The sequence below is a fragment of the Micromonospora rhizosphaerae genome (genome assembly GCF_900091465.1).
GTDB lineage: Bacteria > Actinomycetota > Actinomycetes > Mycobacteriales > Micromonosporaceae > Micromonospora > Micromonospora rhizosphaerae.
Genome location: NZ_FMHV01000002.1, coordinates 5,134,404 through 5,249,746, shown reverse-complemented (window position 1 = coordinate 5,249,746; position 115,343 = coordinate 5,134,404). Strand labels below are relative to the sequence as shown.

General features: G+C 70.0%; 93 protein-coding genes and 2 pseudogenes (2 of these 95 cut by a window edge). 52 read left to right on the top strand and 43 right to left on the bottom strand.

Annotated elements, in window-relative coordinates; all coding sequences use genetic code 11:
* Positions 1-1,163, bottom strand: partial view of a hypothetical protein gene (locus GA0070624_RS24675; RefSeq protein ID WP_091349721.1) — the 5' portion only. The gene continues 91 nt to the left of window position 1, outside the view; only the first 1,163 of its 1,254 coding nucleotides appear in the window; the start codon lies at positions 1,161-1,163; the stop codon falls past the left edge of the window.
* A gap of 117 nt (positions 1,164-1,280) precedes the next feature.
* Between GA0070624_RS24675 and GA0070624_RS24670 the strand changes: the two genes are divergently transcribed.
* The 3 genes from GA0070624_RS24670 to GA0070624_RS24660 all read left to right on the top strand — a co-directional run bounded on the left by GA0070624_RS24670 (position 1,281) and on the right by GA0070624_RS24660 (position 3,151).
* Complete coding sequence (locus tag GA0070624_RS24670; RefSeq protein ID WP_245718964.1) at positions 1,281-1,820, top strand: RNA polymerase sigma factor; 540 nt, start codon at positions 1,281-1,283, stop codon at positions 1,818-1,820.
* Complete coding sequence (locus tag GA0070624_RS24665; RefSeq protein ID WP_091345115.1) at positions 1,813-2,532, top strand: hypothetical protein; 720 nt, start codon at positions 1,813-1,815, stop codon at positions 2,530-2,532. The genes GA0070624_RS24670 and GA0070624_RS24665 overlap by 8 nt, the downstream gene beginning before the upstream one ends.
* Positions 2,533-2,638: 106 nt before the next feature.
* Positions 2,639-3,151, top strand: coding sequence for a hypothetical protein (locus GA0070624_RS24660; protein ID WP_091345114.1), 513 nt, complete (start codon positions 2,639-2,641; stop codon positions 3,149-3,151).
* On the opposite strand, the pseudogene GA0070624_RS35990 reads toward GA0070624_RS24660, so the two are convergent.
* The 3 genes and pseudogenes from GA0070624_RS35990 to GA0070624_RS24650 form a co-directional block, all read right to left on the bottom strand.
* Positions 3,148-3,314, bottom strand: a pseudogene (locus GA0070624_RS35990) (IS481 family transposase); the annotation flags it as partial. The gene GA0070624_RS24660 and the pseudogene GA0070624_RS35990 sit on opposite strands and share 4 nt — an antisense overlap.
* 86 nt (positions 3,315-3,400) lie before the next feature.
* Positions 3,401-3,838 (bottom strand): VOC family protein, encoded by a 438-nt coding sequence (locus GA0070624_RS24655; RefSeq protein ID WP_091345112.1) that lies wholly within the window; start codon positions 3,836-3,838, stop codon positions 3,401-3,403.
* A gap of 1 nt (position 3,839) precedes the next feature.
* The gene (locus GA0070624_RS24650) at positions 3,840-4,424 is read right to left on the bottom strand and encodes a DinB family protein (RefSeq protein WP_091345110.1); all 585 of its coding nucleotides are present in this window, start codon (positions 4,422-4,424) and stop codon (positions 3,840-3,842) included.
* Between the two features lie 61 nt (positions 4,425-4,485).
* Between GA0070624_RS24650 and GA0070624_RS24645 the strand changes: the two genes are divergently transcribed.
* Complete coding sequence (locus tag GA0070624_RS24645) at positions 4,486-5,445, top strand: helix-turn-helix transcriptional regulator (protein ID WP_091345108.1); 960 nt, start codon at positions 4,486-4,488, stop codon at positions 5,443-5,445.
* 55 nt (positions 5,446-5,500) lie between these two features.
* On the opposite strand, the gene alc is transcribed toward GA0070624_RS24645, so the two are convergent.
* The 10 genes from alc to uraD are packed head-to-tail and all read right to left on the bottom strand — an operon-like array spanning position 5,501 to position 15,846.
* Positions 5,501-6,532 carry an allantoicase gene (gene alc / locus GA0070624_RS24640; protein ID WP_091345106.1) on the bottom strand — a complete coding sequence of 344 codons (1,032 nt, stop codon included), beginning with the start codon at positions 6,530-6,532 and terminating at the stop codon, positions 5,501-5,503.
* Positions 6,529-7,857 carry an allantoinase AllB gene (gene allB, locus GA0070624_RS24635; protein ID WP_091345104.1) on the bottom strand — a complete coding sequence of 443 codons (1,329 nt, stop codon included), beginning with the start codon at positions 7,855-7,857 and terminating at the stop codon, positions 6,529-6,531. Before allB ends, alc begins: the two co-directional genes overlap by 4 nt.
* Positions 7,858-7,913: 56 nt before the next feature.
* Entirely contained in the window at positions 7,914-9,095 is a 1,182-nt protein-coding gene (locus tag GA0070624_RS24630) for a DUF6986 family protein (RefSeq protein ID WP_218105285.1), read from the bottom strand.
* Positions 9,095-11,344, bottom strand: a complete 2,250-nt coding sequence (gene pucD, locus GA0070624_RS24625) for a xanthine dehydrogenase subunit D (protein WP_091345100.1) — start codon at positions 11,342-11,344, stop codon at positions 9,095-9,097. The genes GA0070624_RS24630 and pucD overlap by 1 nt, the downstream gene beginning before the upstream one ends.
* Positions 11,341-12,720: an 8-oxoguanine deaminase gene (locus GA0070624_RS24620; RefSeq protein WP_091345098.1), complete on the bottom strand. Its 1,380-nt coding sequence runs from the start codon at positions 12,718-12,720 to the stop codon at positions 11,341-11,343. The genes pucD and GA0070624_RS24620 overlap by 4 nt, the downstream gene beginning before the upstream one ends.
* Entirely contained in the window at positions 12,707-13,255 is a 549-nt protein-coding gene (locus tag GA0070624_RS24615) for a (2Fe-2S)-binding protein (RefSeq protein ID WP_091345096.1), read from the bottom strand. Before GA0070624_RS24615 ends, GA0070624_RS24620 begins: the two co-directional genes overlap by 14 nt.
* A complete protein-coding gene (locus tag GA0070624_RS24610) occupies positions 13,252-14,127 on the bottom strand; it encodes an FAD binding domain-containing protein (RefSeq protein WP_091345094.1) in 876 nt (291 codons plus the stop codon). The genes GA0070624_RS24615 and GA0070624_RS24610 overlap by 4 nt, the downstream gene beginning before the upstream one ends.
* Positions 14,127-14,993, bottom strand: coding sequence for a factor-independent urate hydroxylase (pucL, locus tag GA0070624_RS24605; RefSeq protein WP_091345092.1), 867 nt, complete (start codon positions 14,991-14,993; stop codon positions 14,127-14,129). Before pucL ends, GA0070624_RS24610 begins: the two co-directional genes overlap by 1 nt.
* A 2-nt stretch (positions 14,994-14,995) precedes the next feature.
* Complete coding sequence (gene uraH, locus GA0070624_RS24600; protein ID WP_091345090.1) at positions 14,996-15,331, bottom strand: hydroxyisourate hydrolase; 336 nt, start codon at positions 15,329-15,331, stop codon at positions 14,996-14,998.
* On the bottom strand, positions 15,328-15,846 hold the full coding sequence (gene uraD / locus GA0070624_RS24595; protein ID WP_245718963.1) for a 2-oxo-4-hydroxy-4-carboxy-5-ureidoimidazoline decarboxylase: 519 nt from the start codon (positions 15,844-15,846) through the stop codon (positions 15,328-15,330). The genes uraH and uraD overlap by 4 nt, the downstream gene beginning before the upstream one ends.
* 167 nt (positions 15,847-16,013) lie before the next feature.
* On the opposite strand from uraD, the gene GA0070624_RS24590 reads away from it, so the two are divergent.
* The 4 genes from GA0070624_RS24590 (at position 16,014) to GA0070624_RS24575 (ending at position 20,185) form a co-directional block, all read left to right on the top strand.
* Positions 16,014-17,543 (top strand): PucR family transcriptional regulator, encoded by a 1,530-nt coding sequence (locus GA0070624_RS24590; protein ID WP_218105284.1) that lies wholly within the window; start codon positions 16,014-16,016, stop codon positions 17,541-17,543.
* Positions 17,544-17,599: 56 nt separating this feature from the next.
* Positions 17,600-18,184 (top strand): nucleotidyltransferase family protein, encoded by a 585-nt coding sequence (locus tag GA0070624_RS24585; RefSeq protein WP_091345086.1) that lies wholly within the window; start codon positions 17,600-17,602, stop codon positions 18,182-18,184.
* Between the two features lie 151 nt (positions 18,185-18,335).
* A complete protein-coding gene (locus GA0070624_RS24580) occupies positions 18,336-19,325 on the top strand; it encodes a hypothetical protein (protein WP_091345084.1) in 990 nt (329 codons plus the stop codon).
* 224 nt (positions 19,326-19,549) lie between these two features.
* A complete protein-coding gene (locus GA0070624_RS24575; protein WP_091345082.1) occupies positions 19,550-20,185 on the top strand; it encodes a hypothetical protein in 636 nt (211 codons plus the stop codon).
* A gap of 48 nt (positions 20,186-20,233) precedes the next feature.
* Here GA0070624_RS24575 and GA0070624_RS24570 read toward each other — a convergent pair whose 3' ends face one another.
* From GA0070624_RS24570 to GA0070624_RS24545, 6 genes are all read right to left on the bottom strand, one after another.
* Positions 20,234-21,103, bottom strand: coding sequence for an NAD(P)-dependent oxidoreductase (locus GA0070624_RS24570; RefSeq protein ID WP_091345080.1), 870 nt, complete (start codon positions 21,101-21,103; stop codon positions 20,234-20,236).
* 118 nt (positions 21,104-21,221) lie between these two features.
* Positions 21,222-22,199 carry an NAD(P)H-quinone oxidoreductase gene (locus GA0070624_RS24565; protein WP_091345079.1) on the bottom strand — a complete coding sequence of 326 codons (978 nt, stop codon included), beginning with the start codon at positions 22,197-22,199 and terminating at the stop codon, positions 21,222-21,224.
* Between the two features lie 19 nt (positions 22,200-22,218).
* On the bottom strand, positions 22,219-23,205 hold the full coding sequence (locus GA0070624_RS24560; RefSeq protein ID WP_218105283.1) for a transketolase family protein: 987 nt from the start codon (positions 23,203-23,205) through the stop codon (positions 22,219-22,221).
* Positions 23,202-24,053, bottom strand: coding sequence for a transketolase (locus tag GA0070624_RS24555; RefSeq protein WP_218105282.1), 852 nt, complete (start codon positions 24,051-24,053; stop codon positions 23,202-23,204). The genes GA0070624_RS24560 and GA0070624_RS24555 overlap by 4 nt, the downstream gene beginning before the upstream one ends.
* Positions 24,050-24,436 (bottom strand): cupin domain-containing protein, encoded by a 387-nt coding sequence (locus GA0070624_RS24550; protein ID WP_141715154.1) that lies wholly within the window; start codon positions 24,434-24,436, stop codon positions 24,050-24,052. The genes GA0070624_RS24555 and GA0070624_RS24550 overlap by 4 nt, the downstream gene beginning before the upstream one ends.
* A 10-nt stretch (positions 24,437-24,446) precedes the next feature.
* Positions 24,447-25,202: an IclR family transcriptional regulator gene (locus GA0070624_RS24545; RefSeq protein ID WP_091345075.1), complete on the bottom strand. Its 756-nt coding sequence runs from the start codon at positions 25,200-25,202 to the stop codon at positions 24,447-24,449.
* Positions 25,203-25,477: 275 nt separating this feature from the next.
* On the opposite strand from GA0070624_RS24545, the gene GA0070624_RS24540 reads away from it, so the two are divergent.
* From GA0070624_RS24540 to GA0070624_RS24465, 16 genes are all read left to right on the top strand, one after another.
* Complete coding sequence (locus GA0070624_RS24540) at positions 25,478-26,659, top strand: ABC transporter substrate-binding protein (RefSeq protein WP_091345073.1); 1,182 nt, start codon at positions 25,478-25,480, stop codon at positions 26,657-26,659.
* The gene (locus GA0070624_RS24535; RefSeq protein WP_091345071.1) at positions 26,659-27,585 is read left to right on the top strand and encodes an ABC transporter permease; all 927 of its coding nucleotides are present in this window, start codon (positions 26,659-26,661) and stop codon (positions 27,583-27,585) included. The genes GA0070624_RS24540 and GA0070624_RS24535 overlap by 1 nt, the downstream gene beginning before the upstream one ends.
* A 5-nt stretch (positions 27,586-27,590) precedes the next feature.
* The gene (locus tag GA0070624_RS24530) at positions 27,591-28,400 is read left to right on the top strand and encodes an ABC transporter permease (protein ID WP_176731854.1); all 810 of its coding nucleotides are present in this window, start codon (positions 27,591-27,593) and stop codon (positions 28,398-28,400) included.
* Positions 28,397-29,455, top strand: a complete 1,059-nt coding sequence (locus GA0070624_RS24525) for an ABC transporter ATP-binding protein (protein WP_091345065.1) — start codon at positions 28,397-28,399, stop codon at positions 29,453-29,455. The genes GA0070624_RS24530 and GA0070624_RS24525 overlap by 4 nt, the downstream gene beginning before the upstream one ends.
* Positions 29,456-29,482: 27 nt before the next feature.
* Complete coding sequence (locus GA0070624_RS24520; protein ID WP_091345063.1) at positions 29,483-30,097, top strand: hypothetical protein; 615 nt, start codon at positions 29,483-29,485, stop codon at positions 30,095-30,097.
* A 24-nt stretch (positions 30,098-30,121) separates the two neighbouring features.
* Positions 30,122-30,949, top strand: coding sequence for an SDR family NAD(P)-dependent oxidoreductase (locus GA0070624_RS24515; RefSeq protein WP_091345061.1), 828 nt, complete (start codon positions 30,122-30,124; stop codon positions 30,947-30,949).
* Between the two features lie 84 nt (positions 30,950-31,033).
* Entirely contained in the window at positions 31,034-32,542 is a 1,509-nt protein-coding gene (locus tag GA0070624_RS24510; RefSeq protein ID WP_245718962.1) for an NAD-dependent succinate-semialdehyde dehydrogenase, read from the top strand.
* A 241-nt stretch (positions 32,543-32,783) separates the two neighbouring features.
* Positions 32,784-33,842, top strand: a complete 1,059-nt coding sequence (locus tag GA0070624_RS24505; protein ID WP_091349703.1) for a class I mannose-6-phosphate isomerase — start codon at positions 32,784-32,786, stop codon at positions 33,840-33,842.
* Complete coding sequence (locus GA0070624_RS24500; protein WP_176731853.1) at positions 33,839-35,182, top strand: FGGY-family carbohydrate kinase; 1,344 nt, start codon at positions 33,839-33,841, stop codon at positions 35,180-35,182. Before GA0070624_RS24505 ends, GA0070624_RS24500 begins: the two co-directional genes overlap by 4 nt.
* Complete coding sequence (locus GA0070624_RS24495; RefSeq protein WP_091345057.1) at positions 35,166-36,071, top strand: hypothetical protein; 906 nt, start codon at positions 35,166-35,168, stop codon at positions 36,069-36,071. Before GA0070624_RS24500 ends, GA0070624_RS24495 begins: the two co-directional genes overlap by 17 nt.
* Positions 36,068-36,850, top strand: coding sequence for an ATP-binding cassette domain-containing protein (locus GA0070624_RS24490; RefSeq protein WP_091345055.1), 783 nt, complete (start codon positions 36,068-36,070; stop codon positions 36,848-36,850). Before GA0070624_RS24495 ends, GA0070624_RS24490 begins: the two co-directional genes overlap by 4 nt.
* On the top strand, positions 36,847-37,905 hold the full coding sequence (locus GA0070624_RS24485) for an ABC transporter permease (protein ID WP_091345052.1): 1,059 nt from the start codon (positions 36,847-36,849) through the stop codon (positions 37,903-37,905). The genes GA0070624_RS24490 and GA0070624_RS24485 overlap by 4 nt, the downstream gene beginning before the upstream one ends.
* A gap of 47 nt (positions 37,906-37,952) precedes the next feature.
* Positions 37,953-38,957 carry an ABC transporter substrate-binding protein gene (locus tag GA0070624_RS24480; RefSeq protein ID WP_091345050.1) on the top strand — a complete coding sequence of 335 codons (1,005 nt, stop codon included), beginning with the start codon at positions 37,953-37,955 and terminating at the stop codon, positions 38,955-38,957.
* A gap of 70 nt (positions 38,958-39,027) precedes the next feature.
* Positions 39,028-40,029 carry a tagatose 1,6-diphosphate aldolase gene (locus GA0070624_RS24475; RefSeq protein WP_091345048.1) on the top strand — a complete coding sequence of 334 codons (1,002 nt, stop codon included), beginning with the start codon at positions 39,028-39,030 and terminating at the stop codon, positions 40,027-40,029.
* A 26-nt stretch (positions 40,030-40,055) separates the two neighbouring features.
* Positions 40,056-41,075 carry a 1-phosphofructokinase family hexose kinase gene (locus GA0070624_RS24470; RefSeq protein ID WP_176731852.1) on the top strand — a complete coding sequence of 340 codons (1,020 nt, stop codon included), beginning with the start codon at positions 40,056-40,058 and terminating at the stop codon, positions 41,073-41,075.
* Positions 41,075-42,079, top strand: coding sequence for a LacI family DNA-binding transcriptional regulator (locus GA0070624_RS24465; protein WP_091345044.1), 1,005 nt, complete (start codon positions 41,075-41,077; stop codon positions 42,077-42,079). Before GA0070624_RS24470 ends, GA0070624_RS24465 begins: the two co-directional genes overlap by 1 nt.
* 37 nt (positions 42,080-42,116) lie before the next feature.
* On the opposite strand, the gene GA0070624_RS24460 is transcribed toward GA0070624_RS24465, so the two are convergent.
* Complete coding sequence (locus tag GA0070624_RS24460) at positions 42,117-42,893, bottom strand: DUF1223 domain-containing protein (RefSeq protein WP_091345041.1); 777 nt, start codon at positions 42,891-42,893, stop codon at positions 42,117-42,119.
* Positions 42,894-43,277: 384 nt separating this feature from the next.
* Between GA0070624_RS24460 and GA0070624_RS24455 the strand changes: the two genes are divergently transcribed.
* From GA0070624_RS24455 to aceE, 3 genes are all read left to right on the top strand, one after another.
* Positions 43,278-44,468, top strand: a complete 1,191-nt coding sequence (locus GA0070624_RS24455; protein ID WP_091345039.1) for an MFS transporter — start codon at positions 43,278-43,280, stop codon at positions 44,466-44,468.
* A gap of 154 nt (positions 44,469-44,622) precedes the next feature.
* Positions 44,623-45,246 (top strand): GntR family transcriptional regulator, encoded by a 624-nt coding sequence (locus GA0070624_RS24450; protein ID WP_091345038.1) that lies wholly within the window; start codon positions 44,623-44,625, stop codon positions 45,244-45,246.
* 197 nt (positions 45,247-45,443) lie between these two features.
* Positions 45,444-48,128 carry a pyruvate dehydrogenase (acetyl-transferring), homodimeric type gene (gene aceE, locus GA0070624_RS24445; protein WP_091345036.1) on the top strand — a complete coding sequence of 895 codons (2,685 nt, stop codon included), beginning with the start codon at positions 45,444-45,446 and terminating at the stop codon, positions 48,126-48,128.
* A 41-nt stretch (positions 48,129-48,169) separates the two neighbouring features.
* On the opposite strand, the gene GA0070624_RS24440 is transcribed toward aceE, so the two are convergent.
* The 4 genes from GA0070624_RS24440 to sthA all read right to left on the bottom strand — a co-directional run bounded on the left by GA0070624_RS24440 (position 48,170) and on the right by sthA (position 54,463).
* The gene (locus GA0070624_RS24440) at positions 48,170-50,392 is read right to left on the bottom strand and encodes a hypothetical protein (protein ID WP_245718961.1); all 2,223 of its coding nucleotides are present in this window, start codon (positions 50,390-50,392) and stop codon (positions 48,170-48,172) included.
* Positions 50,393-51,067: 675 nt separating this feature from the next.
* A complete protein-coding gene (locus tag GA0070624_RS34970; protein ID WP_091345030.1) occupies positions 51,068-52,441 on the bottom strand; it encodes a permease prefix domain 1-containing protein in 1,374 nt (457 codons plus the stop codon).
* Complete coding sequence (locus GA0070624_RS24425) at positions 52,438-52,812, bottom strand: PadR family transcriptional regulator (protein ID WP_091345028.1); 375 nt, start codon at positions 52,810-52,812, stop codon at positions 52,438-52,440. The genes GA0070624_RS34970 and GA0070624_RS24425 overlap by 4 nt, the downstream gene beginning before the upstream one ends.
* Before the next feature lie 241 nt (positions 52,813-53,053).
* On the bottom strand, positions 53,054-54,463 hold the full coding sequence (gene sthA, locus GA0070624_RS24420; protein ID WP_245718960.1) for a Si-specific NAD(P)(+) transhydrogenase: 1,410 nt from the start codon (positions 54,461-54,463) through the stop codon (positions 53,054-53,056).
* Positions 54,464-54,675: 212 nt separating this feature from the next.
* Here sthA and GA0070624_RS24415 point away from each other — a divergent pair, with 212 nt between their 5' ends.
* From GA0070624_RS24415 to GA0070624_RS24390, 4 genes are all read left to right on the top strand, one after another.
* Positions 54,676-56,325 (top strand): glycoside hydrolase family 10-like protein, encoded by a 1,650-nt coding sequence (locus GA0070624_RS24415; protein WP_091345025.1) that lies wholly within the window; start codon positions 54,676-54,678, stop codon positions 56,323-56,325.
* A 350-nt stretch (positions 56,326-56,675) separates the two neighbouring features.
* Positions 56,676-58,913, top strand: a complete 2,238-nt coding sequence (katG, locus tag GA0070624_RS24405) for a catalase/peroxidase HPI (RefSeq protein ID WP_091345022.1) — start codon at positions 56,676-56,678, stop codon at positions 58,911-58,913.
* A 341-nt stretch (positions 58,914-59,254) separates the two neighbouring features.
* Positions 59,255-61,045 carry a gamma-glutamyltransferase gene (ggt, locus tag GA0070624_RS24400; protein WP_091345020.1) on the top strand — a complete coding sequence of 597 codons (1,791 nt, stop codon included), beginning with the start codon at positions 59,255-59,257 and terminating at the stop codon, positions 61,043-61,045.
* A 267-nt stretch (positions 61,046-61,312) separates the two neighbouring features.
* The gene (locus GA0070624_RS24390) at positions 61,313-62,251 is read left to right on the top strand and encodes an NAD-dependent epimerase/dehydratase family protein (RefSeq protein WP_091345016.1); all 939 of its coding nucleotides are present in this window, start codon (positions 61,313-61,315) and stop codon (positions 62,249-62,251) included.
* Positions 62,252-62,304: 53 nt separating this feature from the next.
* Here the strand turns inward: GA0070624_RS24390 and rfbD are convergent, their stop codons facing one another.
* Positions 62,305-63,204: a dTDP-4-dehydrorhamnose reductase gene (gene rfbD, locus GA0070624_RS24385; RefSeq protein ID WP_091345014.1), complete on the bottom strand. Its 900-nt coding sequence runs from the start codon at positions 63,202-63,204 to the stop codon at positions 62,305-62,307.
* Complete coding sequence (rfbB, locus tag GA0070624_RS24380) at positions 63,201-64,214, bottom strand: dTDP-glucose 4,6-dehydratase (protein WP_091345011.1); 1,014 nt, start codon at positions 64,212-64,214, stop codon at positions 63,201-63,203. Before rfbB ends, rfbD begins: the two co-directional genes overlap by 4 nt.
* 85 nt (positions 64,215-64,299) lie before the next feature.
* Between rfbB and rfbA the strand changes: the two genes are divergently transcribed.
* The 6 genes from rfbA to GA0070624_RS24350 all read left to right on the top strand — a co-directional run bounded on the left by rfbA (position 64,300) and on the right by GA0070624_RS24350 (position 71,546).
* On the top strand, positions 64,300-65,187 hold the full coding sequence (gene rfbA / locus GA0070624_RS24375) for a glucose-1-phosphate thymidylyltransferase RfbA (RefSeq protein WP_091345008.1): 888 nt from the start codon (positions 64,300-64,302) through the stop codon (positions 65,185-65,187).
* The gene (locus GA0070624_RS24370; RefSeq protein WP_091345006.1) at positions 65,184-65,795 is read left to right on the top strand and encodes a dTDP-4-dehydrorhamnose 3,5-epimerase family protein; all 612 of its coding nucleotides are present in this window, start codon (positions 65,184-65,186) and stop codon (positions 65,793-65,795) included. The genes rfbA and GA0070624_RS24370 overlap by 4 nt, the downstream gene beginning before the upstream one ends.
* Before the next feature lie 41 nt (positions 65,796-65,836).
* A complete protein-coding gene (locus GA0070624_RS24365; protein WP_245718959.1) occupies positions 65,837-67,615 on the top strand; it encodes a sugar transferase in 1,779 nt (592 codons plus the stop codon).
* A 291-nt stretch (positions 67,616-67,906) separates the two neighbouring features.
* Positions 67,907-68,944 (top strand): NAD-dependent epimerase/dehydratase family protein, encoded by a 1,038-nt coding sequence (locus GA0070624_RS24360; RefSeq protein WP_091345004.1) that lies wholly within the window; start codon positions 67,907-67,909, stop codon positions 68,942-68,944.
* The gene (locus GA0070624_RS24355; protein WP_091345002.1) at positions 68,944-70,047 is read left to right on the top strand and encodes a hypothetical protein; all 1,104 of its coding nucleotides are present in this window, start codon (positions 68,944-68,946) and stop codon (positions 70,045-70,047) included. Before GA0070624_RS24360 ends, GA0070624_RS24355 begins: the two co-directional genes overlap by 1 nt.
* Positions 70,044-71,546, top strand: coding sequence for an oligosaccharide flippase family protein (locus tag GA0070624_RS24350; RefSeq protein WP_091344999.1), 1,503 nt, complete (start codon positions 70,044-70,046; stop codon positions 71,544-71,546). Before GA0070624_RS24355 ends, GA0070624_RS24350 begins: the two co-directional genes overlap by 4 nt.
* Positions 71,547-71,587: 41 nt before the next feature.
* Here GA0070624_RS24350 and GA0070624_RS24345 read toward each other — a convergent pair whose 3' ends face one another.
* Positions 71,588-72,964, bottom strand: a complete 1,377-nt coding sequence (locus GA0070624_RS24345) for an O-antigen ligase family protein (RefSeq protein WP_091344996.1) — start codon at positions 72,962-72,964, stop codon at positions 71,588-71,590.
* Between the two features lie 21 nt (positions 72,965-72,985).
* A complete protein-coding gene (locus tag GA0070624_RS24340; RefSeq protein WP_091344995.1) occupies positions 72,986-73,891 on the bottom strand; it encodes a hypothetical protein in 906 nt (301 codons plus the stop codon).
* A gap of 419 nt (positions 73,892-74,310) precedes the next feature.
* Here GA0070624_RS24340 and GA0070624_RS24335 point away from each other — a divergent pair, with 419 nt between their 5' ends.
* The 5 genes from GA0070624_RS24335 to GA0070624_RS24315 all read left to right on the top strand — a co-directional run bounded on the left by GA0070624_RS24335 (position 74,311) and on the right by GA0070624_RS24315 (position 79,865).
* A complete protein-coding gene (locus tag GA0070624_RS24335) occupies positions 74,311-74,967 on the top strand; it encodes a polysaccharide deacetylase family protein (protein WP_245719187.1) in 657 nt (218 codons plus the stop codon).
* The gene (locus tag GA0070624_RS24330) at positions 74,964-75,911 is read left to right on the top strand and encodes a glycosyltransferase family 2 protein (RefSeq protein ID WP_218105280.1); all 948 of its coding nucleotides are present in this window, start codon (positions 74,964-74,966) and stop codon (positions 75,909-75,911) included. Before GA0070624_RS24335 ends, GA0070624_RS24330 begins: the two co-directional genes overlap by 4 nt.
* Positions 75,912-76,010: 99 nt before the next feature.
* Positions 76,011-77,060, top strand: coding sequence for a GNAT family N-acetyltransferase (locus GA0070624_RS24325; RefSeq protein ID WP_091344990.1), 1,050 nt, complete (start codon positions 76,011-76,013; stop codon positions 77,058-77,060).
* A gap of 32 nt (positions 77,061-77,092) precedes the next feature.
* A complete protein-coding gene (locus tag GA0070624_RS24320; protein ID WP_091344988.1) occupies positions 77,093-78,409 on the top strand; it encodes a nucleotide sugar dehydrogenase in 1,317 nt (438 codons plus the stop codon).
* A complete protein-coding gene (locus GA0070624_RS24315; protein ID WP_245718958.1) occupies positions 78,399-79,865 on the top strand; it encodes a glycosyltransferase family 4 protein in 1,467 nt (488 codons plus the stop codon). Before GA0070624_RS24320 ends, GA0070624_RS24315 begins: the two co-directional genes overlap by 11 nt.
* 249 nt (positions 79,866-80,114) lie before the next feature.
* Here the strand turns inward: GA0070624_RS24315 and GA0070624_RS36945 are convergent.
* Positions 80,115-80,438 (bottom strand): annotated as a pseudogene (locus GA0070624_RS36945) (glycosyltransferase family 2 protein); the annotation flags it as partial.
* A 70-nt stretch (positions 80,439-80,508) separates the two neighbouring features.
* Here GA0070624_RS36945 and GA0070624_RS24305 point away from each other — a divergent pair.
* Together GA0070624_RS24305 and GA0070624_RS24300 are read left to right on the top strand one after the other, a co-directional pair.
* A complete protein-coding gene (locus tag GA0070624_RS24305; protein WP_091344980.1) occupies positions 80,509-81,387 on the top strand; it encodes a DUF6492 family protein in 879 nt (292 codons plus the stop codon).
* Between the two features lie 14 nt (positions 81,388-81,401).
* Positions 81,402-82,658, top strand: coding sequence for an acyltransferase family protein (locus tag GA0070624_RS24300; protein WP_091344978.1), 1,257 nt, complete (start codon positions 81,402-81,404; stop codon positions 82,656-82,658).
* 62 nt (positions 82,659-82,720) lie between these two features.
* Here the strand turns inward: GA0070624_RS24300 and GA0070624_RS24295 are convergent, their stop codons facing one another.
* On the bottom strand, positions 82,721-83,641 hold the full coding sequence (locus GA0070624_RS24295) for a phosphatase PAP2 family protein (protein WP_176731851.1): 921 nt from the start codon (positions 83,639-83,641) through the stop codon (positions 82,721-82,723).
* A gap of 222 nt (positions 83,642-83,863) precedes the next feature.
* Here GA0070624_RS24295 and GA0070624_RS24290 point away from each other — a divergent pair, with 222 nt between their 5' ends.
* From GA0070624_RS24290 to GA0070624_RS24280, 3 genes are read left to right on the top strand one after another with little or no spacing between them, the layout of a single operon-like run.
* Positions 83,864-85,342, top strand: coding sequence for an oligosaccharide flippase family protein (locus GA0070624_RS24290; RefSeq protein ID WP_245718957.1), 1,479 nt, complete (start codon positions 83,864-83,866; stop codon positions 85,340-85,342).
* Positions 85,326-86,300 carry a TIGR03621 family F420-dependent LLM class oxidoreductase gene (locus GA0070624_RS24285; protein ID WP_091344972.1) on the top strand — a complete coding sequence of 325 codons (975 nt, stop codon included), beginning with the start codon at positions 85,326-85,328 and terminating at the stop codon, positions 86,298-86,300. Before GA0070624_RS24290 ends, GA0070624_RS24285 begins: the two co-directional genes overlap by 17 nt.
* A gap of 40 nt (positions 86,301-86,340) precedes the next feature.
* The gene (locus GA0070624_RS24280; RefSeq protein WP_176731850.1) at positions 86,341-87,552 is read left to right on the top strand and encodes a class I SAM-dependent methyltransferase; all 1,212 of its coding nucleotides are present in this window, start codon (positions 86,341-86,343) and stop codon (positions 87,550-87,552) included.
* 39 nt (positions 87,553-87,591) lie between these two features.
* Here the strand turns inward: GA0070624_RS24280 and GA0070624_RS24275 are convergent, their stop codons facing one another.
* The 4 genes from GA0070624_RS24275 to GA0070624_RS34255 all read right to left on the bottom strand — a co-directional run bounded on the left by GA0070624_RS24275 (position 87,592) and on the right by GA0070624_RS34255 (position 91,682).
* Positions 87,592-88,233, bottom strand: a complete 642-nt coding sequence (locus tag GA0070624_RS24275; RefSeq protein ID WP_091344969.1) for a PIG-L deacetylase family protein — start codon at positions 88,231-88,233, stop codon at positions 87,592-87,594.
* A 5-nt stretch (positions 88,234-88,238) separates the two neighbouring features.
* Positions 88,239-89,072 carry a glycosyltransferase family protein gene (locus tag GA0070624_RS24270; protein WP_091344967.1) on the bottom strand — a complete coding sequence of 278 codons (834 nt, stop codon included), beginning with the start codon at positions 89,070-89,072 and terminating at the stop codon, positions 88,239-88,241.
* Between the two features lies 1 nt (position 89,073).
* Positions 89,074-90,303, bottom strand: a complete 1,230-nt coding sequence (locus GA0070624_RS24265) for a class I SAM-dependent methyltransferase (protein WP_091344964.1) — start codon at positions 90,301-90,303, stop codon at positions 89,074-89,076.
* Positions 90,304-90,497: 194 nt separating this feature from the next.
* Positions 90,498-91,682, bottom strand: a complete 1,185-nt coding sequence (locus GA0070624_RS34255; protein WP_141715153.1) for a hypothetical protein — start codon at positions 91,680-91,682, stop codon at positions 90,498-90,500.
* 797 nt (positions 91,683-92,479) lie between these two features.
* Between GA0070624_RS34255 and GA0070624_RS24255 the strand changes: the two genes are divergently transcribed.
* Positions 92,480-93,397, top strand: coding sequence for a glycosyltransferase family 2 protein (locus tag GA0070624_RS24255; RefSeq protein WP_091344961.1), 918 nt, complete (start codon positions 92,480-92,482; stop codon positions 93,395-93,397).
* A 28-nt stretch (positions 93,398-93,425) separates the two neighbouring features.
* Here the strand turns inward: GA0070624_RS24255 and GA0070624_RS24250 are convergent, their stop codons facing one another.
* Positions 93,426-95,138, bottom strand: a complete 1,713-nt coding sequence (locus GA0070624_RS24250; RefSeq protein ID WP_176731849.1) for an asparagine synthase-related protein — start codon at positions 95,136-95,138, stop codon at positions 93,426-93,428.
* 435 nt (positions 95,139-95,573) lie between these two features.
* Here GA0070624_RS24250 and GA0070624_RS24245 point away from each other — a divergent pair, with 435 nt between their 5' ends.
* A complete protein-coding gene (locus GA0070624_RS24245; protein WP_091344957.1) occupies positions 95,574-99,482 on the top strand; it encodes a PA14 domain-containing protein in 3,909 nt (1,302 codons plus the stop codon).
* A 249-nt stretch (positions 99,483-99,731) separates the two neighbouring features.
* On the opposite strand, the gene GA0070624_RS24240 is transcribed toward GA0070624_RS24245, so the two are convergent.
* The 4 genes from GA0070624_RS24240 to GA0070624_RS24225 form a co-directional block, all read right to left on the bottom strand.
* Positions 99,732-103,424 carry a PQQ-dependent sugar dehydrogenase gene (locus GA0070624_RS24240; protein ID WP_176731848.1) on the bottom strand — a complete coding sequence of 1,231 codons (3,693 nt, stop codon included), beginning with the start codon at positions 103,422-103,424 and terminating at the stop codon, positions 99,732-99,734.
* Positions 103,425-103,684: 260 nt separating this feature from the next.
* Positions 103,685-104,242 carry a hypothetical protein gene (locus GA0070624_RS24235; RefSeq protein ID WP_091344941.1) on the bottom strand — a complete coding sequence of 186 codons (558 nt, stop codon included), beginning with the start codon at positions 104,240-104,242 and terminating at the stop codon, positions 103,685-103,687.
* Complete coding sequence (locus GA0070624_RS24230) at positions 104,239-105,081, bottom strand: ABC transporter permease (protein ID WP_091344939.1); 843 nt, start codon at positions 105,079-105,081, stop codon at positions 104,239-104,241. Before GA0070624_RS24230 ends, GA0070624_RS24235 begins: the two co-directional genes overlap by 4 nt.
* Entirely contained in the window at positions 105,078-106,055 is a 978-nt protein-coding gene (locus GA0070624_RS24225; protein WP_218105279.1) for an ABC transporter ATP-binding protein, read from the bottom strand. The genes GA0070624_RS24230 and GA0070624_RS24225 overlap by 4 nt, the downstream gene beginning before the upstream one ends.
* Before the next feature lie 159 nt (positions 106,056-106,214).
* Between GA0070624_RS24225 and GA0070624_RS24220 the strand changes: the two genes are divergently transcribed.
* From GA0070624_RS24220 to GA0070624_RS24210, 3 genes are all read left to right on the top strand, one after another.
* Positions 106,215-106,892: a response regulator transcription factor gene (locus tag GA0070624_RS24220; protein WP_091344937.1), complete on the top strand. Its 678-nt coding sequence runs from the start codon at positions 106,215-106,217 to the stop codon at positions 106,890-106,892.
* Complete coding sequence (locus GA0070624_RS24215; protein WP_091344935.1) at positions 106,882-108,255, top strand: sensor histidine kinase; 1,374 nt, start codon at positions 106,882-106,884, stop codon at positions 108,253-108,255. The genes GA0070624_RS24220 and GA0070624_RS24215 overlap by 11 nt, the downstream gene beginning before the upstream one ends.
* Positions 108,256-108,688: 433 nt before the next feature.
* The gene (locus GA0070624_RS24210; RefSeq protein WP_091344932.1) at positions 108,689-109,444 is read left to right on the top strand and encodes an AfsR/SARP family transcriptional regulator; all 756 of its coding nucleotides are present in this window, start codon (positions 108,689-108,691) and stop codon (positions 109,442-109,444) included.
* A gap of 67 nt (positions 109,445-109,511) precedes the next feature.
* Here GA0070624_RS24210 and GA0070624_RS24205 read toward each other — a convergent pair whose 3' ends face one another.
* From GA0070624_RS24205 to GA0070624_RS24195, 3 genes are all read right to left on the bottom strand, one after another.
* Entirely contained in the window at positions 109,512-112,709 is a 3,198-nt protein-coding gene (locus tag GA0070624_RS24205; RefSeq protein ID WP_091344930.1) for an efflux RND transporter permease subunit, read from the bottom strand.
* 36 nt (positions 112,710-112,745) lie between these two features.
* On the bottom strand, positions 112,746-113,201 hold the full coding sequence (locus GA0070624_RS24200; RefSeq protein WP_218105278.1) for a hypothetical protein: 456 nt from the start codon (positions 113,199-113,201) through the stop codon (positions 112,746-112,748).
* Between the two features lie 64 nt (positions 113,202-113,265).
* A protein-coding gene (locus tag GA0070624_RS24195; RefSeq protein ID WP_091344926.1) for an efflux RND transporter permease subunit crosses the window boundary here: on the bottom strand, positions 113,266-115,343 show its 3' portion. It continues 1,144 nt past the right edge of the window; the window shows 2,078 of its 3,222 coding nt (coding positions 1,145-3,222); the start codon falls outside the window, past its right edge — the gene reads right to left on this strand; its stop codon occupies positions 113,266-113,268.

The window sequence follows — 115,343 nt, the reverse complement described above, 5'->3', positions numbered from 1 at the left end:
ACGGCATCGGTTTGGCCCATGTAGAGGCGCTTGCCGTCGGGGCTCAGTACGAGGCCGGCGACGGGCTCGCGGACCGGCCACTCGGTGGCAAGGGCGAGGCGCTTGAGATCCATCGTGCGCACCACCGTGCCGGCGCCGATGAGGAGGCGGTCGCGGTCGGCAACAGCGTGTCCGGCCCCGGTGCCCTTGGCCAGCGTGGCCGTCCGGCGTACCGTCAGCTCCTCCGTGGAGATCTCCGCGACGTTGCCCGAGGTGACGTCGGCGACGAAGAGCCGGCCTCCGTCGGGGCTGATCGCCATGGCGTGACCGCTCGCGGGCGCCTCCCCGAACGGGTGCGGCAGGTCGATGCAGTACGCCCATCGCGAGGCGAGGCTCAGCGTGTGGACGAATGCGTGTATGTTGCCCGACCGCCCGCTGATCAGGTTGCGGGTGTGCTGGTGGTCGGGCTGATGGGTGTAGAGCGTGTAGAGGGTGGTGCGATCCGGCGCGAGGACGGCTTGGCGTCCGTCGCCGCGCATCTCCTCCTCGGCGCCGGGCGGGATCGGCGTCTTGGTACGGGTGTTGAGCGGGCCGGGCGCCTTGCTGGCGAGATCGACAACGCGCACCCGGTAGCGGTCCGGCGCCATCGCCGGGAGCCACTCGAGGACGAAAAGTCCGGCGAGGTCCTCGGTGAACGCTTCCGGCACGAAGTTGCCCGGCAGCTCCAGCCGCTGCTGGACCCCGGCGACGTCGGCGATCAGCACCGGAGTTACGTCCCGCCCATCCGGGCGCCCCGTTGTGGCACTCACCGCGTTCGACGTGAGCGCGACCTTCGTACCGTTGGCCGAGACCGCCCGCGGCAGCCAGCGTCCGCGCAGCTTGACCCGAGCGGAGGTGCGGCCCGTTGCGGTGTCGATCCGCCAGAAGGCGGAGTCGGCGCCGTCGGGTGCGGTCGCATAGATCGCCAGCCCGTCGGCGGTGGCGACGGAGTGCGGGATCGTCAGCCGACCGGCGCCACGCAGTACGCCGAGCCCGTCGTCGACCTCGACGAGCAGTGCGTCGGGAATCGTGACGGTCGGGGCCGAGTTCCGGCTCCGGACTGGATCGCAGCCGACCAGCGCGGCGGCGCCGGTACCGGCGAGCACGGTCAGCATGGTGCGCCGCGAGATTGTCGTCGTTGCCATCATGCCCGATTGACACCGTCGGGCCCGCCGGGGTTCCGCCCGAGGCATGGAACTCGCACGGCGCAGGCGGTGTCATGAGTTTGGTCCCCACCGGAGGTTTCCCTGGACGACGAAGAGTTGGTCATCCGCGCTCGGGCAGGTGACCTGGAGGCTTATGAACTCCTGGTTGCCCGGCACACCGCGTCCGCGTACCGGACGGCGGTGCTGCTCGGCGCGGGCTCGGACGCGGAGGACGTCATCCAGGAGGCGTTTGTGAAGGGATACCGCAAGCTCTCCCGCTATCGGGGAGAGTCGTCCTTTCGGTCATGGCTCCTGGCGATCGTGTCCAACGAGACCCGCAACCTGCACCGCTCGCGCAGCCGGCGCGACGGACTCGTCCTGCGCGCCGCGGCGGCGAGCCCGAAGTCGGAGATCGCCGAGGATGACGCGGTCGCTGGCGTCCTGGCCGCGGAACGTCGGGCCGCGCTGGTGCAGGCCCTGCGCCTGCTGCCGGCGAAGGATCGTGAGGTGATCGTCTGCCGATTCTTCCTCGATCTCAGCGAGGACGAGACCGGGACGATGTTGGGATGGCCCCGGGGCACGGTGAAGTCGCGGACGTCCCGGGCCCTGGTGAAGCTGCGTGGCCTGCTCCAGGTCGAGGAGGTGCGCCATGGATGACCTCGAAAGGGAGTTGCGCGACCTCTCCGCCTGGCTGCAGACGCCAGAACCGCCCGACGTGACCGCCCGCGTACGCGCCCAACTCACCGCGCCCGTGCCCAGGCGACGCCGGTGGCGCTTCTACGTCGCCGCGGCGCTGGTCGCTCTGCTTGTTGCGGTGCTGCCGCCGGGGCGGGCCGCCCTCGCCGACGCCGTGGCGGGGCTGCTGCGCTTCGCCGGCGTCATCATCACCATGTCGCCCGAACCGGCACTGCCCACCGGCACTCCGTCGGCGTTGCCGTCGCAGCGGCCCACTGTGCTGGATGAGGCGCAGCGGCGGGTGCGCTTCCCGATTCGCCTACCGGCGAAGCTGGGACCGCCCGAGCAGGTGCTGGTCGCCGACGCCGATGGCACGGGCACCTATCGAGTGGCGACGCTGCTGTACCGCGGAGGCGCGCTGCGCATCGATGCCTTCGACGGTCGTCTCGACCCGGTCTTCCAGAAGCAGGCCAGCGGGCCGGGGGTGGACTGGGTCCAGGTCAATGGTGATTTCGCCGTCTGGATCGGCGGCCCGCACCCAGTAGCCTATGTGGATCGCGCGGGCACGCTCCGCGTGGAGACCGCGCGGCTGGCCGCCTCGACCCTGATCTGGCAGGAGGCTGGCGTGAGCTACCGGCTTGAGGGTGACCTCACCAAGCTCGAGGCGATCGAGATCGCCAGCTCGCTGAATTAGGGGAGGGGACTCGCACCGGTAACGGGAACCAGGAGGGCCCTGCCCGGTGTCCTGATGGTGTGCGGCAAGAGTCCGGCAGGCACGACGCTTATCCGGAAGGCGCGAGATGGGTTCATGGGGCAGGTTGTTGCTGGGGTCGGTGGTCCTGCTGGCGGGCTGCACAACCGCGGGCCGGTCCGCCGCGCCGGTCGGCGCTCCGGCCACCACGGCCTCGGCGAGCGCCGCGACAGGCTGCGGCTCGCGGGTGGAGCAGGGGTCCCTGCCCGACTGGGCGGACGCCGGGTTCGGCCGGGACGCCCGGATCCCGCACGTCCTCGGCGCGAGGGGCGAGATCGCCGCGGTGTTGTTCGGCTACCCGCTGTCGCAGGCCAGAGACGACGGGTCCAACAACAAGATCCTGTGGGTGTCCCGTCCGGCCACGACGCCGTCCGACCCGACGTCGCCGGCCACCCTGGTGATCACCGCGACCCTGGATGGCGCCGACACGCAGGTGACCAGGGAGGTCACCGGTGGTCCGGGCCCATCGATCATCGACATGCCGCGGGCGGGCTGCTGGCACCTCGAACTCCGCTGGTCCGGACGCACCGACACGATGGACCTCGTCTACGCCGACGGTTAGGTGTACGAGGGCCGGACGTTAGTGACACCGCTCCGGAGTCGTGATGCGGGCGGCTGGCCATCTGCTCCGCTGTGGGTCGATGGTGGTTGTAGTGGATGTTCCAGATGTCAATGGCGGCGGTGCGCTCGTCCTCGCTGGCGAACTCGCGGGCGTAGCGGACCTCTCGCTTCTGGTCGCTGTTGCGGCCGTGGACGCGCCAGCCGCCCCCGTCGGGGACCGCTGATGCCGCCGGCCCCGCCGCGCGGCTGATCAATCGAGGCAGAACTCGTTGCCCTCGGGGTCGGCCATCACGATGTGACCGGCGCCGAGCGGGGGAGCGGGCTCGTAGCGCCTGAGCCGGGTGGCGCTGAGGGAGACGAGCCGCTCGGCCTCCGCCTCCAGGGCCGCCATCCGCGCGTCGCCCTCGAGCCCGGGGGCGGCTCGCACATCGAGGTGCACGCGGTTCTTGGCCTGCTTGCGCTCCGGCACCCGCTGGAAGAACAGCCGCGGCCCGGAACCCTCGGGGTCGACCACCGCCGAGGCGTCGTTGCGCCTCTCGGGCGGCACGCCCATCGCCTCCAGTGCCTGCTCCCACGACTCGAAGCCCTTGGGCGGATCCTGCAGCTGGTAGCCGAGGGCCTCGCCCCAGAACGCCGCCAACCCGGCCGGGTCGGCGCAGTCGAAAGTGATCTGAACGTCGCGGGCCATCTCAGCTCGCCTCCAGTCGGGTCTGCTGGTGATTGTGCAGGTAAAGGTCGCGGAGCAGGCACACCTCGGCCAGATGGTGGACCAGCTCGCGGTTGATGTGCAGCACCAGCGCGGCCAGAGGACGCTCGGCGTACGGTCCCTCCGCCTCCCCGCACGGGCGGGCGAGGCCGGTTTCGCCGAGGGACTCGACGCCGGCCAGCCACGTGGCGTATTCCGCGTCGAGCTGGGCCAACGCCCCGGTCGCGGTCGCGGCGTACTCGAACGACCGGTAGTCGGTGGGCGGGCGACCGAAGTGCGCGGCGTTGCGCACCGCGAGCACGCCGACGATCACGTGCCCGAGCCGCCAGGCGATCGTCGTGAGCGGTGGCGGGTCGGGCTGCGGCATCGCGAAGTCGATGGTCATCGCGCCGGACCCGGCCTGTACCGGTGCGGCGCCGGTGCCGCGCGGGCGCACGCTCCAACAGCCGGGCGTCGGCTCCCAGAAGTACTCGTCGTCGGTGAGTCCGTCGAGGCGATCGCGCAGCTGGTTGGTCCAGTGCCCGGCGAACTGGTCTCGGAGCAGCGGGTTCCAGGTCTGGTCGGTCATGCTTCCAGCCTCCCGCATATAGCGGACAGGATCGTTCCTAGATCTGTGGAACGATGAGCGGGTGACCGTCGAGGCGACGACCGAGCGGGTGCTGCGGTTGCTGGGGCTGCTGCAGCGGCGGCCGTCCTGGACCGCCGCCGAGCTCGCCGGCGAGCTGGGGGTCACCGACCGCTCGGTGCGCCGCGACGTGGAGCGACTGCGCGCGCTCGGCTACCCCGTGCACGCGACGGCGGGCGTCGGCGGCGGCTACCAGCTCGGCGCGGGCGCCCGGCTGCCGCCGCTGCTCCTCGACGACGAGGAGGCGATCGCGACGGCGGTTTCCCTGCGGTTGGCGTCGGGGGGCACGGTCGCCGGGGCGGGCGAGGCGGCACTGCGGGCGCTCGCGAAGCTCGACCAGGTGATGCCGTCCCGGCTGCGCGCCGAGGTGCGGGCGGTGCACGGCGCCACCGATACCCTTGTCGGCCCCGGGGTCGAGGTCGACGCGGAGCTGCTGGTGACGCTCGCGCGGGCCTGTCGCGACGCCGTGCGGGTGCGGTATCGGTACGCCGGCCGCGACGGCGGGGAGCGCGAGCGCACGGTCGAGCCGGTGCGGATGGTCACCACCGGCCGCCGCTGGTACCTGATGGCCCGGGACGTCGACCGCGACGACTGGCGCACCTTCCGGCTGGACCGGATGCGCGAGGTGGTGGCGACGACCTGGCGCTTCCGGCCGAGGGAGCATCCGGACCCGGTCGCCTACGTGCAGCGGTCCGTGACCGAGGCGCCGTACCGGTATCTCGCCCGGGTGCGGGTGCACGCCCGACCCGACCGGGTGCGGGAGCTGGTGCCGCCCCAGGTGGGGCGCGTCGAGGACGATCGCGACGGGTGGTGCGTGCTCGTCGTCGGCGGGGAGAGCCTGGACTGGCTCGCCGTGCACGTGGCCCGGCTGGGCTTCGAGGCGGAGGTGCTGGAGCCTCCGGAGCTGCGGGAGGCGATCGTCCTGCTCGCCCGCCGCCTCGCGGCGATGGCCGGGACCGGCTGACGAACCCGGTCCCTAGGCCTCGCCGAGCGGGTCATCGGCGGCGAGGAACCGCTCATCATCCTCCGGGCGATGGCCGGGGGACAGCATGCCGCCAGCGTGCCAGGGCCGCGAGGTCGTCGGCGTCGACCACCCCGTGCAGGCGCAACCGCGCCATCCCACCGTCGGGGAAGACGTCCAGCCGTACGTGCGTCGCCACCGCGACGTCGTCGAGCGGGAACCGGTGCCGGGTGTCCGGTTGCAGCCGGGTGCGCGGCAGCAGGTCGAACCAGGCCGAAGGGTCGTCCGGGTCCGCCGTCCGCGCGTCGATCCCGCGCAGCGTCGCCGCGTCCGGGGCGTTGCCCTTGAAGTGCGTGGTATCCAACTCGGCGAGGCGGACCCGGCCGGGCGCGGCGAGCTGCACCACGATCCAGTCGTTGCCGCCGTCACGCCGCCGAGCCGTCTCCCAACCGTCGCCCATCACCCGGGCCAGACCCGGCGCGATGAGCTGGTGCGGTGCGCCGTAGAACCCGTTGCTGCACCCCACCACCCGCCCGCCGTGCTCCAGCGCCGCGAGGTCCAGCCGGCCGTCGGGCCACAAGCGCGGATCGGGTACGACCACCCCGTGCACCCGCAGCCGCGCCACGCCGCCGTCGGGGTAGATGGACAGCCGTACGTGGGTCACCCGGCGTTCGTGGCTGACCGGGAAGGCGTTGCGGGTGTCCCCGGCGAGCGGCGCGCGGGGCAGCAGCGTCGACCAGTCGGCGCGGGCCAGCTCGGCGGGGCTCGGGTAGCCCGCCACGTGACACCCCTCGACCGAGGCGTACGGCGGGTAGTTGCCGGTGAAGTACGAGGTGTCCACCACGATCCCGTGGACGACACCCGGAGCACCCAGCCGGACGACCGCCCAGTCGTGGCCGGGCTCCCGCCGCCGGCGGGTCTCCCAGCCGTCGTACACCTGGCCCTTGGGGCCGAAGGTGCCGGCGACGAAAGCCGGCGGTTCGGTGGTGACCAGGTTGTCGCGCGCCGCGAAGAACTCGTCGTTGGCGTCGACCACACCACCGCCGAGCAGGCGGGATGCGAGGTCCGGCAGCACGGTGAAGTCGCTCATTCGCCACTCCTGTCCAGCAGCCGCCCCTGCGGTGGTCCGCCCGGGGTGACGGGCACGCCGCGCAGCCAGGTGGCCCGGACGACGCCGGTGAGCACCTGACCGGCGTACGGCGTGGTCGGGTGCCGGTGGTGCAGGGCCGCCGGGTCGACAGTGAACGGCGCCTCCGGGTCGAACGCGACCAGGTCGGCGTCGCAGCCGACGGCGATGCGTCCCTTGCGTCGCAACCCGACCAACGCGGCCGGACTCGTCGCCATCCACCGCACCACGTCGGTGAGCGGGTGGCCGCGCCGCCGGGCCGCCGTCCACACGACCGGCAGGCCGAGCTGCACCGACGCGATGCCGCCCCACGCCGCCGCGAAGTCACCGGTGTCGCCACATTTCAGCGCCGGGGTGCAGGGGGAGTGGTCGGAGACCACGCAGTCGACGAGGCCCGCCGCGAGCCCCGCCCACAGCCGCTCCCGGTTGCCGGACCCGCGGATCGGCGGACAGCACTTGAACTCGGTCGCCCCGTCCGGCACCTCGTCGGCGGCCAGCGTCAGGTAGTGCGGGCACGTCTCCGCGCTCACCCGCACGCCGGCCGCCCTCGCCTGCGCCAGCAGCGGCAGCGCGTCGGCGGCGGACAGGTGCAGGATGTGCACCCGCCCGCCGGTACGCCGCGCCACGTCGACCACCGCGCCGACCGCCCGCCGTTCGGCGGCCGGCGGGCGGGAGCTCAAGAAGTCGGAGTAGCGCCGCGAGGCGGGCGGGTCGGCCACCTCGGTCGGGTCCTCGGCGTGGACGACGTACAGGGCGTCCACCGCCTCCAGCGCCTCGGCCAGGCCGGCGGGGTCCAACGGCGGGAACTCGGGCACCCCCGAGTCGATCAGGAACGCCTTGAACCCGAACACCCCGGCGGCGTGCAGCCGCGGCAGGTCACCGGCGTTGCCGGGCACCGCGCCGCCCCAGAAGCCCACGTCGACGTGGATCTGCCCGGTGGCCGCCGCCCGCTTGACCGCCAGCGCGTCGACGGTGACCGTCGGCGGCAGCGAGTTGAGCGGCATGTCGACGATCGTGGTGACCCCACCGGCCAGCGCCGCCCGGGTGGCGCTGGCGAACCCCTCCCACTCGGTGCGGCCGGGCTCGTTGACGTGCACGTGCGTGTCGACCAGGCCGGGCAGCAGCGTCACCTCACCCAGGTCGTGGCCGCCGATTGCGTCGTACTCCTCGATCGCCGCGATCCGCCCGGCGCGGACGCACACCGCAGCCGGCCGCGGCCCGTCCGGCAGCACCGCCCGCCGCGACCGCACCACCAGGTCGTAGCCGCCCGGCTCACTCCTCGCGCTCACAGTGCTGCCTTTCGTTCGCGACTGCGGGGCTCGCAAACCCGGCTCACTCCTCGCGCTCACAGGGCTTCCAGCGTTTCGCGGGCGAAACCGACCTCGGCCGGGTCGAGGGCGCCGCAGTCCAGCCCGCGCAGCAGGAAGCCGGCCAGCGCGCGGGCGGTGGCCGGCTCGTCGAGCACCCCGCCCGCCCGGCGTTGCAGGTATGCGGCGAGGCGGTCAGCCGCGGCGGCGGCGCCGTCGCGGAAGAACGCGTACGTCGCGGCGAACCGGGTCGGCAACTGGGCCGGGTGCAGGTCCCAGCCCTGGTAGAAGCCGGCCGCCAGGGAGCGGCGGACCAGCCCGGCGTGCAGCCGCCAGGCCGCCTGGACCGCCTCGGTGTCGCCCACCGGCAGGACGTTGGTCGAACCGTCGGAGAGCAGGACGCCGGTGCCTGCCACCGCCACCTGCATCACCGCCTTCGCGTGGTCGGCCACCGGATGCGCCAGGCTCTGCTGGGCCGCCGCCACACCGCAGGCGGCGCTGTAGTCGTACGTGCCGTAGTGCAGGGCGGACAGCCGCCTCCCGCCGGCGGTGATCAGCCGCGCCACGGTCGCGGTGCCGTCGGCGCCGAGCACCGCGGCCGGGGTCTCGACCTGCACCTCGAAGCGCAGCGCACCGGCCGGCAGTCCGTACGCCCGCTCCAGCCGTGCGCACAGCAGCACCATCGCGTCGACCTGCTCGGGTGCGCTGACCTTCGGCAGGGTGACCACGAAGGTGTCCGGCACGGTGGCGAACGCGCCGAGGTACGCCTCCAGGAACGTGTCCAGGGTGCGTACCGCCCGGTGCCGGGTCGCCGCCTCCAGGCTCTTGATCCGCAACCCGAGGAACGGCGGCACCGGCCCTTCGCGCAGCGCCGCGACCGCCGACCGCGCGGCGGCGTCCTCGGTGTCGTCGTCGCGTACGCCGTACCCGTCCTCGAAGTCGATCCGCAGATCCTCGATCGGCTCCCGCCGCAGCTTGGCAGTCACCCGGTCGGACAGCTCGGCCGCGAACGGCAGCGGCGGGTGCTCGGTCAGTGTCCGCAGCGCCGCGGCGCCCCACTCGTCGACCAGGCCCTGCCGGACCCGGCCGGCCGGCACGTAAACCGTGTGCACCGGCTGGCGGCGGCCCCGTCCGCCCGGGTAGCGGGCCCGCAGCGTCGCGTCGACCGGCCCGAGCCGTTCGTCGAGTTCGGCGTAGACGCCCTCGGGCAGCTTTCCCATCATCGCCTCGGTGTGCAGATGTGTTCCGGGCGTACCGGCACCCGGCTCAGCGCCAGGCCGGTCGCCGCCCGGATCGCGGCGACCACCGCCGGGGTGGACGAGATGGTCGGCGGCTCACCCACCCCGCGCAGACCGTACGGGGCCTTTGGGTCGGCCAGCTCCAGCACGTCGACCGTCATCGGCGGCATGTCGAGGATCGTCGGGATCAGGTAGTCGGTGAACGAGGGGTTGCGGACGATCCCGTCGACCATCTGGATCTCCTCCATCAGGGCGAGCCCCAGGCCCTGCGCGGTGCCGCCGTGGATCTGGCCGAGCACCGCCTGCGGGTTGACCGCCTTTCCGACGTCCTGGGCGGTGGCGATCTCCACCACCCGGACCAGGCCCAGCTCGGTGTCGACGTCGACGGTGGCCCGGTGTGCGGCGAAGGCGTACTGGACGTGCGCGTCACCCTGGCCGGTCCGGGGGTCCAGCGGGTGCGTCGGCCGGTGCCGCCACACCACGGTCTCCTCGACCGGCTCGTCGCCGATCACCTCCGCCAGGTCGGCGACCACAGTCCCGGAAGCCGTGACCACCTTGCCGCCAGCCAGCCGGAGGTCGGGGGTGGGCAGGCGGGCGAGCAGCCGGTCCCGTACCGCACGGCACGCGGCGCGCACGGCCCCACCGGTCATGTACGTCTGCCGTGACGCCGACGAGGATCCGGCGCTGCCGACCGCGGTGTCGGCGGTGGCCACGGTCACCCGTTGCACGCCCAGCTCGGTCCGGGCGATCTGCGCCTGCACGGTCACCACGCCCTGGCCGACCTCGGCGGCGGCGGTGTGCACCAGCACCGCCGGCTCCCCGCCCATCACCTCCAGTCGGACCCGGGCGGTGGCGTAGTCGTCGTACCCCTCGGAGAAGCACACGTTCTTGATGCCGATGGCGTACCCGACCCCGCGGACCACGCCCTCGCCGTGGGTGGTGTTGGCGACCCCGCCCGGCAACTCCCGCGGATCGCCGGTGGCGGGGGGCGGGGCCGGCCGGTCGCGGACCAGCGCCAGTAGGCGGGCCACGGGCGCCGGGCCGTCGACGACCTGTCCGGTGGGCATCACCGAGCCGGTCGTCATGCCGTTGCGTATCCGCAGTTCCACCGGGTCGAGCCCGAGCGCGGCGGCGAGCTTGTCCATCTGCGACTCGTAGGCGAAGCACGCCTGCACCGCCCCGAACCCGCGCATCGCGCCGCACGGCGGGTTGTTGGTGTGGAGGCCGTAGGCGTCCACCACCACGTTCGGCACCTCGTACGGACCGATGCCGAGGGTGGCCGCGTTGGCCACCACCGCCGGAGTGGTGGACGTGTACGCCCCGCCGTCGAGCAGAATGCGTGCCCGCACCGAGACCAGCCGGCCGTCGGGGGTGGCGCTGTGTTCGTACCGGAGCCGGGCCGGGTGCCGGTGCACGTGCCCGAAGAAGGACTCCTCGCGGGAGTAGACCATCTTCACCGGGCGCCGGGTGTGCAGGGCCAGCATGCTGGCATGCACCTGCATCGACAGGTCCTCGCGAGCGCCGAACGCCCCGCCCACCCCGGCCAGCGTGATCCGCACCTTGTCGACCGGCAGCCCGAGGCAGGTCGCCACCTGCTTCTGGTCCACGTGCAGCCACTGGGTGGCAACGAACAGGTCGACCCCGCCGTCCTCCGCCGGCACGGCCAGACCCGACTCCGGCCCGAGGAACGCCTGGTCCTGCATGCCGACCTCGTACTCGCCGCGGACCACGACCGGGCCGACGGCGTCCGGGTCACCGCGCCGGATCGGCAGGTGGCGGACTACCTGGCCGGCGGCGAGCGCCGCCTCGGCGTCGGTGACCGGGGGCAGCACCGTGTAGTCGACGACGATGCGGGCGGCCGCCCGGCGGGCGGTCTCCGGATGGTCGGCGGCCACGATCGCCACCGGCTCGCCGTGGTAGCGCACCTCGTCGGCGGCGAGCACCGGTTGGTCGGCGACCTCGAGTCCGTAACACGCCGCGCCGGGCACATCGGCGGCGGTGAGGACGGCGTGGACCCCGGGCAGTGCGAGCGCGGCGGTCAGGTCGATGCCGGTGATCCGGGCCCGCGGATGCGGGCTGCGCAGCGTGGTGCCCCACAGCATGTCGTCGGCCCACAGGTCGGAGGAGAAGGCGAACTGGCCGGCGACCTTGAGCGCGCCGTCCGGCCGGTGTGGACTGTGCCCCACCCCGCCCTGGACCGGCACGCTCACCCTGGGCTGCACCGTCGTCATAGCAGTACCTTCCTCATCAGCGCGTGATGGGCCCGCCGGGTACGCCGCGTCAGGTCGCGCTCGTCGGCCGTGCGCAGCTCGCCGCGCTCCACGACCGGCCGCCCGCCGACCAGCAGCAGCTCCACCGGAGCGGGTGGGCCGAGGACGAGCGCGGCCACCGGGTCGTCGATGCCGGCATGACCCAGCCCGTCGAGCCGCCAGACGGCGAGGTCGGCGAGCTTGCCCACCTCCAGCGAGCCGATCTCACCGGCGCGGCCGAGGCAGCGGGCCCCGCCCATGGTGCCCAGGGTGAGCGCCTCGCGGGCGGTCATCGCCGCTGGTCCGCCCCGCAGCCGCGCGGCGTACACCGCCTGGCGCAGCTCGGCGCCGAGCTGGTTGGTCTCCTGCGAGGCGGCCCCGTCCACCCCCAGGCCCACCGGTACGCCCGCGTCGAGCAGGTCACGGACCGGGGCGATCCCGGTGCCGAGGCGCGCGTTGGAGCTGGGGCAGTGGGCGACAGCGGTGCCGGTGGCGGCGAAGCGGGCGATGGTGGCGTCGTCGAGGTGTACGCCGTGCGCCAGCCACACGTCGTCGCCGAGCCAGCCGAGGCGTTCGGCGTACTCGCCCGGGGTGCAGCCGTGGGTCTGGAAGCAGTACGCCCGCTCCTCCACCGTCTCCGCGAGGTGGGTGTGCAGCCGGACGCCCATGCTTCGGGCCAGCGTGGCGGCCTCGCTCATCAGCGTCGAGGTGACGGAGAACGGCGAGCAGGGGGCGACGGCGATCCGGACCATGGCGTCGGGTGCGGGGTCGTGGAAGCGTTCGACGGCCTCCGCGGTCGCGGCGAGCGCGGCGTCGGTCTTCTCCACGATGTGGTCGGGGGGCAGCCCACCGGCGGAGGCGCCCAGGTCCATCGAGCCGCGGCACGGGTGGAAGCGCAGGCCGACCTCGTGGGCCGCCTCGACCTGCGCGGCCATCAGGTCGCCGCCGCCGGACGGGTGGACGTAGTGGTGGTCGGTGCTCGTCGTGCAGCCGGACAGGGCGAGCCAGCCCAGGCCGGCGCCGGTGGTGGCGGCGACCACGTCGGCGTCCAGACCGGCCCACACCGGGTAGAGCGCGGTCAGCCAGCCGAAGAGGTGATCCTGCTGGGCCAATCCGCGGGTGGCCCACTGGTACAGGTGGTGGTGGGTGTTGACCAGGCCCGGGGTGACCAGGCAGCCGGTGGCGTCGACCCGGCGGACCGACCCGGCTGGCTGGCGTTCGTCGCCGTCGGGGACGTCGGCGCGGCCCGTGCCGACCGCCACGATCCGCCCGTCGTCGGCGATCACCACGTGACCGTCGGCGTGCTCGGTGCCCTCGGCGTCGACGGTGGCGACCGCACCCCCCTCAATGATGATCATCCCGCGCCTCCCGCGGGCGCGGTACGGCGGGGCCGGCGGCCAGCCGTACCGCGTCCATGATCTTCTCGTAGCCGGTGCACCGGCACAGGTTGCCGGCGAGCGCCTCACGGATGTCCGGATCGGCGGGCCGCGGGTTGCGGGCCAGCAGGTCGTGGACCGCGACCACCAGCCCGGGGGTACAGAATCCACACTGGACGGCGCCGGCCTCGATGAAGGCTCGCTGCACCGGGTCGAGCGCGCCGGCCTCCGCGGGCAGCCCCTCGCCGGCCTCGGCGGGTGACCCCCCGCCGACGCCGGCGGACAGCCCCTCGACGGTGACCACCGTCCGGCCCTGCGCCTGCCCGGCGGCGACCAGGCAGGCGCAGACCGGCAGGCCGTCGAGGTAGATCGTGCAGGAGCCGCACTCGCCCTGCTCGCAGGCGTTCTTGGCTCCGGGTAGGGCGAGCCGCTCCCGCAACAGGTAGAGCAGGCTCTCGCCGGGCCACACGTCGTCGGTGTCGCGGCGCTCGCCGTTGACCGTGCAGGTGATTCTCACGAGCGGCCTCCCGGTTCCCGATGCGCCGATACCTGCGCCCAGGCCCAGCCGAGCGTGCGCCGGGCGAGCACGGCCAGCGCGTGCCGGCGGTAGGCGGCGGTGCCGCGTACGTCGTCGATCGGCGCCGCGGCGGCGGCCACCAGTTCGCCGAAGCGCCGGGCGAGTGGAACGGGCAGCGGGCCGCGGGAGCGCCACGGCAGTTCGGCGGCGAGCAACTCCTCGGCCTGGTGGGCGCGCAGCGGCGTGGGCGCGGCGGACCCGATCCCGGTGCCGACCCGGCGCGTGTCGGGATGTAGCGCCACCGCGAAGGAGCAGACCGCGATCACCATGGCGTTGCGGGTGCCGATCTTGGCGAACTGCTGCGGCCCGGCGGCCGGTGCGACCAGGAAGGCCGAGATCAGCTCGTCGGGGGCCAGCACGGACCGCTTGGGCTCGGTGAAGAACTCGTCCACCGGCACCGTCCGGGTGCCCCGGACCGACGCCACCTCGACCCGCGCGTCGGTGGCCAGCAGCGGCGGGTGCGCGTCGCCGGCCGGCGACGCCGAACCCAGATTGCCGCCGACAGTGCCGCGGTTGCGGATCTGCGGGGAGCCGACCGTGCGCGCCGCCATCGCCAGGCCGGGGAGCACGCCACCGAGCTCGTCGATGATCCGCCGGTAGGTCACGCCGGCCCCGACCCGCAGCAGGTCACCGTCGTACCCCCACTCGGTCAGCGCGCCCACCCGGGTCAGGTCGAGCAGCCCGGGCGGGCGGCGGCGGTCGAAGTTCAGCTCGACCATGACGTCGGTGCCCCCGGCGATCGGCATCGCGTCGGGGTGGGCCGCCTTCGCCGCCAGCGCCTCCGACCAGCTGGCAGGTTGCAGGAAGTCCATCACCGGGCCCCGTCCGCCGCCGGCGCGTCGTCGCGGCGCACCGTGCCCTCGATCAGCCCGTACGGGCGGTCGGTCGCGACGAACACCTCGCCGGGGTTGTCCAGCCCGAACGGCGCCAGGTCCACCAGCAGGTGGTGCTTGTTGGGCAGCGACAGCCGCACCTCGATGATCCCGGCGACCTCACGCAGCACCCGCTCACCCATCGCGTAGAGGGTCTGCTGCAGCGAGCGGCTGTACGTCTCGACGAAGCCGGCGAGCAGGGCGGCGCGCACCGCGGCGTAGGAGTCGGCCCAGCCGGTGCCGTCTGCCGCCCGGTCATCGCCGTGCCGCCAGTGCGCGTCCACGGCCGTGGCGAGGATCCGGTCCTTGGTGGGCGGCAAGGTGGTGTACGGGTCCTGCACGAAGCCGGCGAACTCCGAGTCGGTGGAGTTGAGCAGCACCAGGCCGGTCAGCCCGGACACCACCTCGGTCCCGTCGCCGTCGACGGTCACCGACGCGGTACGCACCTCCCCGCCCGCCCGCTGGAACGAGTGCGGACCGAGCCGTTGCCAGGCGTACTCCTCGATGTCGACCCGGGCCCGGGTGATCGCCGGTTGCGACGTCACGAAATGCCGCGCGAGGAGCAGTGCGAAGTCCTCGATCTGGTCGACGCCGTGTCGCTTGGCGAAGGCGTACACCGTGTTCTTCTGCGAGTCGGTCGGCAGTATGTTGGCGTTGTCGCCGGTCAGGTGGGTGGCGGCGAGGTCACCGGCGAGACAGGTGCTGACGTTCAGGTCGCGCAGGTCGTGCCGCGGCCCGTCGCGGACCACCCGCACGACCCGGGTTTCCGCCTTGCCGTACTGGTTGGCGCCGAGCACGATGCCCATGGTCAACTCCCTCGGTAGGTGGTGTAGCCGTACGGGCTGAGCAGCAGCGGCACGTGGTGGTGCCGGGCCGGATCGTGGACCTGGAAGGCCACCGTGATCTCGGCGAAGAAGGCATCCGGCCCGAGGTGGGCGCCCACGGCGAACACCAGCCGGTACCCGCCGGCGCCCCAGTGCGGCTCCGGCACCCAGTCGCGCAGCCGGCCGTCGGCGTCGGTGTGTCCGTCCGCGACGGCGGTCCAGCCCTCCGCCCCGGCGCGCTCCAACCGGACCGGTACGCCGCGCGCCGGCTCACCACGCACCGTGTCGAGCACATGGGTGGAGATCGCGGCGTACCTCATCCGACCAGCCTCTCCAGCCGTTGCAGGGCGATCCTGCGCAGTTCCCCGTGCACCACTCGCCGCTCCGTGGCGGCGTCGTTGGTCAACCGGTCACGCGCCGCCGCCAGCAGTTCCGCGTCCGTACGTCCACTGGCGAAGATCAGGAAAATGTGGCCGAAGCGCCGCTCGTACGCCCGATTGGCCTCGACCAGCGCGGCCCTCGTCGCGGCGTCGGCGCCGTCCATGCCGGCCTGCTCCCGCCGCGACCAGGCCGACTCGCGGTCCGTGCCGGCCACCCGCTCGCCGATCCGTGGGTGCGCCGCGAGCGCCTGCGCGACCTGCTCCCAGGAGAGCCGGAGCAGGCCGCCGTCGGCCGACTCCACCAGAGCCCGCAGAGACGGGTACGGCCGCCCGGCGGCCACCTCGCGGGCCCACTCGGGCACCGCACAGCAGGCGAGCAGGTCGCGTTCGGCCTGCCCGGCCGGTGCCCGGTTGAAGCCGGCGAGAGCGCCGCCACCTGGGGTGATGCCGATCACCTCCCCTCGTTGAGGAGCAGTAGAGCAGTCGTCGCGCCCGGGCGACATCGGCTCGGACACCGAATCCGAGGCACGCCCGCCGTAGGCTTTTCGTACGTTCCTACAAGCCGGGCGATCGATCGGCCCGAACGGGAAGGTCAGCGATGCTGCTGCGCGAGGTGTTGGCCATGCCACAGCTGCGGCTGTCGGTGCTGGCCGGCGCCGACGACCTGGACCGGCCGCTCACCCGCTTGTACATCACCGACCTGCTCGACCCCCGCCGGTACCTGTCCGGCGGCGAGGTCGTGCTGACGGGGTTGATGTGGCGGCGGGCGCCGGCCGACTCGGAGACCTTCGTGGCGGCCTGCGCGGCGGCCGGCGTGGCCGCGATCGGCGCCGGCGACGCGGCGTACGGCTCGGTGCCGGCGGACCTGGTCGAGGCGTGCCGGGTCCACCAGGTGCCGTTGTTCGAGGTCCCGGTCGAGGTGTCCTTCCGGGACATCCTCGACGAGGTCAACCCGTCGCTGTGGGCGCGGCGGGCGACCGGCCTGGCGTCCGTGCTGGTCCGGCACCGCGGCCTGGTTGCGGCCATGGCCGCGGGGGCGCGGCTGGGCGACCTGCTCTCGCCGGTCGCCGCCGACCTGGGCGTGGACTGCTGGGTGCTGACCCCGACCGGCCGGATCGTCGCAGGCACCGCGGGCCTGGACGCCGCCGGCCGGGCCGACCTGGCCGCGGCGTTCGTCGCGGCCGACCGGCTACCCGTGGCGGTCACTGTGGCCGGGCGGCCGCTGACCGTGCTCGCCGTGCCGGGCCGGCCCGAGCACCGGTTGGCGTCCTGGCTGCTCGCGGTGACCGCCGGTACCGCCCGCGCCCCGCTGCCCGATGCGGCCGACGAACTGGTCAGCCTGGTCGCGCTGGCGCGGGCCCAGGCCGACGAGGCGACCCGGGTGGAGCGGCGGCTCGCCGACCGGGTCGGCTCGCTGCTCGACTCCGGCGGCGATCTCGCTGAGCTGCGCGCGCGGCTGTCGTCGTGCGGGCTGTCACCGGATTCGACGTTCCTCGCCCTGACCGCGAGCCTGACCGGGCTGCCCGGGCCCGCGGAGCTGGCCGTGGCCGTGGTCGAGGAGATCCTCCGGCCGTGCGCGCCGCAGACCGTGGTCGCCGGGCTGGCCGCCGACCGACCGGACGGCGTACTCGCCGTCGTGTCCGCGCCGGCTCAGCCGGCGTCGACCGTTCTCGACACCGTACGGGCCGGGATTGCGGCGCTGGTGCCGGCGCTGGGGGCCGGCCGGCTGGCCGTCGGGATCAGCGGCCCGGCTGCGGGTGCCGTCGCGCTGCCCGGCGCGGTGGAGGAGGCCCGGCACGCGTGGCGCGCGGCGATCGACCGGCCGGGTCGGGCCACCGTCGTGTCGGCCGACGAGCTTGCCTCGCATCTGCTGCTGCTGGCCGGCGTGCCGACCGACACCCGGCGGGCGTTCCGGGACCGGCTGCTCGGCCCGCTCGTCGAGTACGACCGGGTGCACGACGCCCGCCTGGTACAGACCCTGGAAACGTTCCTGGACTGTTCCGGCTCCTGGACCCGCTGCGCGGAACTGCTCCACGTGCACGTGAACACGCTGCGGTACCGGATCGGCCGGGTCGAGCAGCTCACCGGTCGCGACCTGAACCGCTTCGAGGACCGGGTCGATCTCTTCCTCGCGCTGCGCCTGCCCGGCTGAGAACCCGCCCCGATCAGCAGAACGTTCGACGTCACGCAGCATGCTAGCCTCCGTCGATGAGGGTGGCCGGGCTTGTTCTCGCCGCCGGCGGCGGACGCCGCTTCGGCATGCCGAAGGCCCTCGTCCGCCACGACGGGCAGCTACTGGTCGATCGGTCGGTCGCCGTGCTTCGCGCGGCGGGCTGCGCCCCGGTGGTCGTGGTGCTCGGCGCGGCGGCCGATGACGTCCGGGCCCGGGCCGACCTCGACGGGGTCGTGGTCGTCGACAATCCTGACTGGACCACCGGCATGGGCTCGTCCCTGCGAGCCGGGCTGGCCGCGCTCGCGGAGACGGGCGCCGCCGCGACCGTGGTGATCCTGGTCGACATGCCGGGCATGACGGCCGCGGCGGTGCGGCGGGTCGCCGCCGACGCCGGCCGCGCGGAGCTGGTCATGGCCGGCTACGACAACGGCCGCTCCGGCCATCCGGTGCTGCTCGGACGTGACCACTGGGCGGGCGTGGCGGCTCTGGCCGTGGGCGACGTCGGCGCCCGGCCGTACCTGCGGGCGCACACCGGCGCCGTCCGGGTGGTGCCCTGCGCCGATGTGGCCGACGACGAGGACCTGGATTTCGCGCCCCATGCCTGGGGAGCCCCGGAGTAGGTCGAGGTGCGGATGGCGCCAATCCGGTGCGTCGGAGGGTGACCGGCTGACTGCGGATCGGCGATAGTTGCTGGGGGAAAGTGGACGACCGGGGAGGATGCCCGTGGTGCGGCGTCGCGGCCGACGACTCGCTCAGGCGACGTTGCGCGGGATGCTCCTGTTCGGTGGCGTCATCGCCACCTGGTGCGCCTACGACGCGATCATGGACGATCCCGCGTACGCCGTTGGCGAGCCGGGCCCGGGCATCGTCGGCGATCTGCTCGACGGCGCCGGGGCGGCGGTTGACGGTGTCCTGTCGCGCCCGCACGTCTCGTCCGTAGGGTCGGCGACGGTCGACCGCGGCCCCGCCGGGACCGACGCGGTGCGCGAGCCGGCCCCGGTGACCGCGGGGACAGCCGGCACCCGGGCACCTGCTCGCGCCGAGCCCGACCCGGCGGTGCTGGTCCCGCCCCATGATCTGCCGGCGGCGGCGGCGCCGGTGCGTCGCGTGGTGGACCGGTCGGCCGGTACGGCGGCGGGAGCCGTCGAGGCCGTCGCGCCGGTGGCGCGTCCGGTCGCGGGTGCCGCGGCGCCGGTGGTGCAGGAGATCGTTGGGACGGGACTGCTCGAACCCGTTGGCGCCGTTGTCCGGCCGGTGGCCGACCCGGTCGTCGAGACACTGGCCCCCGTCCTCGCCCCGGTGCTCGGGGTGACCCGGCCGATCCTCGGCCAACCGGACCTGATGCTCCCGCCCGGCGGTCCGGTCGCAGCGCAGCCCGGGCCTGCCGGTGCGGTGCCGGTCACCATCACTCCGCCCGAGCACCCCGTTCGGGCACCAGTTGTGACCCCGGCGCATCCGGAAGCCGGGCCGGCCCCGCCGTACTGGATCGGGACGGCGGCGCGTTGCAGCGGCGGCGAGCCGGCCGCAGGTGCTGCCGCCGACGTGAGTCGCGAACCTGTCGGTGGGACGGGCACCGGCGGCCTGACTCCGATCTCGTCCGGCGGCGCGACCAGTTCCGCTTCCGCAGGCGCCGGTGCGGCGACGGCGGCCGACATCTCACCGCATCCGTGGACGCCGGAGCTGGCATCCAAGCGCTGCGCTCCGTCCCGGTGCGACACGTTCGCCCAACGATCGCCCCAGCCCGGCACCAGACCTGCCTGAGCATCCGTCGTGGCGCCACCGCGCCGTGGCCGGGGTGTCCCCGCGCACGCCCGGTCAGCCGGACTGTCGCTTCTCCTTCGCCAGCCTTGATCCGTGACGCGACGGCGGCGCGCACCGGCACGTCCGCTTCAGCGGCCGGCGACCTGACCTGACTGCACACCCTCTCCTGGTGGACGGCGCTGCCGCCCACCGGGCGACCGCGCCTACTTCACCGGAGTTTCCCCATGACCGGCATACTGCCCACGGTCCGCGCCCGCTGGTGCGACATCGGCGAGATCGCCAGCCTCGTCGCCGACTCCCTGCCCGCCGCGGCGATCGGCGCGTGGCTCGTGCCTGATGAAGACCAGCGACGCTCCCTGCTCACCGCCGTCTCCCGGATCTGGATCGAACACGCCCTTCTCGTCGGCGACGTCTTTCTCCTCGCTGACCGCTCCGCCGCCGCCGTCTGGTTCCACCGCTACCGTCCCTTTCCGCCGCCGGCCAGCTACCGCCAACGGCTCGCCGCTGCCTGCGGTGACCACCTGGACCGCTTCCGTTGCCTGGACCGCGTCCTCAAGGCCCACCGTCCCACCGATACGCACAACCACCTGGCGTTTCTCGCGGTCCCGGCGGCCGCCGGGCGCGTCGCCCGCGCCTCCGTCCTGCTCGCCAGCTGCCTCGTCCGGATGGACCGTCTTGTGCTTCCCGCCTATGCCGAGGCCACGACCCTCGCCGAGGCTGCCCTCTATGGCCGGCACGGCTACGTCGCCCGGGATCCGTTCGCGCTCCCGAACGGCACCATGGTCCACCCGTTGTGGCGTCCGGCCGGGGATCGCGCGGCCCCGGCAGTGCGATTGTCCAAGGGTCGACCAGGGTGGTGAGGGGAAGGAGCCGAGGCCCCGTGCGGGGGTGCCCTTGGTGATCAGGTCTCAGGCTGATCGGGCAGCGTCGATGATGTGCGCGATGACGGCCGAGTAGTCCCGGTCGCCGAGGCCGGCTTCCTGGGCTGCCGCGACCCACTGGCCGGCGGCCGCCGCGACCGGCAGTTCGACGCCGGCCGACTCGGCGGCCGACGCGACCAGCTCGGCGTCCTTACGGGCGAGTGACAGCGCGAACCGGAGCGGGAACTGCCCCGATTCGATCGCTGGTCGCCGCCGATCGGCTTGCGAGCCGACGGGAGTCGCGGACAAGACCTCGAACGCCATGTCACGCGGCAGACCAAGCCCGTCGGCGAGAGCGAGCGCCTCGCCGAGAACAGTGAGCACCCCGAGGAGGGTCGAATTGGCGACCAGTTTGGCCGCCGCGCCGGCGCCGAGCGGTCCGACGTGCATCGGCGAGCCGAGCGCGCCCAACACCGGGATCCACCGTTGGACAAGCGGCTCCGGCCCTCCGACGAAGATCCGTAGCGAACCCGCCTCGGCCTCCGAGACGCTGCCCAGCACCGGCGCGTCGAGCAGGTCGACACCGGCCGGCAGCATCGCGGCCAACCGTCGCACGGCGGCCGGCCCGACCGTGGACATCTCAACGAGCGTCGTCGACGCGGTGGCACCGGCGAGGATGCCCTGCGGGCCCTCGGCCACCTCTTGCAGCGCAGCCGGGTCGGACAGCATGGTGATGACCAGGTCGGCGTGCCGGGCAGCCTGCGCCGGGCTGTCGGCAGCGACCGCGCCACGCGCCACAAGATCGTCGGCGCGCTGCCGGGTGCGGTTCCAGACAACGAGATCATGCCCGGCATCGAGCAACCGGCCCGCCATCCGGCTACCCATCCCACCCAGACCGATCACTGCGACCGTGGCCATGGCCCCATCCTGCCAATTTCCCCCGCACAACGCCGATGTTCGGCGTGTTGGCTCGGGCGACCCGGTAGCGCCGCCGACTGCCCGCTCCGCAGCGGCGTGCGGAGCGGGCAGTTCCTGCTCAAACGCCGAAATCCAACAGGACCTTGCCGACCTTGCCCTTGCCCTCAAGACGGTCGAATGCCGACCTCACCTGCTCGGCCGGGAAAATCTGGTCGATGACCGGCCGGACCCGTCCACTAGCCAGCGCCGGCAGCACCTCCCGTTCGAAGGCGCGGACGACCTCCGCCTTCTGCTCGATGGGCCGCGCCCGCAGGACGGTTCCCTGCACGCGAATCCGCTTCTGCATCAGTCGCAGCAGGGGAATCTGGACCTCACTGCCCGCACCGACGCCGACGACGATGATCCGTCCACGTACGGCGATCGCCTCGAGGTTCGCGGGGAAGTGCGGGGCGCCCACCAGTTCCAGGATGACGTCGGCCCCCCGACCGCCGGTGAGTTCGGCGACTTCGGCCGCGAAGTCGGCGTCGTGGACGACCTCCGCGCCGAGTGCCTTCACCGCCTGGTGCGACGACTCGCTGCGGACGACGCCGATGACCCGTGCGCCGGCCGCGAGCCCGATCTGTACGGCTGCGCTGCCGACCCCACCGGCGGCCCCGTGCACGAGGAGCGTCTCGCCCATCCGCAGCCCGGCCTGCGACCGGATCGCGTCGTGCGCGGTCATGTACGCCTCCGGCACGGCCGCGGCGTCGGCGTCCGCCAGCGAGTCCGGCACCCGCGCGAGGTGCCGCTCGTTGACGATCACCCGGTCGGCGAGGCCGCCGCCGCCCACCAGCCCGAACACCCGGTCGCCGGGCTGCCACGTGGTGACCGACTCACCGATGGCCTCGACGACGCCCGACACCTCGAGCCCGGGAATGTCCGCGGGGCTGCCCGGCGGGGCCGGGTAGATCCCGTTGCGCTGCTGCGCGTCGGCCGGGTTCAGCCCGGCGTAGCGGACGCGGACCCGAACATCGTTGCCCGTCGGCACCGGGTCCGGCCGCTCGACGAGGTCGATGACCTCGTTGCCGCCGGCCCCGGTGAAGACAACCGCCCTCATGATTGATCAACCTTTCCGTTCAGGCGTCCAGGAAGCGCAGCGCGACCTGCGCGATGCCCTCGGCGTCCAGCTCGTAGTGGCGGTACAGGTGGGTCGGCGGACCGATCAGGCTGTACTCGTCCTTGATCCCGTGCCGGTGCAGCTTGGTGGCCACGCCCTCCTCGGTGAGCACCTCGGCGACCGCACCGCCCAGCCCGCCGAGCACGTTGTGCTCCTCGACGGTCATGAGACGGCGCGCCCGCGCTGCGGCCAGCACGGCGTCCCGGTCCAGCGGCTTCACGGTGTGCATGTCGAGCACGCCCACCGAGACCCCCTTCGCGCGGAGCAGCTCGGCCGCCGCCAGCGTCGGGTGGACCGACGATCCGGTGGCGATCAGCATGAGGTCGCTGCCCTCCCCGTGCGCGATGGCGCGCCCCAGCTCGAACTCGCAGCCGTCCTCGTAGATGATCGGGTCGCGGCCGCGCGAGGCGCGGAAGTAGATCGGTCCGGGGTGGTTGACCGTGGCGCGGATCGCCGCGCCGAACTGGGCCGGATCCGACGGTGCGATCACCGTCATGTTGGCGATGCTGCGCATGATCGCCAGATCCTCGGTGGCGTGGTGCGAGGTGCCGTAGAAGCCGAGGCTGATGCCGGCGTGGTGGCCGATCAGCCGGACCGGCTGGTTGCAGTACGCCACGTCGGTCCGGATCTGCTCGCAGCACAGCAGCGCCAGGAACGACGCGAACGTCGCGGTGTACGGCAGCACCCCGGTGGTCGCCAGGCCGGCCGACGCCGACACCATGTTCTGCTCGGAGATGCCGAACTGCAGGAACCGCTCCGGGTGCTTCTCCTGGAAACGCACCAGGCCGTTGGAGTACTTCAGGTCCGCGGTGGCGACCGCGATCGGGTGTCCCTCGTCGGTCAGCTCGATGAGGGCCTGCGAGATGGCGGCGAACCCGGGCGCCTGGTCCAGCAGCATGAGCAGGTGCCAGGAGTCGGGGTGCAGCTCGGGTTCGGTGGTGGTCACGCGTTGCTCCTCAGGTGCGCGAGGGCGAGTTTCTCGTCCGAGGGGTGCAGGTAGCCGAGATGCCAGCCGAACTCGGTCTCCATGTAGGGGATCCCCTTGCCCTTGACGGTGTGGGCCACGATCACGGTCGGCTTGCCGTCGTGGCTGGCGGCGGTTGCGTCGCGCAGGGCCTGCAGCACCTGCGGTACGTCGTGGCCGTCGATGTCGATGGTGTTCCAGCCGAACGCCTGCCACTTGTCGAGCACTGGCTCGATGCCGATGACGTCGTCGACCTTGCCGTCGAGGCTGTACTCGTTGCGGTCGACGATCGCGATGAGGTTGCCGGTGCGGTGGTGAGCGGCGGACAGGGCCGCCTCCCACACCTGGCCCTCGTGCTGCTCGCCGTCGCCGAGCAGGACGAACACGTTGTAGTCGATGTTGTTGAGCCGGCCGCCGAGGGCCATGCCGAGACCGGCGGAGAGCGCGTGGCCAAGGGAGCCGGAGCTGAAGTCGATGCCCGGCACCTTGCGCATGTCCGGGTGGTCGCCGAGCGGGTTGCCGAGCCGGGTGTACTCGTCGAGCACCGACTTGTCGAAGAAGCCGTAGTCGGCGAGGAAGGGGTAAAGCGCGATCGCCGCGTGGCCCTTGCCGAACAGGAAGCGGTCGCGTTCCTTCCACTGCGGCTCGCCCGGCTTCAGCCGCATGATCCCGCCGTAGTAGAGCGTCGCGAGGATCTCCGCGCACGAAAAGGCCGAGGCGTAGTGCCCGGTCTTCGCGATGCCGGTCAGGCGCACCGTCTCCTCGCGGGCGAAGAGCGCCTTCTCCTTGATGCGGGCGATCAGCTCGCCGTCATCGGCTGCTGCACTCACTGGTCCTCCTCCACGAATTCCGGAACCTGTCCCTCGATCGGGGGAGGCGACAGGGAGCACACGATCTCGAGCGTCTCCGAACCGTCATTGACCTGTCCGTGCACGCGGTTCGCCGCGATGTAGACGGACAGCCCGGGCTCCAAGCGGATGGGCTCGTGGTCCTCGAGATACATCAGGCCGGTGCCGCGCACCACGTAATAGGCCTCTTCGTAGTCGTGCCGGTGGCGGCGGACCTCCTGGCCCGGCTGCATGACGCACAGCGAAACGCCGACCCCGACGGAGCCCACGGTCTTCGGATGCACCAGTCGGTAGACCGGCGCACCGAGCGCGAGGAACTCTCGTCCCTGATCACGACGTACGACGGGGGTTGGTCCGTCAGACAAAACGTTTCTCCTAACTGGAGTAGCCGAGCGCGCGGGAGACCTCCGCGGCCGCCTCCCGCACCATCGACTCGTGTCGCTGCCGGTTGTCACCGAGCAGTACGGGAGCCACGCCGGCCAGTGACAGCGCGGCGCTGACCTTGCCGGTGTGGTTGAAGACGGGCGCGGCGATCGACGCGATGCCGAGGGTGACGTCCTGGTTGCTGATGACGATTCCCGCGTTCGCGTCGTCCATCAGGGACTGCCGCACCAGTTCGGGGGTGTTCAGGGTCTTGTTTGTGTAGGTGTTGAGCGGCGCGCGGAACAGGTACTCGTCCCAGAGGGCTTCGCCGCCGAAGGCGAGGAGGGCACGAGGTGCCCCACCGACGTGCAACGGCAGCCGGCCGCCGAGCCGGAGCTCGAGAATCTGGACGCGCGCGCCGTCGATGCGCTCGATGCACACCGCCTCGAGCCCCTGACGCACGCACAGGAAAACGGTTTCGCCGGTCTCCTCGTGCAGCCGCTCCATGACGGGCAGCGCCGCCTGACGCTCGTCGAAGCGGCGGGCAACCGCCGCGCCCAGCCGGAACACCTTGAGCCCGAGCCGGTAATGCCCCCGGCGCCCCCCTGGCTCCACCCACCCGAGTTCCTGCATGCTCTCGAGGAGGCGGTACACGCTCGTCCGGGGCTCGTCCAGCGCCTCGATGAGCCCGGCGATCGGCATCTCGCCCTGGTCGGCGAGCAGTTCCAGCACCCGGTCGGCCTTGCTGAGCACATTCACCGGTGGCATGAAGTCTCCCGTTGTCCCGCTTGGCGGTCAGGCTGACCGTTGGGCGGGACTATAGCGGAGCGCGGCGCCCGCTGTACAGGCCACAGTGCATCCCTGATTCCGAGGTGCCGTAGCCAAACTGTTGCAGGTGGTAGGGGTGGGTCCGCCGCATCTCGGCACGAGTGCCGGGATCGCGGGTGGGTGGCCGGCCAGAAAGTTTGTACCGCCCTATGGACAAGCCGTCCGTGCGGTGGAACAGTACCTGCCACCGAGTCGATGTGTGACAGGAGAGACACATGGCTGAGATGCCGATGAACGCGCAGGGTCTGACTCGCCGCGGTCTGCTGCGCCGGGGAGGGCTCCTCGCCGCCCTCGCCGTGTCCGCGCCGACCCTCCTGGCCGCCTGCGGCGACGGTGGGAAGTCCGCAGCGGTGCCCGCCGTGGGGGACAAGGTCGGTGGGGCGCTGAACTACCTGTCCTGGGAGGGATACGACCTCACCGGATCGAAGAAGATGATGGCGTGGCAGGGCGCGAAGAGCGTCAAGGTCAACCCCACCTACATCTCGACGAGCGACGACATCCTCGCGAAGATCAAGTCCGGCTCCAGCGTCGGCTACGACCTCATCACCTATTACCAGGCGTACGGACCCCTGTACTCCAAGAAGCCGTTGGAGATCATTGAGCCGCTCGACCTGGCTCACATCCCGAACGCCGCGAAGCTCTTCCCGTTCTTCCGCGAGGGCGACGCCGCGGCGAGGTTCTGGAACATCGACGGCAAGCAGTGGGGCATTCCGATGTTCTGGAGCGCCACCACGCTTGACTACCGCACCGACCGCATGCCGAAGCCCGAGTCGTGGCTCGACCTGCTGAAGCCCGAGTTCAAGGGCAAGATCGGATGGGTTCCCGACGCCACCGCCGCGTTCACCCTCGGCGGCCGGATCCTCGGCTTCGACGTCCCCAACTACACGCAGGACCAGTTCAAGCAGATCGTCGACCTGCTCCGCCGGTTCCGCGGGCAGATCAAGGGTTTCGCGCCCTCCTTCGGTGACCTCACCAACCAGCTGGTCAGCGGTGAGGTGATCGCCTCCTTCGCCGGCTGGTCGACGGTCGGGCTGTGGGCCGGGGACAAGGGCGCCAAGGTGGAAAGCATCATCCCGAAGGAGGGCACCTACACCTCCTGCGACGCGTGGGCGGTGCCCAAGACGACGCGCAACCGCGACACCGCGTACGCCTGGGTCAACCAGGCCCTCTCGCCGGAGGTGCAGGCGGAGGCCGCGGTGGCGCTCGGCACGGCCGTGACCTCGCCGGAGGCGGTCAAGCTGCTGCCGGCCAAGCAGCAGAAGCTCTACCCCTACGACAACCTCGAGGAGTTCTTCACCAAGGCCCCGGTCTTCGGCTTCCCGGACAAGGGGCGGTCGGGGATCGTGCAGCACGAGGAGTGGCTCAGCGAGTGGTCGAACATCCAGGGAGGCGCGTGATGGCTGTCGCCGTCGTACCGCCCCCTCAAGCGGACGTGGCGGACGTCGCCGCCGCACCGCCCCCCGCACCGGCTCGTCGGCGCGGGTGGCTGCTGACCCTGCCGGCGGTTGTCGTCCTGGGTTTCCTCCTGGTGGCGCCCTTCCTGGTGTTCACCGTCTACGCCTTCCTGCAGGGCGGGTTCTACGAGGTGACGGGCACCTTCACCCTGTCGAACTTCACCTCGGCGGTGGGGTCGGACCTGACCCGTCGGCTCACCCTGAACGCCCTCGGGATCGGGTTCGTCACCGCGGTGCTGAGTCTGGCGCTCGGGGTGCCGCTCGCCTACGCGATGCGCTACCGCGCCGGGCGCCTGGAGTACCCGCTGCTGGCGCTCGTCGTGTTCTCGATGTTCACCAGCTACCTCGTCCGGATCTACGCGTGGCGGGTGATCCTCGGCAACGACGGGCTGCTCACGCAGCTCCTCGGACCGGTCGGGCTGGCCCCGCGGGACGGATCACTGCTGTTCTCGAAGCCGGCCGTCGTCGCCGCGCTGGTGCACATCTTCGTGCCGTACGTCGCCCTCGTCGCCTACGCCGCGTTCCGCAACATCCCCGGCGACTTCCTCGACCTGGCCGCCGACCTCGGTGCCGGTCGGGTGCAGCGGTGGCGCCGGGTCGTCCTGCCGCTGGTGGCGCCGGCGGCGGCCTCCGGCTTCCTCTACACCTTCGTGCTGGCCGCGAGCGACTACGTCACTCCGCAGTTCCTCGGCGGAACGGACGGGAACATGGTGGGCCTGCAGATCTCGCAGCAGTTCACCCAGTTCGGCAACTACCCGCTCGGCGCGGCGACCTCGATCATCGTGCTGCTGCTGTTCATGCTCGCCTACGCCGTGGTGACCGGATTCCTGCGCGTGCTGGGCCTGAACTCCGTGGTGATCAAGGGATGAGCGCCATGAGTCTGCTGCGGAGCAGGCGGCGGGCGCCGGGTCTCTACCTGGCCGTCGCCCTGGCCTTCCTGTACCTGCCGATCGCGGTCGTCGTGCTGTTCTCGTTCAACTCGGGCAGCACCCTGAACCTCCCGATCAAGGGCTTCTCGCTGCGCTGGTACGAGGCGGTGCTGACCGACCCGACCTACACCTCCGCCCTGCGAAACAGCCTGATCGTGGCGGTAGTCTGCGCGGTCGTCACCACCGTTCTGGGCACGCTGGCGGCGTTCGGGCTGACCCACGTGCACCCCCGGCTACGCCCATGGCTCGCGGTGCTGTTCTTCGCGCCCATCACGCTGCCCGGCCTGTTTCTCGGGTTGTCGCTGCTGGCGTGGTTCGCCAAGCTCGACATCGAGCTCTCGCTCTGGACCGTGGCCGCCGCGCACGTGGTGTACACATTCCCGTACTTCCTGCTCGTCGCCCAGTCCGTGCTGGACCGGATCGACCCGCAGTACGACGAGTTGGCCGCCGACCTGGGGGCCTCGTCGCTGCTGAGGTTCACGAGGGTCACGCTGCCGATGACGTGGCCGGTGCTCGTCGCCGGCGGCATGCTCTCCTTCGTCCTGAGCTTCGACGAATTCTTCATCACCTTCTTCGTCATCGGCCCCCAGAGCACGGTGCCGCTCGTCATCTACTCAGCGATGCGTCGTGCGATCGACCCGTCGATCAATGCGTTCGCGACCCTCCTCCTGCTCGTCACCTTCCTGTCAGGCGTCGTGATCGCCGTCCTGGCACGTGCGGGCAGGGCTGCTCGAAAGGGAGTCAAGGCCTCGTGAATACCGTTCTCAGCCTGACTGGCATCAGCAAGAGCTTCGGCAAGATCCCGATCCTGCACGGCGTCGACCTTGAGGTCCACGACGGTGAGATCCTGTCGCTGTTGGGTCCGAGCGGGTGCGGCAAGACCACGCTGCTGCGCATCATCGGCGGGTTCGAACGACCGGACCGCGGCCGCGTGGTCCTGGCCGGCAAGGACATCACCGACGTGCCACCCCACCGCCGCCCGGTCAACATCGTCTTCCAGCGCTACCTGCTCTTTCCGCATCTGTCGGTCTTCGACAACGTCGCCTTCGGGCTGCGCATCGACAAGGTCGGCAAGCAGGACATCGAGCGACGCGTGCGGGAGGCGCTGGAGCTGGTCGGACTGGAGGAGCTTGCCGACCGGCGCGCGACGCAGCTCAGCGGCGGGCAGTCGCAGCGGATCAGCCTGGCCCGGGCGCTGGTGAAGCGCCCGAAGGTGCTGCTGCTCGACGAGCCGCTCTCGGCACTGGACCAGAAGGTCCGGATCAACATGCAGGCCGAGCTGCGGCGCATCCACCGAGAGACCGGCACGACCTTTGTCTATGTCACGCACGACCAGCAGGAGGCCATGTCGCTCTCCAACCGGGTCGTGGTGATGAACGCGGGCCGCATCGAGCAGATCGGCACGCCGGCGGAGGTCTACCACCGCTCGGCCACCAAGTTCGTCTCCGGTTTCGTCGGTGATGCGAACCTGATGGCTGTCGAGGTGCTCGACAGTGCGGGGGACGGCGCCGAGGTCAAGGTCGTCGAGACCGGGCAGCGCCTGCGGCTGCGGCAGACGCTGCCGCAGCGCAACGCGACCCTGGTGGTACGGCCCGAGCTCCTCCGGCTGTCGACGGCCGCCGACGAGGGCCTCTCCGGCACCATTTCGGACATCGCGTTCCTCGGATCCTGCGTTCAGTTCCACGTCGACCTGGACGGCATGACCCTGCGCGTACAGGAGCCGGTGGGCGGCACGCCCCTGACACACGACGTCGGCGACAGCGTCGGCGTCGTTCTGCCCGATCACCCCGTCCACGTCCTCACCGACTGACCGCACCCTGAAAGGAGTCGTTACCACATGATCGTCTACATCGAATACATCTCCCGCCGTCCGGGCATCTCCATCGAGCACTTCCACGCGATCGCGGGCGCCGGGCAGACGGGGTGGGCCAAGCAGTACGGCGACGACGAGCTGGTGCTGAACCTCGGACGGACCTGGCGGATCGGTCCGGAGCCGGAGTACCTGGCCGTGTGGCTGAACCGCAAGGCGGGTGTTGAGCTGCTGGGGGAGTGGGAGCGGGCCTTCCGGTCCGGCGAGGCCGACGCGTTCGAGAAGCCCATGGAGGTGGTCGGCCGGCTGGACCGCGCGGGCTTCTACCGGCCGCTGCGAGAGCCGGTCGCCGGCCGGGTCGGTCCCTACTACGCCGAGTACCTCGATTTCGCCCCCGGCGCCACGCCGGAGGAGGTGTCCGAGTTCTTCGACAAGCGCGCGGCCGGGCACCCGGAACTGCGGCTGCACGTCGTTGCCGACCGCATCGGCCACCTCGGCCCTGACCCGCGCTGCATCGCGGTGTGGGGCCTGCCGGACTACGCACACCTGGACGAGATCGCCAGCGAGCTGCAGGACGTGACGGCGCCCGTCGTGCTCCGTACCGCTGGCGTCTACGCAAACCTCGGCGAAGAGATCCTCTAGCCCGACGCGAGCGAGGCGGACATCATGCGATTCGAAGGTAAGAACGCGCTGGTCACCGGCGCCAGCAACGGCATCGGAGCGGCCATCGCCGAGCGGCTGGCGGCCGAGGGCGCCGCCCTGTGCCTGCTCGCCGCGCCGCAGGACGAGGCCCACCTGAAAGAGGTGGCGGAGAAGCTGCGCGCCGAGTCAGGGGCGAAGGTCGTCACGGTCACCGGCGACATCGGTGACGCCGACACCGCGGAGCGGGCGCTCGCCGCCGCGTGCGACGCGTTCGGCGGGGTCGACCTGCTGGCCAGCAACGCCGGCATCGGCATCTGGGAGAACATCCTCGACACCCCGATCGAGGACTTCGACCGGGTGATGCGGGTGAACACCCGCGGCCAGTACGCGGTGACGAGCACCGTCGCCCGGCACATGAGCCGGCGCGGGGGCGGGGCGATGGTCCTGACCGCGTCGACCGCCTCGCTTTTCGGCGAGGAGGGGCAGATCATCTACAACACGTCGAAGGGCGCCGTCATGGCGCTCGCCCGGTCGCTCGCCGTCGACCTGGCCCGGTACGGCATCCGGGTGAACGCCCTGGCGCCGGGTTGGGTACGCACCCGCGCGACCGTGGCCGAAGTCGACGACGTCGCGATCTGGAGCAAGCACCGGACCCGGATTCCGCTGGACCGCCCGGGCGAGCCGGCGGAGCTGGCCGCGGTGGCCTGTTTTCTGCTCAGCGACGACGCCTCGTACATGACCGGCTCGGTCGTGATGTGCGACGGCGGGCTCACCGCCGGCTACCGGGCGAGCGACTGGGACGCGGTGGAGCGCCCGCTGTCCCCGCGTACCCCCGGACTGTTCGACAGCTGACCATGGACGACACCCGGTCCCGTATCCGTCCCAGCCGTCGATGACTGATGCGGTGACCGGTCAACCAGTGACACGGAGGACGAAGTGAGTCGGTCGGCCATCGAAGAGGGCGCACGCACCTTCCGCAACCCCTCGAAGGAAGACGAACGCGTGGTCGTCGAGGCGGTGCCGAAGGAGCTTCTGATCGGCGGGCGGTGGCGGCCGGCTACCGATGGGCGCCAGCTGCCGGTGTACGACCCGTCGACCGGTGAGGTGCTGTGCCAGGTGGCGGACGCGGGGCCAGCCGATGCGCTGGCCGCGCTCGACGTGGCCGCGGCAGCGCAGTCGGGCTGGGCAAAGTGCCCGCCGCGGGAGCGCTCCGACATCCTCCGACGCGCGTTCGAGCAGCTCATCGCCCGTGCCGACGAACTCGCCCTGCTGATGACCCTCGAGATGGGTAAGCCGCTCGCCGAGTCGAAGGCGGAGATCGTCTACGCGGCGGAGTTCCTGCGCTGGTTCTCCGAGGAAGCCGTGCGGATCGACGGGCGCTACGCCGTCGCGCCGAATGGCCAGGGCCGTCTGCTGGTGATGAAGCAGCCGGTCGGGCCGTGCCTTTTGATCACGCCGTGGAATTTTCCGATGGCGATGGGTACGCGCAAGATCGGACCGGCGATCGCCGCCGGGTGCACCATGGTCGTCAAGCCGGCCCGCGAAACGCCGCTCTCAATGTTGGCACTGGCCAAGATCCTGTCCGACAGTGGACTGCCGGACGGTGTCCTCAATGTGATCACCACCTCGGCGGCGGGTGACGTGACCGCACCGCTGATCGCCGACCCGCGGCTCCGCAAGATGTCGTTCACCGGGTCGACGGAGGTGGGTCGCACTCTCATCGCGCAGTCGGCGCACCAGGTGCTGCGCGTGTCGATGGAGCTCGGCGGCAACGCGCCGTTCATCGTCTTCGACGACGCGGACCTGGACGCGGCGGTCGAGGGGGCGATGATCGCGAAGATGCGGAACATCGGGGAGGCCTGCACGGCGGCCAACCGGTTCCTCGTCGCGGAGTCCGTCGCGGCCGACTTCGCCGAACGCTTGGCCGTTCGAATGGGCGCGCTGAATGTCGGGCGCGGCAGCGAGCCCGGTGTCCAGGTCGGCCCGCTGATCACCGCGAAGGCGCGCGACAACATGCGGGCGTTCGTGGACGACGCGCGTCAGCGAGGCGGTCGGGTGCTTGCCGGGGGCAACGCTGCCGACGGGCCGGGCTACTACTTTCAGCCCACCGTCATCGCCGACGTGGACCCAGGATCCCGAGTCTTCACGGACGAGATCTTTGGTCCCATCGCGCCTATCGCCTCCTTCTCCAGCGAGCAGGAGGCGCTGGCGATCGCCAACTCCACGCAGTACGGCCTCGCCGCCTACGTGTACACCTCAGAGATGCGGCGCAGCTTCCGGGTGATCGAGGCGCTCGAGTTCGGGATGGTCGGACTCAATCAAGGCATCGTGTCCAACCCCGCGGCCCCGTTCGGCGGACTGAAGCAGTCCGGGGTCGGACGAGAGGGCGGCAGCGAGGGCATCGAGGAGTACCTGGAGACCAAGTACGTCGCCGCAAACGTGTAGACCCGGAATCTCCACCAGGGCGACAGGGGCCACGTGCGAAAGCACGACGCCCCGGTCGCCCTCGAAGCGCCTTCACGTGTAACGGATAGGTAGCCGAAGTGTTGCCGTCTATTGACGGCCGTGGCTATCGAGGCCTACCTTGCCGCCATGACATCGTTGTCATAGTCCTGATCCATTGAGTTCAGGAGGCGGTGTGCACGTGACAGGCCAGCCGGCACCGGCGGCGTGGGGCAGCGGCCGCATGAGCGTGGGGCCGCAACTGCTGCCGCTGAATCAGCTCGAGCACTTCTACCGCGGGGGCGAGCGGATCGCCCTGTTCCGCGGGGCGACAAACACCAGCCCGTGGCGTCCCGAAGAGTGGATCGCGTCGACGACCACGATGGCCTCCGATCCGGAGCGGGGCCTTTCCCGGCTGGCCGACGGCACGCTGCTGCGGGACGCCGTCGTGGCCGACCCGCAGGGCTGGCTCGGCCCGGCCCATGTGGACAGCTTTGGACCATCCACCGAGTTGCTGGTCAAGCTCCTCGACGCCGGTCAGCGGCTCCCGGTGCACCTGCATCCGGACCGCGCGTTCGCCCGCCGCCACCTGGGCATCCCACATGGAAAGACCGAGGCGTGGGTGGTGCTCGACGTCGCCGAGGGCGCCCAGGTGCGGCTCGGCTTCGCCGAGTCCATGCGCCCCCCGCAGGTGCGCGCGATGGTCGAGGCGGCCGACTCCGACGCGCTGGTCCGTTCGCTGCGTCCCCAGCCGGTACAGCCCGGCGACGCCGTACTCGTGCCCGCCGGAATGCCGCACTCCATCGACGCCGGCGTCTTCCTGCTGGAGCTGCAGGAGCCCACCGACCTGTCGATCCTGCTGGAGGCGCAGGACCTCGCCGTGGACCTGTGGCGGGACGGGCATCTCGGGCTGGGATTCGATGTCGCCCTGACGGCGTTGCGTCCCGACGCGCCCGGCGAGTCCGAGCTGGACGCCCTGGTCGTGCGCGGCGATCGGCTAGGGGCTGGCGGTCTGGTCAACCTGCTGCCCGCCGACGCCGAGCCGTACTTCCAGGCACATCGGCTGCGCGCAGCGCAGGCCGACCAGCCGGACTCCGACCCGCTCGTCCCCGCCGGCTTCGCCGTGGTGCTCGCCGTAGCGGGCCGCGGTCGGCTGATCTCCGGCCGCGGTGGCGGTCTCGACCTGCGGCGCGGGGACGTGGCGGTGGTGCCGTTCGCCGCGGGCGACTGGCGCCTGGTGGGGGAGTTGGAGGTGCTTGTCTGCCGGCCACCCGTGCCTCGTCACGGGGAGGTGGCGACGTGAGTGGCCTCCTGGTCGGCATCGACGTCGGCACCACGAGGGTGAAGGCCGTCGCGGTGGATCCGCGCGGCCAGGTGTGCGGCGAGTCCGAGCGGGTCACCCCCTGGCGGCGCGCCGGGGGCCGGGCCGAGGTCGATCCCATGGCGCTCGTCGGGCTGACGCGTACGGTGGCCGCCGAGGTCGCGGGGGAGCGGGGGGCGCTCGGAATCGGCGTCACCGGCATGGCCGAGACCGGCGTCCTCGTCGATGGGCACGACCGGCCCCTGGCCCCGGCCATCGCGTGGTACGACCCGCGCGGCGACGTCGAGACGATCGCGCGGGAGCTGGGCGAGGAGACGTTCGAGACGACCACCGGCCTCCCGTTGACGGTGCTCCCCTCCCTGGCGAAGCTGCTGTGGCTGCGACGGAACCACCCCGAGACCGCCGCCGCGGTGCGGTTCTACTCGGTAGGCGAGTGGATCGTCCGTCGGTTCGGAGGCGAGCCGGTCGCGGAGCTGTCGCTGGCCAGCCGGACGGGACTGCTCGAGCTGAGCCGGGCCCGTCCGTGGGAGGACGCGTTCGGCCTGCTCGGCTCGCCGCTGCTGCTGCCCGAGCCGGTGGTGGCGGGCACGGTGGCGGGACGTGCCACGGGCGACGACCTGCCCGAGGCGCTGCGGGGCGCGGCGCTGACCGTCGCCGGCCACGACCACCAGGTGGCGGCGTACGGCGTCGGCGCCGCCTTGGATGGCGCCCTGTTCGACTCACTCGGTACGGCGGAGGCGCTGGTCCGTACGGTGCGTCCACCGCTGGCGCCGCGTCAGGTCGCCGCTCTCACCGGGCAGGGCATGTCCGTCGGCTGGGGGGTCGTCGCCGGGCACCTCTGCGTCCTCGCCGGACTGTGGACCGGCCTGACGCTGCACCGGGTCGCCGAGCTGCTCGGCGCGACCACCACCGCGCACCGGCGTGCCCTCGGCGAGCAGGCGCTCGCCGCACCGGCGTGCCATCCGACGCTGCGCCTGGCGAGCGAGGGGGACGGACACCTCAGCGTCGTCGGGATCACCGACGGCGTCACCCCGGCGATCCTGTGGCGTACCGCGGTCGAGGCGATGGTGGCCGAGTCCGGCCGCCTCCTCGATCGGATCGACGCCCTGACCGGACCCCACCGGGAGGTCGTCGTCGGCGGGGGCTGGTTACACAACCCCGCGCTGCTCGACGCGAAGCGGCGCCAGCACCCGGGGATGCGCACCACCGCCATCGCGGAGCCCGGCGCCTATGGCGCCGCTCTCCTGGCTGCCTCGGCGGCCGGCGTCGCGGTACCAGCCCCACGACAACGGGAGGTGACCCAGCATGTCCACCAGCCTTGATCAGATCGCCGACCACGCGGGAAGGTTCGCCATCCTCGCGATGGACCAGCGCGGAACGCTGCGCACCATGCTCGAGCGCGCGGGCCAGCCGAGCAGCGATCACGACCTGGGCCAGTTCAAGGTGGACGTGATCCGCGCCCTGTCACCCATGGCAAGCGGCGTGCTCACCGACGTCGACCACGGCGTCGCCGCGGTGCGTGCGGCCCGCGCGCTCGACCCGCAGGCGGGCCTGCTCATCGCCAGCGAGCGGTCGCCGCAGCCCACCTGGAACGGCGAACGGCGAACCGAATACTCGTCGGCCGAGCGGGGTCCCCGCTTCGTCGCGGACAACGGTGGTGTGGCGCTGAAGTTTCTGGTCCGCTGGCGGCCGGACCGCCCGGTGGGGCCGGGCGAGCCCGATCTGGCGCGGGAGGCCATCGACGCGATCGCCGCGGTGGTGGCGGACTGCCGCGAGTACGGCATGCCCTCGGTCATCGAGCCGCTCGTCACGAAGCCGCCCAACGGGGAGTGGCTCTCGCCGGAGCAGCACAAGCGGCTGGTGATCCGGTCCGCCGAGTTGCTGGCCGCCCTGGGACCCGACCTGCTCAAGCTCGAGTGGCCCGGCGACGCGGACGGCTGCCGTGAGCTGAGCAAGGTCTGCCGGAACGTGCCCTGGGCGCTGCTGTCGGCGGGCGTGGCGTACGAGCAGTTCGTCGAGCGGGTGCGCACGGCGATGGACGCCGGCGCGACCGGCTACATCGCGGGGCGGGCGTTCTGGGGAGAGGCGGTCGGGCTCACCGGAGCGGAGCGCCGGCACTTCCTGCAGGGCACGGCGCGGCAGCGGATGGCCGGCCTGAACGCGGCGATCCGCGGGCACGGCCGATCCTGGCGGGAGGTGGCGGCGCAATGATCGACGGCATCGGCACGAACGGCGACGACGCCGTACCCGTCCTCGGCGCCTATGGCGTGGTGAAGACCTTCGGGCACGTACGGGCGCTGCGGCACGCGTCGTTCGAGGCCTTCCCCGGCCAGGTCACGGCACTCGTCGGGGACAACGGAGCGGGCAAGTCGACGCTCATCAAGATCCTCTCCGGGGTGCTCGCACCCGACGAGGGTGAGGTGCGCATCGACGGTGCGCCGGCCGGTCTGACCGACCCCCAGGAGGCGAAGCGACGCGGGATCGAGACCGTCTACCAGGACCTCGCGCTCGCCCCCGACCTGGACGCCGCGGCGAACGTCTTCCTGGGCCGGGAGGTGCGCCGATTCGGGTTCCTGCACAACCACCCCGAGATGCGCCGCCGCACCGCCGTCGCCTTCCGCGACCTGGGCGTCGGACTGGTGCAGGACATGCGCGCGCCGGTGGCCGCGTTCTCCGGCGGCCAGAAGCAGTCGGTGGCGATCGCGCGCGCGGCGATGTGGGCGACCAAGGTCATCATCATGGACGAGCCGACGGCGGCGCTCGGCGTCATCCAGACCGCGAAGGTGCTGGAACTGGTCGAGCGCATCCGCGATCGTGGCATCGCCGTCGTGTTCATCTCGCACAACCTGCCCCAGGTGCTCCAGGTCGCCGACCGCATCGAGGTGCTGCGCCTGGGTGCCCGCGTCGCCTGGTTCCGCCGCGGCGAGGCCGACGTGGACCTGCTGATCGCCGCGATCTCCGGCGCGCACACGAACGAGGTGCCCTCATGACCACGGACACGAAACCGGCGGCGCCCGAGACCCAGGAACCGGTGACTCCGCGCGAATCGCTGGTACGGGCGATCATCCGCAACCCGACGATCGTGACGTTCGCCGCCCTGCTGGTGATCGTCCTGGCGTTCTCGATCCTCGCACCGGGGCTGTTCACCCAGAGCAGCAACTTCGTGCAACTGGCGCAGAACGTCGCCATCCTGACCGTGGTCAGCGTCGGCACCACCTTCGTCATCATCACCGCCGGCGTGGACCTGTCGATCCCCAGCGGAATCGTGTTGGGCGAGGTCTTCGCCGTCCACGCGCTGCAGCTGATCAAGGTGGGCGACGGCACCGCGGCCGACGTCGCGGCGGACCAGTCGAAGGCGAGTTACGTGTTGGTGGCGCTGGCCGGTGCACTACTGGCCGGGCTCATCATCGGCACGATCAACGGTGTGGTGGTGGCCTACCTCAAGGTACCGCCGCTGCTGGCCACGCTCGGCACCCTGGGTGCCGGTCTCGGGGCGGCGCTGATCCTTCAGGACGGCGTCAACACCGCGACGTACGCCCTGGACGCGGTCGGTCACGGCGCCTGGATCCCGGGCGTACCCAACCTGATTCCGATCGCGCTGCTGGTGGTGGTCGCCGGTTTCGTACTGCTGCACATGGCGGTCTTCGGCCGGCACACGTACGCCATCGGGTCGAACCCGGAGGCGGCGCGGCGAGCCGGCATCAAGGTCGAGCGCCACCTGCTCAAGGTCTACATCATCGGCGGTACGGCGGCCGGGTTCGCCGGCTTCCTCTCCGTGGCGTACTTCAGCACGACCAGCATCGGGGGCCACTCCACCGACAACCTCCAGGCCATCACGGCGGTCGCGCTCGGCGGCACCAGCCTCTTCGGCGGGGTCGGTTCGATCATCGGAACCCTCATCGGCGTCTGGATTCCCGCGGTGCTCAAGAACGGTTTCGTCATCACCGGGGTCCAGCCCTACTGGCAGGACGTCGCGGTGGGTCTCGTGCTCATCGCGGCCGTCTGGTTCGACCAGCTGCGACGGCGCTCGCGCGACCGCGGCTGACGCATCACCTATTCCCTACAACCACCACAGGCATCAGGGAGGATGCGATGAGAAACCGCAATGCGGTGGCGGGAGTGGCGGCCTTCGCCGCCGGCCTGCTGATGGTGGCGGCGTGCGGCGACAACGCCGGCAGCACGTCCGGGTCCGGCTCCGGTGGCGGCGTGTCGGGCAAGAAGTTCGTCCTGATGGTCGGCGTCAAGGGCGACCCGTTCTACATCTCGATGGAGTGCGGAGCGCGGGAGAAGGCCAAGGAACTTGGCGTCACGCTGCAGGTGCAGGGGCCCGACAAGTTCGACGCGACGATGCAGAATCCGCTGCTCGACGCGGTGGCCGCCGCGAAGCCGGCCGCGCTGCTGGTGGCGCCCAACGACGTCAAGGCCTCCGCCACGCCGCTCAAGCGGATCCAGGACGCGGGCAGCAAGGTCGTGCTCGTGGACACGACGGTGGACGACACGAGCATCGGCGCGTCCCGGATCGCCACGGACAACAAGCTGGGCGGGGCCAAGGCGGCCGAGGCGCTCAACCAGCTGCTCAACGGCGCCAAGGGTAAGGTCCTGGTCATCTCGACCGATCCCGGTGTGTCCTCGGTGGACGCCCGGATCGCCGGGTTCGAGGAGGCGGTGAAGAGCAAGTACACCAACCTCACGCTCGCTTCCGCGGCGCAGTACTCGCACAACTCGCCCCAGACGGCGGCCGGGATCATCCAGGCCGAGCTGCAGCGCAGCCCCGACCTGGTCGGCGTCTTCGCCACCAACCTCTTCTCCGCGCAGGGCACCGCGACCGGCGTGCGCGCGGCGGGGAAGAGCAACCAGGTGAAGGTGGTCGGCTTCGACGCCGGTCCGGACCAGATCAAGCAGCTGCAGGCCGGCGACGTGCAGGCCCTGGTGGCGCAGAAGCCGTACGACATCGGGGTGCAGGGCGTCCAGCAGGCGGCTAACGCCGTGGAGGGCAAGACGGTGGAGGCGAACATCGCCACGGAGTCGGTCATCGTCACGAAGGACAACCTCGAGGACCCCGACGTCAACAAATACGTCTACAAGGACAAGTGCTGAGCGCAGCGGGCGCGGTGCCGGGTCGTCGGCCGGCCCGGCACCGCACCGACCAACGAGAGGACGAACAGACGTGGACCTACAGCGGCTCGGCACCGTACGCCGGTTGACCCGCCTCGCCACCCACGACGGCTTCTTCTGCATCGCGGCCCTCGACCACCCCGAGAACTACCTGGCGCTGTTCGACAGCGACGTCGCCCAGGTGCCGTACGAGACGGTGGTGGCCTCCAAGCTGGAGTTGGCCGCCGAACTGTCCCGGCACGCGTCCGGCCTGCTGCTGGACCCGGTCTGGTCCCTCGGCCAGGCGATCGCCACCGGAGCTCTCCCGGGCTCGGTCGGCGTCCTGGCGCCGATGGAGCTGCTGAGGTACGCACCGGGGACCACGGTCGGCTGGGACCTGGAGACCCGGCTGCGGCCGGGCTGGACGCCGGAGAAGGTCGCCAAGCTCGGCGCCGACGGGGTGAAGCTCATCCTCTTCTATCGCGCTGAGCTGGCCGACGTCGCGGCGCAGCAGCGCAAGCTCGTCGCCGACCTGGCCTCCGCCTGTCGACAGGCACAGCTGCCGCTCGTCATCGAGCCGATCTGGTACCCGCTCGACGACGAGGATCCGACCGACCCGTCGGTGGGCCGCCGCCGGGCGGCGGCGATCATCGCCTCCGCCGCCGAGTTCACCCTGCTCGGCGTCGACGTGCTCAAGATGCAGTTTCCCGGTTCCCTGGCCACGGCAGCGGACCGGGCGGCGGCGGCGTCGGCCGCCCGGGAGCTGGACGGCGTCGCGAGCGTGCCGTGGGTGCTGCTGAGCGAGGGCGCCGGCTTCGACGACTTCGCGGTGCAGATGGAGATCGTCGCCCGGGCCGGAGCCAGCGGCTACATCGCGGGGCGGGCGGTGTGGGGTGACGCCGTCGGACGTCTTCGTGACGCCGATCGGGCCCGGGCGGTGGCGCGGGCCGGTGAGCGGCTGGACGCGTTGAACGAACTCGTGCGGGCGCACGGCCGCCCGTGGGCCGAGCGGGTCGCGCTCGACGCGGTGGCCTCCGCCCTGCCGCGGAACTGGTACCAGTCGTACGGCGAGTAGTGGCCGCGGCGAGGCGAGGAGGAGCAGTGCTCATCGCGACCCCGAACATCACCGTGGACCGGACCGTTCGCCTGCCCGAACTCCGGCCCGGAAGCGTGCTGCGGCCGTACCGGGCGGTCGTCACCGCCGGCGGAAAGGGCGTCAACGTGGGCCGGGCTGCCGCGGCCTTCGGGCGGCGGCCGCGGCTGGTCAGCTTCCGGCCGGAGACGGACGCGGATGTGCTCGCCCGGCTCTTCGCCGTCGAACCGATGCAGTTCGTCGGTGTTCCGGTGCCCGGGGACGTCCGGGTGGCCACCATCTACCTAGAGGATTCCGGTCGGGTGACCGTGCTCAACGAGCCCGGGCCGCAGATCACGGCCGAGGCCTGGCAGCGCTACGAGCAGGCCGTCGCCGACGAACTGGCCACGGGGGAGCACCTGACCCTGGTGTGCTCCGGTAGCCTGCCGCCCGGCGTGCCGGACGACGGGTACGGGCGGCTGGCCACGATCGCCCGTCGCGCCGGCGTACGGGTGGTTGTCGACGCGGCGCGGGCGGCGCTGGCCGGTACGCTCGGCGCCGGACCCGACCTCGTCACGCCGAACCTGGCGGAGGCCGAGGGTGTCCTGTGGGGACAGTCCCACGAGGCGGTGGACGAGGCTGGTCCGGACGTCGCGGCACGGGCGTGCGCGGCGGTCACCGAGCTGTGCCGCCGCGGCGCGCGGTCGGCGGCCGTCACCGCCGGCGCGGCGGGGGCCGCATTCGGTGACGAGGAACGGGTGTTCTGGGTGCCCACGGTCCCGACGGAGGTGGTGAACCCGATCGGGGCCGGCGACTCGTTCGTCGGTGGCCTGGTCGAAGCGTTCGAGGAGGGCCGGGAGGGCGTCGACGCGGTGGTGCTCGCCGTCGCCGCCGCGACCGCTTCGGTCGAGCAGGAACTCGCCGGCGGCGTCGACCCGGAACGGACGCGACAGCTGGAGATCCAGCTGACCGGCCGAGCCCGTCCGGTCACCACGGTGCCGTGGGCCCAGCGGGACGCCGACATTCCGACGGCCCGATCGGGGACCTGATGTCGCGACGGCCGACGCTGCGCGACGTGTCACTACTCGCCGGGGTGAGCGCGAAGACCGTGTCGCGGGTCGTCAACGACGATCCCGCCGTCGCGCCAGGCACCGCCGAGCGAGTCCGCGCGGCGATCCGGGAACTCGGCTTCCACCCGAACCCGGTGGCCCGCTCGCTGCGAGTCGGCCGGGACGACGCCATCGGCCTGGTGGTCGAGAACATCGCGGACCCGTTCATGGCCGAGGTGACCGGGGCGGTCGAAGAGGTGGCCCGCGAGCGGGGGATGTTCGTCGTCATCGCCAGCGCCGGCTACGCGCCGGAGTACGAACGCGTGGTCGTCAGCGGCCTGTCCGACCGGCGAGTCGCCGGTCTCATCATCACGCCGACGTCCGGCGACCACTCGTACTTCCAGCACCTGGCGACGCGGATTCCCACCGTTTTCGTGGACCGCCCACCGATCCAGCACGACGCGGACACCGTGCTGGTCGACAACGAGGGCGGGGCTCGAATGGCGACCCGGCACCTGATCGACCACGGCCACCGGCGAATCGCCTTCGTCGGCGACCGGCTGCACGTCTACACCACCCGCCTGCGTTACCAGGGCTTCCGCGCCGCCATGCTCGACGCCGGACTGCCCGTCGACGACCGGCTGGTACGCGTCGACGCCATGGGCGCGCACAACTCCACGGACGCCATGATGGACCTGCTGGAGGTGGAGAACGGGCCGACCGCGGTGCTGTCGGCGAACATGCGGGCCTCGCTCGGCGTGGTGCGCGCGCTGCACCTGCGCGACCGCACCGACCTGGCCCACGTCAGCTTCGACGACTTTCCGGCCGCCGAGTCCCTCAATCCGCCCGTCACCGCCGTGTCCCAGGATCCGAAGCGGCTCGGCCGCCAGGCGGCGAGCCTCCTCCTCGACCGAGTCATCGGGGAGACCGCTCCGCCCCGCCGGGTGGTGCTACCGGTGCGGCTGATCGTCCGCGGATCCGGCGAGCTGCCGCCGCCAGCCTGAGCCGCGAGTCCCCAGCCGATTATTCCGGCACCAGCTCTCATCCAGACTCGGCGGACACGTCGATGGCCGCGGCGCCGACGATTGCCTTGTCACCGTCGTTCTGCACGTACCCGACCACCGAGGCTTGTCGAGGATCAAGATCTGGCGGCACCTCCAGTTCCACCCGCCCACGCTCGGCGTCCAGGCCTACCGACGTGAAGGCGCGCACCACGTTGTCCTGCCGCAGCGTCCGCCCGGCGTTCTCACCCCGGGCGACGTCGCTTACCAGGCCACGTTCCACGATCGCCACGTTCAACACCGCCCGCTCCGGCGGCCGCTCGGTCTGGTAGTCCACCATCACCCGGTGCCCGCCGCCCGTGGCCCCGGCGGCGTCCTCGACCGACAGTGCCAGCGGCGCGGCGGCTACCCCCGTCAGGGCGGACGCGATCGCGGTTGCCGCCCGTCGACGGTCGGAACCGACGAACTCGACTGTGCCGTTGACGACCATCTGCGGGGTGTACAACTGCCCGGAGCCGAAGGCGCGCGCGTATGCCTGCTGCCGCGCGGTGTACGCCGCGTCGGCGAACCGGTCGGGCCAGCCCAGGTAGTCCCAGTAGTCGACGTGAAATCCGAGGGCGAAGACGGGCTGTCCCCGCTTCCGGGCGTCGCGCTCGATCTCGGTCAGCACTTCCTCTGCGGGAGGACAGCTGTTGCAGCCCTGAGAGGTGAACATCTCCACGACGGCGACGCCGCCGGCCGGCGCGACGTCCCGCGCCCGCACCGGCGACTCTGACGAGCGGGCACGATTCGACCCGGTGCCCGATGGGTCCGTCATGGCGCGTCTCCTCCGTCGGTCCTGCTGGCGGCTCTCCGATTCCCGTTACGGCCGCGACCATGCCTGGATCACCCAGCAGGGGTCACGGCGCTGACCCGCTGTGGTTCGCCCCCGGCGAGCATGCCGCTAAGGCGGGGCGTGCGAGCCGAAACGCCAACGTCACGCCGCCACCACCCAAGCCTCGGCGGCGGCGACGCTCGCCACCAGGAACCCGTTGCGGCTGATGCACGGCTGGCCGCAGATCGGGTGGGTCTGGCGCGTCGGGGCCAGTGCATGCGCGTGTGAGGGCGCGCATTGGGTAGTCCGCTGCGGCCTGTCAGCAGGAGGGCGTCCAGGTCGCTCGCGCCGGGCCGCCGCTTGCAGCTCACCTGAGGAGCACGTCTGATGAGTATCGCCGGACAGGGGCGACTTTCGCCGAACGTCTCCCTGCCTCTGCTCGCCTCGATCCTCGTGTCCTTCGTGGCCGCGTCGACAGCCCCGACGCCCCTCTACGGGATTTACCAGGCGCGCTGGCACTTCTCGCCGGTCACGACGACGGTGGTGTTCGCCGTCTACGCCCTCGCGGTGCTGGCGTCCCTGCTCACGGTCGGCAAGCTGTCCGACCATGTCGGGCGGCGGCCGGTGCTGCTCGTCGCGATCGCGGTCCAGATCATCTCGCTGGTCCTCTTCATCGTCGCCACCGGCGTGTCCACGCTGCTGGCCGCCCGCGTCGTGCAGGGGCTCTCGGCTGGCGCCGCCACCGGCGCCGTCGGAGCCGCCATGCTCGACATCAACCGCGCCCGCGGCACGCTCGCGAACTCGATCGCCCCCGGTATCGGGACCGGCACCGGTGCCCTGGTTTCGGCGCTGCTCATCCAGTTCCTGCCCGCGCCGACGCGACTGGTGTACGTCGTCCTGCTCGTCGTCCTGCTGATCCAGGGCCTCGGGGTCGTACTGATGCCGGAGACGGTCACGCCGATGAAGGGAGCGCTGCAGAGTCTGCGGCCGGAGATCAAGCTGCCCCCTGCCGTGCGCGCGCCACTACTGGCCGTCGCCCCGGTGGTCTTCGCCGTCTGGGCGCTGGCCGGCTTCTTCCTCGCGCTCGGCCCGGCGCTCGTGCGGGCCCTCATGGCCACCTCGATCGTGGTCGGCGGTCTGGTCGTCTTCGTCTTCTCCCTCTTCGGGGTCAGCACCATTCTCCTGCTGCGCAACGCTGCCGCGCGGACCGTGATGCACACCGCAATCACCGCACTCATCCTGGGCATGATCATCACAGTGGTGTCGGTCACCGCCGAATCCATCCCCGGCTTCTTCATCGGCCTCGCGCTCGGCGGCGTCGGTTTCGGTGGCGGTTTCATGGGCAGCGTCAAGATGGTCATGCCGCTCGTGGAGGCGCACGAACGCGCCAGCGTGCTCTCCCTGCTCTACATCATCTGCTACGTCGGCTTCGGCCTGCCCACCGTCATTGCCGGCTTCCTCGTGGTGTACGGCGGCGGCCTGCCCCGGACCGCCAACGAATACTCCGTCGCCGTCATCCTCCTCGCCCTGGTCGCCCTGCTCGGGCTCCGCAGAGCCAGCAGGACATCAGCCGGCTGACCCGCCGCGGCGGGGAACCCAGCGACGCTGGGTGACGCCCCGAACAGGCGGGCCACAGATTTGGCATAATTACACCCTGGATCGTATAGAAATTAGGGACCTGCGGTTGGCCGCCGTATTGTCTAGGCAGCCACCAATCTCCCGAGGAGTACCCATGGCCCCGCCCGTCGTCCACTCGCTGCCTCGGCAGATCCGCGAGTACATCGTCGAGGGGATTGTCAGCGGGCGCTGGAAGCCGGGCGAGCGGATCGTGGAACGGCGGATCGCCGTGGAGCTGGAGGTCAGCCAGACGCCCATCCGGGAGGCGCTGCGCGAGTTGGAGATGCTGCGGCTGATCGAGTCCGCACCCAACAAGGGCGTACGGGTACGCAATCTATCCGCGGCCGATCTCGAGGAGATCTATCCCGTGCGGGCGGGCCTCGAGCAGATCGCTGCTTCGCTTGCCGCGCCACGGCTGGGCAAGGACGTCTCCGTCCTGGAGCCCGAGGTCGCTGCGCTCTACGAGGCCGATCGCAGGAGTGATGCCGAGGCCCAGGTACGTCATACGGTCGCCTTCCATCGGGAGTTGGTGCGCGCATCCGGGAACAGCGTGCTGCTGCACACCTGGGAGTCGCTCGGTATCGAGGTGTGGACGACGCTCTCCATCCGGTGGCTGGGCACCCGCCAGCAGTCGTACGCGGAGGAGCACGAGGCGATCGTCGAGGCCTTTCGGCAACGGGATCCGCGGGTCGACGTGTTGGTCAAGGAGCATGTGCTCGGTTGTGCTCCCCAGGTCTGATTTCACGACATGGGAGGCCACTTTCGTGGCCGGCGGAGAGCTTGCTCACCGCTCTTTGATCGATCATCGATCAGACCTATAGTGGCGTTGGACCCCATCGGCCCGACCGGTCCCCGGCCGGCAGGTCCCCTGTCTCACCGTCTCGACCTCCCGCCCCGCCGGACGAGAGGTCCGGAACCGTCGGAAGGCGGCCCACCATGACCGACATCGGGCGAAAGCAGCCAAGCGCACTCGATCAAATCCCGGACCGCGACCCCGAGGAGACCGCCGAGTGGGCCGCCTCTCTCGACGCCGTCACCGCGGCAGCCGGGCCGCACCGCGCCTCGTACCTCTTGCGCCGCACTCTTGAACACGCCAAGGGCTCCGGCCTCGCGCTGCCGAAGCTGCTGGAGACCGAGTACATCAACACCATCCCGACCGCCGCCGAGCCGGAGTTCCCCGGCGACGAGGAGATGGAACGGCGCATCACCGCCTGGAACCGCTGGAACGCCGCCGCGATGGTGACCCGCGGCAGCCGCTACGGCCTGGGCGGCCACATCGCCACCTTCGCCTCCGCCGCCTGGCTCTACGAGACCGGCTTCCAGCACTTCTTCCGCGGTAAGGAGGCCGACGGCTCCGGCGACCAGCTCTACATCCAGGGCCATGCCTCGCCCGGCATCTACGCCCGCGCCTTCCTCGACGGACGGCTCACCGAGGGCCACCTCGACCGGTTCCGGCAGGAGGCGGGCGGCGATGGCCTCCCCTCCTACCCGCACCCGCGCCGGCTGCCGTGGCTCTGGGAGTTCGCAACCGTGTCGATGGGCCTGGGCCCGCTGTCAGCGATCTACCAGGCGCGGTTCAACCGCTATCTGCAGCACCGTGGCATCAAGGACACCTCCGCCTCGCGGGTGTGGGCGTTCCTCGGCGACGGCGAGATGGACGAGCCCGAGTCGACCGCCGCGCTCGCCCTCGCTGGTCGCGAAGGCCTGCACAATCTCACCTTCGTGATCAACTGCAACCTGCAGCGGCTCGATGGACCGGTGCGCTCCAACTTCAAGATCGTCCAGGAGCTGGAGGCCCAGTTCCGCGCGGCGGGCTGGAACGTCGTCAAGTCGCTCTGGGGCTCGGCCTGGGACGACCTGTTCGCGCTCGACACCACCGGCGCGCTCGTACGCCGGCTGCGCGAAGTCCCCGACGGGCAGTTCCAGACGTACGCGGCCCGAGACGTCAGCTACATCCGCGAACACTTCTTCGGCGCCGACCCGGCGCTCGTCGAGATGGCGAAGGTGCTCACCGACGCGAAGATCGCCGAGTGCTTCCACGCCTCGCGGGCGGGCCACGAACCACGCAAGGTGTACGCCGCCTATCGGGCCGCCGTCGAGCACCGGGGCGCGCCGACCGTGATCCTCGCCCAGACGGTCAAGGGTCACACGCTCGGCCCCGGCTTCGCGTCGCGCAACGCGAACCACCAGATGAAGAAGCTGACCGGCAACGAGTTCCGTGCGCTGCGCGACTTCCTCGAACTCCCGATCCCCGACAGCAAGCTCAACGATGAGCTGGTGCCGTACGTCCACCCCGGCGCCGACTCGCCGGAGGTCCGCTACCTCCACGAGCGCAGGGCCGCGCTGGGCGGGCCCGCCCCGGCTCGCCGCGTCCACCCGGTGGTGCTGCCCCAACCGCCCGCCAAGCCGTTCGAAGTCTTGGCCAAGGGGTCCGGCAGCCAGGAGATCGCGACGACCATGGCCTTCGTCCGCCTGGTCAAGGATCTGATGCGGGATCCGGAGACCGGCAGGCGGTGGGTGCCCATCGTTCCGGACGAGGCACGTACCTTCGGCATGGAGTCGCTCTTCCCCACCGCCGGGATCTACTCCCCGCACGGCCAGACCTACGATCCGGTCGATCGCGACATGCTCCTGTACTACAAGGAAGCCACGAACGGCCAGATCCTCCACGAGGGCATCACCGAAGCCGGTTCGATGGCCGACTTCACGGCCGCCGCCACGTCGTACGCCACCCACGGCGAGCCGATGATCCCGTTCTACATCTTCTACGCGATGTTCGGCTGGCAACGGACGGCCGACCAGATGTGGGCACTCGCGGACCAGCTCGGCCGGGGCTTCCTCATCGGCGCCACCGCCGGCCGTACGACGATGACCGGCGAGGGCCTGCAACACGCGGACGGTCATTCCCACCTGATCGCGTCCACGAACCCCGCCGCGGTCGCCTACGACCCGGCCTTCGCGTACGAGGTCGCCGTGATCGTCCGCGACGGGCTGCGCCGGATGTACGGGCCGGACGCGGAAAACGTCTTCTACTACCTCACGGTCTACAACGAGCCGAAGGTCCAGCCGCCCATGCCGCCGGGCGCGGCCATCGAGGAGGGCATCCTCAAGGGCCTCTACCGCTTCCGGGAAGCCGATGCCCAGGAGTTGGCGGCGGATGCCCCGCGTCTGCAACTCCTCGCGTCCGGCACCGCCATTCACTGGGCCCTGGAGGCCCAGCGGCTCCTCGCCAGCGACTGGGGCGTGGCGGCCGACGTGTGGTCCGCCACGTCCTGGAGCGAGCTGCGCCGCGACGCTCTGGACTGTGACGCGGCGCAGCTCAAGGGCGAGGACCGGATCCCTTACGTCACCCGGGTGCTGGACGGCGCCCCCGGCCCGGTGCTCGCCGTCAGCGACTGGATGCGGGCGGTCCCGGACCAGATCAGCCAGTGGGTGCCGCAGGACTGGCACTCGATCGGCACGGACGGCTTCGGCCTCTCCGACACCCGCGAGGCCGCCCGTCGCCACTTCGGGGTTGACCCGCAGTCGGCCGTGGTCGCGGCGCTCGCCGCCCTGGCCCGGCGCGGCGACGTCAAGCCCGAGACCGTTCAGGAGGCCCGCAAGCGCTACGGAATCGCCTAGGGCCACCAACCCGGGTTAGGACTTACTCGTCCAGGTGTCGTTCAATCCGGTTCGGCGCAGTTGTGTGGACCTCGCTGCTCCCAATCTGCTCGCAGCCGGTCTGCCAGCTCGCGGACTGCCGCGGCGTAGCGATCGTCCGATTCATATGGGGTGTGCCCCCAAATCGGCGGCGGGGTGCTGTCCACAGCTGGTGCCAGCACGTCTTCGGGGTCGCGTAGGCGGCGGTCCACCAGCGCGGCGGACCGGGGGCGCGCGGGCGGGTCCCCGGACCGCTGCCTGGAGAAGATCCGGCCGCCGATGGGGTCGGTGTTGCTCCACAGGTTCAGCCAGCGCCACCCGATCCGGTCGCCGATTTCGTACAGCACGGGCTCGCCGAGGTACGCGGGGTAGAGCTGGGCGCAGAGTCGCTTGAGGGGGGAGGCATAGGTGAGCAGCGCGACTCGTCGCCGCACCTCTGGGCGCAGTCGCAGCACGGTTGCGGCCAGAATGACCGATCCCTGGCTGTGTCCGCTGAGCACGACCCCGTCGTAGCGTCGCGTCAGCTGGCAGATTCGATCCGTCAGCTCCGGCACGGCCCGCTCGATATAGCTGGGTGGCGCGAACGGGTGGGCCGCGCGGGGCCAGAAGGTGCCGAGGTCCCACAGCACTCCGACGTAGCGGCGAAACCCTGCCGTCCGTGAGGCGAACAGCCCGCCCACCAGGAGCCCGACGACGACGGCGAGGATCAGGTAGCTGCCAATGGCCATCACTACGCTCAGCACCTCGCTGGGCACGCCGAGGAGGTCCTGCGCCAGCGGGCTCGGCTCCAACCCCGCCAGAGCTAGCGCGCTGGCCCCGAGCCCGATCACGGTCAGGCACGCGTAGGCAATGGCCAGTGAGCCCAGCTGCTCGGTGAAAGATGCCTGGATGACCGCTTTCTCCACTCGCCGGGCCTGGGCCTTCGCCTCCGGTGGGGGAGCCGGGTAGTCCCGGGCCACGATGGCTGCTGCGGTTCGCCGACGGTCCGCGCGGGTCGACAGGATGATGATGGCGCCCGCCGTCACGGCGGCGATTGTGGTCAGGAAGAAGGCCAGGATCGCCCACCGGTATGCCGGCACTGGGACCGCCAGGTCCCCCGTTCGCAGCATGAACGTCCGCCTGCTGAGCAGAGACGCCGCACGGTAGACCAGCTCGGCCGAAAGGGCGCCCGCCAGGCCCGTCGCGACTGTGGCGACGACGGCGGCGCCCAAGCCGCGCAGAAGCGCCGGTCGGCGGTCCCGGCCGCCAGAGCGCCACAGCACCAGTACGGCGAGCGCGACGAGCAGCGCCGTCTGGGTGACGAACACAATTGCGACGATGTCGGCGTACCTGGGCAGTCCGTCCGACCGCGGCCAGCGGACCGGTTCGACGGCGACGGACCAAAGCGTCGCGACCGTCAGGCCGCCGGCTACGGCGCGCAGCACCAGAGGCATCCGATCCGTGGTGCTGGCGATCGGAGCCGGCTCCAGTTGGCCCGGGGCGCAGAGCAGCACCACACACGTGGCCAGCAGCGCTCCGGCGAGCGCGGACAACACGACCACCGTCACCGAAGTCCCGGCGGCGGCGCGTGCGGCGAGCAGCACAACGTCCAGCGTGACGAAAGCAGCGGCGACGTGGATCGCGTGAAGACGTTTCGCCCTCGGCGAGACGTCCCACCGGTCCAACGCCGTGAGGTTGTCATCCTGCGGCTTTGCGGCCGGCAACCGGAAGGCTTCGTACGAGCGAGCCTGTCGTACGCCGAGAAACCACACCAGTGCCACCGCGGCCAACGGCACCAGGGCCAGCAGCGCCAGGCGCACACCGACCGGTCGGCCGCCTAGCCAGGACAGCCAGCCACGGCCGGCGAGACAGCCGGACGAGCCCATGCACTTCCACGCCAGGAGGTCGAGGGCGACCCCAGCCGCCGTCAGCGCGTAGAGCAGCGTCAGGGTGAGCGCGAGGAGCTGGCACAGCACGGTGACGCCGGACTGCAAGCCCCGTCCCGCCGGGCGCATCCAGAACGCCACGTTGCTCAGCATGAACGGCAGCAGGAACACCAGGGACAGCGTCCGCGCCGCGGTGCCCGAGGGCAGGTCGCTCCACTGGTACGCCTCCAGCAGCGTCCCACCCCCACCGGTGGTGTGCCGGGATTGCGCCCGGGGGCGGTAGAAGCCGGCCCGGCGGTCGCCGGCCACCTGACGGACGTCCCGGCAGCCGAGCACCTGACCGGCCCCGGCGCCCGCCACCCCATGGACCCTCAGCTCCACGATTTCCCCTGACAACCGCCGTTCCCCGGATGGCGGTGACACGTCGCACATCAGCCAGCGACCCCCAAGCGCGGCGGCCAGCAGACTGTGGTGAGCAGCGACCAACTGATCGCAGTGGTCGCTACCCAAGCTGGCGCCGATGTCTACCCGCGCCGACGCCCAACAACCACCCGGGCCTGGGCCTGACTTGTCGTCACCCTGGGGGCCGTGCACCCGCCTGCGTCGATCATCCGAGAGCGGCCAGATGTTTCCGCCGGGCCATGCGGCCCCAGCTCCCGTTCCACCAGCGACCACCTACCGCCACCGCAGCAGAGTAGCCGAACACGCGTACGAACGGTCGGCTGCCGGCGGCGTCGAGTCTCAGGACCTGCGTGATGGCAATGAACAGTCTCAAGACGTGGGTGTCACTTCTGGCTCGCCGGGTGGCGAGGGCGGTGCGGATGGGCGCCGCCGGGCGCGGGTCGTATCGGCGACCGCGATCGCGGTGGGGACTGCGGTTGCGACAAGGCGGCCAGCAGCGGCGGTACGTGGAGCAGCACCGGGGCGATGGCGGCCAGCACGAGCAGTCCGATCGGCCGATCCCGGGACACCCCGCCGTACACGACGTACTCGAAGTGGGCACGTCCGGCCAGGAACAGCGCGGGTCCGCCGAGGATGACGGCGGCGGATGGGCTGTCAGAGGTAGCTGAACAACGGGGGAAAGACCAGGACAACGATCCAAGCCCACACGGCGTACACCGGGAGGTAGGCGGTCTGCCAGCGCTCGAGCGCCGCGAACGGTGTGCGCCGGCGGACGAAACCCAGCACCAGCCACGCCGACCAGGCGAGATTGGCCAGCAGGATGACGTTCTCACCGAGCGCCGCCGCCTTGTTGGGTGTGGTGCCGTACTCGGTGATGCGCCCGGTGATTTCCACCAGCACCAGCACATCAATCACCAGTGCGCTGACCACGAGGGCGAGCTGCAGCTTGTCGAACAGGCCGGGCGGGGCCAGCGGATCGCGGGCCGAGATCGAGTAGAGCAGCAACCCCAGCACCACGACCAGCAGGAGGTCGAACAGGATCAGGGCTTCCCGCTCGACGTTGATGCCGGTGGTGGTCCAGCCGAGGGCCACAAGGAAGGCCAGCAGCACCGCCGTGAACAGCGGGGTGAACAGTCGCGTGAGCACTGGGGCGATGTTCTCGACGACACTCTGCTTGGCCTCGACGAGCCACCCGGCCACCACCACTGCGGCGGCGGCGCCGCAGGGAAGCAGCCACTCCGAGACGAAGCCTTCCGGGGAGATCCCGATGGCCTCGAAGGTCCCGAACATGAACGCGGTCAGCACGCCGCCACCGAGAGCGATGAGGACGTAGTAGACGAACCACTCGCCGGTGAAGCGGATGAAGTCCATGCGTCGGCGTGACGAGCGCAAATCATCGGCCACGTAGGCCAGACCGACCACGATCCACAGGGCGATGGGGAGATGAATGCTGGTCAGGACCACCGACTGGGAGTCGTCCGCGAGCGGGTAGGCGTTGGCGGCCACGGCGCCGAGCGCGAACAACGCCAGCAGTGTCCCGATCAGCGCTTTGCTGGCGTGGCGGCGCCAGGCCAGGAAGGCCGCCAGCCAGGGCAGCGCGAACAGGCTGATGTTGGGCCCGTAGAACGCGCCATCCTCTTCGAAGCGCATCCCGAACAGTGCCGGCACCTTGATGGACGCTGCCGCGCCCGCAGCGCAGATGGCCAGCGCGAACAAGTCACGTCGCGACCGGGTGTCCGCGACAGGGCTGTCGGTCTCGCCGGTCAGCACCAGTTGCTTCCAGAGCCGTTCCGAGTGCTCCCGGGCGAACTCGCGGGACAGGTCGTTCAGGGCACCCATGCGTTTGACCGCGACCAGGAACGCCTCGTCGGCGTGTAGGCCAACCGCGATGAGCTCATCGACGGAACCCCGGAGATGGTCCTCAAGCTCTTCGGCGTCGGATTGTCGTAGCTCCGGGCGGCGCCGCACGTGTTGACGCCATTGCGCGAACTGAGCCTCCAGTTCGTCCTGACCGTCTGGCGCTGTCATGCCTGGACCTCCAGCGGGATCGCAATCGACGGCCTGAAATCGCCGGGGCCCTGCCAGATCTGCTTGAGCGCGTCCACGACGGTGTCCCACTGGCGGCGTTGCTCGGCAAGCTCAGCCAGGCCACTGTTGGTGATGCGGTAGTACTTGCGCCGCCGCTCCCCAGTGACCGACTGCCAGCTCGACTCCACATATCCGAGGCGCTCAAGCCGGTGCAGCAACGGGTAGAGCAGTCCCTCGGTCCAGTTCAGCTCTCCACCGGACAGCTCATTGATCCGTCTGAGGATGGCGTAGCCGTAGCTCTCCCCCTCGGCCAGGATGCCCAGCACCATCGGTGTCGCCGAGGCGGCGACGAGATCCTTGGTGACCCTCACGAGACCCCCCTAGGCCCCATACCCTAGAACCATGATGCATCGTAGCTCTAGGTATAGTCCCGGCGCAAGGAGCGGGATCGCCGTCCATGGCTCGGCGCATTTCCCAGAACCTGCGACCAGTGACCGGTGGTGCCCACCTCGGGTTCGGGTGGCCACTCGGTCTCAGTGCCCAGCTGGAGGTAGACCTCGGCCTTGTTCCCTTGAACGACAAGTCGCCGACGGGCACCAGGGCCTGGGTGGACTAACCGTCGATCCGGGTGATGTTGCGGATCTTGTTGGACGCGTCCAGGGCGGCGACCTTGTACGCCTCGGCCAGCGTCGGGTAGTTGAACACCGCGTCGACCAGGTAGTCGACGGTAGCGCCGCAGCCCATCACCGCCTGTCCGATATGGACGATCTCGGTGGCGCCGGTCCCGAATACGTGTACGCCGAGCAGCCGGCCGTCGGCCGGGGAGACGAGCAGCTTCAGCATGCCGTACGAGTCACCCACGATCTGGCCGCGGGCCAGCTCGCGGTAGCGCGCGATGCCCACCTCGAACGGCGTCGAGCTGTCGGTCAGCCCCTCCTCTGTCTTCCCGACGAAGCTGATCTCGGGAATCGTGTAGATGCCGATCGGCTGCAACTCGTGCATCTCGCGGACCGGCTCGCCGCAGGCGTGCTGCGCGGCCAGGCGGCCCTGCTCCATCGACGTGGACGCCAACGCCGGGAAGCCGATCACGTCACCGACCGCGTAGATGTTGTCCACGGCGGTGCGGTAGTTCGCATCGACCTCGATCCGGCCGCGCTTGTCCGCCTCCAGCCCAGCCGCTTCCAGCGCCAGGTCGTCGGTCTGGCCCTGGCGTCCCGCCGAGTACATGACCGTGTCCGCGACGATCTTCTTCCCGCTTTTCAGGATGCACAGCGCCGCGGTCTGGTGCTTCTCCACCGCGGCGACCTCCTCGCCGAAGCGGAACGTCACGGACAGGTCGCGCAGGTGATACTTGAGCGACTCGACGACCTCCTCGTCGCAGAACTCGAGCATCCGGTCGCGGCGTTCGACCACGGTCACCTTGGTGCCGAGCGCGGCGAACATGGACGCGTACTCCATGCCGATCACGCCGGCGCCGACCACGACCATGCTGCGGGGCACGGCTTGGAGGTTGATGACGCCGTCCGAGTCCACGATGGTCCTGTCGTCGAAGTCGACGCTCTCCGGGCGCGCCGGGCGCGTACCCGCGGCAATAATGATCTTGTCGAAGGTGACCTTGGACTCGCGCCCGGAGCCGCCGTCGACCCAGACCGCGTGCGCGTCCGCGAACCGTCCGGTGCCGGTGATCATCGCGACCCGGTTGCGGGCCAGCTGATTGCGGATGACGTCCGTCTGCCGGCTGATCACGTGCTGGGTCCGGGCGGCCAGGTCGCTGACCGTGATCTCCTCCTTGACCCGGTAGCGGCTGCCATACAGGTCCCGCTGGCTCAGGCCGGTCAGGTAGAGCACGGCCTCGCGCAGCGTCTTGGAGGGCACGGTGCCGGTGTTGATGCACACCCCACCGATCATGTCGCGCCGGTCCACGATGCCGACCCGCCTGCCGAGCTTGGCCGCGGCGATCGCCGCCTTCTGACCGCTGGGACCGGAGCCGAGCACCAACAGGTCGTAGTCATACACAACCATTAGCGTCGCAAGATGCTGCGGCCCGCGCCAGAGGGTATGAGCCGGGACGCCGTTGAGCGCTCACCGGGGCCGGACGCTGAAGGGCCCTGTGCGCTTGACAGGCCACGCGCTCTTGGGCGACGGGGGTCACAGCGTCAGTGGGCGCCTTATCTGACCGTTAAGTAACGGTCTACCTGGTTCACCCGGCGGGCCGGACTGGGCAGACTGGGGCGATGCCCGCCGCCGCTCCGCCCGCTGCCACCGCCCACCGCCGTCGTACCCAAGCGCTCGTCGCGGTGGTCGCCTCGCTCGCCGTGGCGGTCGCGGTCGGCGCCTGGTCGCTGCGGGATCGGGTTGTTGGCGACGGAGGTGCAGCGGAGGCGGGCGACGCGGCCGCCGTCGCCACGGGTGGCACCCCCACCTGCGCCGGCCGGCCGGCCCGGGCACCCCGCGAGCTGCGCGGCATGTGGATCACGACGGTGAACAACATCGACTGGCCGAGCCGGCGCGGGCTGCCGGCCGAGACGGCGCGGGCGGAGTTCCGGGGCTGGCTGGACCTGGCTGTGCGGCGCAACCACAACGCGGTCTTCGTGCACGTGCGGCCGAGCGGGGACGCGCTCTGGCCGTCCAGGTACGCGCCGTGGTCGGAGTGGCTGACCGGACGACGCGATGGTCGCGACCCGGGCTGGGACCCGATGGAATTCATGGTCGCCGAGGCCCACGCCCGCAACCTGGAGTTCCACGCCTGGTTCAACCCGTACCGGGGCGGGCAGCCGGCCACGGTGGGCGGGCCCGGCCCCAGGCTGGACCAGCTCGCGCCGACACATCCGCTGCGGCGGCACCCCGACTGGGTGGTGACCTATCCCAGCGCCGACCGGCCCGGCAGCCGCCTCTACTTCAACCCAGGTGTCCCCGAGGCGCGCAAGTTCGTCGAGGACTCGATGCTGGAGGCGGTCCAGCGGTACGACGTCGACGGGGTGCACTTCGACGACTTCTTCTACCCGTACCCGGAGGCCGGCCAGGACTTCCCGGACGGCGCGGCGTTCGCCCGGTACGGGCGGCGGTTCGCGGACAAGGACGCCTGGCGCCGGGACAACGTGAACACGCTGGTCCGGGAGATGAGCGAGCGGATCAAGGCGATCAAGCCGTGGGTGAAGTTCGGCATCAGCCCGTTCGGTATCTGGCGCAACAAGCGCACCGACCCGGCCGGCTCAGCGACAGCCGGGTTGCAGAGCTACGACGACATCTACGCAGACACCCGACTCTGGGTACGGGAGCAGTGGTTGGACTACGTCGTGCCGCAGCTCTACTGGCACATCGGGTTCGGCAAGGCCGACTACGCCAAGCTGCTGCCGTGGTGGGCGGCCACGGTGCGGGGCACCCGGGTTCAGCTCTACATCGGCCAGGCCGACTACCGGGTGGGCGAGCGCGGCGCCTGGCGCGATCCGGCCGAGCTGGACCGCCAGCTTGCCCTCAACCGACGGCACGGGGTGAGCGGAAGCGTGCACTTCAGCGCCAGGCAGGTGCGCGCCGACAAGCTCGGGGCGGTCAGCCGGTACAGCGCGGCGCACTACGCCGGCCCGGCGCTGGTGCCCGCGATGGCGCAGCTACCGGCGGCGCAGCCGGCCGCACCCGCGGTCATCGGCGCGCGGCGTGGGGACGCCGGCGGGGTCGTGCTGACCTGGCGCGGAGGCGGCGCTGCGAGCTTCGCCGTCTACCGGGTGGACGGCGACGCGGCCCGGCTCGTCGGCACTGCCCGGAGTACCGGCTGGGTCGACCGCGGCGCCCCGGCGGACCGCCCGCCGTCCTACTGCGTGTCCGGACTGGATCGCAGCGGGAACGAGGGACCACTCAGCGCGCCGATGTCCGTCGCCGCGCAGTAAGAGATCCCTTCGCGGCGAGTGCACGCGCGGATGAGCTCGCCGGCCCGGAGGGCCGCGGCGAGCACGTCCGGATCGGGGGAGCGTTCGTACGCCTCGGCGGCGGTGACGGTGAACTTGATGACATGTTCGTCGCCGTGCTCGGTGGCACCCACATTCTTGACTGATTCCAGAAAACGGGCCAGACTGCGGGACGTGGTCACGACCCTGGACTTCCAGCAGATGCTGCGCGGGGCCGCGTTGCGCGTCACCCGTCCTCGGGTGGCGGTGCTGGGCGCGGTGCATGTGCCCCGACTGTTCCACCGCAGCCAATTCCTGACCCCTCTGATCCGCCAAGTCACGGAAGGAACCCGATGTCCGAGAACCACGACGCCGTCGTCCACGACGCGACCGCCGGGAGCGAGTCTCGCTGCCCGGTCGCACACGGACGCGCCCCCCACCCGACGCAGGGCGGCGGCAACCGCGGCTGGTGGCCGAACCAGCTCAACCTGAAGATCCTCGCCAAGAACCCCGCCGTGGCCAACCCCCTCGGTGCGGAGTTCAACTACGCCGAGGCGTTCAAGACCCTCGACCTCGCCGCCGTGAAGCAGGACATCGCGGAGGTCCTGACGACCTCGCAGGACTGGTGGCCGGCGGACTACGGCCACTACGGCCCGTTCATCATCCGGATGGCGTGGCACAGCGCGGGCACCTACCGCATCAGCGACGGTCGCGGCGGCGCCGGCGCCGGGCAGCAGCGCTTCGCGCCGCTCAACAGTTGGCCGGACAACGGAAACCTGGACAAGGCTCGCCGCCTGCTGTGGCCGGTCAAGAAGAAGTACGGCCAGAGGCTCTCGTGGGCCGACCTCATGATCCTCGCCGGCAACGTCGCCCTGGAGTCGATGGGCTTCAAGACCTTCGGCTTCGCCGGCGGCCGCCCGGACGTCTGGGAGCCCGACGAGGACGTCTACTGGGGTCCCGAGACCACGTGGCTCGGTGACGAGCGCTACACCGGCGACCGGGATCTCGAGAACCCGCTCGCCGCCGTCCAGATGGGCCTCATCTACGTCAACCCGGAGGGCCCGAACGGCAACCCGGACCCGATCGCCTCGGCCCGGGACATCCGCGAGACGTTCCGCCGCATGGCGATGGACGACGAGGAGACGGTCGCGCTGATCGCCGGCGGTCACACCTTCGGAAAGACCCACGGTGCCGGCCCCACGGACCACGTCGGCGCCGAGCCCGAGGCCGCCCCGATCGAAGAGCAGGGCCTGGGCTGGAAGAACAGCTTCGGCACCGGCAAGGGCGGGGACACGATCACCAGCGGGCTCGAGGGTGCGTGGACCAACACCCCGACCGCGTGGGACAACAGCTTCTTCCAGATCCTGTTCGGGTACGAGTGGGAGCTGACCAAGAGCCCCGCCGGTGCGCACCAGTGGAAGCCGAAGGACGGCGCGGGCGCCGGCACGGTCCCCGACGCGCACGACCCGTCGAAGAGCCACGCTCCGACCATGCTGACGACGGACCTCGCGCTCCGGTTCGACCCGGTCTACGAGCAGATCTCGCGGCGCTTCCTCGAGCACCCGGACGAGCTCGCGGACGCCTTTGCCCGGGCATGGTTCAAGCTGACCCACCGCGACATGGGGCCGATCGCTCGCTACCTCGGCCCGGAGGTCCCGACCGAGACGTTGCTGTGGCAGGACCCCGTGCCGCCGGTTACGCACGAACTCATCGACGCTGAGGACGTCGCCACCCTCAAGGGCCAGATCCTCGCCTCGGGCCTGACGGTCTCCCAACTCGTCTCCACTGCCTGGGCGTCGGCGTCGACGTTCCGCGGCAGCGACAAGCGCGGTGGCGCCAACGGGGCGCGCATCCGCCTCGAGCCGCAGAACGGCTGGGAGGTCAACGACCCCGACGAGCTGGCGCGGGTGCTGCACACCCTGGAGGGGATCCAGGAGGCGTTCAACGCGTCCCAGACCGGCGGGAAGAAGGTCTCGCTCGCCGACCTGATCGTGCTCGCCGGGTCCGCGGCCGTCGAGCTGGCGGCGAAGAACGCCGGCTTCGACGTCGAGGTTCCCGTCACGCCGGGACGTACGGACGCGTTGCAGGAGCAGACCGACGTGGAGTCCTTCGCCGCGATGGAGCCGACCGTCGACGGGTTCCGCAACTACCTCGGCAAGGGCCACCGCCTGCCGGCTGAGTTCCTCCTGGTCGACAAGGCGAACCTGCTGACCCTGAGCGCGCCCGAGATGACGGTCCTCGTCGGCGGTCTCCGCGTCCTGGGTGCGAACTACCAGCAGTCGCCACTGGGCGTCTTCACCACGACCCCCGGATCGCTGACCAACGACTTCTTCGTCAACCTGCTCGACCTGGGTACGACGTGGAAGGCGACGTCCGAGGACGCGAACACCTTCGAGGGTCGGGACCAGGTCACCGGCCAGGTCAAGTGGTCCGGCAGCCGCGTCGACCTCGTCTTCGGCTCCAACTCGGAGCTGCGCGCGCTCGCCGAGGTCTACGCGAGCGACGACGCGCGGGAGAAGTTCGTGCACGACTTCGTCGCGGCGTGGGTCAGGGTGATGAACCTCGACCGGTTCGACCTCGCCCGACCCTGACGTCCAGGCCGGCCCTCACCGGGCCGTCCTGGACGTCCAGGAAAGCAGTTGGGCCCCGCTGGCCGCGAAGTCGCGGCCGGCGGGGCCACGTCCTGTGCCGCCACTCGTTGCCTGCTTCATCAGCTCGCCGTCGCCGTGGTCGGGGAGTGTAGGAAGCCACACCGACACGAACGGCTCCGCGAGCAGTCCCGCGTTGTCGCCGCCCGAGCGGTGCCGGCGCTCTCTCCCGACACCACCCCGCCTGGCCGAACCTTGCCCCGGAACATCGGCACGTTCGGGTTGCCGACTCCCGGCCATGGGAGTAGGCAGTAAGTCCACCCGTGTCGATCTGGGGAGGCCACATGAGACCTCGAGCCCTCATCACCGCGACCGTCGCTCTGGCCACGCTCGTGGCCGCAACCGCCGTTCCCGCCCAGGCGAAGCCGGCCGAGCCGCCGAAGGAGCCGGTGGCCGTCGGGTACGGGGGCGCGGTGTCCACGGTGGATGCCGCTGCCACGGCGGTCGGGCTGGATGTGCTGCGGCGGGGTGGCAACGCGGTCGACGCGGCGGTCGCCGCGGCGGCGACGCTCGGCGTCACCGAACCCTTCTCGGCCGGCATCGGCGGCGGTGGCTTCTTCGTCTACTACGACGCGAAGACCGGGCGCGTGCACACCATCGACGGCCGCGAGTCGGCACCGGCGTCGATGACCGAGACCAGCTTCATCGACCCGGCCACCGGGCAACCGTACCGCTTCGACGAGGCCCGGATCAGCGGGCTGTCCGTCGGTGTCCCCGGCACCCTGCTCACCTGGCAGGACGCGCTGGAGCGCTGGGGCACCCGGTCGCTGGCGCAGCTGCTCAAGCCCGCCGCGCGGGTCGCCGAGGACGGCTTCACCGTCGACGAGACCTTCGCCAGCCAGATCGCCGCGAATCAAGCCGCGTTCGGGAAGTTCAGCTCGACCAGCGCGCTGTACCTGCCCGGCGGTCAGCCGCCGGCGGTCGGCAGCACCTTCCGCAACCCGGACCTCGCGGAGACGTACCGGCTGATCGCCAAGCAGGGCACCGACGTGTTCTACCGGGGCGAGGTCGGCAGCGACGTGGTTGCCACCGTGCAGCACCCGCCGATGGCGGCGCAGCCGATCGGGTCGTGGCCGTACCCGGTCCGGGAGGCCGGGATGACCTCCGCCGATCTCGCCGGCTACCGCACCCGCTTCCCCGAGCCGACCCGGTCGGACTACCGCGGCCTCGAGGTGTACGGCATGTCCACCCCGTCGAGCGGCGGTACCGCGGTGGGCGAAGCGCTCAACATCCTCGAGCAGTTCGACCTGCGGTCGATGACCGCGACCCAGGCGATGCACCACTACCTGGAGGCCAGCGCGCTGGCGTTCGCCGACCGCAACCGGTACGTCGGCGACCACACCGCGCGCAACGTGCTCCGGGAGCTGCTCAGCGACGCGTACGCCAAGGAACGCGCCTGCCTGATCGATCCCTCGGCGGCGCTGCCCAAGCCGGTCGCACCCGGCGTCCCGGACGGCGCCTACGACGGCTGCTCGGCGGCGACGGCCGCCGACACCCGCGACGACCGTAAGAGCACCACCAACCTGACCGTGGCCGACCGGTGGGGCAACGTGGTGGAGTACACGTTGACCATCGAGGCGACCGGCGGCAACGGGATGGTCGTACCCGGTCGGGGATTCCTGCTCAACAACGAGCTGACCGACTTCAACTTCGCGCCGACCCAGGGCACCGCGCCCGACCCGAACCTCCCGGCGCCGGGCAAGCGCCCGCGCAGTTCCATGTCGCCCACAATCGTGCTGGCCGACGGACGGCCGTTCCTGGCTGTCGGCACGCCCGGGGGCGCGACGATCATCACCACGGTCCTGCAGATGCTGGTCAACCGGATCGACCTGGGAATGACCCTGCCGGAGGCGCTGGCGGCGCCGCGGGCATCGCAGCGCAACGGCGCCAGCACTCAGGCCGAGCCGGCGTTCATCACCGAGTACGCCACCGGCCTCCCCCCGGGTCACGCCTTCTCTCCCACCGCGGAGATCGGCGCCGCGACCGGCATCGAGTTCCTGGCGGACGGCCGGCTGCTCGCCGCGGCCGAGCCGGTACGCCGGGGCGGCGGCGCAGCGGCCGTGGTCGGCCGCTAGGCCCGTCACTGACGGTGGGGACCGCGGCGACGGCTCAGACCCGCCTGAGCCGTCGTCGTGCTCCTCGCCGTCGGCGTCCCGCGCCTTAATCCGCACGCCTGCCACGTCCGCGGTGAGGTGGGCGCGACGCCGCCGGTCCGGTCCGACGACGGGGCGGAGGAGCTGGTCGGTACGGCAGGTTGGCCGGCCGAGGCGGCTGACCGGCTGATGGCGGCTTTGACGCCCCACGGCGGCTTCCCTATCGCACCGTAGGAAAGGATGTGACACATGAGCGATCCTGTTTTCGCATCCGCACTCCCCAGGCGCGTTGTCGTCACCGGGGCCGCCGGCAAACTCGGTCGCGCCGTGGTTGCGCACCTGCGCGACGTGGGCGTGGACGTGCTGGCTGTGGACCGCGCCGGCGGGCGCGACCCCCGCGACGTCGACGGCGAGTTCCTCCTCGTCGACCTCACCGACTATGGGCAGGTGGTGGAGGCTTTCAGCGGCGGCGCCGACGAGCACACCGGCAGGGTCGACGCGGTCGTGCACCTGGCGGCGGTCCCGGCGCCGGGGCTGCTGCCCAACGCGACCACCTTCGCGAACAACTCCGCAGCGACGTACAACACCTTCGCTGCGGCCAGGGCGGCAGCGATCAAGCGGGTGGTGTGGGCGTCGAGCGAGACCGTGCTCGGGCTGCCGTTCGACACCCCGCCGCCGTACGCGCCGGTCGACGAGGAGTACCCGCCGCGTCCGGAGTCGACCTACTCGCTGAACAAGGCGCTCGAGGAAGAGATGGCGCGGCACTTCTGCCGATGGGACCCCGAGCTGGTCATGGTGGGCCTGCGGTTCTCCAACGTGATGGACGTCGAGGACTACGCCCAGTTCCCGTCCTTCGACGCTGACCCCCAGCTGCGCCGGTGGAACCTGTGGGGCTACATCGACGCCCGCGACGGGGCTCAGGCGGTCGAGCGGGCACTCGCCCACGACCTGCCCGGCGCCGACGTCTTCATCATCGCCAATGCCGACACCGTCATGAGCAGGTCCAGTGCCCGCCTCATGGCCGAGGTCTACCCGGGTGTGGAGGTCCGCAAGGAGCTCGGCGAGCACGAGACCTTGCTCAGCATCGACAAGGCACGACGGGTGCTGGGCTACGCGCCCCAGCACTCATGGCGGAACCACGTGGACCCACGGGCCGCTGACGCGCGCCGACCCGTCAGTGGACGATGACAAGGTTGGCCATGTCGACGACCGGCCGGTAGCCGAGGGATGATCAACGACGCCTATCTACGCTGTTGACCCCGACGGTTGGCTGTCGCATGTGGAGCAGGGGCCAGGGCCTCGGCCAGGGCCGAGCGCCAGTCCGCCATCGGCTGCAGGTCCGCGGCGGCCCAGCGGTCGTGGGCCAGGATGCTGTACGCCGGACGGGGAGCCGGGCGGCGGTAGCGGTCGCTGGTCGTCGGCCGGATGCGATCGGGATCGAGGCCGCGCAGGGTGAACACGGCGCGGGCGAGGCCGTACCAGGTGGTCTCGCCCGATGCGGTGCCGTGGTAGGCGCCGGGGGCGGCGTGGCAGGCCAGCGCCGCGTCGGTCAGCGCGACCAGCTGTTCCGCCAGCCGGTACGACCAGGTGGGTTGCCCTCGCTGGTCATCCACCACGTCGAGCCACTCGCGCTCCTCGGCCAGCCGCAGCATGGTGGCGACGAAGTTGGGTCCGTGTTCGCCGTAGAGCCAGGCGGTGCGCACGATGTAGCCGGTGTCGGGGAGCAGCCGGGTCACCGCGAGCTCTCCGGCGAGTTTGCTGCGCCCGTACGCGTTGACCGGACAGGTAAGGGCGTCTTCCCGGTACGGCTCGGTGGCGTCGCCGCGGAAGACGTAATCGGTGGATATGTGGATCATGCGCGCGCCGGTCGCGGCGCAGGCTGCGGCCAGGTTTGCGACGGCGTCGCCGTTGGCGGCGGTGGCGGCTTCCTCATGCGCCTCGGCGGCGTCCACGTCGGTCCACGCCGCTGTGTTGATCACCAGGTCGTGCCCGGCGACGGCGGCTCGCACCGCGTCCGGGTCGGTGATGTCGAGCTCGGCGCGCGTGGTGGCCGTGACGGACAGGTCGCCTCGGCAGCTCAGGACTGCCACCAGATCCCGCCCCAGCATGCCGCCGGCGCCGGTGACCAGCAGTCGGCTCATCCGGCGACGGCCGGTTCAATGCCCGCTTTCAGCGGCTCCCACCAGGCCCGGTGGTCCCGGTACCACTGCACGGTCTGCGTCAGGCCGCGCTCGAGGTCGATGCTCGGCGCGTACCCGAGCTCAAGCCTGATCTTGCTGATGTCCAGGGAGTAGCGGCGGTCGTGGCCCTTGCGGTCGGTGACCGGCACGACCCGGTCCCACCCGGCGTCGCAGGCCTGCAGCAGCCATGCGGTGAGCTCCTTGTTGCTGAGCTCGGTGCCGCCGCCGATGTGGTAGACCTCGCCGGCGCGGCCCTTCTCCTGGACCATGGCGATGCCCCGGCAGTGGTCGTGCACGTGCAGCCAGTCCCGGATGTTGCCGCCGTCGCCGTAGAGGGGCACGGTGCCGCCGTCGAGCAGGTTGGTCACGAACAGGGGGATGACCTTCTCCGGGAACTGGTACGGCCCGTAGTTGTTCGAGCAGCGGGTGACCACCACGTCCATGCCGTGGGTGCGGTGGTAGGCCAGCGCCAGCAGATCGGAGCCGGCCTTGGACGCCGAGTACGGCGAGTTCGGCGCCAGCGGCCAGGTCTCCGTCCAGGAGCCCTCGTCGATGGACCCGTACACCTCGTCGGTGGACACGTGCACGAACCGGTGCGTGCCATGCCGCAGCGCCGCGTCGAGCAGGGTCTGGGTGCCGAGCACGTTGGTCGTGACGAACGGCGCCGCACCGCTGATGGAACGGTCCACGTGGGACTCGGCGGCGAAGTGCACGATCACGTCGTGACCGGCGACGACCTCATCGACCAGCGCCTGGTCACAGATATCACCGCGCACCAACCGCAGGCGCGGGTCGTCACGTACGGGTGCCAGGTTTTGCAGGTTTCCCGAGTAGGTCAGTTTGTCCAGCACGGTGACCGCACTCGGCTCGAGGTGCGGGTCGGTGGGACCGGTGCTGCCCGGCGCTTGCAACAGCATGCGCACGTACTCGGATCCGATGAATCCGGCTCCGCCGGTGACGAGGATCCTCACGGGTCCGGGAGTCTACGCAAGGTTTGCCTGCGTCCCAGTCGCATCGGCGACACCAGCCCCGCGTGCCCGCCGCTAGCCTCGCCAAATGCGCGGAATCCTTCTCGCCGGCGGCACCGGAACTCGGCTGTGGCCGATCACGCGCGCGGTGTCCAAGCAGCTCATGCCGGTCTTCGACAAGCCGATGGTCTACTACCCGCTCTCCACCCTCGTCATGGCGGGGGTGCGGGAGATCCTGATCATGACCACGCCCGAGGATCAGGACCAGTTCCGCCGCCTGTTCGGTGACGGCGCCCAGTTCGGGCTGCGGCTGGAATACGCCGTACAGCCCCGCCCGGAGGGGATCGCGCAGGCCTTCATCGTCGCTGCCGACTTCGTCGGCGCCGAGTCCGTGGCACTGATCCTCGGCGACAACATCTTCCACGGCGTCGGCCTGGGCCGGCAGCTCGCCACCAACGGCGACCCGGTCGGTGGCCGGGTCTTCGCCTACCCGGTGGCCAACCCGGAGGCGTACGGCGTGGTCGACTTCGACGCCGACGGCAAGGTGCTCTCCATCGAGGAAAAGCCGACGAAGCCGAAGTCCCGCTATGCCGTGCCCGGCCTCTACTTCTACGACAGCCGGGTCGTCGACATCGCCCGCAAGCTCACCCCCAGCGCCCGGGGCGAGTTGGAGATCACCGCGGTCAACGAGACCTACCGGGAGTTGGGCGAGCTTTCCGTGACGGTGCTGGACCGGGGCACCGCCTGGCTGGACACGGGCACCTTCACCTCGATGATGCAGGCCGCCGAGTTCGTCCGGGTCATCGAGGAACGCCAGGGCATGAAGATCGGCTGCATCGAAGAGGTGGTCTGGCGGGCCGGCCTGATCAACGACGAACAACTGCGCACGCTGGCCGAGCCGCTGACCAGGAGCGGATACGGCACCTACCTGCTCAGCCTGCTCGCCGAGCAGCCAACCGGCGGGAATGACCGATGAAGATCCGGCCGCTGAGCATCGACGGGGCATGGGAGATCACCCCACAGCAACACGGCGACCCACGCGGACTGTTCATGGAGTGGTACCGCTTCGACCGCCTCGCCGCCGCGGTCGGACACCCGCTCCGGCTCGCCCAGGCCAACCTCTCGGTCTCCGCGCGCGGAGTGGTTCGCGGCATCCACTTCGCCGACGTACCGCCCGGCCAGGCCAAGTACGTGACCTGCGTACGCGGGGTGGTCATCGACATGGTCGTGGACATCCGGGTGGGCTCGCCGACCTTCGGGCAATGGGAGGCCATCCGCCTCGACGACACCGATCGTCGCGCCGTCTACCTCGGCGAAGGCCTGGGCCACGGCTTCTGCGCCGTGACCGACGACGCCACCCTGAGCTACCTCTGCTCCACCACCTACAACCCCCCTGCCGAGCACACCGTGCACCCCCTCGACCCGCAACTGGCCATCGACTGGCCGGCGGACGCGCCGGTGCTCTCGGCCCGGGACGCAGCCGCGCCGAGCCTGGCCCAGGCGCGCGAGGCGGGACTGCTGCCGGACTACCACAGCTGCCGGTCATTCATGTCCAGCCTGACCGCGGGCGCGACGCCCTACTGACCCGGCCGAAAGTCGGGCGCCCGACCGCCTCCACGGGTGGTGTGCGGCAACTGGACGGGCCATTGTGTAATGCCCCGTCGGCCGCCCCCGCACCCTCCTCATTGTCCGCAATTGGACTCTGGACCGGAAAACTGGAAACTTCGCTGGCGGAGCGAGTGTGGATTGAGCATCCTGAAGCGCAGTCGGTCTCGCGCGGCTTCCTGGACGACTTGCTCCCGGATGCGAAGTTCTCGCGCGTACCGCACGATTCCGAGCCGGCAGACAAACGGTACGGCGGACGGTTGGCGACGGGCGCAGAGGGAGGCGGAGTGAATTCGGTCGACCTCGCACCTGTCATCGACCTTACGGCCGTCCGAAACAGCTCGACGGCGCCACCAGCTGATCCGGTTGGGCCGACGCGGAGTGGCTGGCAGTCCCGGTACGTCGTCACACTGTGTCTCGTCGACCTGACGATTGGACTGGCGTCCGCGGCCGCTGCCCTGGGCCTTCGATTCGGCCCGTTGACGGCCGATCCGTATCACCGTGGCTATCTCTGGATCACCATTACGCTGCCGTTCGGCTGGATGGTCGCGCTCACCCTCAACCGAGCGTATGAAACACGCCATCTTTTCGTCGGGAATGATGAGTACGCTCGGGTGTTTCGAGCCGGTCTCGCCCTTACCGCCACCTTGGCGATTGTTTCCTTTGCAGTCGATTTCCGGCTCGCCAGAGGCTACGTGATCATCGCGATGCCGCTGCTCATCGTCGCCGGAGTCGCGGTGCGGTATCTCGTCCGCCGGCGCCTGCACCGCTCATGGGCCCGCGGTGAACGCCTGCACCGGGTGATTCTGGTCGGGCACGGGCTGGCCGTCGCCGAGATGACCAGAAGACTGCGCCGCGAGCGCTTCCACGGACTCGGCGTGGTCGGCGCCTGCCTGCCGCACCCCCGCGCCGAGCCCGCCGGGCGACGCGCGGCCGGCTTGCTGCCGCCGATCCTCGGCACGTTCGAGGACGTGGCCACCGCCGTCTCACGCGCGGGTGCGGACACGGTCGTGGTCCTCTCCTGCCCGGAGATCGCCGGAGCCGCCCTGCGCCGGTTGGGGTGGCAACTGGAACGCGACGACGTGGACCTCATCGTTGCCAGCAATCTCATCGACGTGGCCGGGGATCGCACCACGGTCCGCCCGGTGGACGGGTTGCCGATGCTGCACGTCGAGCACCCCCGCCTGAAGGGCGGCCGGCGGTTCGTCAAGTCGGTCTTCGACCGCGTGTCCGCGCTCCTGCTGCTGATCGTCGCCGCCCCGCTGCTGCTGGCGATCACGCTGCTGATCCGGATGAGCCCGGGTGCCGGGGGCCCGGCGATCTTCCGCCAGGAGCGAGTGGGCAAGAACGGCCGACCGTTCGTCATCTACAAGTTCCGGACGATGTACGTGGACGCGGAAGATCGTCTGGCGGAGTTGCTCGACCGCAACGAGACCGACGGCGGGCTGTTCAAGATGCGTGACGACCCGCGGGTGACCCGGGTCGGGCGCTGGCTGCGCCGGCTGTCGCTGGACGAGGTCCCGCAGCTTGTCAATGTGCTCAAGGGCGACATGTCGCTGGTCGGACCGCGGCCGCCGCTGCCCCGTGAGGTCGCCGGCTATCCGGCGGACATGCGCCGGCGCCTGGTGGTCAAGCCCGGCCTGACCGGGCTGTGGCAGGTCTCCGGCCGATCCGACCTCTCATGGGAGGAGTCCATCCGGCTGGACCTGTCGTACGTGGAGAACTGGTCGTTGACCATGGACCTGGCGATCCTGCTCCGCACCCTGAGCGCCGTCATCCGAAGCTCCGGGGCGTACTGATAGCGGGAGACGGAGTTCAGACGCGCACGACACTCCGCCGTCGTGCGTGGATCGCTGCTCTGCAGCCGTCCAAGGGCGGGGGTCTACTCATCGAGGACACTGAGATCGACCGCGAAAACCCAACAGCACGGGAGTTGCCCCCTCCGGCTTCTTTGCACAAAGCCCTCCAGTCACTTATGGCGGATTAGTCGTGCGCAAAGCCGGCCGGGTCAGAAATCTGTCAGTACCAGGCATTCCGGGGACCGACTGATTACAGTATCTGCGTCCCATTCCAATGGACGGGAGATCCGCATGCGCGTACTCGTCACCGGGCACGAGGGCTACCTGGGTAGCGTACTGGTCCCGGTGCTCATCGGCGCCGGCCACGAGGTGGTCGGTCTGGACACCGGACTGTTCGCCGAGTGCACGCTGGGGCCGACACCCGAACCGGTGTCGGCGCTCCGCACTGACCTGCGCGATGTGACCGCCGAGGACCTCGCCCATGTCGCGCCGGACGCAGTCATGCACCTCGCGGCGCTCTGTAACGACCCGCTGGGCGATCTGAACCCCGACCTGACGTACGACGTGAACCATCGAGCGACATTGCGCCTGGCCCGCGCGGCCAAGGCGGCGGGCGTAGAGCGGTTCCTGTTCTCCTCCTCGTGCAGTCTGTACGGCGCGGGCGCCGAGGATGCCCCGTTGACCGAGACCGCCGACTTCGCGCCGCTCACCCCGTACGGCGAGTCCAAGATCCGGAGCGAGCGCGACCTGGCCCAGCTTGCAGACGACGACTTTTCCCTGATCTTCCTGCGCAATGCGACCGCGTACGGCTTCTCGCCCCGGCTGCGCGGTGACCTGGTGGTCAACGACCTAGTCGGCAATGCGCTGATCGCCGGACAGGTGGGGCTGCGAAGCGACGGCATGGCTTGGCGGCCGCTGGTGCACGCCGAGGACATCGCAGCGGCCTTCCTGGCTCTGCTCGAGGCGCCCCGTGAGACGGTGCACGGCAAGGCGTACAACGTCGGCGACTCGGCCGAGAACTATCTGATCCGCGACGTGGCGGAGCTGGTCCGCGATGTGGTCGGCGGCAGCGTGACGTACGCGTCGGGTGCCGGCGCGGACGCCCGTAACTACCGGGTCTCCTGCGACCTGATCGCCCGAGAAGTTCCCGGTTTTCGTCCACAGTGGACGCTGCGGAAAGGCATCGAACAGCTCGCCGAGGCGTACCAGCGCTACGGGCTCGCGCTGGAGGACCTGATGGGGGAGCGACACCAGCGGCTGCGCCGAATCACCGCACTGCGTAAGGCCGGGCGGATCGACGATTCGCTGCGCTGGATGGAGACCGCGTGATGCCGAATGCCGGGGCGTCTGGAGGTACGGCACTCGACCTGCGGGTCGGCGACCTCGTGGAGGTACGTAGCGCGGCGGAGATCCTCGCGATGCTGGACGAGAACGGCGAGCTGGGCTCGCTGCCTTTCATGCCGGAAATGCTCAAGTACTGCGGGCAGCGGCTCACGGTCTACAAGGTCGCGCACAAGACCTGCGATACGCTGACTCGGTCCGGCATCCGGAAAATGGAGAACGCGGTCCACCTCACCGCGGCGCGCTGCGACGGCGGCGGCCACGGTGGCTGCCAGGCGGCCTGTCTCCTCTTCTGGAAACACGCCTGGCTGCGTAAGGTCGATCCAGCCGAGGCCACCGCGGCGGTGCCCGTCGACGAACTCGCCGAGACCGCCGGCGCCGCCACGGCGTCCGCCGATGAACTCGCCGCGCCCAGGCTGCTGCCGCTACTCAACGCGAACAGCCGACGCCCGCCGGCCGAGGACGGCGCGGAGCGGTACCGCTGCCAGGCGACCGAGCTGCTGCGGGCGGCGCCGCAGGTGCTGCCGGCGCGCGACCTTACCCAGTACGTCGAAGACGTGCAGACCGGTAACGCCACAGTCCTATGGACGATCCGGACGTTCCTCGTCATGCTCTACAACCGCTGGCAGGGGTTCAGTGTCCAGCACCTGCCCGCTTGGCTGCGGGTCAGGGGCGGGCGGCGCTGGGGCTTCCTGCGCGGTCTGGCGGCCGGCAACACGCCGACCGTCTCACTCGGGCTGCAGCCCGGCGACCTGGTACGCATACGGTCGCGCGAGGAGATCGAGCCGACCCTCAACGCCGACCTGCTCAACCGGGGCATGGGCTTCGACTCGGAGATGGCCCGGTTCTGCGGCCGTACCGGCCGGGTGGCCCGCCGAGTGGACCACATCATTGACGAAACGACCGGTCGCATGCTGCGGATGAAGAACCCGTGCATCGTGCTGGAGAACGTCATCTGCGAGGGCGCGCACAACGGCAACTGCCCGCGAGCGATCACGCCTTACTGGCGCGAGATCTGGCTTGAGAAGATCGTTACGGATACCGGGGACGGCCGTACGGAGGCGGCTCCGGCGGTGAGCGTGGCGGAATGACCACCGATGAGGTGGTCGGCGACGCGGAGGTCGGCGAGTCGATCGCCCGTCAGGCGGGCCGGGGGCTGAAATGGAGCCTGCTAGGCACGCTCCTCACGAAGATCGGCTCGTTCGCGATGGGCCTGGTACTGGCCCGGTTGCTCGCGCCCGAGGACTTCGGGCAGTACGCGATAGCGCTCGCCGCGCTCGGTGTCCTCATGCACATCAACGACCTCGGCCTGATCGCGGCGACGGTCCAGTGGCGCGGCAAGCTGGAGGAGATGGCGCCCACCGCGGCGGTCCTGGCCGCCGGGTTCGGCATCGCGATCTATGGCGTCTTCTGGCTCGCCGCGCCGGCGTTCGCCGCGGCCGCTGGCGACAGCGGCGCCGCCCCGGTGGTGCGGATCCTCACGCTGATCATCGTGATCGACGGGCTGACCGCGGTACGCAGCGGTGCGCTGATGCGTAACTTCCAGCAGAAAGAGCTGATCATCGCGAACGGGCTCGGGTTCGTCGTCAACGCTGCGCTCTCCATTTACCTCGCAGCGAAAGGCAATGGGGCGTACAGCTTCGCCTGGGGCCAACTGGCCGGTGCCTTTGCCACGGGAGTGCTGGTGTGCGTGCTCGCCAGGGTGCCGCTGCGCATCAGCGTCGATCGAGCCATCGCCAAGCGGCTGATGCACTTCGGGGTACCGCTGGCGGCGAGTCTCGGCGTCGACGCGGTCATCACGAACGTACAGCTCATGATCGTCGGTCACCTCACCGGCCCGACCGCCCTCGGGTACTTTTTGCTGGCCTTCAACATCTCCAGCTGGGCCCAGACAATTCTCGGCACCGCTATCCGGTATGTATCGGTGGCCGGTTTCTCCCGGCTCTCCGAGCACGACGACGAGGCGCTCTCGGCCGGCGTGCGGGCCTCGATGTCCGTCCTGGTGACCGTGGTGGCACCGATCGTGGCGCTGATGTCCGCACTCGCCACTCCGTTGGTGGTTTTTCTGTACGGTCACTCCTGGTCGCCGGCCGCGCCGGTGCTTCGCATCCTCGTAGTGCTCACCCTCGCCCGGATGATGACCAGGCTGGCGATGGACGTTCTGATGGGCGCCGGGGCGACCCGGGCAGCCCTGTGGTTCAACGTGGGTTGGGCGATCGCGCTGGCCCCCACGCTGTGGTTCGCGACCCAGTTCCACGGTCTGCAGGGGGCGGCCATGGCGCAGGCGGGGGTCGGGTTCTTCGTCGCGATCCCGCTCGCCGCGGTCGCTCTGCGGCGGGTACGGGTGGGCGTCGCGCCGATCGGCCGGGCGATCATACGTCCCCTGTTTGTGGCCCTGGTGGCCGCCGTGATCGCGTTCCTGCTGGCCCGGTTCACCGGTCCGTACCCGGTCGTGCAACTCCTTGTCGCTGGCACCGCAGGAGTCGTGGTTTACCTGCCCCTCGCCGTACCTCGCGAGCAGCTGAGCCGGTGGCGCGACCTGGCCGGGCGCCGAGGCGGTAAGCCAGAGCCAGCCGCTGCTCTCAACTGAGCGACGCGCCACAAAGTCCCAGCCCTGCGGCCCGCGTCCGTTCAGCGGTCGAGGAACCAGCGGGTCGTGGAATTGCGTACCGTGGCCTTGGGGTGCGTCAGCCGCCACACGGTGCCGCACATTCCAAGCGTCAGGGCGAGGATCGTCGCGTATGACATGAAGGAGAGAGAGTCGAAGGTGCCGGCGACCACGATGCCGATGAGCTGGGTTGCGATGAGCCCGGCGCACAGGTGGCGGTCCTCGATTGCCGTGGACCGACGCAGCGCCATCCACGCGAGCGCGATCCCGGTCAGGTGCAGCCCGGCGAGGGTCATTACCCCGATGATGCCGTTGGTGATCAAAGTGTCCAGCCACTGGTTGTCGAGGATCTGGTATTGGGGAGACACCCAGGTGCCGGTGCCGCGGCCCAACCACGGGCGCTGCGCAAAATAGCCAAAGGCCAGCGGATAGCGCGCCTGGCGGACCGTGAAGGCCGGATTGGACGACGGGCTGTCGAACAGGTGGAGCAGGGTCTTGATCAGGCCGGGACTCATCGCGGCAACCGCGGCCAGCAATCCGCCGGTGAGCACTGCAATGTTGTACCGCAGCCGCCAGGTCCACAACGGGGCGAGGCAGACGACGATCAGCCCAACCGCGAGTACGCCGGTGCGGGAAATGGTGGTCGCAATGCCGCCTGCGATCAGCACGGTGGCGACCAGGGAAAGCTGGCGCCGGTGCGGCCGGCGACTGAAGCAGGCGAAATGAATTGCGAACGGCAGGATCAGCGAGAGGAGCGCGGCGAGTTCGATGTAGTGGGTGGTCGTGCTCGCCACCCGGATGCCGCCGCCGCGTACCTCGAAGCCGGGCGTCCAGCCCTTTGCCTGCAGCCCCGGTACCCTCAGGAACCGAGTCAGCTCGTAGCTGGTCAAGTACTGCACGATGGCGATGGCCGCGATCACCGCCCCGCAGACGACCAGGACTTTGAGCACGCCGCGCAACCGCAACCAGTTGGGTACGCCGTCGGCGGCGGTCAGCACCACGCCGACAAAGATGCAGAAGAACAGCATGGTCCGGTCGGCCGCGTTGGCCTCTATCGAGGTGAGCCCGCGCAGGAAGCCGACCGCGTACGAGATGATCGCGGCGACCATGAAGACCAGGACGGCCCAGCGCATCGGCTGTGGCCCCGTCATGACCAGGTGCGAGCCGAAGCGGGCCAGCACCCACCAGCAGAACAGCAGCATGCCGACGATCAAGCCGGGCCGGCCGAGGTCGGTCATGCCGGGGATGATCAGCTGCGCCGGGATCAAGGAGATCAGGATGATCGTAAGGCTGAGCAGTGCGGCGGCGTCGATGTAGGTGATCCTGCGGCGGCTGACATAGGTCTGGCCGAAGACCAGCGACGGCTCCAGGTCACCGGTGCGGCTGCTGATGGGGCGCATCGGGATCGGTCGACGCGGCGCTCAGGGCCGCGTCCACGGCAGCACGATGGTCGCCTCGGGCGGGACAGAGGGATCCGACTCCCCACGACTGTTGCCCTTGCCGCTGCTGGTGGTTGGAGCGCTGTCCAGTCGAACCCTCACGGTGGGCTGCTCCTCGGCCATCGTGGTGGGCCGTTTGACCTCGTCTCGCTCATCGGTGTGCACCCGAGGCACCGGCGCGATCACCGACGGCGACGAGAGCCGTTCGGCGCCCAACGTCCCTGGCGCCGGGTTCGGCGTCGCCGTCGGCGGCACCGCGTCGACGGCGGCACGCCGACGCTGCCGGCGGCGCAGCAATGCATCGATGCCGACGGTGCCAGCGGCGCTCAGCAGCAGTCCCGCCCCCACCACCGCGATGAACGCCCGCTTGACCTTCGAGTTGGACTGCACGACGTTGGTGCCCAGGTCCAGGCGGCGGGTGGTGATGGCGTCGCTCGGAGCCACCGAGTAGGCGCTCTGTAGGTTCGCCACGCTCTGCGAGAACCGCTCGACCAGCTGCTCCGCGGTCGCGCTTGCCTGCGCCTCCGACTTGCCGATGATCTCGAAGCTGACCATGGGGCTGGTGCTGCCCATGGTCAACGTGTACGAGTCGCTGTAGCCGAGCGCCTTCATCCGCTTGGCGACCGACCGATCGGTCACCGTCACGATCGCCGCGTTTCCGATCGTCTCGAGGCCCAGCCCGATCCACGGGTTGCGCTGTTCCGCAGTGGCCTCGCCGGGCTTTGTCTGTCCGATCACCGGTGGGACGAGCTGTACGTAGGCGGTGCCGACGTAATCGGGCTTAACCTGCGTAATCGTCAACACCGCGAAAGCGGCGGAGAGCACGAGCATGGGCGACACGATCTTCCAGCGTCGGACCAACAATTTGGTGAGGTCCCAGAAGTCCACGTCGTTCCCATCGTTGATCCGTTCGTGTGGCAGGCCCGGTTCGGAGAGCGCTCAATGTCTCCTGTGCCGCATGCGGTATCCAGTATCTGGTAGCGAGCGCTGGGCAGCAAGGCGCCATCGGCCTCGCCGCCGGCGTGTTCGACCCATCATCCGGGCAGGCCGGCGTGACCATCTGCTTTGGTCGGAATGCCGACATCGGCGCAGGAGTCAGCTCGCGACGCTGTCTTCGTATGTCAGCATCCGATATCGAACGAAAGCGGGTCGCGCCGCCACATTCGTAGTGTCGGCTTGCGGATAGCTGGTCGGCCCGATCAACCGATGGTTGCCACGCTCGGGGCGGATCGACGATGTCCACGTCGACGGCCCGGCTAGATCAGACGAATGGTGGTGTCGTGCGCGTAAGCTTTCCCAGCTTGGTAGTGAACCTCACGGTGCATGGCATCGGCGCGGCCCCGCGTCCGCTGGACCCCGGCGAGGCCGGCACCTGGGTCAGCACCGACCAGTTTGAGCAGGTGCTGGACGCCGTGGTGGGGCGGCCGAACGTGTGCCTCACCTTCGACGACGGCAACGCGTCCGACCTGGAGATCGCGTTGCCGCGGCTACTGGAACGCGGGCTGGCCGCCGAGTTCTTCGTCCTGGCCGGTCTCTTGGGAGAGCCTGGCCGGCTGGACAAGGACGGGGTACGTGAACTGCGCCGGGCCGGCATGGCGATCGGCTCGCACGGCTGGGCGCACCGCGACTGGCGACAGCTGACCGACGAGGAGGCGGCCGAGGAACTGGTGGATGCCCACAGGGTCCTCAGCGAGCTGGCGGGGCACCCGGTCAACCGGGTAGCTATCCCGTTCGGCTCGTACGACCGGCACGTACTGCGCCGGTTGAGGCGGGCCAGAGTGGCTTGCGCCTACACCAGCGACGGCGGCCGCGCCCGGCCGGCCAGTTGGCTGCAGGCCCGTACCAGCCTGCGCCACGACCTGGACGTCGGCTGGGTTACCCGAGCGTTGGCGTCCTCGCCGCTGAAGACGCGTGGCCGCCGGCTCGCCGCCCGTACCGTCAAGCGGTTGCGTGGCTCGCGGTGACCGCAGTCGACCTGAGCGGCGTGCCGGATGACGACGTGCCGAACCTCGCGATCGTCATCGTCACGTACAACAGCGCCGAGGTACTCGAGGGCTGCCTGAGATCGCTGAAGTCACAGGGCGTCCGCCTCGCCTCGATTGTCGTCGCCGACAACGCCTCACAGGATCATTCCGTCGCGATCGCCCAGGCGGCGGCCGACGACCTCCCGATCCAGACAGTCCAACTGGGGCGCAACGCCGGCTACGCGGCCGCCATCAACGCTGCGTCAGCCACATTGGACATGCGCAAGGTCAGCGCCGTGTTCCTGATGAACCCGGACTGCCGGCTACGCCCGGACAGCCTGCGGCTGCTTGCGAGGGTGCTGCGTCAGCCGGGCCGCGGCATCGCGGTGCCCCGGCTGGTCAACCCCGACGGCACACTACAACCCTCACTGCGCCGCAGGCCGACCGTGGGCCGAGCCTTGGCCGAGTCGCTGCTCGGCGGGAGGCTCGCCGGCCGGATCGGCGTCCTCGGTGAGATGATCACTGATCCGGCCCGGTACGAGCGACCCGGCCCGGCGGTCTGGGCCACCGGTGCCGCAATGCTGATCGCCGCCGAGGCGGCCCGCGACATCGGGCCCTGGGACGAGTCTTTCCTGCTCTATAGCGAGGAGACTGAGTACGCGCTGCGCGCCGCCGACCGCGGCTGGACCCTGTGGTACGAGCCGGCGGCGGTGGTCGAGCACATCGGCGGCGACTCGGGTATCAACCCGAGGCTGGCCGCGCTGCTGGTCGTCAACCGGGTCACCTTGTTCCGGCGCCGGCACCGAGGCCCGACGGCGTGGGCCTACTACCTCGCCGTCCTCTCCGGCGAACTGATCCGCGCGCTGACCGGTCGGCGCACCGCCCGCGCGATTGCCGTCGCGTTGCTGCGGCCGTCGCGTCGGATCAAGGCCCTGGCGGACTGACCTGACATGGATCACTCGGGAGCGACCATGAGCCCCTCCACTCCACCCGGCGCTGGAACCACGCTCGGCACACGAGCGCCGGTGGCTCGCGTTACCAGCATGCGGATTGTGCCGTTCGAGGCGCTCACCGGCGAGGAACTCGACGCCTGGCATCGGCTTCGCGCGGCCAACCCACAGCTGGACAGCCCGTACTTCCACCCCGGCTTTGCCGCCGCGGTGCACCGCAGTGGGCGGTCGGTGGAGGTGGTGTTGGGAAGGGATGAGCAGAGCGAGATTCGTGCCCTGCTGCCCACGCACCGAAACGGTGGCCTGCTGCGGCCGGCCGGTTGGCCAGGGGCCGACTTCCAAGGACCGGTACTCACGCCGAGCACCGTGTTTCCACCGCTGAAACTGCTTGCCGGCGGGGCACGGGGCTTCGCGTTCGACCACCTGCTGCACAGCTATCCCGACTTCGCGCCCTGGGTGGAGTCCACATTACCGTCGCCGTACGTGGACACCTCGGGTGGTCTCGACGGGTACCTGGGACGCGCGTCCCGCAGCGGCAAGGACAACATGGGCCAGGCGCGGCGCCGCGCCGCCAAGGCCGAGCGCGAGTACGGCACACTGCGCTTCGCGGCGGACGTGGTCGACGACGAGGCGTTGCGCCGCGTGGTGGAGCTCAAGCGGGCGCAGTACGCGGAGACCGGAGTGCGTGACTTCTTCGCCGAGCCGGACCGGCTGGCGTTGCTTTCGGGGTTGCTGCACGGCCGGGGCGCCGATTTCGGTGGCGTCCTGTCCACTGTGCATGCGGGTCGGCACCTGATCGCCGCGCACTTCGGTTTGCGCGCCGGCAGCGTGCTCCACTGGTGGTTTCCGGTCTACGACCCGGCGTTCGCGGCGCTGTCGCCCGGCTGGATCCTGCTGCGGGAACTGATCGCCGCCTCCGCCCGGCTGGGCATCACGCGGATCGACTTCGGACGCGGCGACGACGAGTACAAGCGGCGGGCCAAGACGGGGGAGACGTGGGTGTGCCAGGGGGTGGTCACCCGCAGCGCGATCCGCCGGGCGCTGCGGCGAAGCCGCAACCGCCTGATTGACACCGCCCGTTCGTCGGCCCTCGGCCCGGGACTGCGGCGCGCGGTGCGGACCATCCGCGGCATCAACCGGTAGCCGCGGCGAAAACCAAAGGGGGGTGAGGCAACATGAGGATCGCGGTGTTCGGGCTCGGCTACGTGGGTTCGGTCTCGGCCGCGTGTCTGGCGTCCCGCGGACACCAGGTGATCGGTGTCGACGTGAATCGGGCGAAGGTCGAGCTCATCGCACGTGGTCAGGCGCCCGTGGTGGAGGAGCGCATCGGTGAGCTGACCGCGGAAGTGGTTGCCAGCGGGGCGCTCCGGGCCATCACATCAGTCGCGGAGGCCATCGCCAGCAGCGACATCTCGCTGGTCTGCGTCGGTACACCCAGCGCGCCCAACGGCAGCCTCTCCACGACCTATCTCGAGCGGGTTGCCGAGGAGATCGGGGGGGCGCTGGCCGGTCTCGAGCGCTGGCACACTGTGGTGTTTCGCAGCACCATGCTGCCGGGCACCTGTACGAACCTGCTGATCCCGATCCTTGAGAAGGCCTCCGGCAAGACCGCCGGGGTCGGTTTCGGGGTGGCGGTGAACCCGGAGTTTCTTCGCGAGGGCAGCAGTGTCCGGGACTTTTTCGACCCGCCCAAGACCGTCATCGGCGAGTACGACCCGACCAGCGGGGACCTGGTCGCCGCGTTGTACGAGGGCTTGCCTGGCGATGTGTTCCGGGTGCCGATCCCGGTGGCGGAGATGACGAAGTACGCCGACAACTCATTTCACGGCCTGAAGATCGCGTTCGCCAACGAGATCGGGGCAATCTGCCACGCGCTCGGACTGGACTCGCACCGGGTGATGGACGTGTTCGTTTCCGACCGGAAGCTCAACATCAGCCGGGCGTACCTGCGGCCCGGCTTCGCGTTCGGCGGGTCCTGCCTACCCAAGGACCTGCGCGGCCTGGTGTACGCGGCGAGCCGGGCGGACGTGTCGGTGCCCTTGCTCTCCCACGTCCTGCCCTCCAATGAGGATCATCTCCGCCGCACCTTCGACCTGGTCGCCGCGATCGGTAAACGCCGCGTCGGCCTCTTTGGACTGTCGTTCAAGCCTGGCACCGACGACCTGCGCGAAAGCCCGCTGGTGGAGCTCGCCGAGCGGCTGTTGGGCAAGGGGTACGACCTGCGTATTTACGATGCCAACGTTGCGCTGGCGCACCTGGTCGGTGCGAATCGCGACTACATCGACAGCCGCCTGCCACACCTGGGCGAGCTGCTCACCAACTCCGTCGAGGACGTCCTCGCGCACGCCGAGGTCTGCGTCGTCGGCTGTACGGACCCGGCCGTGCTCGAGGCGCTCGAGACCGCCGGCGACCGCACCATCATCGACCTCGTCCGCCTCCCCGATGCCGAGGCGCGCCGGGCAACGGAGGGATACGTCGGCCTTGGTTGGTAAAGCGCTCATCCTCGTCGAGAACCTCTCGGTGCCGTTCGACCGGCGTGTTTGGCAGGAGAGCACCGCGCTGCGCGACGCCGGGTGGGATGTCTCTGTCATCTGTCCTCAAGGAGCCAGCAGGGACAGCGAGCCGTACGTCGAGCTGGACGGGGTCAAGATCCATCGATACCCCCTGGTCGCCGCTACCGGCGGGCCGACCGGATATCTGAAGGAGTATCCGGCGGCGCTGTGGCACACCTGGCGGTTGGCCCGCCGGATCGGGCCGATCGACGTGGTGCATGCCTGCAACCCTCCCGACTTGTTTTTCCTGCTGGCCCGCCGGTTCAAGCGGCGCGGCGCGCGGTTCATCTTCGACCAGCACGACCTGGTGCCTGAGCTCTACCTGTCGCGCTTTGACCGCGGCAAGGACTTCCTGTACCGCGCCGTGTGCTGGCTGGAACGCAAGACGTACCAGGCGGCCGACGTGGTAATCGCGACCAACGAGAGCTACCGCGCTGCAGCGATCAGCCGCGGCGGCAAACGCCCGCAGGACGTGTTCGTGGTCCGCAGCGCCCCGACCGTCGAGCGCTTCCGGCAGGTGCCGCCCGATCCGACCATCAAGCGCGGCAAGCCGCACCTGCTGTGCTACCTCGGCGTGATGGGCCCACAGGACGGCGTCGACTACGCGCTGCGCGCCCTGGCCAGACTGCGCGACGAGCAGGGCCGCACCGACTGGCATGCGGCGTTCATCGGCGCAGGCGACACGTTCGACGCGATGCTCGCGCTCGCCGACGAGCTTGGCCTGGCCGACCTCGTCACCTTCACCGGACGCGTCCCCGACGAGGACCTGTTGCGCTATCTGTCCACGGCGGATGTCTGTCTGTCACCCGACCCGCTCAACCCGCTCAACGATGTCTCCACGATGAACAAGATCATGGAGTACATGGCGATGTCCCGCCCGATCGTCTCCTTCGACCTGCGGGAGGCTCGAGTGTCGGCCGGCGAGGCGGCGGTGTACGCGCCGCCCAACGACGAGTCGGCCTTCGCCAAGCTGGTCGCCCGGCTGCTCGACGACCCGGAGGAGCGCCGCCGGATGGGCGGGCTGGGTCGGGCCCGGGTCAGTGGTCCGCTGTCCTGGGAGCACTCGCGGGCCGCCCTGCTGGCCGCGTACGAGGCGGCGCGCGCGATCAATCCTTCAATGTCTCGCACCCGCGGCGCGGCTGCTGGTGTCGCTGCCCCAGCCGCTCCGGTCGGCGACAGGCAGCCGCGTCAGCGCCCGGTCGAGGGCCAGGACAGCCAGGTAACAGGCCCCGTCCAGCGGGCTCACCGTGCGGCTGGCTACCAGGCCGGCGAGGGAGCGCAGCTTCAGGCGGCCCCCGGGCAGGTTGCGGCCCAGGCCGGCGAGCTGCCGGTTGCCCCGCCGCACGCGCACCCGGCGCTTGAGGTAGGCCCGGACGGTGCGGGCAGGGCGGACTAGCGTCCGGGCCTGCGAGACCACGACACGTTCGCTGGGGGCGAAGCTGGCATGTATCCAACCATCGTCGGAAATCACGTCCGGCATCGGAAAAACCCGCGTGTGACCGGCCTCGGTGAGCACGTATGCGCCCACGCCGGCCAGCGCCCGATGGGGTGCGACCAAATGCTCGTGCACCAGGTGTACCCGCCGGGCGATCCGGCCGACTCCGTCGAGCTCGAGGTACGGCACCGGGGCGCAGGCCAGTACGCCGGGCTGCGCGCAGGCAGCCACCAACGCGCGCACCGATTCGGTGTCCAGCGCCACGTCGGCGTCGAGGTAGATGCGCGGGAAGGCGGCGCAGGTCGCGTCGCCGAGCCGGATCGCGTGCGGCTTACCCGGCACCGGCGTCTCCAGCACCCGTACGCCCGCGTCGCGGGCGGCCTGTGCGGTGGCGTCGCTGCAGGCGTTGGCCACCACCACCACGTCGAATTCCCCGCGCCGTGCGTCCGCGAGCAGCCGGCGAAGGTTGCCCGCGATGACCGCCCCCTCGTTGTGGGCCGGCACCACAATGCTGACCAGCGGGCGCCCGCTCATGGCCACCACCTCTCCATCGCCGGTCGACACGATAGCTGGCAACCACCCGCAGAATCGGAGTCCACGAGCCATGACTGAGCTGGCTGTCATCACCCCGACATATCGGGAGGACGCGGAGATCTTCGCCGACCTGCATCGATCGGTGCTCGAGTTCACCCCTCCCGATACCGTGCACCACGTCGTCGTCCCGTCCCGCGATAAGGGAATGTTCGACGGTTACGCGGGGGCGCGCTGCCGGATCTGGACGGTCTCCGAGCTGCTGCCCGCGCGGTACCTGCACGTGCGGGCAGGGCGGTTGGAGGCGTTCGTCAATGCTCGCCGGCCCTGGCTGCCTGCGCGCGGATGGATCATCCAGCAGGCCGTGAAGATTGCCGCGGCAGCCCAGCTCGATGCCCAGACAGTGCTGCTCGCCGATTCCGACGTGGTGCTGGTCCGTCCCGTACGGGCGCAACGGTTCGCCATCGACGGTCAGCCCCTGCTGTTCAGGGAGGAGAAGGGCGTGACCGCCGATATGGACCGGCACCTGATCTGGCATCAGGTCGCACGCAAACTGTTCGGGCTCCTGCCCGCGCCGCCGCCTCCGCTGCCCGACTACATCTCGCCCTTCAACTTCTGGGACCCCGCAGTGGTACGTGCCCTGCAGGAACGGATTCACCACACCACCGGACGACACTGGCTGGACGCGTTCACCACGCAGCTGCACATCTCGGAGTTCATTCTGTACGGCGTCTTCGTTGACGAGGTGCTGCACGCTACGGGCCCGCGCCCGCCGGCCGACTCCACGGTCTGCCACAACACCTGGGACCGGCAGCCGCTGGACCACGAGGCGGCCATCGCGTTCGCCGAGCGGCTCGGGCCCGACGCGGTTGCCATGATGATCTCCGCCAAGTCACGTACACCAGCAAACATCCGGCGGATCGCGATCGAGCGCTGCGCCGAGATCGTCTAGTCGCTGTGACGGAAATGAAGCAGACCTACGAGGCGACCGAGCACGGTGCGACCGGGTCGGCCCCGGGGCCGCGCGCTCGACGCAGCGTCAGGCTCGTCGGCCTCGACGGGATCCGGGGGCTGGCCGCGCTCTTCGTGGTGCTGCACCACTGCTATCTGAGCGCGTTCCCCGGGTACCCGGTCAACACCGGACCGACGTGGGCCGCCTGGCTGCTGTACGGCCACCTCGCGGTGGTCGTGTTCATCGTGCTGTCCGGCTTCTCGCTCGCGGTCACGCCGGCTCGCTCTGGCTGGCGGCTGGGCGGCAAGGTCCGGTTCGTGCACCGGCGCGCCTGGCGAATCCTCCCGCCGTACTGGGCGGCACTGACGTTCAGTCTGCTGGTCGCCTGGCTGATCGTCCCGCAGCCGGGGGAGGGGGTGCCGACCGCCAAATCGGTGGTGGTGTACGGCCTGCTGTTGCAGGACTTGTTCGGCTCGCCCACCCCCAACGGCGCATTCTGGTCGATCGCCATCGAGGCTCAGCTGTACGTCGTTTTCCCGCTGCTGCTGCTGCTCTTGCGCCGGGCTGGCGCGGTGGTGACGCTTGGCCTGGTCGGCGCGGTGGTGACCGCGATCGGGGTGGTCGCCCCCAGATTGCCCATTGTCGACATGCTGATGCGGCTCACTCCGGCTTTCGCCGTCCTGTTCGCGATGGGGATGGTGGCGGCCGGGGTGACCGCGGCGGGGGAGCGGGTCAGGCGACTGCCTTGGGCATGGCTCGCCGCGCTCGCCGCCGCCCCGGTGTTCGCGGTCCTGTGGTGGCGGGGGTCGGTCTGGTGGGACCGCAACCACTTCTGGGCCGACTTCGCTCTCGGTCCGGCCGTCGCCCTCCTGCTCGCCGCGCTCGCCACCGGGCGCCCGGCCGCGTTGGTGCGGCTGCTCGACACCCGGCCGGTACGGAGCCTGGGCACTTTCTCCTACAGCCTGTACCTGATCCACGCGCCGATCGTGGTCGCGATCAAGCATGTGTTCGTGGCGCCGTACGTGACGGCCGGGATGCCGGTGTTCGTCGTGACGCTGATGCTGGCCGTACCCACCGCTGTGCTCACCGCGCGGCTGTTCGCCGCGGTGTTCGAGATCCCGTTCCAGCAGTACCGCAGCTGGGCGCCGCTGCGCGCGGCGGCCCGGGCGAGGTGCGCCCGGTGGCGCCGGGTGCCGCAGGTCGCCGAGCGCGGCCGGAAGGAGTACAGGGATGCCGAGGTGGTCGCGAACGAAGTAGCGGAGCGCGGTTAGCGGGCGGTCGCGGCTACCGGCACTGCGGAGCGGAAGGCCGATGGACGCCGGCGTGTCGGCGCTCACAAATTCGACTCCCCAACTCGGGCGGGACCCCGTCGCGGCGCTGCGAGCTCGATGCGGTGCAGCAGCGCCAGCAGCGCCAGGGGGACGGCGGCGCTGCCGGACAGGGCGAGCGCCCGCCCAGCGGTGAGCACCGACCCGTCGGCCGCCCAGCCGTCGCCGGACAACTGCCCGGGGACCGCCGTGGCGACCACCGCCACCCCGAAGGCCACCACCGCCACGCCGGCGTAGCCGCCAGCGAGGAAAGCTCGGGTCGCCCGTCCACCGGTCGTGCGCAACGTCGCCTCGCTCACCCGACCCTGTCGGGCCAGCACGGCGACTGCGACACAGGTGTAGATCACCACAATCAGGTCGCTGCCGATCGTATCGCTGGGCCGGTGCCAGCTCGCCGTGACCGTGGCGACCTCGACGCTGGTCGCGCCGAGGGAGGCGAGGAACACCACCGCGCCGCGGAACCGGTACGGCGTGACCAGCGCGAGCGCGCACAGCACGGACATTGCCACCGACGTGTGTCCGCTGGGGAAGCTCTGATCCTCGCGGCGCTGGCCGGACTCGAGAAGCACGGGCCGCAGTACCGACCGCTGGAGCACCTCGGTGGTCAGCACGGAAGCGACGACCACCCCGGCAGCCAGCGACCCGAGGAACGGCCGGCGGCGCAGCAGCCCGATCGCCGGGACCACCACCAGCGCGCCGAGGAGGAACGGTCCCGAGATCGTGTTGAGGGTACCGGTGGCCCGCGCCGCGTCCGCTTCGCGCGCCGACCGCTCGGCCGCGCTGAGCACCGCGTCCTCGAAGCGCTGACCGGCGGGCGTCCACACGGCCAACAGGTACACCGCGAGGAGCAGCAGGATGCACGCCAGCACGCCGGTCATCGCCCGCTGCCACACCCTTACCGGCAGAGGCTTCCCGTCCGCGATCATCGCTCCCTTGGCGTCAGTCGGCGCTCCGAGCTCCCTTGCCGGCGACCCCACCCGGCCGCCGCACGTCGCGCCGGGAGAACCCGGGCCCACCGGCCGGCGTCCATTGTCCAGGGACGGTGGCGCGGGCGCCATGTAAGAAACCTGTCAGACTCCGTGTCGGGCCTCCGGACCTGCGTAGAGTCGACGCGGATGTGACGTGCGAAGCCGGAGCGAGGAATCCGCGTGACCGATATCGCCGTGGAACAGACCGAGTCGATTGGGCGCAAGGCCGGCCGCGGGCTTGGCTGGGGACTGCTCGGCAACGCGGCGACCAAGGTCGGCTCGTTCGCCACCGCGCTGGTGCTCGCTCGCCTCCTTGTGCCCAACGACTTCGGCGTCTACGCCGTGGCGCTGGCCGCTACGCAGCTTGTCCTCCACATCAACGACGTCGGGCTCATTCCGGCCACGATCCATTGGCGCGGCCGGTTGGAGGAGATGGCTGCCACCGCGACCACCATCGCCGGCGGCTTCAGCCTCCTGGTGTACCTCGGATTCTGGTTTGCCGCGCCGTCGTTCGCGCACCTGTCGGGGGTACCGGAGGCGACCCCGGTCATCCGGCTGTTCACCGCAACCATCCTGGTCGACGGGTTCACCGCGGTGCGCAGCGCCTATTTGTTGCGCACCTTCCAGCAGAACAAGTACGTCCAGGCGAATCTGGCCGGCATCGTGGCGAACGCGGCGGTGGCGATCACGATGTCCCTGGCCGGCGCCGGGCCGATGAGCCTCGCCGGTGGGCAACTCGCCAGCTCGCTGGCCACTGGGGTGCTGGTGTTCTTCTGGGCCCGGCTGCCGCTGCGGGTCGGGATCGACGTGCGGGTCGCCCGCAAGCTCCTGGCCTACGGCATCCCGCTCACCGTGAGCCTCGGAGTTGAGTCGGTACTGGAGCAGGCCGACAAGGTGATCATCGGGCGGGCGATGGGTGCCACCGTCCTCGGCTTCTACCTGCTCGCCTTCAGCATCTCCAGCTGGGCGCCCGGCCTGATCGGCAGCGCTGTCCGGTACGTGTCGCTGCCCGGATTTGCCCGGCTGTCCGAGGAGAACGATGCTGCCCTGTCCAGGGGCGTGCAGCGCACAGTTCCGCTGCTGGTGATCGGGCTGATTCCGATCGCGGTGCTGATCGCGGTGCTCGCCGAGCCGACCATCTCGTTCCTCTACGGCACGAAGTGGCTGGCCGCCGCGCAGCCGCTGCGCTTCCTGATGATCCTCATGGTGGTGCGGATGCTCTACGGAATCGGCATGGACATCTTGATGAGCACCGGCGCGACCCGCTCGACGCTGTTGGTCAACCTCGGCTGGGCCACCGCCGTCATCCCCGCGCTGTGGCTGGGCACCAGGTTCGACGGCGGGCGCGGCGCGGCGATAGCGCAGGCCGTCGTCGGGCTGTTGGTCGCCCTGCCGTTGATCGTGGTGGCGCTGCGACGCAGCGGGGTGGACCTGGCTCCGATCGCGCCGCTGCTGGTGCGCCCCCTGCTTGGCGGTGCCCTGGCCGCGACGGTGGCGCTGCTGCTGCATCTGGTGGTCGGATCGAACCCGTTCGTCCAGCTCACCACCGCGGGTACCGCAGGCCTGCTGGTCTACCTGGCGACCGCGGTGCCCCGCTCGGACCTGCGCGGCTGGGTGCTGGCGATCCGGCGGAAGGAGGCGCATGCGGTCAGCAAGTAGTCAGGGGAACGGGCCGAACCCGTTCCGGTTCAGCGCGGCCATGCCCCGGCTGGGCCATTCGGTGCGGGCCTGGCAGGCCGAGCTGCGCCGCATCGAGGACCTCGGCTTCTCGTCCGTCACCATCTCGGAGCACCTGACCCGGGGCTGGGTCATGGAGGCCCTGGTGACCATGACCGCGGCCATCGACGCAACCAGCGCGCTGCGCGTGCTGAGCCTGGTGCTGGCCAACGACTACCGCCACCCGGCCCTGCTGCACAAGGCGCTGGCCACCCTCGACGTACTCTCCGGCGGTCGGGTGGAGGTGGGTCTCGGAGCCGGCTGGATGCCCAGCGACTACGAGGCTGCGGGCATTCCGCTCGACCCGCCAGGCGTGCGGGTCGAGCGGCTGGCCGAGTCGGTCGAGGTCATCAAGGGCCTGTTCGGCCCCCGCCCGCTGACCTATCACGGCAAGCATTATCAAATAACCGACCTCGACGGGCTGCCCAAGCCGGTGCAGGTGCCGCACCCCCCGATCCTTATCGGGGGTGGCAGCCGCCGGGTGCTGGAGCTGGCGGGCGCCATGGCGGACATTGCCGGGATCAACGCCAGCATGCGCGGTATCAGGACGGGCTCTGCGCTGCTCGACCTCACCGAGGAACGGGTGGCCGCGAAGCTGTCCACGGTACGGGCGGCGGCCCGCGCCGCGGGCCGCGATCCGGCACGGCTTCGGTACCAGATGAGCATCCTGTCGCTCCGGGTAACCGACGTGCCGGGCGCACGGCCGTGGACGTCCAGCCTGGCGGCCGACGTGACCGACCCCGCCGTGCTGGCCGACTCACCCGCGGTACTGCACGGCAGCGTCGGACACTGTGTCGAGACCTTGCAGCGCCGCCGGGAGCAGCTCGGCTTGGACTACATTCAGTTCGGCGGCGACCTTACGGCGGCCGCCCCCATCGTCGCCCGCCTCGCCGACACCTGAGACACACCAGCACATGAAACACAAGAGATCAGGAGGACCAGTGGCGACAGTTGCCGCCGTGCCGGCCCCCGGTCTGCCCGGCCGCGTCTGCGACGCGTGCGGGGAGGCCACCCTGGTACCGTTCGCGGACCTCGGAGACATCCCGGTGCTCTGCGGCGTGCACTGGGCGGATCCGGAGGAGGCGGGGGCCAGTCCGGTCGGCCGGATGGTGCTCGCCTCCTGCCCGTCCTGCGCGTACGTGCGGAACGTGGCGTTCGACCCGGCCGTCATGGTCTACGACACCACCATGGACACCAACCTGCACCATTCACCGGCCTTCCAGGCGTTCTCCGCCGAGCTCGTCAAGCACCTCGCCGAGCGATACCAGCTGGGTGGCCGAAGGATCCTGGACGTCGGCTGCGGGCAGGGTGACTTCCTCCGCGAGCTCTGCCACACGGCAGGTTGCACCGGGAGCGGCTACGACGCGATGTACGCCGGACCGGTCGGTCCTGACGGTTCGGGCGCGGTTTTCCACAGCGGACATGCGCCGCGCTGTGAGGGCCTGCCGGACTTCGACATGTTCACCTCGCGCCACTGGTTCGAGCACCTTGACGACCCGTACGACTTCCTGGTTGACCTGCGGCGGCGCGCCGGCACCCGATCGGTCTACGGCTACCTGGAGGTACCCGACGCCTGCTACGACCTCTCGACCGCGGGTTGGGAGGTCATCTACCCGCACGTGTCGTACTTCGACGCACACTCGCTGGTCCGCGTCGCCGAGCGGGCGGGTTGGCGGGTGGAGGACACCGGTACCTTCTTCGGCGGCATGTTCAGGTTCATCGAGGTCTCGGCCAACGCTGGCGACGAGCCGCGGCGCGGCACCGGGCCGTTGCCCGGCAAAGCCGAGCGCGACCGTCAGCTGACTGCGGTCGCCGGGTTCGCGCAGCGGCACGCGGCGGAGCGGGCAGCCTGGCAGGGCCGGATCGCAGACCTGGCCGGCCGTGGGGCGCGGCCGGTGCTGTGGGGGGCCGGCTCTCGGGGCGTGCAGTTCCTCACCTTCGCCGACCCCCAGCGCCGGCTGGCCGCCGTGGTCGACGTCAACCCGCGTAAGTGGGGCCGATACCTGCCGGTCACCGCGCACCAGGTGGAGTCGCCGGAGGGACTGGCGCGGCTGCGGCCCGAGGCAGTCATCATCACGAACCCGTCGTACCGCGACGAGATCGGCGCGAGCCTGCGCGACCTTGGGGTGACCGCGGAGCTGCTGATCGCCTGACGGGGCCGCCAGGGCCGCACGTCCGGAGGGCCCCGCGCGCTACGGTAGCCGCAGGACCGCCTTCGTGCAGTCGAACGCCTCGGCGTACCGCGAGCGGCACTCCATGCCGCGCAGCCGCGCCAGGCCCAGGAAGACCTCATCGTCCCACCAGTCGCGGGCCTTCTGCGACGGGTACGAAGCGTGCAGCAGCTCGACCTTGCGCAGCGCGGTCTCGTCGGGCAGCGGCAGGTACACATTGCGCCGGGCGAGATCTCCGTCCCACTTGGGGATTTCGTAGTGCAGCACGAGCTGGTCGCGGAAGACCGTCGGCACCTGTTCGGCGAGCAACCGGTGGTCCTGGTGCGCGTCGTTCACCGCAGGACAGGCGACCAGATCGGGGGTCAGCACGTCGGCCGCCTCGTGCAGGAGATCCTTGACTTCGCCCCAGTGCGCCGGCAGGCGACCATCGGGGAGCGTGTGCAGCGCGAATGACAGATGTGCCCCAGGCAGGAACGCCGCCGCCGCGGCGCGGGCCTCGGCCTGGCGCTCCGGGGTGCCGGTACACAGAATGTAGTGCACCCGTACCCCCGGGTTGGCGGCCGCCACCGACAACAGCAGGCCACCGGCGGCGATCTCGATGTCGTCCGGGTGCGCACCCAGCAGGATCATCGAGCGTACGGCGGCGAGCGACAGTTCGCGCATCGCCGCTACCCGGCCAGCGCGGTGAGCGCCGGCTCGGCGAGTACTCTGCCGCCGTTGCGCAGTGGGTCCCACACCATCCACGGGCACTGCCCACGGTGGAACATGTCCTCCAGCTCGACGCGGTCCTTGAAGGTGTCCGCGGCCCGCCAGAAACCGTGGTATTGCTGGGCGAGCAGCCGCCGCTCAGGGACCAGGCGTGCGAACGCGTCCGGCACCATGTCCTCGCCCTCGCGCAGCACCTCGAAGATGCCGGGGCGCATGGCGAAGTAGCCGCCATTCTCGTACTGCATCAGGTTGCGGACCTCGCGCACCCCGCTGACGACCCCGTCCTCGCCCACATCGACGACGTGGTGCGTAGAGACCGGCGGCACCGCGAGCATGCTGGCGACCGCCGCGGGTGTGGCGCGGAAGCGATCGACGAGCTCCTCCAGCGGTGCGTCGGTGAGCGTGTCCGCGTAGTTGGCGAGGAACATCTCCTCGTGCTCGACGAGGTGCCGCACCCGCATCAGCCGCTCTCCGATGGAGGAACGCAGGCCGGTGTCGATGAAGGTGATGTTCCAGTCCGTGATGTCGGTGCTGTGCATCTCGATGTTGCGGCCGCCGGCGACCAGCGTGAAGTCGTTGGACTGCGTCTCGTCGTAGTGCACGAAGTAGTCCTTCACTGCGTTGGCGCCGTAGCCGAGGCAGAGAATGAAGTCCGTATGGCCGAAGTGCGCGTAGTAGCGCATCACGTGCCAGAGCAGCGGCCGATCACCAATCATGTTCATCGGCTTGGGAACACTGGTCATCCCCTCGCGCATGCGCATGCCGAGTCCGCCGCAGAAAAGTACGACCTTCACGTCACACCAGTTCAATCGATGGGATCGGGAAGACCAGGCGGCCGCCCCATTCGCGGATGTAATTGAGCTGCGCGGAGATCTCGGTGCGCAGGTTCCAGGGCAGGACCAGTATGTAGTCCGGCCGGTCGGCGGCGATCCGGTCCGGGTGGTGAATCGGGATGTGCGTGCCCGGCAGGAAACGGCCCTGCTTGTACGGACTCCTGTCCACGGTGTACGCAAGCAGGTCTGACCGGATGCCGCAGTGGTTGAGCAACGTGTTGCCCTTCCCCGGCGCGCCGTAGCCGACCACCGTCTTCCCCTCGCCCCGCGCGGCGAGCAGGAACGACACCAGGTCCCGCTTGATCCGGAAAACCGCCTCGGCGAACCCCGCGTGCCCCTCCACGGTATGGAGACCGGCCTCCTCTTCGGCGGCCAGCGCCGTCTTGACGTTTGCCGACGGTTCGCCTGCGGCCGAGGCGTGCCGCGCGTGCACCCGCAAGGAACCGCCGTGCGTGTCGAGTTGGTCCACGTCAACCACGGTCAGCCCACCGCTGGCCAGCGCCCGGGACGCGGTCAGCAGCGACAGGTACTGGTAGTGCTCGTGGTAAATGGTGTCGTACTGGTTACGCTCGATCAGCCGCAGCAGGTGCGGGAACTCCAAGGTCAGCACGCCGGTCGGCTTGACGAGCGCCGCCAGTCCCGCGGTGAAGTCGCGGATGTCCGGCACGTGGGCGTACACGTTGTTCGCCGCGACCAGGTCGGCGCGGCCGTAGCGTCCGGCCACCTCGGCGCCCGTCCCCGCACCGAGGAAGCACACCTCGGTGCGCACGCCCTTGTCCCGCGCCACTTGGGCCACGTTGGCCGCCGGCTCGACCCCGACCACCGCGATCCCCATGGCGACGAAGTGCTGCAGCAGGTAGCCGTCGTTGCTGGCCACCTCGGCCACCAGAGAGTCCGGGCCGAGGCGCAAACGCTGGGTCATCTCGTCGGCATACCGCCTGGCGTGGGCCACCCAGGAGTCGGAGTACGAGGAGAAGTACGCGTAGTCGGAAAAGATGTCCTCGCCAGGCACGTACGCGGGCAGCTGCACCAGAAGGCACGACGAGCAGATCCGCACGTGTAGTGGGTAGAACGTCTCCGGCAGATCCAGCTGCTCGGCGGCCAGATAGCTTTCGCACAGCGGCGACATACCGAGGTCCACAAACGTCTCGGTGAGTTCCGCGTCGCAGAGTCGGCAGATCGCCGCGGTCATCAAACCCCCCAGGAGCGGCAGCGGCGGACGCCCGAAACCTACTGGCCCGGGCCCGCCGAGGTCCCCGGTTCGTCGGGTATCTGTCACCCACCTCTGGCATTAGCGCACGCCTGCGCACGGTACGCGGCTGGCGCTGCACGCCGGTCCGCTCGGCAACCCCAGAGCGGGCCTATCTTTAGTGCAGTGACCCCTGCCTATTGAATACATGGCAGTGGGCCAACCGTTGAGGTGACGTTGTAGCGGGCGTCGATGGTCACGAGAGTATTGCCCGACCAGTTCTGATGGGCACACGTGCCGTTCGCGTCGGCCGGTGCATACACGTATGTCCCCTCTACGACCCGGTTATTGTGGAGCTCAAAGTTTGGCCCGGTGGTCCACCAATATATGATCGAGTAGCCGCCGCCCATCACGAGGTTGTCGTTGCTGATAACATTTCTTACCGGATTGCCGTCGAAGCTCATCATCGTTATGCCGGAGTTGCCGTTAGGTCCCCGATTGTCGATTGTGTTGTGATTGAACCAGATGCCCACGCATTCGCCGGCACGGCAGTCGGCCTGTATGCCGCCAGAGTGTGAGCCGTCTGGGGGTGCCAGCTCGGGCGGGTTCCAGCACAGTTTTGCGTACGAGTCCTCAATTCGGACATTGCCGGGAGTGGCAACCCGGAAGCCGTCGTCGTGCCCGCGGATCCGAACTCTCTTGGCGGTGTAGTTGGCGTAGGCCAGCCCGGGCGCTGTAATGCAACCGGTGGCGGGACCGATCGTTGAGTCGACAATGGTGAACGGGTGCAGCCGGCCGTTGTAGTCGTTGAACACCGTGCCATCGATCTGGCTATCTTTCACCGTGACGTTAGGCGCCCTGATCAACAGGTTGCCGGGAATGTGCTTGCGGTCGATCACCGCTCCCGCTTCATAGACCGCATAGGAGTCGTTGTCCAGGTTGAGCCTCAGCGTTGCCAGTCTGGTCCCCGCTGGCACGCCGGTGCAATCGGGCGATGGATATTTGGGCAGTGCACAGCCTGCCCGGGAGTTCTTGCCCGCCTTGAGACTGTGGCGCGGGTTGGCGGCCGATCGCGGCGAAGGTGATGTCGACCGTCGCGGCGGCGGTGTCGATGCCGACGGCGCCGTCCTCGCCGACGCGGAGGGGAGCGCCGTCAATGTCGGAGTGGACAACGCGGTGCTACGCGCGTCTTCACGGCTGGACGGCCCAAGCCCGGACGCCACCTTTGCAGTGGAGAAGACCAGTACCAGTGCGAGCCCGGCGAGCCCCCAGGCTCGAGGCCGGCGCAGTTCGCGAAGCAGCTTGCGCGGTCGCGCCCTTGCCACTGGCTCGGCCTGCTCGCGATGCGTCCGGAAACGGTGCGGCGGGGGTACGGCGGGCATCTCGCTCCTTCCCTGCCCTTGCCACTCGCGGCTGATCCGTAATGGGCGGGGTGGACGCCGACCCACAGCCTAGCCCGTCCACGGCACGAGCGGTCGGACCCTCACGCGAGGCCCGTTCTCGGCGCGGCGGCCTGATCAGCGCCATTACCGCTGCGCGGGAGGTGCGCCAGCGGGTGAGGGCCCCCACGCCCTTGCCCGCCAGCATCGCGCGGGTTCACGTCTCACCCACGGATCCGCTTGACGGCGCGGCCGGCAAGCGTGCGCGCGGATCGGCAGCGGCGAGTGTCGGTTAAGGACGCCGGCAAGCCACGCGGCCTGGAGATCGGGACGCAGGCCGGTACCCGCCTGGAGCCACGAGCCCGGACGCGCCGGGCCGTCGCAGGTGTACACGCGGCCCCGCCGGGGAGCAGGCGCAGGACATGCACGACCCGGTAGTTCCTCGGCTGAGCCGCGCCACCGGCACTGACAGAAATCGGACAGGGAGCGGCACAAATGCCAGCTTGTCACCGCCGTTCCGGCGGGTGATCCTCGAACCTGCGGCCGTTCCGTGCCGGTGACCGTGGTCGCGATACACCGCGTAGGCGTGCGCCTGGGGCCGGTCGTGCTCGACCTGGCCAGGGTGTTCACTGGTGTCGCGTCGGGCGGGACCGGGCTCTTGGCGGCACATGCCGCGGGCCTCCACCCGGTGGCACAGCTATGTGTCGCGGGTACCGCGGGGCATTTGCGGTACGGCGCTCTGGCGGTGCCACCGACAGAGTTCCGCCGGTGGCTCCGCTTGATCAGACGAGAGGAAGCCCATGCCGTCGACTGATGTACTCGTGTCCATCTGCCTGCCGGTGCGCAACGGCGCATCACGCCTGGAGCCGGTGGTCCAGTCGATCCTCGCCCAGGATCACGCCGACCTCGAGCTGATCATTTCCGATAACGCGTCGAGTGATGGCACCGAGGATGTCTGCCGGGCGCTCGCGGCAGCGGACAGGAGGATTGCGTACCACCGCCAGCCGGAGAACATCGGTCTTCTCAACAACTTCATCGCGGCGATGCGGCTGGCCCGGGGCACGTTCATTCGGTGGGTGGGCGATGACGACTGGCTTGCGCCGAACTGTCTTTCCCAGAGTCTCGAGGTTCTCGCCGCCGACCAGCGGCTGATCCTCGTCACGATGGGAATGGCCTACGTCGGCGACGACGGGGTGACCGAGACCGCAGACTACCGGGGGCGCGCGCTAGCCTCCGACGACCCGATCGAGCGCTTCACCGAGATGCTCCGCCTGCTCAATGACAGCCACCTGCTGATCGACCCGTTGTACGGCCTGATGCGCCGCGAGGCGATCATGTCGATTCCGCGCCGCAACATGCTCCGTGAGGATCAGATCTTCGCCGCGAAGCTCGCTCTAGCCGGGCCGTGGGGGCACGTGCATGAGGTGCTGGGTCGGCGCGGCTGGCGCGACGAGAGCCGCCCGGTCCTCGCCCGCCGGCTCGGCGTACCGGCCTGGACAGCCCGCGCGGCGACCATGCTGCAGGGCTGCGAACTGTTGCGCTGGGTACGCCAGGCCGACCTCGACCCGGATCAACGGCGGCGGGCACGGAAGGCCGTCCTCCGCTGGTACGTCGGTCGTCAGCAGCTCACGATGTCCCATCGGGCACGCCGGCTCGCCGGAGCGGCCAGGCTGGGTGCCCGGCGCGGGGTGTCCGGGGCCAGCGGCCCAGCCGGCTGACCGGCCGCGGCGTCCCGGCGCGACCGCCTCAATCCGCTGGCGGTTGGATCGCGGCCAGCAGGTTGACCAGGAAGGCCACGGTGGTCGCTGCGCCCGATTGCGTGCCGGCCAGCAGACCGTCCAGCCATTTCCGATCGAGCACAGGAAGGTCGTACAGCGCGCGGCAGGCAGACGGCTGTGCCCGCCAATACGCCAGCACGAGCTCGGACATGCGAGCCGCACCCAGTTGTGGCTTCCCGGCGTGGGTCAGCCGTTGGCGTACCTTGCCGGCAGCCTTGCGGGCGGTGGCGGTGCCAACCGCCAGGCGCGTCGCGACGCTGCGGTGGCCGAGTCGAGCCGGCACGAGCCCCGAGTCGAGCGGGATCCGGGCCAGCTCCTGGTCGAGCCGGCTCATCAGTCGTCCGAGCAGCAGCGAGTCCCGCTTGGCAGCTGGCGCCACGGCCAGCGCAAGCTCGATGAACCGCCGATCGAACATCGGATTGACGGTGTGGCGGCGTACGGCGGCGACCGAGCCATGCACCGCAGCCCAGCGGTGCATCCGGTGGTACAGATAGAACTGGTCGGTCGCACGCAGCCAGTCGCCCGGCGCGAACAGGTCGTTAAGGGTCGCGAGCGTGTACTCACGAGCCTCATCGAGGAAGGTCCGTTCCAGTGCCGCCGCCTCGACGGCCTCATTGCTGAACAGCCGCCAGCGGGCCAGCCGCTCAACCAGGCGTTGCGAGGTCTGCGCGCCGGCGGGCTGTCCGGCATAGTAGAAGCCCCGCGCGACCTCGCCGCCAAGCCCGGACAGGCGGTATCCCTGTTCGAGGTGGGCCTCGGCCAGGAGCAACGGAGCCAGTGCCAGCGGGCTCGCCAGGCACTCCAGTGCCCGTGCCGCAGCCAGCGACCGCACGTGCGCCTCCACCGGGCTGGGCGATTCGTGCTCGTGGAAGCGGTACACCTGGTGGCGCATGCCGTACCGCTCGGAGAGCTTGGCCGCGATCACCACATCGGGGCTGTTCTCCTCGCCGAGCGTGAGCGCGCGCAGCCCGACACGCAGCTTCTCGGGGATCGCACCCAGCAGTATCCGCGAGTCGTGGCCGCCGGTGAGCTGCAGAACGATGTCCGGATGTGCCTCCAGGTAGCTCGCCTGCCAGCGGGCCAGGATGTTCGCCATCTCCTCGACAGCGTCGTCCAGCGCGGGCGCGGGTCCATCCTGAGCGAGCGGCTCGGCGTACTGGCGCAGCTGGAGCGAACCGCCCGCCAGGGTTGCGATCGTCGCCGGCGGGACCGCGCGGACGCCTGCGAAAATCGTCCGGTCCCCGACCTGCCAGCCGATCAGGGCCTGAGCGCCCAGCCCGACCCGGTCGAACCCGCCGCCCGCCAACACCGCCAGCGCCCGGGCGCTGGTCGACAACGCGGCCGCTCCGTCGCCACGCCACCAGTAGAGCTGCCGGAAGCCGAGCCAGTCGCCGGCGACGGTCACCGCCCCTCCCGCCACGTCGCGGTGTGCGGCCGCGAACGGAGGCAGCAGTGTCGCGAGCCCTGAGCCGTCGTCGATCATGGCCGCCAGGTCGGCGGTGGACAGGTCGTCGTCATGCGTACGCAGCAGACGGCTCAACCGGACTGTGAAGGGGCCGCCGCGCTCGCCGAGCAGGTCGTGGTCATCGCTGCCGGCGAACGCCACCCATCCGTCGGCGGCCGCGTCCACGCGTTCGACGATCGTGTCGTCGTCGGCAAGGCAGGAGAGCGCCGCGTCCACCGGACGCCGCAGCCGCGCGGCTGCGTGTGGGGCGACCGAGACGGCAAGGAACGCTCTCATAGGACGCCGAACTTACCGCCGCCACGCGGTGCCACCAAGCGATCAGTCGGCTAACCGTCATCCGCGGCCGCGGTCGCCGTCCGTGTCGATTTGCGGACAGTCGGTCGGCCCGGTCTACCGATGGTCCGTCCAGACGGTGGGACTGACGATCACCGCGTCCACGATAAGCCGAATCACCGACCGGAGTGGTCTCAGAAGCACGAGCGGGCGAGCCGCGGTTGTTCGGTCGTCCCCTCGCGGAGCAGGTGCGTCGGTCGATGTCTGCCGGATGGGAGGAACACTTAGAATGCATAACCGTAACCCCCTCACGAGTCAGCCTTCCGCTATCCGCAATATCTGTGCCGGTGGTCAGTCCGCTGACGAGTGGCTGGTCCGGTGAGCGCCGCCTTCGCGTCCACCTTCAAGCAGACGTTGTTTCTGAAGGTGGCCGCGTTAGTCGCGATCCCATCGGTGGCGATGATGGCCATGCTGCCTGCGGCGCCGAGCGCGGCCGCACCACCGGCGGATTTCCAGACCTCGTTGGTGGTCGGCGACGGTCTCGACGGCCCCTCGGGATTCGAAATCGCGCCGGACGGTCGAATCTTCGTCCTCGAGCGCACCGGGAAAATCAAAATCATCAAGAACGGGCAGCTCCTGCCGCAGCCCTTTGCCGATTTGCCGTCTGAGGCGACCGGCGACCGCGGCTTGATCGGAATCGCGTTCGATCCCGATTTCGGGGTTGGCAACCACTATGTCTACTTCTATTACACTGGGCACGATCTGCTGAATCATCTTGTGCGTTTCAACGCCTCCGACGACGTTGGCGCCGACGGTCCGTACCCGCTCTTCCAGACGCAGTCGCCGTCGCAGCTTCTGCATGTCGGCGGTAGCGTCGCATTCGGTCCAGACGGAAAGCTCTATCTCGCGATCGGTGACAACGGTAACGGGGCTAATTCACAGGATCTGGGTAACCCGCACGGCAAGATCCTGCGGATCAACAAGGACGGCTCGATTCCGGCCGACAACCCGTTCTACGGACAGCCTGGGAAACTCGGCGCGATCTGGGCGTACGGCTTCCGTAACCCTTGGCGCTTCCAGTTCGACAGCGTCACCGGGGAGCTCTACGGCGGCGACGTCGGTGACTTCACCTGGGAAGAGGTCAACCACATCGTCAAGGGCGGCAACTACGGCTGGCCGGTAAACGAAGGCGCATGTAGTGCCAACTGCGCGGGCTTCGTCGATCCCATCTATGCCTACAACCACAACGGGCAGAGCGCGGCGGTCACCGGCGGACCGGTCTATCGCGGTGCGATGTTCCCGCCTGAGTACCAAGGGAATCTCTTCTTCGGCGACTACGCGACCGGGTTCATCAAGCGGGGTCAACTCGACGGGAACGGCAACATCACCGCGATCCACGACTTCGACACCCAGGCGGGCAGTGTCGTCGATATGAAGGTCGCCCCGGACGGCTCGCTGTACTACCTCACCATCTACCCCGGCGCGCTCTACCGCGTCTCCTACCACACCACCTCGCATGTGCCCGTCGCGAACGCCAGTGCGGATGTCACGAGGGGGGTGGATCCGCTGACCGTCCATTTCTCGAGCGCGGGAAGCAATGACCCGGACGGAGATCCGCTCACCTATCTGTGGAACTTCGGCGACGGAACGACCAGCAGCGAGGCGAACCCGACAAAGAACTACCCGGACAAGGGTGTCTACACCGTCCGTCTCACGGTGTCCGGCGGGACGGACCAGACACAAGCACAGCCGATTGTGATCCAGGTGGGCATACCCCCGACTCTGACCGTCGCCGCGCCCACGGAGGGCATGCTCTACCGTGCGGGCGACACGATCACGTACAACGCATTCGCCAGCGACGCCGCGGGCTTCGACCTCAACGACGCCAACATCAAGACCGAGGTTCGGCTGCACCACGGGACCCACTACCACCCATTCCTGGGGCCGCTGACCGGCCGGGCCGGGTCCTTCACCATCCCGACGACCGGCGAGGCCTCTGCCGACACCTCGTACGAGATCACGGTGACCGCGACCGACGGGAACGGTTTGACCGCCACGAAGAGGGCCAATATCTTTCCCCGCAAGTCGCACATCACCCTCGCAACCTCGCCGCCGGGGTTGGGGTTGACGCTCGACAGCGTTCCGGTGAGCACACCCCATGCGGTCGACGGGGTTGTGGGCTTCAAACGTGAACTTGCGGCGCCCACCACCGCGATCGCGGCCGACGGTACGGTTCTCCAGTTCGCGGGCTGGTCTGACGGCCGCAGCATCCGACACATCATCACCACGCCGGAAACCGATACGACCTACACCGCGACGTACCGGCCGTCGCTGGCGTTCACCGGCGCCTACTTCGACAACACCAGCCTCTCCGGGACCCCGATCCTGACCAGACAAGACCCGAAAATCGACTTCAACTGGGCCGCCGGTTCACCGGACCCGGCGGTGCCGGACAACGGATTCGGGGTCCGCTGGACCAAGACGCAGTGGTTCGGCGCCGGCCGCTACAAGTTCACCACGGTGACGGATGACGGCGTCCGGCTGTACATCGACAACAGGCGTGTGATCGACCAATGGCAAGGTCACCCGTCCACCGAGTACACCTACGTAACCGATCTCGGCGAGGGGAACCACGCCATCAAGATGGAGTACTTCGAGGGTGGCGGCGACGCCCTCGCGACGCTGACCTGGGACAGCACCGCCGACCAACCAGACGAGTCGTTCCACGCCGAGTACTGGAACGCGCCGCCCGGAATCAACGCCATCCCGGGTGGTCCGCCAACCGTCGCGCGCGACGAGCCGGCGATCGACCATGACTGGGGCTCCGGCTCGCCGGCGCCCGACATCTCGGTAGACCGGTTCGTGGCCCGCTGGACGAGGACGATGAGCCTGGCGCCGGGCGAGTACGAGTTCACCGCCACGGCCGACGACGGCGAACGGCTCACGATCGACGGCGTGCGGGTCATCGACGAGTGGGTGGACCAGCCCCCGACGAGCTACTCCGTACACCTACCGCTGGACGGCGGCCCGCACACGATCCTCATGGAGTACTACGAGAACGGCGGAGGCGCGGTCGCCCGGCTGGCCTACAGCCAGGTCGGCGACCTTCCGGAGTCGCCTGCCTATCAGGGTGAGTACTGGAACACCCCGGACGGTGGTACGTCGCCGGGCATACCCACCGGCCCGCCGGATCTGGTTCGTAGTGACCCCACACTCGAGTTCGAGTGGTCGGACGGCTCACCCGCGCTCCAGATCTCGGCCGATCATTTCGTTGTGCGGTGGACACGGACGGACGTGCTCTCCGCCGGCGTATACCGGTTCACGGGCGCCGCCGACGACGGGATCCGGGTTTTCGTCGACAACGTGCCGGTGGTCGACAAGTGGCAGCTGCAGAACGCGACCTTCAGCGTGGACAAGGTCGTTCTCGGCGGGCCGCATGTCATCCGCGTCGAGTACTTCGAACACGCCAGCGGTGCCCGCGCCATGGTCGACTACGAGCGGATCGGCGAGGTCGTACCGGCCGACGACGGCTACTCCGCCGAATACTTCGCCAACCAGGACCTCTCGGGGGTACCAGCGCTGACGCGCCAGGACAGCGCCGTGGACTTCGACTGGGGCGGGGGATCGCCGGGCGATGGCATCCCGGTGGATCACTTCTCGGCGAGGTGGACCAAGTCTGCGCAGCTAGCCGCCGGGTCCTACGCCTTCACCGTCACCTCGGACGACGGTGTCCGCCTTTTCGTCGACGGTGTAAAGGTGCTCGACAAGTGGACGATCCAGGGCGGAAACACCTACACAGTCACCCGTCAACTCGGAGAGGGCACCCACCAGATCGTGCTGGAGTACTTCGAATCCGCGGGTTCAGCCGTTGCCCGGTTCGGCTACGTGCCGACCAATGGGCCGCCGCCACCCGTCGTACCATTCGCGGCCGAGTACTTCGCCAACGCGACGCTCGACGGCACGCCGATCGTCACGCGCAACGACGATCAGGTCGACTTCGACTGGGGCTCCGGTTCGCCGGATCCAGCCCTTCCGGACAACGGCTTTTCTGCTCGGTGGGCGCGGACCACCGACTTCGAGGCCGGGACCTACCGTTTCACTGTCACGGGCGACGACGGTATCCGGCTTCGGCTCGACGGCAATCTGATCATCGACGGGTGGAGCGACCACCCGCCGACCACGTACACCGCCGATGTCACAGTCGATGCCGGCCAGCACACCGTCGTTGTCGAGTACTACGAGCGCACGGGCGGCGCGGTGGCGAGATTCAGTGAGGTCCGGCTGTGACCTGACAGTCGCCGCGGGCGTCCCGTCCACGGCCGTGCCGTGGACGGGACGCCCGGCTCCACCGAGTGTTCAGGGTTCCGATGCCGTTTCGGTGGTGGTGCCAGATCGACATGATGCAGCAAGGCGAGCAGCGTCACCGCGACCGCTGCCGCCGCGTGCACCGCGACCGGCATTGCGGCGCAGCCGGCTCCGACGTTGGTAGCTCGCTGAGCGGCCAGGGGACGACAGCGATCTCGCGGGTCAAGGCACCTACGGCGTGGGCGGGTGGAACAGCACACCCATACCGTTCCGCAGGACCGGTTGATTCAACGAGTACTGCAATGCGGTCGTGCCCTGCGCGTTCTCGATCCCAACGGTGGCCGAGCCACCCTGCTCCAGAGCGGTCGTGCCGATGTCCTGCCAGGCGACCGTCACGTCGCTGTTCTCCGACAGCACCACCTCGAACGAGACGCGCGACGTGCTGTCCGCATAGAACCGGACGTTGCGCCACTCCACGATGAACTTGCGGTTCGGCGCGGTGCCGGTCAGCGACGTCCGCACGCTCGCGGAGGCGTCGACGAGGAGGTCGCCCCAGAACGGATATACCGCCCCGTTGGCCCTGTTCGCGGCCGGACCCGACGGGATCGCGCCGTGGTCCCACGCCGAGCTTGACGGCTGGATGAAGCTGAGCACGCCGTTGGTGTCGACCCACGCCGTCGTGTATGTCGTGCCGTAGAGCGTGACCCCGAATGGCAGGCTGATCTGCTGGTAGGCGTCATCGCCGGTCAAGGTCAGCACGGTCTGATCCGCCGGGGTCCAGGCCGTCGGGCCGGCGGTGCAGGTGTACCCGAACGAATCCGAGCATGGCGGGGCCGGCGTCAGGGCGATATTGGCGGTGACGGTGGTGCCGCTGACAGCCGTCACCGTGGTCGAGCCGGGCAGGAAGCCGATCTTCTGTGCGTTGACCGTGTGGGAGCCCGGTGGCACGTCCGGGAACGAGTACGTGCCGTTGGTGGCTGTAGTCGTGCTCAGCGACGTACCCGAGACGGTAACCGTCGCGCCGGCGATTGGCGTACCCCCGGAGCTGCTCGTCACGGTGCCGGCGACGACGGCGGGCGCGGGCGGCGGTGGTGGCGGCGGCGCGTCCGGCGGCACGAACTGGACCACGTCGCCGCTGCGCAGGCGCGGCTGGTTGTAGGAGTATGCGAGGGCAACCGACCCGTCTGCGTTCTCGATGCCGACCGTCGCCTCGCCGCCCTGCTCCAGCGGGGACGCGTCGATGCCGGAGTAGGCGAACGAGATGATCCCTGTTCCCTCCTCGAAGATCGACTCGAAGGTGACTCGAGCAGACGAGTTCGCCCAGAACCTGACGTTGCGCCACTCCACGATGAACCTGCGGTTCGGCGCGGTCCCGGTCACCGCCGTGCGAACGCTTGCGGAACTGTCCACGACGAGGTCGTCCCAGAGCGGGTACGCGGCGAGATTCGGCTTGTTCGCGGCCGGCGGCGACGGGATGGCGCCATGGTTCCATGCCGACCCGTTGGGTGTCGTGAACGTGATCACGCCGTTGGTGTCGACCCACGCCGTCGAGTAGGAGCCGCCGTAGAACGGCACCGGGAATGGCAGCGTGATCTGCTGATATTGATCGTCTCCCGTCAGCGACAACACCGTCTGATCCGCGGGTGTGAAGGCGCCGGAGCTCACCGTGCACGTGTACCCGAACGAGTCGACGCACGCCGAGTCCTGGGCGTAGCTGGCGGTGTATGTGGTTGCCGCCGTGGGCGCGGTGATGACGTGCGACTGCGCGCCACCGTCGGACCAGCTCGTGTAGTTGTAGGTGCGGCCGCCCACGCTCTGCGGCGACAGCGCCGACACCGAGTTGGTCGAGCCCTGGATGACGGTGCGGGTGAACGGCGTGGTCCCGGTGGTCGAGCCGACGACCAGCTGAAGGCCGGACGGGTTCGTGGCGAACGTGAGGCTCACCGTCTGCGGGTCCAGCCGGCGCACGACTCTGTGCGAGAGGTTGTCCTGGTCGGTCGCGACGAGTTCGAGCTCAAGGTAGGACGGATATTCGTGGTCCGGCGTGACGAACGAGCCGCTGGCCACGCCGGTCCAGTTCTGTAGGACGTGCGTGTGGCAGCTGCCGGTGTCGGAGCAGTGCTGAAGGCGCAGTTGCCAACTCAGCGCCGAGGCGGGCAGCGTCCCTTGCTGCGGGTCGGTCGCATGGCCGGTGAAGCCTATGGTGTTTCCCACCCGCCAGGTCGTGCCGGCGGTGGGTGTGTCGATCACCGCGGTCGGCGCCTGGTTTCCAGGTGAGATGATGACCGTCTCGCTGTCTGTGGCCCCCAGCGAGTCCGTGATGGTCAGCCTCGCGGTGAAGTTGCCGGCCGTCGTGTAAGTGAACGACGTGGTGGGGGCCGTCGAGTCGGTAGTCCCGTCGTTCGTGAAGTCCCAGGCGTAGGTCAGCCTGCCCTGGTCCGCCGGATCGGGATCCGTGGAGCTGGTGGCGCTGAAGTTGACCGTCATCGGCACCGGGCCCTGCGTGGGCGACGCGTCGATGACCGCGGTCGGCGGCTGGTTGCCCGGGAAGTAGCGGATCCGCCGGATCGTGCCGTTCAGGTCCACGTAGTACAGCTCGTTGCCGGGCCCGAGCTCGAGGTCGACCGGGCTGGCCGCGCTGGACGCGAACGTGACGAGGTTGGACGCGCTCGGCAGCCCCCCGGGCGTCGTCGGGAGCGACGCCCAGATGCAGTCGCGCGAGTAGTCGGCGAAGAAGAGCGCCCCGTTGTACGCGGCCGGGTACGGGCCACCGGTGGTCGGGTAGAACGCCACCCCGGTCGACGAGGAGCTCCCGGTCGGGCAGGCCTCGCCCGGGATGAGCTTGTTGGGGTGGTTCCATGCGACGAAGGGGAGTGTGTGCGCGCTCGGGCCGGCGCTGTACAGCGTCTCGCAGACGCTGAGATTGGCACCGTCGTAGCCGTCCTGCCGTAGGTTTCCCTCGTAGCACGGCCAGCCGAAGTTGGCCACCCCAGCGGTCGGGTCAACTACCCGGTCCACTTCCTCCCATGTGTTCCACCCGGTGTCGGAGATCCACGCCTCGTTCGTGCCGGGACGCAAGGTGAGCCGGAATGGGTTGCGCAGGCCGGTTGCAACAATGCGTCGGGTATCCGGATCCGGCGATCCGATGTTCGGGTTGCCCGGGGCAGCCGCGCCGGTGGTCGGATCCAGCCGCAGCAGCGACCCATCGAGTTGTGTCTCGTCGGCGGTGGTGCGGAGGTCCTGTGATCGTAGTGCCCCGCCCTCGTTCGGCGGGTCGGAGCACGGGTTGGTCGGGTTGCCCGATGGCAGGTTTCCGTAGTCGACGGCGCTGAAGCTCGCGCCGTCGCCACCGGTGGCGTAGAGCATGCCGTCCGCGCCGAACTCCAGATCGCCGATGGAGTGGCTCGGGTACTGCTGGCACCAGTCGTGGATGAGCACCTGCTCCGTGCCGGTCATCACGTCGCCCGAGGCCTGCAGCTTGGAGAGCCTGCCGGTGACTACGCACAGCCCGTTGCTCGGGTCCGGACAGACATCGTTCCACCGTGGCGCGACCTGCCCGGGCGGGGCGTCGTATGTGTAGAGAACGTAAACCCAGGGGCTGGTCGGGAAGTTCGGCGGCAGCGCCAAGCCAAGGAGGCCCCGATCCCACTGGTCGTGCACGTTCGTCGACAGGTCCGCGAACACGGTGGGGCTGGTGTCGGCCAGGTTGTCGAAGACCTTGATGCGACCGCCCTTTTCGGCCACGAATATGCGCCCGTCGGGAGCAAACTCCAGGTCGGTCGGCGCGTTCAGCCCGCTGAACACGATCTGTTCCTGGAAGCCGGACGGCAGCGTGGCCGCCGCCGCCGGCGCGGCATGCACCGGTGCCACCACCCCGGCGACAAGTGCTCCGACCAGGAGTGCCCGCATGATGGGTCGCGACATCGCCACCCTCCCCCCACCGAACCGGCCGAGGTGAACGCTGGCGCGCACGGCCGTTCACCATCGAAGTGCCCACAGACTAGCGACGGAGCGATCGCATCAGCACTGTCGGTTACCTGACGGGAGTAGCGACACAGTAGCGGCCCGGTCGAGCTACTTCGGCACCACGTCCGCTTCCACGCCGGTTAGGAGGACTGTCCGGGCGACGGCCTGGGGGCTCACCGCGATCCGGCCAGTTCGGCAGAAAGGGCGGCTTCCTCCTGTCAAGCCGGACGCCGAATGCGGTATCTGGCGGCTGCGGCCACCAGACCGAGCACGATCGGAACGACGACGGCGACGGGCAGGGAGCCCGCTGCGGTCAGGGTCCGCTTTCCGGCCACCGTCACGTGCACCGGCTGGCTCACCACCAGCGGACCGGTGCCCGCGGTGGAGCCGCCGTTGGGCATGAGTACCAGGTAGACGTCGAAGCTGCCGGTGTTGACCGCCTGGAACTCCCAGGTCAGCGATGTGCTGCTGCTCGGCGCCACCGGTGGCACCTCCCGGGTCACGTCGGCCGACCAGTCCTCAAGGTCGACGTAGACCCCGTCCAGGCTCGCCACGTTGAGGTGGGCCACCAGCCGGTCCGTCGGTGCGTCACCTGAGTTGACGACGCGGGACTCGAGCGTCAACCGCTCGCCCACCACGGCGTTGAGCCGGTTCTGGTCCACTGCGATCTCGACGGCGCCGGGCAGCGGCGGCGGAGCGGCTGCCGCCGACGCGGAGCGGCCGGCGGGAACCGCCAGCGCCAGCAGCAGCCCGGCGAGCGCTAGCCCTGTCCTCATTCTCCGCTCACCCCTCCGTGCAGGCGGACCATCCGGGTGCCGGCGGCGACCAGGACTCCGCCGGCCAGTGCAGCCGTGAGTAGCGGAGAGACCAGGTACGACAGGTCCCGCGTCCAGGCGTGCCCGTTGACGAGCACCGCGGTCAGGTAATGCAGCGCCGCGTCGACCGGGTTGAGCCGGACGAGGAGATCGCCGAACCAGCCCTTCGGCGCGCCGCCGGGCAACTGTGTCGGCGCGAAGAGCGCCAACAGCAGGAACAGGCTCACCGCGAGGCTGACCTTGTTGGAACTCGACACGGCGCTGATCAGCAGACCGAGTGCGGCGAGCGCGACCGCCAGCAGCGTGCCGACGAGCAGGCCCAGCAGCAGCGCCTGCCCCACGATGGACACGCCGCGTCCGAGCACCCACAGATACGGCACGCTCACGACGAAGGTCGCGAGCCAGAGCGACAGGGCGGCGGCCGTCTTTCCGATGATGATGGGGCGGCGGGAGACGGGCGCGAGCAGCAGACTCTCCAGCGTGCCTCGCTCCCGCTCCCCGCTGATCGCGTCGGCGCTGACGACGAGCGTGACGAGGACGCCGACCGCAACTGCGACCTGCAGGGTGAGGTTCACCGCTTCCCGTTGCTCGAGGAAGTTGAGCACCTGGCTGGTACCGGCAAGGTAGGTCATGACGCTCAGGACGACGCTGAACGCGAAGACCAACGCCGGGCCCCGCCCGCTCACCCACAGATCGCGGCACTCCTGTTCGGCGACCACCCACCACCCCGGGGTGTCGCGGCGCACCGCGTCCACGCCGGGTTCGGCGCTCCGGACCCGCCCATGAAGACCTGCCGTCATTGGACGCTCTCCCTGGTCACCGCGAGGAACGCAGCGCTGAGCCGGGCGCCTTCGACCTCGAAGGAAAGGACGGGCACGTCGGCGCTCAGCACCGCCCGCAGTGGTCCGTTCATCCCCGTATCCGTGCCGCCCTGCCGGGCGCCCGGCCCCTCGTTCAAGGACATCCTGAGGATGTCGGGACGTTCGTCCGCGGGCTCTATCGTCAGGCCGGCAACGCCCGCGAGCGCTTCCCGGGCCCGACCGACAAGCTCGATGGGTACGCGCATCTGCGCGTGCTGCTGGGTGGTGACGGCGCGCGTGACCTCGCCGAAGCTGCCGGAGACGAGGATCTTTCCCTTGTGGAGGATCAGCACGCTCGTGCAGATCTCCTCGACCTCCGGAAGGGTATGGGTGCTGAGGATGACGGTGGCTCCGCTGCCCACCGCGATCTTGCGGATGATCGCCAGCACCTGACGCTGCCCGGCCGGGTCGAGCCCGAGCGTCGGCTCGTCGAGGAAGACGACAGCGGGGTCGTTGACCAGCGCCCGTGCGATACCAAGGCGCTGCCGCATGCCTCGGCTGTACGTCGAGATCCGGGACGAGGCGCGTTCGGCCAGGCCCACCTCCGCCAGCAACCGCCCGGCGACCCGAATGGCGTCCGCACGGGGGTGGCCGAAAAGCCGGGCGTGGTAGCGCAGGTATTCCTCGCCGGTCTGGTGTCCCGGATAGCCCGAGCTTTCCGGCAGCACACCGATTCGCCGTCGAATCTCGATTGGCCGGGTGAATGGCACACCAGCCACCGAGAATTCCCCGCTCGTCGGTGCCAGCACCGTGGTGAGCAGTCTGATCGTCGTCGTCTTACCCGAGCCGTTCGGGCCGAGCAGTCCTACGACCTCGCCCTGTCGTGCCCTGAAGCTCAACCCGTCGATCGCCGTACGGTCCCCGAACCGCTTGGTGAGCCGCACAGCCTCGAGCTGTACGTCGGCCATGAGCATCCCCCTTTCTCGGCGGGTGCGAGCCGACGACGCGTACCCGCGGTTCGTCAGGGCGACTGTACGGCGGGCCGGCTGAAGACCGGCTGAACGCGGAGGAAGCCGGAGGACTGCGTCGTCGGCTTCAGCGGGCGGTAAGCCGGCCGGTGGCACACTTGGGGAGTGCGCATCCTCGTGGTCGAGGACGACAAGCACCTCGCCCGGTCGATCAAGCGTGGGTTGGAGGCCGAGGGGTTCGCGGCCGACGTCGCCCTCGACGGTATCGACGGCCTCTGGCGGGCCAAGGAGGGCGACTACGACCTCGTCGTTCTCGACATCATGCTGCCCGGCAGGAACGGCTACCAGGTGTGCGCCGAGTTGCGCGAGGCCGGAGATTGGACCCCGATTCTCATGCTCACGGCCAAGGACGGCGAGCTCGACGAGGCGGAAGCTCTCGATACCGGAGCCGATGACTACCTGTCCAAGCCGTTCTCCTATGTGGTCCTGGTCGCCAGAATCCGGGCACTGCTGCGCCGGGGCTCGCGGGAGCGGCCTGCCACGCTGACCGCCGGCGATCTGCGGCTCGACCCCGCCGCCCACCGGGCCTGGCGGGGGGACACGCAGGTGTCACTCACCCCGCGCCAGTTCGCCCTCCTCGAGTTCCTCATGCGACGCCCCGGCGAGGTGCTCTCCAAGAGCACCATCCTCGACCACGTCTGGGACTTCGCGTTCGACGGCGACCCCAACATCGTCGAGGTGTACGTCCGGCACCTGCGCAGGAAGATCGACGAGCCGTTCGGTCGTTGCGCGATCCAGACCGTCCGGCTCGTCGGCTACCGACTGGACCCCGATGGCGGCTGAACGCGACCGGTCCCGGGCACGCCTCACGACGGTGCGCGCCCGCACCACCATCGCCGCCACGATCGTCGTCGGTATCGCCCTCGTGGTCACCGTCGTAAGCCTGGTGGTCTTCCTGCGCCGTTCGCTGGTTGACCGCGTCGACGACATCGCGAGGGTGCGCGCGTACGACGTCGCGGCCCTGGCCCGCCAGGACATGCTCCCCGCGGACCTGGCCGTCGAAGGCGACGACGGAAGCATCGCCCAGGTCGTGGACGGTACCGGCCGGGTCGTGGCGGCAACCGCCGGACTGCGGCGGGACCAGCCGCTCGCCCGGTTCCGCCCTTCCGGGGCGGCGTCCGAGGTCCGCACCGTCGACGACGTTCCCTTCGGCGAGGGCGGCAGCTACCGGATCATCGCGCTGCCGACGGCCACGCCGGGAGGACCGGTGACCGTCTACGTCGCGGCAAGCCTCTCCCCGGTCGACGACGCCGTCGAGGTTCTCCAGGGTGCCCTTGCCATCAGTGCTCCGCTGCTGCTGGCACTCGTCGCCCTGACCACCTGGACGGTCGCGGGCCGCACGCTGCGGCCGGTGGACGCCATCCGGGCCGAGGTCGCCGACATCTCCGAACGATCCCTCGACCGACGCGTGTCCGTGCCACCCACGGACGACGAGATCAGTCGACTCGCCGGCACGATGAACATGATGCTCGACCGGTTGGATGCCGCCGCCGAGCGTCAACGGCGCTTCGTGGCGGACGCCTCGCACGAGTTGCAGACCCCGCTCGCCGCGGCGCGGACCGACCTGGAGGTCGCGCTCGCCCACCCCGACAGCAGCAATTGGAACGACATCGCAGCCGACCTGCTCGCCGCGAACCGCCGCATGGAGCGGCTGATCCGGGACCTGCTGTTCCTTGCCCGGGCGGACGCCGGCGCCCCTCGCGCCGCCACCCGTCCGGTCGATCTCGACGACATCGTCCTGTCCGAAGCGGCCCGGATCCGTGGCGGCGGCCACCTGCAGGTCGACACCAGCGCGGTCTCGGCGGCCGCCGTCGACGGCCGTCGCGACGACCTGACGCGGGCCGTACGCAATCTGTTCGACAACGCCGAGCACCATGCCTCGTCAACGGTCAGCGTGGAGCTCGGCAGCGACGACCGCTGGGTCGCGTTGACCGTCCATGACGATGGGCCGGGGATACCGCCCGAAGACCGGATGCGCATCTTCGAGCGATTCACGCGACTTGACGACGACCGGAGCCGTCGAACCGGCGGCACCGGTCTCGGCCTGGCCATCGCGAAAGAGATCGTTGACGCACACGGGGGCTCGATAGTCGTCGAGGACGCCCCCTGCGGCGCACGGTTCGTCATCCGGCTGCCTGCGCGCTGACCGTACTGCCTGGGAAGAGCCGGAAATTTCTCGATTGCGAACGCCCTCGACGGGGAGAGCGCGGCCGGGCCGGTGCATCTGCCATGAGCCGAAATCACCGCGCCGGTTGACCGGAAATCGAAATGGCCGAAGCGAACAACGTAAATGTCCGACCATTATTCGCTTTGCTTGGCTAATCCTGATTGAATTGGCGTCTAGTGTCCTAAACGGGACTTAAGGCTTGACAATCATACAACGATTCTGTTATAGCCTATTTAGGTGCGTTCGGGCGTCTTAGTGCACGGTTGGCGGTTGTGGCCGGTACCGGTGGAATATGAAGAAGATTGGGAGAATCGGCCGATCAACCGGATCATCACGAGCAGCGACGCCCTGGATCCGAGACCCTGCGCAGTGACGCGGAGGAGGTGCACTCGCAGCACGGGGGGAGGGGGTTGTGGAGTTCCGGCTCTTGGGGGCAGTGGAGGTATGGGCGGGAGATCAACAAGTCGATCTCGGGCCGCGCCAACAGCGGCTTGTGCTTGCGATCCTGGCGTTGAACGTGAATCAGCTTGTGCCGCTCGACCGCCTGGTTGACCTGACGTGGCCCGACTCGCCGCCACAGACCGCTCGTCATGCGATCCACGTGCGCGTCTCGCAGCTCCGCACCGTCCTGGCGATGGCCGGAGCGGATCGGGATGACGTGAAGATCAACACTCGTGGTCCGACGTACGTCCTGCGAGCCGACCCGATGAGTGTGGACGCGCACCGCTTCCGCGCTCTCCTCACGGCGGCTCGTCTTGAGACGAACGACCTGGAGAGGGTCTCGATGTTGCGGCGTGCGCTCGACCTGTGGCACGGACCTCCGTTGGCCGACGTGGCGACGCCGCGAGTCGAGGATCTGTGCCGGGGGCTGGAGGAAGCGCGGTTGACGGCCATGGAGGAGTGGTTGGACGCGCAGTTGCGGCTCGGCCGGCACGAGGCGGTCCTCGACGAACTCGCCGAGTACGCCGGCCAGTATCCGTACCGCCAGCGCCTGCTCGCGCAGCTCATGCTGGCCCTGTACCGCGCCGGCCGCGCCGCCGACGCGCTGGTCGCCTACCGGCTCGCGCGGAGCCGGCTCGTCAACGAACTCGGACTCGACCCATCGCCGCAGTTGCAGAAGCTGGAGAGAGCGATACTTCGCGGCGATCCCAAGCTTGACCTGCCATGACCCAACGGCCTGTAGGACGCGCCGGCGACGAGGCCGGCGCGTCGTGGTTGGGATGAGCGTCCGCGAGTCAGGCATGGGAGCTTCCGGTCCGCCGGGCCGCCGGCCACACCCGCGTGGGAAGCGGAAGTCGGCGGGGCGTGGACGAATCCCGGTGTCGGCCGAAGCCCAGATAGAGGGACGGGAGGACGAACAGGTTCAGCAGCGTCGAGGTGACCAGGCCACCCAGAATCACCACCGCCATCGGGTGTTCTATCTCGTGACCGGGCAGGCTGCCCTCGATGGCCAGGGGAACGAGGGCGAGCCCGGTCGCCAACGAGGTCATGAGGATCGGTGAGAGTCGCTCCTTCGCGCCACGGATGACGAGATTTCGGCCGAAGCTTTCCCCTTCCTCCCGCTCGAGATACTGGAAATGGTTGATCATGAGAATGCCGTTGCGGGCGGCGATGCCGAGCACGGTGAAGAATCCCACGAGCGAGCCGAGCGAAAGAATGCCGCCACCGACGTATGCCGCGAGGATCCCGCCAACCAGAGCCATGGGCAGCGTGAGGAGGACGAGGAACGACAGCCGCCAGCTGTTGAAGGCGGTGGTCAGCAGGAAGAGGATCCCGATCACCGCGACGCCGGCGAAGAGCCGCAGCCGGTCCTGCGCGGACGTCGCCTCCTTGTACTCACCGAGCAGTTGAGGGTGGTAGCCGGGCGGGAAGTCCACCGTCGCCAGTCGGCGCTGAACCTCGGCCGCGACGTCACCCAGGGCCTTCCCCGCGGCCACGTTGGCACCCACGTTGATGTACCGCGACCCGTTCTCCCGCAGGATCTGGTTGGGTGTGGGCACCATCTTGACCTCGGCGAGTTCACCCACGGGGACCTTGCTCCCGTCCGCCGCGTCCATCAGGAGGTTACGGACGCTCTCGATGCTGTACCGGGCGCTCGGCACGCTCCACACGTGCACCTCGGTGTTCTTGCCGTTTCGCCAGATGTCGCCCGCCTCCTCGCTGGCGATGAACGTGGCCGCCGTTCGGCGTACGTCGCCGGGCTTGATCCCGTACCGTGCCGCCTTGGCCAGGTCGACCTGGACATCCACCTGAGGAACCGGGGTCTGCAGCGTCACGTGTTCGTCGATGATGCCGTCGATCCCGGCGATGAGGTCCTTGACCTCGTTGGCCTTGTTGCGAAGCACGTCGAGGTCGTCGCCGACGATGCGGACGATGATGGCATCGCTGGAGCCGGTGAGCACCTCCTTCGTGCGCTCCTTCAGGTAGGTCTGCACATCGCGCTGCAGGCCGGGGTAGCCGTCGACCACCTTCTGTACGGCGTCATGGGTCTTGTCGTAGTCGACCTTCGGGTCGATGCTGATCCAGTTCTCGGTGAAGTTCATGCCGACGACCTCGTCGGCCAACGTGCCCTGCCCGATGTGGGCGCCGAAGTTCCGGACCCCTGGGATCGCCCTGAGCTCCCTGCTGACCTGTTCCGTGATGCGGACACTCTCTTCACGCGAGGTGCCGGGCTGGGTCACCCAGTGCATGAGGAAGTCCCGCTCCTTGAATGCGGGGAACAGGTTCTGCCCCAGCATCGGTACCACCATGACGCCGGCCGCCAGCACCAGCACGACGGTCCCGTAGGCGACGGCGGGACGCGGAATGATGCGGGCCAGCGCGGCGGTGTAGCCACGCTGGAGCCAGCGCACCACGGGCGATTCCCGCCGCTCGATCGGTGACCGGGCCAGCAGCATCAGGGCGAGGGCCGGGATGACCGTCAGGGCCACCAGCAGCGAGGCCAGGATGGCCAGCCCGTAGGCGAACGCCATGGGCCGGAAGAACGAGCCGGTGAGCCCGGTGAGCAGGAAGATCGGGACCGTGCTGACCAGGATGATCATCGTGGCCTGGACGATGGGACCACGAACCTCCACCGACGCGTCGAGGATGATGGCGGCGGACGACTTCGGGCTGCCCGCTCGTCGGTGTTGGCGGATGCGGCGCACGATGTTCTCGACGTCGATGATGGCGTCGTCGACGAGCACGCCGAGGGCGATCACGAGCCCTGCCAGGATCATGGTATTTATGGTGGCCCCGGTCCAGTGCAGGACGAGTCCCGCCGCGACGAGGGAGAGCGGGATCGAAATGGCGCTGATCAGCGCGACCCGCCACTCGAACAGGAAGAGCACCAGGATCAGGACCACCAGGATGAATCCGATGACCATCGCCCGACCGAGGTTCTCGACCGAGGTCTCGATGAAGGTCGCCGGCCGGAAGATCTCGGTATCCACGTCGAGGCCCTGCATGCCGGGCGCCATCTCCTTCAGCGCGGCCTCGACCCCGCGGGTCACCTCGAGAGTGTTGCCCCAGGGCAGCTTCTCGACGATGAGCATGAGGCCGGGGCCGTCGTTGATGACCGCGTCCCCCGTGAGCAGGGACGGCGGCATGATGTCATCCGTGATGTAGGCGACGTCCTTCAGGTAGACCGGCTTGGCGCCCTTCGGCACCTCGATGGGGATCTCGGCCAGTTGCTGTCCGGTCAGGGCGGGCAACTGGTGCTGCACCTGGAGCCGATGGTTGGGGGTGTCGACCCATCCGCCGGTGCCGATCTCGAACCCGCCGTTGAACTTCAGCTGACCCACGTCCACCGCGTCGCCAGCGGCCTCCATGACCTGGGCCAGCGTGACGTTGTGCTTCTTCATGAGCTCGGGATCGACGAGGGCCTGCTTGACGTGCCACCGATCGCCCCAGATGGCCACGTTCGCCACCCCGGGTACGCGCATCAGGCGGGGCCGGACCGTCCAGTACGCCTGCAGCGCCATGTCGACGTGGGCCGCGTCGGACTTGTCCGCCTGGGATATTCCGATCTTCATGACCCGGCTGGTCGACGACAGCGGTTGGATCATGAAGGGGGAGTTGGCCCAGCGCGGCAGTCTGGGAGTGATGGCGGTCAGGCGCTCCTGGATCAGCAGGCGGGCCGCCATCAGGTCGGTCCCGGGCTTGAAGATCAGGAGAATCGACGAGAGCTGGGAGACCGACTTGGAGCGCATGACGTCCAGGCCCTCGATTCCGGTGAGGCCCTGCTCCAGCGGGACGGAGACAAGCTCCTCGACGTCCTGCGCGGACAGTCCGATGCAGATCGTCTGTATCTCCACCCGGGGCGGCGCGAACTCGGGGAACGCGTCGACGGGCATGTCGCGAATCTGCAGGACGCCGAAGAACATCAACATCGAGGCCCCGACAACCACGAGGAACCGGAGCTTCAGACTCGTTCCAATGATCCAACGCATCATGGTGTGGGGTCCCTACCCTCGTACCGACTTGATGGACTACTTGCCGACCCCGAGCTCAGCGCCCCAGAGTTCGATCACGCCCGTCGTCACGATCGACGTCCCCGCCGGCGGTGCCTGCGAAAGGAACGCATCCGTCCCGCGCGCCCCGCCCACGGTCGCGACCACGACCTTCTCGCGGACATAGGTCAAGGGCTGGGGAACCGTGTAGACCCAGGTCACGCCGTTCGGGTCGTAGAGCACCGCCGAGTAGGGCACCACGATCGCCGGGCCGCCCGGGGACGCGCTCGGCCCACCCGGCGCTGCGGTCTGCGCCGCGCCGATGGTGACCGTCGCGATACCGACCCGGCGCGCCGCCTGCTCGGTCAACGTCACCTTCTTGACATCCTTGCCCGAGATCGCTTCGACCTTGGCAGGGCTGTCCTTGTGGCCCGACGGGTTCGAGGCGGGCGTCGTGCAGGCTGCCGCGGCCAGCGTGATCAGAATCGCTGCCATCCACCGACCACCGTGTCGCATGTGGTCGCCTCCCTGTCTGCGCATGGGACTCTCCTGATTCCGATCAGGCCGGAGCCGGGGTTGAAGGTGTTTCCTTGCCCGCCGTACCGGGCCGTGGCCTGGGCGCGGGTAGCGATGTGGCCGCGGGCTCGGACGTGGGCCCCGATCGAGACCGGACGGCGAACCGCAGATACAGGACGGGCAGGACGAGCAGGTTCAGCAGTGCCGTCGTGACCAGGCCACCAAGGATGATCAGGGCGAGCGGGCTCACGATCTCGAGGCCGGCGACGCTGCCGTAGATCACCATGGGAACCAGAGCCAGCCCGGCGGCCAGCATGCCCGTCACGGCCGGGATGAACTGCTGCCGTGACCCGAGCTCGACCAGTCCGGCACCGTGCGGGTGCCCTTCCTCCGCCAGTCGCTGGTACCGCCTGATCTGCAGCATGCCGCCCCGAACGGCCAAGGCCAGCACAGTGAGCAGCCCCAGCAGCGCGACCACCGAGACTGCCGACCGGTCGATGGCCGCCAGCAGCAGCCCGCCCGCCAGTGCCGTCGGCAGGAGCAGGAAGTACAGCGACGCCACCCGCCAGCTAGCGAAGCCGGCCTGGAGCAGGAAGAAGATCAGGATCACGGCGCCGATCACGACGGTCCAGACCCGGAAGTCGGAACTTGCCTTTGCCTGGGCCTCTCCGAGCACCTCCAGGTGGTGCTCACGGGGGAAGGTCACCTGCGCGAGCCGGTCCTTGACCTCGCTCGTGACGGCACCCAGACCACGCCCGCGCACGTTCGCGACGACGTCCATGCTGCGGGACACCTGGTCGTGTGTGATGACCTCCGGCTTCGCCACGATCCTTACGTCGGCAACATCGGCCAGGCGCACCTGGGTCGGGCCGCCACCGGGGCCACCCACCGGCGCGTCGATCAGCAGGTTCTGGATGGTGGACATGTTCTGGCGCACCGCGGGGACGCCCCACACGACGACCTCGAACACCTTCTGGTCGTCGAAGAGGTTGCCCGCGACCGTGGACGAGACGAGGGTGGCGGCCGCCCGGCGCACGTCGCCCGGCTTCAGGCCGTACTTCGCAGCCTTGGCCACGGAGACCTCGATCTCCACCGTCGGCGCGACCTCCGCGCTCCGTACCCGTGGCTCGGTGACGCCGTCGACGGCGGAGATGATGCCGAGGACCTCCTGGGCCTTCTCGTTGAGAACCGCATAGTCGTTGCCGTAGATGCGCACGATGAGGTCCTCCGTCGCACCACGGGTCACCACTTCGCGGACTCGCTTGTCCGAGTAGGTGATCACGTCGCTCTGCACCCCCGGGTAGCCGTCCACCACCCGCTGAACGGCGGTCAGGGTTCGGCCGTAGTCGGCCGCCGGGTCGATGCTGAGCCACACCTCTCCCGAGTTCATGTTGACGACCTGGTCCGACGCCAGCGCCCGCCCGGTGTGGGCGCCGACGTTGCGTACTCCTCGGACGGCCCGCAACTCGCCACTGAGGGCGCCCGTGATCCGGTTCATCTCCGGTCGCGACGTGCCGGGCGGTGCCTCCCAGGTGATCAGCAGGTCCCGCTCCTGAAGCGTCGGCGACAGCGGCCGCGAACCGAGGAACGGCAGGGCGGCCAGGCCCGCCACGACGAGGAGGCCGACCAGGGCATAGGACCAGACGGGCCGGCGGAGCAGCCGGGGCAGCAGCCCGGCGTACGCCCGCTCCAGCGCTCGGGCGAGCGGCGACTGGCCGTGCTGCAGCGACGACCGGGAGAGCAGGAGCGTGGCCAGCACGGGGGCGACCGTCAGCGCGACCACCAGTGAGACCACCGTGGCGGCCAGGAAGCCCTGGGCGACCGGGGTGAGGAAAGCGCCGCGCACCCCGTCGAGGATGAAGAGGGGCACGACCGAGACCGCGGCGATGACGGCGGCGACGAAGAGCGGGCCGCGTGCCTCGAGGATGGCTGCCCGGATGGTGTCGGGGACGGGCTCCTCCACGCCATCCTCGCGGCGCTGCCGCAGCCGTTGCCTGACGTTGTCGACGGCGACCACCGCGTCGTCCACGACGATGGCGAGGGCCATCACCAGCCCCGCCAGGGACATCATGTTGAGGGCCACGCCGAACCAGGAGAGCACGAGCAGCGTCACCGCCACGG

Bases quoted from the DNA above. Each gene is read 5' to 3' on its own strand.
- GA0070624_RS24665 (WP_091345115.1), top strand. From the start codon at position 1,813: ATGGATGACCTCGAAAGGGAGTTGCGCGACCTCTCCGCCTGGCTGCAG.
- GA0070624_RS24530 (WP_176731854.1), top strand. From the start codon at position 27,591: ATGAGTCTGCTGCGGAGCAGGCGGCGGGCGCCGGGTCTCTACCTGGCC.
- GA0070624_RS24485 (WP_091345052.1), top strand. From the start codon at position 36,847: ATGACCACGGACACGAAACCGGCGGCGCCCGAGACCCAGGAACCGGTG.
- GA0070624_RS24230 (WP_091344939.1), bottom strand. From the start codon at position 105,081: ATGACGGCAGGTCTTCATGGGCGGGTCCGGAGCGCCGAACCCGGCGTG.
- GA0070624_RS24355 (WP_091345002.1), top strand. From the start codon at position 68,944: ATGCCGAATGCCGGGGCGTCTGGAGGTACGGCACTCGACCTGCGGGTC.
- GA0070624_RS24320 (WP_091344988.1), top strand. From the start codon at position 77,093: ATGAGGATCGCGGTGTTCGGGCTCGGCTACGTGGGTTCGGTCTCGGCC.
- GA0070624_RS24265 (WP_091344964.1), bottom strand. From the start codon at position 90,303: ATGACCGCGGCGATCTGCCGACTCTGCGACGCGGAACTCACCGAGACG.
- GA0070624_RS24275 (WP_091344969.1), bottom strand. From the start codon at position 88,233: ATGCGCGAACTGTCGCTCGCCGCCGTACGCTCGATGATCCTGCTGGGT.
- GA0070624_RS24295 (WP_176731851.1), bottom strand. From the start codon at position 83,641: ATGATCGCGGACGGGAAGCCTCTGCCGGTAAGGGTGTGGCAGCGGGCG.
- GA0070624_RS24545 (WP_091345075.1), bottom strand. From the start codon at position 25,202: ATGCCACCGGTGAATGTGCTCAGCAAGGCCGACCGGGTGCTGGAACTG.
- GA0070624_RS24450 (WP_091345038.1), top strand. From the start codon at position 44,623: ATGGCCCCGCCCGTCGTCCACTCGCTGCCTCGGCAGATCCGCGAGTAC.
- GA0070624_RS24460 (WP_091345041.1), bottom strand. From the start codon at position 42,893: ATGACGGACCCATCGGGCACCGGGTCGAATCGTGCCCGCTCGTCAGAG.
- GA0070624_RS24520 (WP_091345063.1), top strand. From the start codon at position 29,483: ATGATCGTCTACATCGAATACATCTCCCGCCGTCCGGGCATCTCCATC.
- GA0070624_RS24650 (WP_091345110.1), bottom strand. From the start codon at position 4,424: ATGACCGACCAGACCTGGAACCCGCTGCTCCGAGACCAGTTCGCCGGG.
- rfbD (WP_091345014.1), bottom strand. From the start codon at position 63,204: ATGAGCCGACTGCTGGTCACCGGCGCCGGCGGCATGCTGGGGCGGGAT.
- pucD (WP_091345100.1), bottom strand. From the start codon at position 11,344: ATGACGACGGTGCAGCCCAGGGTGAGCGTGCCGGTCCAGGGCGGGGTG.
- pucL (WP_091345092.1), bottom strand. From the start codon at position 14,993: ATGGGCATCGTGCTCGGCGCCAACCAGTACGGCAAGGCGGAAACCCGG.
- GA0070624_RS24305 (WP_091344980.1), top strand. From the start codon at position 80,509: ATGACTGAGCTGGCTGTCATCACCCCGACATATCGGGAGGACGCGGAG.
- GA0070624_RS24350 (WP_091344999.1), top strand. From the start codon at position 70,044: ATGACCACCGATGAGGTGGTCGGCGACGCGGAGGTCGGCGAGTCGATC.
- rfbA (WP_091345008.1), top strand. From the start codon at position 64,300: ATGCGCGGAATCCTTCTCGCCGGCGGCACCGGAACTCGGCTGTGGCCG.
- GA0070624_RS24345 (WP_091344996.1), bottom strand. From the start codon at position 72,964: ATGCGCCCCATCAGCAGCCGCACCGGTGACCTGGAGCCGTCGCTGGTC.
- GA0070624_RS24390 (WP_091345016.1), top strand. From the start codon at position 61,313: ATGAGCGATCCTGTTTTCGCATCCGCACTCCCCAGGCGCGTTGTCGTC.
- GA0070624_RS24480 (WP_091345050.1), top strand. From the start codon at position 37,953: ATGAGAAACCGCAATGCGGTGGCGGGAGTGGCGGCCTTCGCCGCCGGC.
- GA0070624_RS24585 (WP_091345086.1), top strand. From the start codon at position 17,600: ATGAGGGTGGCCGGGCTTGTTCTCGCCGCCGGCGGCGGACGCCGCTTC.
- GA0070624_RS24200 (WP_218105278.1), bottom strand. From the start codon at position 113,201: ATGGCAGCGATTCTGATCACGCTGGCCGCGGCAGCCTGCACGACGCCC.
- katG (WP_091345022.1), top strand. From the start codon at position 56,676: ATGTCCGAGAACCACGACGCCGTCGTCCACGACGCGACCGCCGGGAGC.
- GA0070624_RS24630 (WP_218105285.1), bottom strand. From the start codon at position 9,095: ATGGGAAAGCTGCCCGAGGGCGTCTACGCCGAACTCGACGAACGGCTC.
- GA0070624_RS24255 (WP_091344961.1), top strand. From the start codon at position 92,480: ATGCCGTCGACTGATGTACTCGTGTCCATCTGCCTGCCGGTGCGCAAC.
- GA0070624_RS24505 (WP_091349703.1), top strand. From the start codon at position 32,784: ATGAGCGTGGGGCCGCAACTGCTGCCGCTGAATCAGCTCGAGCACTTC.
- GA0070624_RS24580 (WP_091345084.1), top strand. From the start codon at position 18,336: ATGCTCCTGTTCGGTGGCGTCATCGCCACCTGGTGCGCCTACGACGCG.
- GA0070624_RS24575 (WP_091345082.1), top strand. From the start codon at position 19,550: ATGACCGGCATACTGCCCACGGTCCGCGCCCGCTGGTGCGACATCGGC.
- GA0070624_RS24570 (WP_091345080.1), bottom strand. From the start codon at position 21,103: ATGGCCACGGTCGCAGTGATCGGTCTGGGTGGGATGGGTAGCCGGATG.
- GA0070624_RS24455 (WP_091345039.1), top strand. From the start codon at position 43,278: ATGAGTATCGCCGGACAGGGGCGACTTTCGCCGAACGTCTCCCTGCCT.
- GA0070624_RS24490 (WP_091345055.1), top strand. From the start codon at position 36,068: ATGATCGACGGCATCGGCACGAACGGCGACGACGCCGTACCCGTCCTC.
- GA0070624_RS34255 (WP_141715153.1), bottom strand. From the start codon at position 91,682: ATGCCCGCCGTACCCCCGCCGCACCGTTTCCGGACGCATCGCGAGCAG.
- GA0070624_RS24415 (WP_091345025.1), top strand. From the start codon at position 54,676: ATGCCCGCCGCCGCTCCGCCCGCTGCCACCGCCCACCGCCGTCGTACC.
- GA0070624_RS24590 (WP_218105284.1), top strand. From the start codon at position 16,014: ATGCCACAGCTGCGGCTGTCGGTGCTGGCCGGCGCCGACGACCTGGAC.
- GA0070624_RS24610 (WP_091345094.1), bottom strand. From the start codon at position 14,127: ATGGACTTCCTGCAACCTGCCAGCTGGTCGGAGGCGCTGGCGGCGAAG.
- GA0070624_RS24495 (WP_091345057.1), top strand. From the start codon at position 35,166: ATGTCCACCAGCCTTGATCAGATCGCCGACCACGCGGGAAGGTTCGCC.
- GA0070624_RS24240 (WP_176731848.1), bottom strand. From the start codon at position 103,424: ATGTCGCGACCCATCATGCGGGCACTCCTGGTCGGAGCACTTGTCGCC.
- GA0070624_RS24565 (WP_091345079.1), bottom strand. From the start codon at position 22,199: ATGAGGGCGGTTGTCTTCACCGGGGCCGGCGGCAACGAGGTCATCGAC.
- GA0070624_RS24660 (WP_091345114.1), top strand. From the start codon at position 2,639: ATGGGTTCATGGGGCAGGTTGTTGCTGGGGTCGGTGGTCCTGCTGGCG.
- alc (WP_091345106.1), bottom strand. From the start codon at position 6,532: ATGAGCGACTTCACCGTGCTGCCGGACCTCGCATCCCGCCTGCTCGGC.
- GA0070624_RS24360 (WP_091345004.1), top strand. From the start codon at position 67,907: ATGCGCGTACTCGTCACCGGGCACGAGGGCTACCTGGGTAGCGTACTG.
- GA0070624_RS24540 (WP_091345073.1), top strand. From the start codon at position 25,478: ATGGCTGAGATGCCGATGAACGCGCAGGGTCTGACTCGCCGCGGTCTG.
- GA0070624_RS24285 (WP_091344972.1), top strand. From the start codon at position 85,326: ATGCGGTCAGCAAGTAGTCAGGGGAACGGGCCGAACCCGTTCCGGTTC.
- GA0070624_RS24655 (WP_091345112.1), bottom strand. From the start codon at position 3,838: ATGGCCCGCGACGTTCAGATCACTTTCGACTGCGCCGACCCGGCCGGG.
- GA0070624_RS34970 (WP_091345030.1), bottom strand. From the start codon at position 52,441: ATGACAGCGCCAGACGGTCAGGACGAACTGGAGGCTCAGTTCGCGCAA.
- GA0070624_RS24515 (WP_091345061.1), top strand. From the start codon at position 30,122: ATGCGATTCGAAGGTAAGAACGCGCTGGTCACCGGCGCCAGCAACGGC.
- GA0070624_RS24465 (WP_091345044.1), top strand. From the start codon at position 41,075: ATGTCGCGACGGCCGACGCTGCGCGACGTGTCACTACTCGCCGGGGTG.
- GA0070624_RS24325 (WP_091344990.1), top strand. From the start codon at position 76,011: ATGCGGATTGTGCCGTTCGAGGCGCTCACCGGCGAGGAACTCGACGCC.
- GA0070624_RS24370 (WP_091345006.1), top strand. From the start codon at position 65,184: ATGAAGATCCGGCCGCTGAGCATCGACGGGGCATGGGAGATCACCCCA.
- GA0070624_RS24620 (WP_091345098.1), bottom strand. From the start codon at position 12,720: ATGATCATCATTGAGGGGGGTGCGGTCGCCACCGTCGACGCCGAGGGC.
- ggt (WP_091345020.1), top strand. From the start codon at position 59,255: ATGAGACCTCGAGCCCTCATCACCGCGACCGTCGCTCTGGCCACGCTC.
- uraH (WP_091345090.1), bottom strand. From the start codon at position 15,331: ATGAGGTACGCCGCGATCTCCACCCATGTGCTCGACACGGTGCGTGGT.
- GA0070624_RS24225 (WP_218105279.1), bottom strand. From the start codon at position 106,055: ATGCTCATGGCCGACGTACAGCTCGAGGCTGTGCGGCTCACCAAGCGG.
- GA0070624_RS24535 (WP_091345071.1), top strand. From the start codon at position 26,659: ATGGCTGTCGCCGTCGTACCGCCCCCTCAAGCGGACGTGGCGGACGTC.
- GA0070624_RS24300 (WP_091344978.1), top strand. From the start codon at position 81,402: ATGAAGCAGACCTACGAGGCGACCGAGCACGGTGCGACCGGGTCGGCC.
- GA0070624_RS24235 (WP_091344941.1), bottom strand. From the start codon at position 104,242: ATGAGGACAGGGCTAGCGCTCGCCGGGCTGCTGCTGGCGCTGGCGGTT.
- aceE (WP_091345036.1), top strand. From the start codon at position 45,444: ATGACCGACATCGGGCGAAAGCAGCCAAGCGCACTCGATCAAATCCCG.
- sthA (WP_245718960.1), bottom strand. From the start codon at position 54,463: ATGGTTGTGTATGACTACGACCTGTTGGTGCTCGGCTCCGGTCCCAGC.
- GA0070624_RS24205 (WP_091344930.1), bottom strand. From the start codon at position 112,709: ATGATGCGTTGGATCATTGGAACGAGTCTGAAGCTCCGGTTCCTCGTG.
- GA0070624_RS24215 (WP_091344935.1), top strand. From the start codon at position 106,882: ATGGCGGCTGAACGCGACCGGTCCCGGGCACGCCTCACGACGGTGCGC.